Origin of the sequence: Cupriavidus sp. NPDC089707 (assembly GCF_044748965.1) — a bacterium.
GTDB lineage: Bacteria > Pseudomonadota > Gammaproteobacteria > Burkholderiales > Burkholderiaceae > Cupriavidus.
The window spans coordinates 1-112260 of record NZ_JBIVHB010000004.1; the positions used below are offsets into that span (position 1 = coordinate 1).

Here is a 112260-nt window from a genome sequence, read left to right on the forward strand (position 1 = left end):
GGCGCCGGCTTCGTTGATGCCTTCCTGCAGCACCTGGCCAGTCTGCGATTCCTTGTAGAACATCAGCTGGTCATGGTCTTCCGGCACGTACTTCTGGCCTACCTGGTTCCAGATGCCGACCTGGCGGAACAGGCCTTCCATGCCGAAGGTGCGCGACTCGTCCGGCACGATGGGCACCACGTGCTTGCCGATCTGCTTGTCCTTGAGCAGCGTGTTCAGGATACGCACGAAGGCCATGGTGGTGGACACTTCGCGGCCTTCGCCGGTGGCCTTCAGCAGCGCCTCGAACGCGGACAGCTGCGGGATCGGCAGCGCTTCGGCCTTCTGGCGACGGGCAGGCAGGTAGCCGCCCAGGTTCATGCGCGCCTGGCGCATGTATTCCAGTTCCTTCGAGCCTTCCGGGAAGGTGATGTACGGCACCTCCTCGAGCTTGTCGTCGGGCACCGGCAGGTTGAACTGGTCGCGGAACTTGCGGATCGCGTCCACCGGCATCTTCTTCTGCTGGTGAGCCACGTTCATGGCCTGGCCGGCGTCGCCCATGCCATAGCCCTTGATGGTCTTGGCCAGGATCAGCGTGGGCTGGCCCTTGTGCTCGCTGGCGGCCTTGTAGGCGGCGAAGATCTTGTGCGGGTCGTGGCCGCCGCGGTTCAGGCGCCAGATGTCCTCGTCGGACCAGTCGGCGACCATCGCCTTCAGCTCAGGCGTATTGAAGAAGTGCTCGCGGACGTAGGCGCCGTCCTTGGCCTTCATGGTCTGGTACTCGCCGTCCACGCATTCCATCATGCGCTTCATCAGCAGGCCCTTGGTGTCGCGCGCCAGCAGCGCGTCCCACTTGCTGCCCCATACCACCTTGATGACGTTCCAGCCGGCACCGCGGAACTCGGATTCCAGTTCCTGGATGATCTTGCCGTTGCCGCGCACCGGGCCGTCCAGGCGCTGCAGGTTGCAGTTGATGACGAAGACCAGGTTGTCGAGCTTCTCGCGGCCGGCCATGCCGATCGCGCCCAGCGATTCCGGTTCGTCGGTCTCGCCGTCGCCCAGGAAGGCCCAGACCTTGCGGTCGCCGGCCTTGGCCAGGCCGCGGCTGTCCAGGTACTTCATGAAGCGGGCCTGGTAGATGGCCATGATCGGGCCCAGGCCCATCGACACGGTCGGGAACTGCCAGAAATCCGGCATCAGCCACGGGTGCGGGTACGACGAGATGCCCTTGCCGTCCACTTCCTGGCGGAAGTTGTCGAGCTGGTCCTGGCTCAGGCGGCCCAGCAGGAAGGCGCGCGAATACACGCCCGGTGCCGAGTGGCCCTGCACGAAGACCAGGTCGCCGCCGCTCTGTTCCGAGGGGGCGCGCCAGAAATGGTTGTAGCCGACGTCGTACAGCGTGGCCGCCGACGCAAACGAGGAGATATGGCCGCCGACGTTGGTGTGCTTGTTGGCGCGCAGCACCATCGCCATGGCGTTCCAGCGGGTGTACGAGCGGATGCGGTGCTCGATGTCCTGGTCGCCCGGGATACGGGCCTGCTGCTCCACCGGGATGGTGTTGATGTACTGCGTCTCGGCGTGGAACGGCTGGGTCACGCCGTTCACGCGTGCGTACTCGATCTGCTTGTCGATCAGGAACGCGGCACGCGCCGGGCCCTCGGCGGCGAGGACGCCCTGCAGGGCATCCAGCCATTCATGGGTTTCCTGGGGATCGGCGTCGTTGGCGCTGGATGCGCCGAGAATCTGCTCTGGTACGGCGGACATGACTGTCTCCTGGGTGAATTCGTGCTTCCGTGCCTGCGCTTCCGGCGCCGGCTTTGGGGGCTCTACGGGTTGACTCGCACCGTTGCGGGTTCGGTGCTGACGCGCCCTGCATCGGGGCCGCCGCCGGGGAACCTGTTCCGGTTCCTCCGCGCGGCAGGCGCATGGCTGCCGCCCGCATTCTTGGGTCGAACCGATTCTATGGAAGCCCATTGGGCAACACAAGTGAAATTTTCAAATTGCGATATCGTTTTTTGCAATGTGAAATAATGCCGCAGCGCACCAAGAACCATGCCACGGCCCGCCCGGCGCCAGACGCAAGGGCGCCGGCGCGGGCAGCGGCGGCCGGGATTTCATTGGCGCTTTCCCCAAGCGACGCACCGCAATAATCTCGGTACACTGAACGGTCAGCCGTCAATCCCTCCCATGCCGTTCCTCGATCGCTTCCTTTCCCGCCTGCGTGCAGCCGTGCTTTCCCCCGATACCTCGGGCACAGCCAAGGCCGCCGGGGGCGATACCGGCCACGCCCCGCCTCCGGCCGCGGGGCTCGGCCCGATCGACGCGCTCGGCCCCGACGACGGCGCGCCGGTGGCGGCCCCGCGCGGCCTGTGGTGGCTGCGCTGGCGCAACCTCGTCGCCACCAGCTGGTTCATGTTCATCCCGCTGGTCGCGATCGTGCTGTTCACGGTGGCGATGGGCGTGATCCTGTGGTCGCTGCACGAGACCGAACGCCAGCAGCAACGCGATGCGCTGTACCGCGACGCCGCCTGGGCGCAGCAGCGCGTACGCCTGTCCCTGCTCAGCAACCAGGATCAACTGGCCTCGCTGGCGCGCGACATCGCCGCCGCGCAGCTGGAGCAAGGCGCTTACCGTACCGCCGCCCAGGAGGTCCTGCGCGAGAACCCCGAGATCGTCTTTGTCAACTGGCTCGACGCCACCAAGCGCGGCCGCTGGTCGCTGCCGTCGACGTCCGAGTTCGCGGTGCGCCTGCGCGAGAACCAGGACCAGCCGCTCGAGCCCGAAGTGCTGGACACCTTCGATGCCGCGCGCGAAACCCAGCGCGTGGTCTACTCGCGCCCGCTGGTCAACGACCGCGGCGACAGCTTCATGCTGATGCAAGTGCCGATCGTGCGCGACAACGAGTTCCTCGGCACGCTCGGCGCGCTGTACTCGATCAACGGCATCCTGACGCACCTGCTGCCGCCGGAGCTGACCGAGCGCTACCGTTTCTCGCTGATCGACAAGAACAACCAGACCCGCGCCAGCACCTCGTTGCGGCCGGTGCCCGGCAACGCGCTGTCGTATGAAGTGCTGCTGGACCCGCCCGGCCATTCGCTGTCACTGCGCGCCGACGCCTACCCGCCGCCGTCGAACCTGCCCAACAACATGCTGCTGTGGCTGGTGGTGGGCCTGTCCTGCTTCCTGCTGTGGAGCCTGTGGAGCATGTGGCGCCATACCAGCCGCCGCTCCGAGGCGCAGCGCGCGCTGCTGGCCGAGACCTCGTTCCGGCGCGCGATGGAAAACTCGATGCTGATCGGCCTGCGCGCGCTCGACCTGAACGGCCGCATCACCTACGTCAACCCGGCCTTCTGCCGCATGACCGGCTGGCAGGAGAACGACCTCGTCGGGCGCCTGCCGCCCTTCCCCTACTGGCCGCCGAACGACCAGCAGGAAATGCAGAAGCAGATCGACCTGACGCTGCAGGGCAAGTCGCCCGCGGGCGGCTATGAGATGCGCGTGATGCGCCGCGACGGCAGCAGCTTCTACGCGCGCATGTATGTGTCGCCGCTGGTCGACAGCCGCGGCCGCCATACCGGCTGGATGAGTTCGATGACTGACATCACCGAACCCAAGCGCGCGCGCGAGGAACTGGCTGCCGCGCATGACCGCTTCACCACGGTGCTGGAGAGCCTGGACGCGGCGGTGTCGGTGCTCGCCACCGACAAGGCCGAGCTGCTGTTCGCCAACCGCTACTACCGCCAGCTGTTCGGCTGGGAAGCCGAGGGCCACCTGAAGCTGGCCGGCGACGAGCTCGACAAGGAACAGGTTTCCAGCGACAACACCGATTACGTCGACGCCTACGCCGGCCTGCCCGCTTCCGAGCTGATGCCCTATGCGTCGGACGCGCGCGAGGTGTTCGTGCCCGACATGCAGAAATGGTTCGAAGTGCGCCGCCGCTATATCCAGTGGGTCGACGGCCACCTGGCGCAGATGCAGATCGCCACCGACATCACCGTGCGCAAGGCCGCCGAGGAAATGGCGCGCCAGCATGAAGAACGCCTGCAGTTCACCAGCCGCCTGACCACCATGGGCGAGATGGCGTCATCGCTGGCGCACGAGTTGAACCAGCCGCTGGCCGCCATCAACAACTACTGCATGGGCGCGGTGGCGCGCCTGCATTCGGGCCGCAGCACGCCGGAGGACCTGATCCCGGTGCTGGAGAAAACCTCCGCGCAGGCAGTGCGCGCGGGCACCATCATCAGCCGCATCCGCGGCTTCGTGAAGCGCAGCCAGCCGCAGCGGCGCGAAGCGGCGCTGCACGATATCGTCGCCGATGCCGTGGGCCTGGCCGACCTGGAGGCGACGCGGCGCCGCGTCACCATCCTGACCCGGCTGCCGGCGCCGCCGATGGCCATCTATGTCGACCCGGTGCTGATCGAGCAGGTGCTGGTGAACCTGCTCAAGAACGCGGTCGAAGCCATGGCCGGCCTGCCGGCCATGCACGCCGGCGGCGTGGTGCGCCTGCATGCGCGCGTGGAGCCGGGCGAGATCGGCGACAACGTCCATATCGATGTCATCGACCAGGGTCCGGGCGTCGACGAAGCCACCAAAGAGCGCCTGTTCGAGCCCTTCTTCAGCACCAAGTCCGACGGGATGGGCATGGGGCTGAACATCTGCCGCTCGATCATCGAGTCGCACCAGGGCCGGCTGTGGGTGGAGAACAATATCGACGGCATTGGCTGCACCTTCAAGATCATGCTGCCACTGCATCCGGTGGTGGCCGAGCAATAACGCTGCGCATTCCACCGCTGTCCGATTCGTTCCGGACACCCCGGCAAGCCGGGCGCCAACCCCTACGCATGTGGGGGGCCTGTCTCGCCACAGGGGCCCCGGGGCGGTTACACTTCGCAGCAATGAATTGTTGTCCCGAGGAGACTACATGACCGCAACGCCAAACCCCACGCCCCACCGCGGCGAGACCGTGTTCATCGTCGATGACGATGAAGCCATGCGCGACTCGCTGACCTGGTTGCTGGAGGGCAATGGCTACCAGGTACGCAGCTTTACCAGCGCCGAGCAGTTCCTCGCCGCCTACGACGCCAGCCAGGTGTCCTGCCTGATCCTCGACGTGCGCATGCCCGGCATGAGCGGCCCGGAACTGCAGGAGCGGATGATCGCCGAGAACATCAATATTCCGATCGTCTTTATCACCGGCCATGGCGACGTGCCGATGGCGGTATCGACCATGAAGCGCGGCGCGATCGACTTCATCGAGAAGCCGTTCGACGAATCCGAACTGCGCGCGCTGGTCGAGCGCATGCTGCAAAAGGCCCGCACCGATCATTCCGCGGCGCGAGAGCAGCGCGCGGCCAAGGACCTGCTGGGCAAGCTGACCACGCGCGAACAGCAGGTGCTCGAGCGCATCGTGGCCGGGCGGTTGAACAAGCAGATCGCAGATGACCTGGGCATTTCCATCAAGACGGTGGAGGCGCACCGCGCCAACATCATGGAAAAGCTCAATGTCAATACGGTCGCCGACCTGCTGCGCCTGGCACTGTCGCGCAACAGCTGAGCCTGCAGCGCCGGCTGGCCCACTCCATCTCTCCTGGCCAGCCTCTTTCCGGGCGCCACTGCCGGCGCCCGGCCTCAATGCCTCAGGTAATCCTCATCCCGGAACGTGACCACCCATTGTGGCCGGCAGACCACAAAGACGGCTACCAGCATCCCGGTCAGGAACGCCTCGCCAAATGCCAGGATCAGCGTTGCCGCCAGCGTGTCGGCCACGGTGATCGGCAGTCCCGGCGCCATCACATGCCGCCATGCCCCCTGCGCCGCGCTGGCACCCAGGGCAGCCAGCCCCGCGGTGAAATATCCGTGCCCCAGGATAAAAACAAACGGGTGGCGCGGCAGCCAGCGCCGCATCAGTGCCTGCAGGCCGGCAGAAAGCAGCGCTGGCACCAGCGCCAGCCAGGTATAGCGCACCCATAGTGAAGGCCAGTCGAACAGCGCCCAACTGTGCCCGGCAAGATATTCGAGGCCGAGCAGCGACACCAGGTCCACCACGAACAGCGACAGCAACGCCAGCGGCAGCCCGAACAGCGTCACCATCAGCGTGGCGCCCAGCAACTGGATCACCAGCCCACCGACCAGCGTGGCGCGCACTGTCCACAGCAGCGCCACCAGCACCATCGCCCCCAGCCAGGCGTGCTGCAGCGCATTGCGGCGCAGCAACTGCCACGGCCGGCGTGTCAGCGCCCACAGCAGTCCGGCAAGGGACACGACAACCAGCAGCGGATCTGACAACAGGGACGGGAGCGCGGTGTGCATGCGGCCGATGCTACCAGCGCTGCACCCCGATAGCGCTTGCATCCGGTCAACCTAAGCGCGACAGCCCGCACTGACCCTTTATAATTCGCCTTTGATCCGCATGCCCGCATGCCGGGCACACGCCACCCACGGCCCAAGCAATCTGCCGGATCCGCCCAATTCGCACAAACCCGCCCAAACCGGTCTTTTCCTCCATGTCTGCCCAACTGATCGACGGCAACGCCCTTGCCAAACAAATCCGCTCCGAAGCCGCCCAGCGCGCCGCCAGCCTGACCGAGCGCGGTCACCGCCCCGGCCTGGCCGTGATCCTGGTCGGCGAGGACCCGGCCAGCCAGGTCTACGTGCGCAACAAGGTCAAGGCCTGCCAGGACAACGGCTTTCACTCTTCGCTGGACCGTTATCCGGCGGACCTCTCCGAAGCGGAGCTGCTGGCACGCATTGACGCGCTCAACCTGGACCCGAACATCCACGGCATCCTGGTGCAGCTGCCGCTGCCCAAGCACATCGACAGCCACAAGGTGCTGGAAGCGATTGCCCCGGAAAAGGACGTCGACGGCTTCCACGTCGCCAACGCCGGCGCGCTGATGACCGGCGCGCCGCTGTTCCGCCCGTGCACGCCGTACGGCTGCATGAAGATGCTGGAATCGATCCAGTACCCGCTGCGCGGCGCGCGTGCCGTGGTGGTCGGCGCTTCCAACATCGTCGGCAAGCCGATGGCGATGCTGCTGCTGCAGGCCGGCGCCACCGTCACCATCTGCAACAGCAAGACGCGCGATATCGGCACCCACACCCGCGAGGCCGACGTGATCGTCGCCGCGGTCGGCAAGCGCAACCTGATCACCGCCGACATGGTCAAGCCAGGCGCTGTCGTGATCGACGTGGGCATGAACCGCGACGACAACGGCAAGCTGTGCGGCGACGTGGACCTCGCCGGCGTGCGCGAGGTGGCCGGCTATGTCACGCCGGTGCCAGGCGGCGTCGGCCCGATGACCATCACCATGCTGCTGGTCAACACGCTGGAAGCGGCGGAACGCGCCGCGGGCTGAAGCGCCCGCGCGTTCGGCGTACTTTCGACGCACATTCGACGTACAGTACGCCACACGGGGTGCTGGAAATGCCGGCACCCCGCCCCCATCTGCGGGGCATCGACCTTTGAGGCCAGCCAACCGAGAACACGCCATGGACCAAGCCGCACAAGCCACCCCGGCCAACAATCCGCTGCTGGACTTTTCCGACCTGCCCCGCTTCGCCGAGATCCGGCCCGGGCACATCAGCCCGGCGCTGGACGTGCTGCTGGAACGCGCGCAGCAGGCCGTCGCACGCGCCGAGGATCCGGCCACGCCCGCTGACTGGGCCAACGCCGTGCAGGCGCTGGAAGCGGCCACCGAGCCGCTGGGCCGCGCCTGGGGCGTGGTCAGCCACCTGAGTGCCGTCGCCGACACGCCGGAACTGCGCAAGGCGCACGCCGACAACCTGCCGCGCATGACCGAGTTCTGGTCGTCGCTCGGCCAGAGCCTGGCGCTGTATGAAAAGTACAAGGCGCTGGCCGCCAGCCCCGAATTCGCCTGCATGAGCGCAGCCCGCCACCAGTTGATCGACAACGAGCTGCGCGGCTTCCGCCTGGGCGGCGCCGAGCTGCCTGAAGACCGGAAGCCGCGCTTCGCCGAGATCCAGGAGCAGCAGGCGCAGCTGTCCAAAGCCTTTTCCGACCACGTGCTGGACGCCACCAACACCTATGCGCTGGTCATCGAGGACGAGGCACGACTGGCCGGCCTGCCCGACGACGCCAAGGAAGCGGCCCGCCACGCCGCCGAGAAAGACGGCAAAGCAGACGGCAAGGCCGGCTGGAAATTCACGCTGCACTTCCCCTCCTACTTCCCGGTGCTGCAATACGCCGACGACCGCGCGCTGCGCCAGACGCTGTACGAGGCCAACGTCACGCGTGCCTCGGAACTGGGCGCGCAATACGGCCAGGGCCAGTCCGGGTGGGACAACACCGTCAACATGCGCGACCAGCTGGCGCTGCGCCGCGAAGAAGCGCAGATGCTGGGCTACCAGTGCTACGGCGAAGTCTCGCTGGTGCCGAAGATGGCCGAGTCGCCCGCCGAAGTGCTGAAGTTCCTCGACGAGCTCGCCGTCAAGGCACGGCCCTACGCCGAGAAGGACTGGGCCGAACTGCAGGCCTTTGCCGCCGCCGAACTCGGCCTGTCCGACCTGCAACCGTGGGACGTGGCCTACGCCTCGGAAAAGCTGCGCCAGCAGCGCTATGCGTTCTCCGAGCACGAGGTCAAGCAGTACTTCCCGGAACCCAAGGTGCTGGAAGGCCTGTTCGGCGTGGTGCAGAAGCTGTTCTCGGTGCGCATCGAGGCCGAGCCTGCGCAGACCTGGCACAAGGACGTGCGCTTCTTCCGCGTGACCACCGCCGACGGCGCGCTGCTGGCCCAGTTCTATATCGACCTGTACGCGCGCGAAGGCAAGCGCGGCGGCGCGTGGATGGACGACGCCCGCGGCCGCAAGGTGCTGGAGCAGGGCGGCGTGCAGACGCCGGTCGCATACCTGACCTGCAACTTCTCCGCACCGGTGGGCAACAAGCCCGCGCTGTTCACGCACGACGAAGTGATCACGCTGTTCCATGAGTTCGGCCACGGCCTGCACCATATGCTGACGCAGGTGGGCGAGCTGGGCGTGTCGGGCATCAACGGCGTGGAATGGGATGCGGTGGAGCTGCCGTCGCAGTTCATGGAAAACTTCTGCTGGGAATACGAAGTGCTGACCGGCATGACGCAGCACGTCGACACCGGCGCGCCGCTGACGCGCGCGCTGTTCGACCGCATGCTGGCCGCCAAGAACTTCCAGAACGGCATGATGACGCTGCGCCAGATCGTGTTCTCGTCGTTCGACATGCACCTGCACACGGACTTCGACCCGGCGGCGGCCACCTCGGTACTGGAGCTGTCGCGCCAGATCAACGACCGCGTGCACGTGGTGCCGCAGCATCCGCTGTCGCGCTGGCCGAATACCTTCAGCCATATTTTTGCCGGCGGCTACGCGGCGGGCTACTACAGCTACAAGTGGGCCGAAGTGCTGTCGGCCGACGTCTATGCGGCGTTTGAAGAAGCGGCGCAGTTGTCCGGCACCGTGCTCGACAGCGAGACCGGTGCGCGTTACCAGCGCGAGATCCTGTCGGTGGGTGGCAGCCGGCCGGCGATGGAATCCTTCGTCGCCTTCCGCGGCCGCGCTCCGCAGATTGATGCGCTGCTGCGCCACGGCGGGATGGCGGCATGAGCGCGCTTGCACTGCCCACCACCGGCCCGCTGCGGATCGCCAGCTGGAATGTCAATTCCCTGAAGGTGCGCCTGCCGCAGGTGCTGCAATGGCTGGCCGAACAGGACCAGGCCGGCGCGCCCATCGACGCGCTGTGCCTGCAGGAACTGAAGCTGCCGGACGACAAGTACCCGCTGGCCGAACTGGAGAATGCCGGCTTCCACAGTATCTACACCGGGCAGAAGACATACAACGGCGTGGCAATCGTCGCCCGCGACGCCAGCATGCCCGGGCCGGTCGACGTGGTGCGCAACATCCCCGGCTTCGAGGATGCGCAGCAGCGCGTGATCGCCGCCACCTACGGCGACCTGCGGCTGGTCTGCGCCTACTTCCCCAACGGGCAGTCGCCCGAGTCGGAGAAGTTCACGTACAAGCTCAAGTGGCTGGAAGCGATGACGGCGTGGCTGCGCGAGGAAATGCAACGCCATCCGCGCCTCGCGCTGCTGGGCGACTTCAATATCGCCCCCGAAGACCGTGACGTGCACGACCCGGCCAAGTGGGCAGGCCAGAACCTCGTGTCGCCGCCGGAGCGCGCCGCCTTTGCCGCACTGGTGGAGCTGGGCCTGGCCGATGCCTTTCGCAGGTTCGAGCAGCCGGAGAAGAGCTTTTCCTGGTGGGACTACCGCATGATGGCGTTCCGCCGCAATGCCGGGCTGCGCATCGACCATATCCTGCTGTCGCCGGCGCTGGTGGAGCAATGCTCCGGTTGCGTGATCGACCGCGTGCCGCGTACCTGGGAACAGCCCTCGGATCACACGCCCGTGGTCGCCACGCTGCACTGCGGCTGACGCCCGCCACCGGCTGCGGCAGCCACGGCATGTCGCCGCCATTCCACGCATTCACGCAAGCCCGGGCATGCCCGGCTCGCCCCCGCGGCGGCCTGCCCGCTACACTGCCGGCATGAACCCCTGAACGCGGCGAAACCGCGGACAGGGGCGCCGAGGCTGTCCTGTTCCCATGTCCGCATCCACGCAAGGCTCATTCCTGCATCGCATGTTCCCGTGGCGCCAGCGCGTCGACCGCGCCACGCTGCGCGCCGACCTGGTCGCCGGCCTGCTCGGCGCGGTGCTGGTGCTGCCGCAGGGCGTGGCCTTCGCCACGCTGGCCGGACTGCCGCCGCAGTACGGCATCTACAGCGCGGTGGTGCCCTGCATCGTCGCGGCGCTGTTCGGTTCGAGCTGGCATGTGATGTCGGGGCCGACCAATGCCAATTCGCTGGCGTTGTTCGCCATGCTGAGCCCGCTCGCATTCGCCGGCAGCCCCGCGTATATCGGGCTGGCGCTGGCGGTGACCATCGTGGTCGGCGTGATGCAGCTCGCGGTCGGCACGCTGCGGCTCGGCTCGCTCGCCAACTTTATCTCGCCGTCGGTGCTGCTCGGCTTCACCTGCGGCGCGGCGACCCTGATCGGGCTCTATGCGCTGAAGGATGTGTTCGGCCTGCAAGTGCCGACCGGCACCAGTGCCTTCGGCGTGCTGCGCCACCTGGCCGAACACGCCGACACCATCAACTGGTCCGCGGCGGCCGTCGCCGCCGTGACGCTGGCGGTGACGCTGCTGTGCAAGCGGCTATGGCGCAAGCTGCCGTTCATGCTGCTGGGCCTGCTGGCCGGCTATGGCGTGGCGCTGCTGCTGAACCAGGCCGGCGCCTTCGCCCAGCATGTGAACGTGGTCGGGCCGATCCCGTCGGCGCTGCCGCATTTCCATGTGCCCGACGTCGACTGGCGCAAGCTGCCCGACCTGCTTGGCATCGCCTCGGCGCTGACCATCGTCGCGCTGGGCCAGTCGATCTCGATCGCCAAGGCGGTATCGCTGCGCTCCGGGCAGCATATCGACGCCAACCGCGAATTCATCGGCCAGGGCCTGTCCAATATCGCCGGCGGCTTTTTCTCCGGCTATATCTCGTGCGGCTCGCTCAACCGCTCGATGCCCAACTTTGAAGCCGGCGCGCACACACCGCTTGCCAGCGTGTTCTCGGCGCTGTGGCTGGTGGCGCTGGTCGCGCTCAGCGCGCCGCTGCTGGCGCAGATCCCGATGGCGGCGATCGGCGCCATGCTGCTGCTGGTGGCGTGGGGACTGCTCGATATTGCACGGCTGCGGCGCATCTTCACGCTGAGCCGTACCGAGTTCGCGATTGCCATCGGTACTTTCGCCGCGACGCTGGTGATCCGGCTCGAAATGGCGGTGCTGCTCGGCACCGTGCTGTCGCTGGTGGCCTACCTGTACCGCACTTCCCGACCGGCCGTACGCAGCCTCGTGCCGGATGCCGACGACCCGGGCCGGCGCTTCACGCCGCTGGACGAACTGCACCGTCCGCAGCCGGAGTGCCCGCAGCTCAAGCTGCTGCGCATGGAGGGCGCGATCTACTTCGGCGCCGTGCAGTACGTGACCGACCGCCTGCATTGGCTGCGCACGGTCAATGCCGGCCAGACGCATTTGCTGGCGATGACCAAGAGCATGAACTTCATCGACCTGGCGGGCGCGGAAATGTGGGAAAACGAACTGGCCGAGCGCCGTGCCATGGGTGGCGACCTCTACTTCCACCGCCCACGCACGCAGGTGCTGCAGACGTGGGAGCAGACCGGTTTCAGCAACAAGCTGGGGCCGGACCATATCTTCCCGACCAAGCGGCAGGCGCTGCACACAATCATCGGCAAGCTGTCGCCCGAGATCTGCGCCCAGTGCCGCGCCAGGATCTTTGAAGAATGCGCCTCGCGGCCGGGCGCATCGGATCACGACGCCGTCAATGCGGATGCGGCCAGCGCACCGCAGCCGCAGGCATGCGCCACCGCGGCGGCACGCTGAAGCGTCGCGCACAAGATGCCGTCAGCAAGAAAACCCTGCTGAGGACAGCATTAGACAAGCGGAAATTGAAACAGCGGGGATGACGTTGGTGCCTGCGCCGGCGTTGCCGGGCCGGGTTCGCAAGGCCGGACGACCCTAAGCGGTGATCCAGGCGGTGATGCCTGATGGTGGATGGGCGCCCGCGGCATGCCAACGGCTGGCCGGGGCATCCATCCTCATCAGATCGGCGCCACGTGGGCGCGCTTGACGACGATTGGCTGGGGCGCGCCCTGCTCGATCAGCACCACGGCGGCGCGTTCGATGGTTTCGCGGCCGGCACGGAATGCCTCTTCCAGCGACAACACCTGGTCGGCGCTGAAGCCTTCCCACAGTGCCTCGCGTGTCACTACGCAAGTCACTTTCTCGCCATTGACGATCGCCTGAAAGAGCAAGCCTTCATTATTGATGTCGTAGCGCTCTTGCTCTTGGAATTTGATATCCATCGGTGCAGCCCTCCATATGCAAGTGGAGAAGAATCCTAACATGGCTCCGACCATATCGTGCGGATCCACCCTGTGCGATTGCGCTCAATCCGATGACCGGCAAAGCTGGCGTTCGGTTCCGTTCACCTGATGGCTGCGGGCATCGGCATGCGCGAAAAGCGTTGCACCCGGTTTTGCACCATCTGTTGACAGCGCCGGAAATCATGCTAGAATCTCGTTCTTCGTTGGGGCGTTAGCTCAGTTGGTAGAGCAGCGGACTCTTAATCCGTAGGTCGAGTGTTCGAGTCACTCACGCCCCACCAGCGAATACAGAAAGGCCGGAAGCAGCAATGCTTCCGGCCTTTTGCTTTTCCGCTCCTGGTTTGTCGTCGAAAACTGCCGCAGGCATGCAATGCCTGCGGCAGTTCGCCTCCCCGCGGTCAGGCGCCGAGGCTGGCGCGCTCGAACAGCGTGCGGGCCAGCGCGCGATGCCGCGTCAGCACGTTGGGCAGGTCCGCCGTCAGCAGCATGCCATCGCGCACCACTTCGCGCCCGTTGATCACGCTCGCCGCGACATTGGCCGGGGTGCAGAACACCAGCGACGCGACCAGGTCGTGGCCGCCGCCGGCAAAGCCTACTCCTGACATATCGAAAGCGACGAAGTCCGCCGACATACCGGGCGCCAGCGCGCCGATATCGTCGCGGTTGAGCACGCGTGCGCCGCCCAGCGTGGCGATCTCCAGCGCCTCGCGCGCGCTCATCGCTGCGGGGCCGTAGCCGACGCGCTGCAGCAGCATGGCCTGGCGGGCTTCGCCGAGCATATGCGCGCCGTCGTTCGACGCGCTGCCGTCAACGCCCAGCCCGACCGGCACGCCGGCATCGCGCATCGCCCGCACCGGCGCGATGCCGGAAGCGAGCCGCATGTTCGAGCACGGGCAATGCGACACGCCGGTGCCGGTACGCGCGAACAGCGCAATGCCTTCTTCATCGAGCTTCACGCAGTGCGCATGCCAGACGTCGTGACCGACCCAGCCCAGGTCTTCGGCATACTGCGCCGGCGTCAGGCCGAATTTCTCGCGCGAGTACGCGATGTCGTTGTCGTTCTCGGCCAGATGGGTGTGCAGCGACACGCCATAGTGGCGCGCCATCACCGCCGACTCGCGCATCAGGTCGCGCGACACCGAGAACGGCGAGCACGGCGCCAGCACCACGCGCAGCATCGCGTGGCGCGCGCCGTCGTGGTACTGCTCGACCAGCCGCTGGCTGTCGCGCAGGATCGCGGCTTCGTCTTCCACCACCACGTCGGGCGGCAGGCCGCCCTTGCTGCGGCCCACGCTCATCGAGCCGCGCGCGGCATGGAAGCGCATGCCCATTTCCTGCGCGGCGGCGATCGAATCGTCCAGGCGCGAGCCGTTGGGGAACAGGTAGAGGTGATCGCTGGTGGTGGTGCAGCCGGACAGCATCAATTCGGCCATCGCGGTCTTGGTCGACACGGCAATCATTTCCGGCGTCAGGTGCGACCAGAGCATGTACAGGTTGGTCAGCCACGAGAACAGCTCGGCGTCCTGCGCGGCGGGCACGGCGCGCGTCAGGCTCTGGTACATGTGGTGGTGCGTGTTGACCAGGCCGGGCGTCACCACGCGGCCGCGCATATCCAGCACTTGCGCGCTGCCGTCGTCAACCATGCGGCGGTATTGCGGCGGCAGGTCGGCGGTCGGACCCACCCATTGCACCGCCGGCCCCTCGGCGACCAGTGCGCCGTCGCGGATCTCGCGGCGCTGCGCGTCCATGGTGACGAGTACGTCGGCGTTCAGGGCAATCAGGGTCATGGCGGCAATCCTTCGATTCTGGGGGACAGGTGCCGTCAGTCTAAGGCGAAGGCATGCTCGCGCCTAAGCATTGAATTTCGACCACTGTGTCCACAAAAAGTGGACACTCGCACCACTCTGGGCTAGCGGGCCTGGGCGAACAACGTGGCCAGCGCGTCGCCGATGCGTTCGGCCATCAACTCCGCGGCCGCGCTGAGGGTGCCGCGGGCACGCGCCACCAGCGTCAGCGTCTGCCCCTGCAGGTGGCGGTCGCGCAGTGGCACGTACACCAGCGCCTGCCGCGCGCGCTCCTCCATCACGTCGAGCGGGTTCAACAGCGCCACTCCGGTGCCTAGCATGACCAGTTGGCGGATCAGCACGGTCGAAGTCGATTCCGCCACCGGCGACACTTCGATGGCATTGCGGGAGAAGGCGGCGTCCAGCAGCGCGCGGATCGATAGCGACGGCGCGGGCAGGATCAACGGGTAGCCGACGCACTCGCTCAGCAGCACGGACGGCCGCGCCGCCAGCGCATGTTCCGGCGGCACCACCGCGCCGATCTGCCAGTCGCTGCTTGCCAGCGCGCGAAAGGCGGGCAGTTCCGGCAGATCGTAGCCAAGCCCGAGATCGGCATCGCCCTGTTCGACCGCCGCGACGATCTCGGCAACCGGCAGGTCATTCACGCGCACCACGATGCCCGGGTAGCGCTGGCGGAAGTCATGCACCAGCGACGGCATCAGCGAGCCGGCCAGCCCCGCGGTGACCGCCACGGTGACGTCGCCACGGCGAGCGCCCTTGAATTCTTCGATACGCTCGCGCAGTGCGTCATGCTCGCGCAGCGTCTGGCGAACGTGGGCCAGCACCATCTCGCCCAGCGGCGTCAGGCGCAGCCGCTTGTTGATGCGCTCGAACAGCGGCGCGCCCAGCTCGGCTTCCAGGTCAAGAATCTGCCGGTTCACGGCCGTCGGCGCCACGTGCAGGTGCTCGGCCGCCTTGCGGATCGAACCGCGGCGGACAACCTCGTCGAGATAGCGCAGGACTCTGGCGTGCATAGGCTGGCAGTGTGTATCGGGGCGTGCCGAATTGTAGCGGCGGGCGCGAGCCCTGCTGCCGCGCGGCTCTGTAAAAAACGCGGAAGAGTATTGCGCAGTATCCGATACCTTGCTACAATCTTTTTCTTCGTTGGGGCGTTAGCTCAGTTGGTAGAGCAGCGGACTCTTAATCCGTAGGTCGAGTGTTCGAGTCACTCACGCCCCACCAGCGCATTCAGGAAAAGCCGGAAGCTTGCTTCCGGCTTTTTTCATTCCTGCTTCCCCTTCCCTCCGCGGGCGCACGCGCGAGCCGTGGTCGACCCCACGGCACGGCCGCTGTTTTCTTGATACGCGGGTTGTCACCAATACCTTTCTGCGCGCTTTCCCGGTTGAATCGCTTCCGCGCACGTTGTGGAACATGGTTCCGTATCGCGGAACCATCGCAACGTGCAGGCCGCCGCCGCACCCCGGCGCGGCCGGGTCAGCCGGCGCGGGAAATCTGACGGCGCGGGGCGCACGATGGCATTGCGCCCGAGAGAACGCCTGCAGCCCGCCCGGCAAGCAATCAGTGAAAGAAGAACGGAGGCATCCTTGAAAGCAGTCAACAAAGCAGGCGCAGCCGCCTGCGTCGCAGCGATCGGCCTGGCCAGCGCCGGATTTGTCCAGGCGCAGTCCTACCCCACCAAGCCGATCCGCCTGATCGTCCCGTTCGCGGCCGGTGGTACCACCGATATCGTCGCGCGCGCAGTTTCCGACGGCCTGGGCCGCGAACTGGGCCAGCCGGTGGTGGTGGAAAACCGCGGCGGCGGCGGCGGCGCGATCGGCGCCGACGCACTGGCCAAGTCCGCGCCGGACGGCTACACGCTCGGCATCGCCACGGTCAGCACCATGGCAACCAACCCGGCCACCAATCCCAAGAATCCGTACGACCCGCTCAAGGATTTCGCGCCGATCACCAACCTGGTCAACGTGCCCAACGTGCTGACGGTGAACCCGAAGGTGCCGGCCAAGACGCTGAAGGAATTCATCGCGCTGCTGAAGGCCAACCCGGGCAAGTACAGCTACGCTTCCGCTGGCAAGGGCAGCATCTCGCACCTGGATGGCGAGTTGTTCAAGGACATCACCAAGACCGACATGGTCCATATCCCCTACCGGGGATCGGGCCCGGCGCTGAACGACACGCTGGCCGGCCAGGTCAACGCTCAGTTCGACAACCTGCCGTCCTCGATGCCGCATATCCAGGCCGGCAAGCTGCGCGCGCTGGCGGTGGCGGCACCCAAGCGCGTCGAGGGCCTGCCCGACGTGCCGACCTTCGCCGAAGCCGGCATGAAGGACATGAACAACATGGCCTGGTATGGCCTGGTCGCGCCGGCCGGCACGCCCGCTGCCATCATCACGCGCGTGCACGATGCCGCGGTCAAGGCATTGCAGGACCCGAACGTGAAGCGCCGCCTGGCTGAAAGCGGCGCCTACACCGACGGCAATACCTCGGCCCAGTACGCCGCGCAGATCAAGCGCGAACTGGACCTGCGCAAGAAGATCGCGCACGACCAGAACATCACGCTGGAATAACCGGCGCCTCAGACGAGGGGTCCTCAAACGGCTGCCGCACGGCAGCCGTTTTTTCGTCCGGATGTCACCAAGCGTGCCGATAGCGGCACTGCTGGTGGGGAATTTCCGATCCATCGGCCGGATCTTGATCCTGTACAGGGCGCAACGCCCGCCCAAGCGTTTCAATACCTCTAGAAGAAACTTTCACTTTGCGGACACGCGCCAACTCGGTACATTAGCTGAGTGATCCCTGAGTGATCCGCCACACGGCCGGCCGCATGCCGGACCACGCTCGGCCCCAAACCCCGCATCGCACAAGGCGCTGCGATGCCGATTTCGCGAGGATAGAAGAGATGCTGAAGAAGACCGTTTCGACCCTGATCGTTGCAGCATTCGCCGCTGTGGGCGCGACGCAGGTTTATGCGCAGAAGAACTACACCGACGGCGGCGACCTTTACGGCGGCAGCCACACCAAGAAGCAGGCCAGCCCGAACCAGAACCCGGCGAAGTCGGGCAAGTTCGACCCCTACACCGATGGCGCCAAGCAGTCGACGCGCTCTGACCTCACCAACTCGGGCCAGAAAAAATTCGACCCGAATACCGATGGTGCCAAGTCGGGCAAATTCGATCCGTACACCGACGGCGCCAAGGCCGGCAAGTACGATCCCTACACCGATGGCGCCAAGGCGCCCGCCAGCCAGGGCAACAAGGCTCAGTAAGCCCGCAGTGTTTAGGCAAGACAGCCCGCTTCGGCGGGCTGTTTGCATTCTTGCGTACGGGTCTCAGGCAGCCAGCGCCCGCGCCGGCTGTGCGGGCTGCATCGTGCCGCGGTCGCGGAAGCCGACATGCCAGGACAGCGCCTCTTCCAGCAGGTGCGGCGTCTGGCCGCCATGAGCGCTGGCGCGGCGGAAATAGTCACCCAGCAGCTCACGGTATTGCGGATCGGCGCAATTGGCGATGACGGTGCGCGCGCGCTCGCGCGGTGCCAGGCCGCGCAGGTCGGCCAGGCCGTGCTCGGTGACAATGATGTCGACGTCGTGCTCGGTATGGTCCACGTGCGCCACCATCGGCACAATGCTCGAGACATCGCCGCCCTTGGCCACTGACTTGGTCACGAACACCGACAGGTGCGCATTGCGCGCAAAGTCGCCGGAGCCGCCGATGCCGTTCATCATGTGCGTGCCGCCCACGTGCGTGGAATTGACGTTGCCGTAGATATCGCACTCCAGCGCGGTGTTGATGGTGATCAGACCCAGCCGGCGCAGGATCTCGGGATGATTGCTGATTTCCTGCGGGCGCAGCAGCAGCCGCGAGCGGTAGCGGTCCAGGTTCGACAGGAAGCGCTGGTACACCTCGCGCGTCAGCGTCACCGACGACGCCGAGGCGAACGAAAGCCGGCCCGCATCGAGCAATTCTATGGTGCTGTCCTGCAGCACCTCCGAATACATCTTGAGGTCGCGGAACGGCGAGTCCACCAGCCCGTGCAGCACCGCGTTGGCGATGGTGCCGATCCCCGCCTGCAGCGGCTGCAGCGACGGCGACAGCTTGCCCGCGCGCACTTCGTGCAGCAGGAAGTCATTAAGGTGCCCAGCGATGCTGCGGGTCTCGTCATCCGGCGGCAGCGCATTGGAGGGGCTGTCGTCCTTGGCGGTGATGACGATCGCGGCAATCTTTTCCGGATCGATCGGGATATACGGGAGCCCGATGCGCTGCTCTGGCGCGATCAGCGGAATCGGCTGACGGTACGGGCGCTGGACCGGGAAACAGATGTCATGCAGCCCTTCCAGTTCCAGCGGCATGTTCATGTTGATCTCGACGATCACCTTGCGCGCCAGCATGGCAAAGCTGGCCGAATTGCCCACCGAAGTGCTGGGGATGATGCCGCCCTGCCCAGTGATGGCAACGGCCTCGACCACCGCCACGTCCACCGGTGCGATCTGGCCGGAACGCAGTTGCTCGACGGTTTCGGACAGGTGCTGGTCGATGAACATCACTTCGCCGGCGTTGATCTTGCGGCGCAGCGTGGCATCGGACTGGAACGGCAGGCGGCGCGCGATCACATCGGCCTCGGCCAGGACACGGTCGATGTCGTTGCCGAGCGAGGCGCCCGTCATCAGGGTAATGCGCAGCGGCTCGGTGGCCGCGCGCCGCGCCAGTGCGAACGGGACTTCCTTGCAGTCGCCCGCGCGGGTGAAGCCGCTCATGCCTACCGTCATGCCGTCGCGGATCAGCGCGGCGGCTTCGTCAGCCGAGACTACCTTGTCATGCAGCCTGGCCAGGCGAATGCGTTCCTTGTACATCGTTATCTCCGGTCTGGCGGCACAGGCCCTTGCCTGCGCCGCTCGCCCCGTGCCTTGTTTGCCGGAAGGCTGGCGTGTGGGGTCTCCGGCTGGCAGTGTAGCCAGCCGACTCTATTCCGGCTGTGATTTAAAATCATGAACGCCAGTCGCTTTCTTCATAGCCGATGCCGGTACCAGGGACCTGCGTGCCACTAGCTGCGTCCGGAGCCTCAGGACTTACCCGCAATGTCACAAAAATGGCAAAAGCTTCTGGTAGTGTCTCGCCCTATCGGTTGAACGGGCCCGCCAGAGAGGTTCAGCAACCGTGCCGCCCGGGCCGGCCATGCTCGGCCCAGCAACCCGTTGCAACAGCGTGACGGGTGCCCGCAGCATTCGTAGTGGCGGCAAATTTAAAAATCAGGAGACGCCATTCATGCAGCCCAGACCTCTCGAACCCAACGAGCCGGTCGTCCTTGCACTGGTCGACGCCGTCACCGCCTGGCAGGACGCCTTGGAGCAGACCCTCTCCGCCTCTGGCCTGACTTACGCCAAATGGCTGTTGCTGCGCGCGATCAAGCGCGGCGACTTCGTGCGCGGTGCCCCGTTGCCGGGCGCCATGCCGATCGATGTTCCGCAATCTGAACTGCTGCTGCATGAACTGCGCCGCGACGGCTGGATCGAGTATGCCGAGGCCGATACGCCGCGCATCTCCGGCACGGCCGTTAGCCGCCTGGAACGCGCCTCGCAGGCGCTCAGCGCGCTGCACAGCGTGTCGGTGGCGCCGTTCAGCTCGCAGGAGCGCGTCGCGCTGGGCAGCCTGCTGGAACGGATGAAGATCCGGCTGAGCGACCACACCACGCGTCAGGTCCGCGTGGGCAGCGAAGCCGCGCGCCAGGACAAGCTGGCGACGACTGCCGCCGGTACTGCCAGCGGGATTGCCCCGCAGGCTTCCGTCGCCCCCTGCACGGGACTGCCCCCGGTTGCGCATCGCCCGGCCTCTTGCCCTACCCTCGCCAGCGCGCGCTTCTGACGCGCGAATCCGGGCCGGTTGCCGCCTCCTTTGCAGGCGGACCGGCCGCACTGTCCGGATCGTTCGCTTTCTTCGCGACTTTATCCCGCCAGGTGCGCTGATTTTTCCTAAAGTATGAGCATGCCCCGGCACATGCCCGACCGGGCGGCGTCATTGCCGCACGGGCCGCGCGAGCCGCGTCGTCCATCGATACCGCGAGGAGGGATCATGCCGCAGGAGAACGAAGACAAAGTCGCGCACCTGCTGGACGAACTGCTTGCCTTTGCGCGGGAGCGGCTGCCGGCGGCCACGTTCGGCGCCGCCGAGCCCTTCCTGCGGCACTACTACGACCAGGCCGACGCCGACGACCTGCTGCACCGCGAAGTCGCCGACCTGTACGGCGCCGTCATGGCGCACTGGCAGACCGCACAGAAGTTCGTCCCGGGGAGCGCGCGCATCCGCATCTACAACCCCACCCTGGAAGAGCATGGCTGGCACTCCGACCATACCGTGGTCGAGATCGTCAACGACGACATGCCCTTCCTGGTCGACTCCGTAACCATGGAGATCAACCGGCAAGGGTTGGCGTTGCATTCGGCGATCCACCCGGTGTTCCGCGTCTGGCGTAGTGCGGCGGGCGGGATCGAGCGCATCGCCCTGGGCGGCGCCGGCGAGCCTGGCGACAATTCGCGCCTGGAATCCTTCATCCACTTCGAGGTCGACCGCAGTGGCGAGGCCGCCCGGCTGGACGCGCTGCGCAGCGGTATCGCGCGCGTGCTGGGCGACGTGCGCGCCGCGGTCGAAGACTGGCCGGCGATGTGCGACATCGCCCAGGCAACCATCGCCATGCTGGCGCAGGCACCGGATTCCGCTGCGCCCGACAGCACAGAGGCCCGCGCCTTCCTGGAATGGATGATGGACGACCATTTCAGCTTCCTCGGCCAGCGCGACTACCAGTTGGTGGCGCAGGAAGGGCGCTATTTCCTGCGCGGCGTGCCGGGCTCGGGCGCGGGCATCCTGCGCGAGAGCCTGCGCGAGCCGGATGCGCAGGACCTGACGCCGTTGCCCGCCGCGGCCACCGCCATCATCGAGGGGCCCTCGCCGATCTTCGTCACCAAGGCCAACTCGCGCGCCAGCGTGCACCGGCCGGGCTATCTCGACTATATCGGTGTCAAGTTGCTTGATGCACAGGGCCAGCTGTTCGGTGAGCGCCGCTTCGTGGGCCTGTACACCTCGACCGCCTACATGGCACCGATCGCCGAGATCCCGCTGGTACGGCGCAAGTGCGCCAATATCCTGGCGCGCGCCGGCTTTCTCACCAAAGGCCACCTGTACAAGTCGCTCGTCACCATCCTCGAGCAATACCCGCGCGACGAACTGTTCCAGGCGAGCGAGGATGAACTGTTCGACATCACCATGGGCATCCTGCGGCTGCAGGAGCACCAGCGCACACGGCTGTTCGTGCGGCGCGACCGTTTCGACCGCTTTGTCTCGTGCCTGGTGTTCGTGCCGCGCGACAAGTACAACACCGACCTGCGCCAGAAGATCCAGAAGCTGCTGACCGCGGCCTTCCACGGCACCAGTTGCGAATTCACGCCGCTGCTGTCGGAATCGCCGCTGGCGCGCATCCAGCTGACCGTGCGCGGCGAGCCGGGCACGATGCCGCACGTCGATACGGCGGAACTGGAGCAACGCATCGTCCATGCCAGCCGCCGCTGGCAGGACGACCTTGCCGAAGCGCTGCACGAAAGCCATGGTGAAGAACAAGGCAACCGGCTGCTGCAGCGCTACGGCGGCTCGTTCCCGGCGGGCTACCGCGAAGACTATCCCGCCCGGACCGCGGTGCGCGACATCGAGCTGATGGAGCACGCGCTGCGCGCGCACCACAGCGCGCGCGGCATGGCCATGAACCTGTACCGGCCGATCGAGGCCGCGCCGGGCGCGTTCCGCTTCAAGGTCTATCGCGCCGGCGAGCCGATCGCGCTGTCGCACAGCCTGCCCATGCTCGAACACCTGGGCGTGCGCGTGGACGAAGAGCGCCCCTACCTGATCGAGCCCGACAGCGGCGCGCCGGTCTGGGTCCATGACTTCGGGCTGGAGATTGCCGACAGCGGCGGTGCGGCGGACTTCGATATCGCGCGCGTCAAGGCACTGTTCGAAGACGCCTTTGCGCGCGCCTGGCACGGCGAAATCGAGAACGACGACCTGAACCGGCTGGTGCTGCGTGCCGAACTGGCCGCGCGCGACGTCACCATCCTGCGCGCCTACGCACGCTATTTGCGCCAGGTAGGCTCGACCTTCAGCGATGCCTATATCGAACGCGCGCTGACCGGCAATGCGGGCATCGCCGCGATGCTCGTCGCGCTGTTCATCGCGCGCTTCGACACCGTCAGCCAGGTGGCTGCCGACACCGCGCGCCAGGCACGCTGCGACAAGCTGCTGGCCGAGATCGAAGCAGCGCTCGACAAGGTGCCCAACCTCGACGAGGACCGCATCCTGCGGCTCTTTCTAGGCGTGATCCAGGCCACGGTGCGCACAAACTATTTCCACCGCGGCGACGACGGCCAGCCGCGTCCCTATGTGTCGTTCAAGTTCAACCCGGCGCTGGTGCCAGGACTGCCCGAGCCGCGGCCGATGTTCGAGATCTGGGTCTATTCGCCGCGCGTCGAGGGCGTGCACCTGCGCGGCGGCCGCGTCGCGCGCGGCGGGCTGCGCTGGTCCGACCGCCGCGAAGACTTCCGCACCGAGGTGCTGGGGCTGATGAAGGCGCAGATGGTGAAGAACACGGTGATCGTGCCGGTGGGCTCCAAGGGCGGCTTCGTGGTCAAGCGGCCGCCCCCACCATCCGACCGCGATGCGTTCTTGCAGGAAGGTGTTAGCTGCTACCAGACCTTCCTGCGCGGGCTGCTGGACCTGACCGACAACCTTGTCGGCGGCCAGCTGGTGCCGCCACCCGACGTGGTACGGCATGATGACAACGACCCCTACCTGGTGGTCGCGGCCGACAAGGGCACCGCGACGTTCTCCGACTTCGCCAACGCGATTTCCGCCGATTATGGCTTCTGGCTCGACGATGCCTTCGCCTCCGGCGGCTCGGTTGGTTACGACCACAAGAAGATGGGCATCACCGCGCGCGGCGCGTGGGAATCGGTCAAGCGGCATTTCCGCGAGATGGGCGTCGATATCCAGACCACGGACTTCACCGTGGCCGGCGTCGGCGACATGTCGGGCGATGTGTTCGGCAACGGCATGCTGCTGTCGCCGCATATCAAGCTGGTAGCCGCCTTCGACCACCGCCACATCTTCCTCGACCCCGACCCCGATCCCGCGCGCACGCTGGAGGAACGCACGCGGCTGTTCAATCTGCCGCGCTCAAGTTGGGCAGACTACGACGCCACGCTGATCTCCGCCGGCGGCGGCATCTTCCCGCGCACGGCCAAGACCATCGCGTTGACGCCGCAGGTGCAGGCGGTGCTCGGCATCACGGCCGCTTCGCTGTCGCCGGCAGAGCTGATCCACGCCATCTTGATGGCTCCGGTCGACCTGCTCTATAACGGCGGCATCGGCACCTACGTCAAGTCCAGCCAGGAAACGCACCTGCAGGCCGGCGACCGCACCAACGACGCAGTACGCGTCAACGGCAACGAACTGCGCTGCAAGGTGATCGGGGAAGGCGGCAACCTGGGCTTTACCCAGCTGGGCCGGATCGAGTTCGCGCGCAAGGGCGGCCGCATCAACACCGATGCCATCGACAACTCCGCCGGCGTGGATTGCTCCGACCATGAGGTCAATATCAAGATCCTGCTTGGCCTGGTGATGGCCGATGGCGAGATGACCGAGAAGCAGCGCAACAAGCTGCTGGCCGAGATGACCGACGAGGTCGGCCTGCTGGTGCTGCAGGACAACTACTACCAGACCCAGGCGCTGTCGGTGGCCGGGCGCCACGCCACGGCGCTGCTCGATGGGGAGGCGCGGCTGGTGCGCTGGCTGGAACGCGCCGGGCGGCTGAACCGGGCGCTGGAATTCCTGCCTTCCGACGAAGAGATCGCCGAGCGCAAGCTGGCCGGCGAAGGGCTTACATCGCCCGAGCGCGCGGTGTTGCTGGCGTACAGCAAGATGTGGCTGTACGACGCGCTGCTGGATTCCGACGTGCCCGAAGACCCGCTGGTCGGCGGCCTGCTGGTCGATTACTTCCCGGTGCCGCTGCGCCAGCGCCATGGCGAAACCATGCATCGCCATCCACTGCGGCGCGAGATCCTGTCGACGCACCTGACCAATATGCTGGTCAACCGCATCGGCGCGACCTTCGTGCACCGGATCATGGAAGAAACCGACGCGCGCCCGGCCGACATCGTGCGCGCCTGCCTGATTGCGCGCGACGTGTTCGGGCTGACCGCGCTGTGGCAGGAGATCGATGCGCTGGACAACCGCGTGCCCGATGCCGAGCAGGCGCGCATGTTCGGCGAGGTGGCCGTGCTGCTGGAGCGGGCCTGCCTGTGGTTTATCCGCTATCTGCGCAGCGGCGGCCAGGCCGGCGCCGAACTGGCGCGCTTTACGCAGGCAGCGCAGTGGCTGATGCCGCAGTTGCCTCAGCTGCTGCCCCCGGCCGATGCGGCGACGCTGGCGGAACATGCCAGGACATTCTCCGATGCCGGTGTCGACGAGGCGCTTGCCTTGCGCGTTGCCGGCAGCGAGATTTCCGCGGCGGCGCTGGATATCGCCGAAGTGGCCAACGCGTGCGAGCGCAGCCTCGACCTGGTCGCGGGGGTGTATTTCGCGCTGGACAGCCACCTGAGCTTCAGCTGGCTGCGCGAGCGTGCGCTGGCGCTGCCTTCGGACACGCACTGGGACCTGCTGGCGCGCACGACCACGCTGGAAGACCTGGGCCGGCTCAAGCGCGCGCTGACGGTCAGCGTGCTGTCGCAGCAGGGGGAACTGGAATCGCCGGAAGCGATGATCGATGCCTGGCGTGCCAGCCGCCATGGCGCGCTGGAACGCTTTACACGCATGCTGGCCGACCAGCGCGCGTCGGGCGCGGCGGGACTGTCGATGCTGTCGGTCGCGGTGCGCGAGATCGGGATGCTCGAGCGCGGCTAGCGCGCCATCCGCGGAGCGGGCAACGCGGCAACAAGGCGGGCTTATTCGTCGGCGTCCGCGGCGCTGTCTTTGTCGCCGCTGTCGTCATCGATGTCCGTGTCGAGGCTGTCTTCGTCCCGGCGCGTACGAAGCTCCAGCCCGAGCAGCACCAGCAACTCGAAGGCATCTGACAACAGGTGCTTCTGCCGGGGCAGCAGGCTGGCATAGGGCATGTCGTAGATCGACTGGTGCGCGGCGCGCTGCCCCTTGAGGCCGCGGTCGCGCGCGATATCCGACAGCAGCGCGGCAAACCCGGACAGGTCCTGCGCCGCCAGCGCCGAATTCAATACCTTGGCGATGACTTCCGGGGAAGCGTTCGCCCAGCCCATGCGTTCAGCATTGGAAGCGGAGTCTTGAGGGGAGTCGGCAAAGTCCATTTTGTGTTTAACGGTCTCGCCCGAAGGAGCTTAAGTCGGCAGCCATGTGAATTTGACCCCACATGCGTGGGGTGCTGCACAGGCTTGCGGCGCCAAAACGGATAGCGGGCTAGCGCGCTGCCGGCTTCGCGGCTATCTGCCGGTAGACCGTGGTGCCGTTGCGCGCGGTGCGGGCCTTGACGTGGTTGCGGGCGCCGCATTGCGGGCAGCGGAATACCGGCCCCTGCCCTTCGTTACGGATCTGCACCTCGTCCGGCTCCCAGCGCGCGCCGCAAGCCTGGTTCCCACAAACAAACATGAACTCTCCTGAAAATTGAAAATTTGGGCCTCAATGGCAGCCCGCTCAACCATTGCGTTGCACCCACTGCCGCGCCCATGAAATCGCCGCGGAGCGGGCATCCTCGGGCGTGGCATGCGTGGTCGGCGGCGCGCCGCCTTCCAGCACGACAGCACCAGACTCCCAAATATCGCACAACGCCTTGAAACGTCCCGGCCCCAGCGCGTGGCAAAACACGTGGACCACAAAACCGCGATACTCGACGACGTCGGTCGCGTCATCGGTCAGCGCGCGGTCGGCGCTGGCATTGGATGGCACCACCGGTGCGTCCGCCCGCGGGTCCAGCCTGTCTCGCGCCGGATTTGCCCGCACCAGCGCCACACACGCACCGCCCAGCGCCGCGCCAAGCGCCACGCCCAGGCCAAACCAGCAAGCCCTGCTTCCACACTGCGCCATCGGCATCCCCTGTCAGCGGCCCCCGCCGGCCATCCTGTCACCTGCGCAAAGCACTGGCAGCGTGCGCGGTGTTGGTTTCAGGTTATACCAATCCGGAAGGAGGCCACTGCGGCTCACCAGCGACCTGAAATATGAATCCGGGGCGTGACCGAACCGCCGGCGGCGACTATACTGTATATCCATACAGCAACCCAACAGGCCTCCTATCCTGGCCGCCTGCCGCATGGTCCCTGCCATATGCCCCCCCTGCCATATGCCCCCCTGCCATATGCCCCTGTACCCGTCCAATTCCATCCTGCTTGAGGCCTTCTACTTCGGCGACGATGCTGAATCCCTGCGCCTGCCCTGCGGGAGCGTCAGCGTCGATGCCGGCGCCATCATCGTCGACGGCATCGAGCCCAAGCTGCTCCGGTCGCTGCGCTGGACACCCGATTTCCTCTCGTTCGAAGCGCACGGCACGCGCCACCGCTACCCGGTCAGCCGCCCCGCGCTGGTCGGCCCCGGGCAGGCACGCTTCGCCTTGCTTTAAGCTGTGGCTTCCGCCTGCATCAGGCCACGCCAAACGATCACATGCCAGACCGCAGCCTTGCCGCCAACGAACTGATCCGCACGCTTGAACTGAAGCCACACCCGGAAGGCGGCTTCTACCGCGAGACCCACCGCAGCGAAGAACGCATCGTGTGCGCCGACCAGCGTACGCGCGAAGCCAGTACCGCCATCTACTACATGTTGTGCGGCAACAACTATTCCGCATGGCACCGCATCCGTTCCGACGAGTTATGGCACTTCCACGCCGGTTCGCCGATAGACCTGCACAGTATCGCTGACGGCGGCATCGTCACCCAGCGTCTCGGCGATCCGTTGCGCCACGCTGGCGCGTCCTTCCAGGCGATGGTGCCCGCCGGCCGGTGGTTTGCCGCGGAACGCGTGGACCTGGGAGACGGCGTTGACTTTGCGCTGGTCGGTTGTACCGTAGCACCAGCCTTCCAGTTCAGCGAGTTCGAACTGGCCGATGCGGCCACGCTTGCGGGCCTGGCAAGTGGCCATGACACCCTGCTGCGCCGACTCTCGCGATAGCGCGCGGCAAAAAAAAAACAGCCCGCCGCGGCGGGGTGCGGGCGGGCCGGTCAGGACTGCTGCGCCAGTCTACGCCGTCATCGCGTGCGCCCATCAGCAAAGAACCCCATTATCCCACCGCTTTTTCCACCGACAGTCCGCGCACCAGCGCTATACTGTATATCCATACAGTATTTTTCCTGTGCGCCCCATGTCACCCGAACCCGCCAACTGCCCCGTTTGCGGCGCCGCCGCCGAGCGCCTGCGCGCCGCGCCGCGCGGTTACCGCTACACCTGCCCCAGCTGCGGCACCTTCCAGATCAGCTCCCGTGCGCTGTCATGCCGCCCCGGCCTGCCGGCCTCGGCGCGCGAAGATATCCGCAGGCTGCGCGCCTACGGCCACCTGCCGCTCCTGGAGCTGACCCGGGATGGTGTCAGCATCAGCCCTGGCAGGCCTTGACCAATGGGCAACAACAAGCTTGCTTCCCGCTGCCAGGTGCCGGCAGCGGCGCCCGACAACTACCCGGTCCCCGGAGCCAATGGCATCCTTGGCCACATCCCCGGCCACTACATTGCCGCCGCGCTGGGCACGCTCGGCCCCGCTACGCGCGACGGGCCAGCCCACCGCGAAGTGCTGCTCGAGGCCGGCCACGCTGGCACCGTACGGCTGTTCATCGAAAAGAAGCAGGCGCGCCACGGCCGTTACACGCATCACTACTGGTCCGCATACCGTGCCGAGCCCGAGCAACGGCCGTAAAGGGTGCTCGCGCACGGCACGGCTGTCGGACAACGACGGATACCGGCACACCGCGCGGGCGTCGAGACTGGCTGCATCGACACAACCGGAGACCGCCATGCCAGGCGACAACATCCACGTCGTTCCCGTCGAACACGGCTGGGCAATCGAATCTGAAGGCAGCACCGCCGGGCGCCAGCTGTTTGCGTCGCAGGAAGACGCGATCGCCGCCGGCACGGAGAAAGCGAAGCAACTGCGCGTCGAGCCTCTGGTGCACGGCCGAGACGGCCAGATTCGCATGCGCAACAGCTTCGGCAGCGCCCCGTCCGATATCACGGGGTCATATCGATGCTCGCCCGCGGGCTAGTCTCCGCTGCCACCGAGATACACCCCCTCGACGCGCGACCGCATCGCATAGTAAGCGAGTATCAACGATGCGGTCAGCGCAAGCCCCGCCACCGCCAGCGCGATGCAGGTGGTACCGGCAATCCCCATCCCATGGTCCTTGTCCGACATGCCGTCCTCCGTCGTTGCAACAGGATGCGATCGTCCTGTCATGCCATGGCCGCAGCCAGAGCATTCACTATAGGCGTGATGCGGAAAACGGTTGCGGCGAAGGTCACGCGTCTATGAACGCTTGCATTCGACCTTCTCCTCATACTCTCCGTCGTCGTCCCATTTACGCTCAATCAGGCACGGACCGTCGCGGTACTTTTCCTTGTGCTCATAGCCGCGCGGACCGCCCTTGCACTTGCGCTCTTCCTTGTATTCGCCATCCGGCTTGACCTCGCGCTCGATCTTGCAGGGACCGCTGCGGAATTTTTCCTTGTACTCGCCGCCGGCATGGGAGACGGGTGAGGCCATAAGGCAGGAGAAGATGACAATGGGGGTGAGGTGCGTGCGTGCCATGGTAACGACCTGCGCATGGGATCACTGAGCATAACAACAGCCGCTGTCAGCAGGTGTATCAAAGCGTTACGCCTCATCACAACCGGGCGATGCGATGCAAGCCGTGGCAAACGAGATCGCATCACTCGGGCAAGACGCGCACAGAAAAAAACCCGCCTGGCTTTCACCAAGCGGGTTTCTTGTTCTGGTCGGGGCGAGAGGATTTGAACCTCCGACCACCTGCACCCCATGCAGGTACGCTACCAGGCTGCGCTACGCCCCGAAAGAAGAAGATTATATCAGAAGCATTTCGCGTATGACTAGCTCCGGGCGCACAAATTATCCGTGCTTCGCGATCTCGCGCAGTTGCGCGAGCAGGTGCTGAACCTCGACCAGTTCATCGCGCAGACCGGCGACATCGATCGACAGCGCCGCCTGGCTTTCCTCGCGTCTTTCGTCGGCGGCTTCCGACGTGGCGGCGGTGTGATGACGGCCTTCGTCCAGCCGGTTGCGCGCGCCGTTGATGGTGAAGCCCTGCTCGTACAGCAGCTCGCGGATGCGCCGGATCAGCAGCACTTCGTGGTGCTGGTAGTAGCGGCGGTTACCGCGGCGCTTGACCGGCTTGAGTTGCGTGAACTCCTGCTCCCAGTAGCGCAGGACATGCGGCTTGACGGCGCAAAGCTCGCTCACCTCACCGATGGTGAAGTAGCGCTTGGCCGGGATCGGCGGCAACGCGATGCGTTCGCTGGATTTGTCCGACATGCAGTGTGTAGACGAGCGTCAGGCCATGCCGGCCACGAGGTTGGCGCGCAGGGTTTTGCGCGCCCAGAAGGATACCGATGCAAGCCTGCGGAAGCAATCCGCCGTTCGGGTGACGTGGTGACGCGTCAGCCGGCGATGTCCGCGCGCTCTTCCACCAGGCCCTTGAGCTTCTGGCTGGCGTGGAACGTCACGACCCGGCGCGCGGTGATCGGAATCACTTCACCGGTCTTGGGATTGCGGCCGGGCCGCTGCGGCTTGTCGCGCAACTGGAAGTTGCCGAAGCCGGACAGCTTGACACTGTCGCCCTGCTCCAGCGCTTCGCGGATGACGTCGAAGAAGGCTTCGACCATATCCTTGGATTCGCGCTTGTTCAGGCCGACCTGGTCGAACAGCATCTCGGCAAGTTCGGCCTTGGTCAGCGTGGGAACTTCGGGCGCGCGGCTATCCGGCGTCGCGTCGTCAAGGGTGGAAGCCTGCCGGTCGCTCATGTCACCCAGTGCTGCAGCGGTCATGGAATTCGCGTCTCGATCATTCATGTCGATCGCTCTAGTGTCTGTCTGGCGATCCGCCCGGGGCCAGGCCCGGGCGCCCTTGTTTATCGTAAGCCGTCGCTAGTGGCGTCAGTCTAGCCGCGCAGCCGGGCCTGGAAGGCCTCTGTCAGCGCGTCGACCATGGAGCGCACTGCGCTGTCGACGGTTTCGTCCTGGAGGGTCGACCCAGTATCTTGCAAGGTCACCCGGAACGCAAGGCTTTTCTCGTCCTCGCCGATGGCGGCCGAAGCGGCCTTGGGACGGAACTCGTCGAACAGCACCAGGCCTTGGCAGAAGCGGCCGTAGCCCTGCTTTTCCAGTGCCGCGCGCATCGTGTCGAGCATGTCCTGCACGCGTACCGATTGCTTCACCACCACGGCCAGGTCGCGCACTGCGGCCGGGAACTTGGAGATTTCGGTGTACGCAGGCAGGCCGGTCTCGCGCAGCGTGTCGAGTTCCAGTTCGAACAGCACCGGTGCGTGCTGCAGTTCGTATTCCTGCAGCCAGCGCGGATGCAGTTCGCCGACCACGCCAACTGGCCTGCCATCAACCAGCACGCGCGCGGCGCGGCCAGGATGCAGCGCCGGGTGCGACACCGGCTCGAAGCGCGGCACGCGCGGATGGAACAGCGCCTCGACATCGCCCTTGACGTCGAAGAAGTCGACGTTGCGCGTGGCGATGCCCCACTGCTCTTCAAACGCCGGGCCGTAGGCGATGCCCGCGGCCATCATCGGCTGGTGGTAGCCGGCCACCGTCAGGCCGCCGTCTTTCACGCTCTCGTCGCGATGGAACACGCGGCCCACCTCGAACATGCGCACGCGCGCGGCCTTGCGGTTCAGGTTGTAGCGCACCTTGTCGACCAGGCCGCCGACCAGCGACGAACGCATCACGGCCAGCTGGCTGGCGATCGGGTTCAGCAGGCGGATCGGCTTGTCGTTGGCGGCGAAGTCGCGTTCCCACTTCTCTTCGACGAAGGCGAAGTTGATGATCTCCTGGTAATCGCGCGCAGCCAGCGCGTGGCGCACCACGTGCGTCGAGCGGCGGGCTTCGTTGGTCGGGCGCATTTCGCTTTCGGCGACCGGCGGCCGCGCCGGGATGCGCTCGAAACCGTAGATGCGCGCGACTTCCTCGATCAGGTCTTCCTCGATCTCGATGTCGAAGCGGTAGCTCGGCGGCGTGACCTCAAACACTTCGCCTTCGGCGCCTTGCGCGCGCGTGAACGGCAGCTGCAGACGCTGGAATACGTCGGCGATGGCAGCCGACGACAGCTCGATGCCGAGCACGCGCTCGGCGCGCGCCACGCGCAGGCTGACCGGCTTGCGCACCGGCAGGTTGACCACGTGGTCGTCCACCGGACCCGCCTGGCCACCGCAGATCTCGAGGATCAGCGCGGTGATGCGCTCGATATGCTCGACGGTGGTGGCATAGTCCACGCCGCGCTCGAAACGGTGTCCGGCGTCGGTGGAGAAGTTGTAGCGGCGGCTGCGGCCCTGGATCGCGGCCGGCCACCAGAAGGCGGCTTCGAGGTAGATGTCGGTGGTGTCCAGCGTGACGGCAGTGCTGTCGCCGCCCATGATGCCGGCCAGGCTCTCGATCTCCTTGTCGTCAGCGATCACGCCGACCTGCTCGTCGACCTCGATGGTATTGCCGTTCAGCAGCTTGATCTGCTCGCCCTTGCGGCCCCAGCGCACGTCCAGGCCACCGTGGATCTTGTGCAGGTCGAATACGTGCGACGGACGGCCCAACTCCAGCATTACGTAGTTCGAGATGTCGACCAACGCGGACACGCTGCGCTGCCCCGAGCGCTCCAGGCGCTGAACCATCCACTGCGGCGTGGCGGCACGCGCATTGACGCCGCGGATGATGCGGCCGGAGAAGCGGCCACACAGATCGGGCGCCGACACCTTGACCGGCAGCTTGTCCTGGATCGTCACCGGCACCGGCTTCATGTCGGGCAGGTTCAGCGCGGCACCGGTCAGCGCCGAGACTTCGCGCGCGACGCCGTGGATCGACAGGCAATCCGCCTTGTTCGGCGTCAGCTTGATGACAAAGACCTGGTCGTCCAGGTTCAGGTGTTCGCGGATGTTCTGGCCGACCGGCGCATCTTCCGACAGCACCATCAGGCCGCCGTGGTCTTCGGACAGCTTCAGTTCGCGCGCCGAGCACAGCATGCCGTAGCTGTCCACGCCACGCAGCTTGCCGACCTTGATCTCGAACGGCTGGCCGCCGTCCTCTGCCGGCGGCAGCACCGCGCCGACCAGTGCGCACGGCACCTTGATGCCGGGCTTGACGTTGGGCGCACCGCAGACGATCTGCAGGGTCTCGCCGGTGCCGGCATCGACCTGGCACACGTTGAGGCGATCGGCGTTGGGATGGCGCTCGGTCGACAGCACGTGCGCGACCACCACCTTGTCGAACGGCGGTGCGACCGGGCCCACCTCTTCCACTTCGAGCCCGGCCATGGTCAGGCTGTGCGACAGCGCGTCGGTGGAGATCTTTTCAGGGTTGGCGAAGGTGCGAAGCCAGGATTCCGAGAATTGCATGGCGCTTCTGATCCGGTAAGTATTCTGTGTAGTCGATGACGAGTTTGACGGTACGCCTGTCAGGCGAACTGGCGCAGGAAGCGCACGTCGCCCTCGAAGAACAGGCGCAGGTCGTTGATGCCATAGCGCAGCATGGTCAGGCGCTCAAGGCCGGAGCCGAACGCGAAACCGATATAGCGCTCGGGATCGAGGCCCATGTTGCGCAGCACGTTGGGGTGCACCTGGCCCGAACCGGAAATTTCCAGCCATTTCCCATTGCCGAAGGCCATGTCGATTTCCGCCGACGGCTCGGTGAACGGGAAGTACGACGGACGGAAGCGCACCTGGATGTCATCGCGCTCGAAGAACTTGCGCAGGAAATCGGTGTACACACCCTTCAAATCGGCAAAGCTGACCTCCTCGCCAATCCACAGGCCTTCGACCTGGTTGAACATCGGCGAGTGGGTAGCATCGCTGTCGACGCGGTAGGTACGGCCCGGGCAGATCACCTTGATCGGCGGCATCGCCTTGCCGGCGTACTTCTCCACGTGCATCTTGGCGTAGCGGACCTGCATCGGGCTGGTGTGCGTGCGCAGCAGCAGGAGCTTGTCGTCGCTGTCGCGGCCATCGACGTAGAACGTGTCCTGCATCGAACGCGCCGGATGGTTGTCCGGGTTGTTCAGCGCGGTGAAGTTCATCCAGTCGGTTTCGATCTCGGGACCGTCGGCCACGTCGAAGCCGATCGAGCCAAAGATCTGCTCGACACGCTCCCACGTGCGCATCACCGGATGCAGGCTGCCGCGGGCCACCGCGCGGCCCGGCAGCGTGACGTCGATGGCTTCGGCTGCCAGGCGCGCGTTCATCAGCGCATCGGCCAGCGCCTGGCGTCGCGCCTGCAGCGCGGCTTCCACCTGTTGCTTGACCTGGTTGATGCGCGCGCCCTCGCTCTTGCGGGTCTCCGGGTCGAGCTTGCCAAGGCCCTTGAGCAGTTCGGTCAGCGCGCCGGTCTTGCCCAGGAAGCGGGCCTTTTCGTTTTCCAGCGTGGCGTTGTCATTGGCGGCGGCGAAAGCGGCCTGGGCGTCAGCGACGATTTGGTCCAGATCCTGAGACATGGCGGCGGTCGTGGAGTGTTCTGACGTCGGCGGAACAATGTCAAAAAACAAAGCCGGCTCGACGTGGGTTGGCACTGCGTGCGGTATACGTTTCCGGATGCCGTCTCGATAACAAACGCAAAACGGTATCCGGAAACGCAAATAAAAACGGGGCTCGGTGAGGAGCCCCGTTTCAGCGGACCTTGCGGTCAGCGGTCGACCTTGCGGCCGGTGCTTGCCCGGCAGCACTTACGCGCTGCCGCAGCCGGCATCAGGCAACGGTGGCTTTCACCTGGTTGACGATGGCGGCAAAGGCAGGCTTGTCATGAATAGCCATGTCCGACAGCACCTTGCGGTCCAGTTCAATCGAGGCCTTCTTCAGACCGTTCATGAACACGCTGTAGGTCATGCCATGCTCACGCGTCGCGGCATTGATACGCGCAATCCACAGAGCGCGGAACACGCGCTTCTTGTTGCGGCGATCGCGGTACGCGTACTGGCCAGCACGCATGACCGCCTGCTTGGCGATGCGATAGACATTATTGCGACGGCCGCGGTAACCCTTGGCAGCGTCGATAACCTTCTTGTGACGGGCCCGTGCAGTGACCCCACGCTTTACTCGAGGCATGTAATTCTCCTTTCGTGATCGTCAGGGGTTATGCGTAAGGCATCATCGCGCGCACCGACTTCAGGTTCGTCTCATGGACGTCCTGAGTACCGCGCAGTTGACGCTTGTTCTTGGTGGTCTTCTTGGTCAGGATGTGACGCTTGAAGGCCTGGCCACGCTTGAACGAACCGTTCGGACGGGCAGTAAAGCGCTTGGAAGCGCTTTTCTTCGTCTTCATCTTCGGCATGAAAAACTCCAGCTCATATGACATGCATGCAGGTGGACGGCTTACGCCGACGCTTGCAAGACCCGCATCCACTTGTTGTTGCACGACGCCCCTTGCGGGGTACGCGCGACTTCCGCACGAAGCAGCGGCCGGGATGCGCTGGCATCCCGGCCGCTGCACCGCGCAAGAATTACTTCTTCTTCTTGGGGGCGAGCACCATCACCATCTGGCGCCCTTCCATCTTCGGCATCTGCTCGACCTGACCGATCTCTTCCAGATCCGCCTTCAGGCGTTCGAGCATGCGCGCGCCGATTTCCTGGTGGGCCATCTCGCGACCACGGAACCGCAGCGTGATCTTGGTCTTGTCGCCATCTTCCAGGAAGCGCTTCAGGTTGCGCAGCTTGACGTTGTAGTCGCCATCATCCGTACCCGGCCGGAACTTGACTTCCTTGACCTGGATGATTTTCTGCTTCAGCTTGGCCTCGTGGGCGCGCTTGGCTTCCTCGTACTTGAACTTCCCGTAATCCATGATCCGGGCGACGGGCGGAGTCGCGTTCGGGGCGATCTCCACCAGGTCCAAGTCCTTGTCCTCAGCCAGCCGCAGAGCGTCCATGAATTTGACGATGCCAAGCTGCTCGTTATCAACCCCTACCAGGCGCAGCTCAGGCGCGCTGATTTCCCGGTTGATGCGATGACCTTTGTCCGTAGCGATGTTGCGTTACCTCAAGAAGACAAAAAAACAAGCCGTGCTCACCACCCTCAGGCTTTGCTGGCGACGTCGTGTTGCAGACGCTCAACAAACGCGGAGACGGGCATCACACCCAGATCCACGTTGCCACGGGCACGCACGGCCACTTGATTGGCATCCCTTTCCTTGTCGCCTACCACTAGCAGGTAGGGAACCTTCTGAAGGGAATGCTCGCGGATTTTATACGTAATTTTCTCGTTGCGCAAATCGGCTTTAGCCCTAAACCCTTGTTTTTGCAGCAATTGCACGACGTTTTCGGCGTATTCTGCCTGCGAATCCGCAATATTCATGACCACGACCTGATCCGGGGCCAACCAGGCGGGCAGCGCGCCGGCGTGGTTTTCCAGCAAGATGCCCAGAAAGCGCTCGAATGAACCCAGGATCGCGCGATGCAGCATGACCGGGCGCTTGCGCGAGTTGTCCTCGGAGACGTATTCGGCACCCAGGCGCTCCGGCAGCACCAGGTCAAGCTGCAGCGTGCCGCATTGCCATGAGCGGCCGATCGCGTCCTTGATGTGGTATTCCACCTTCGGGCCATAGAAAGCACCCTCGCCCGGCAGCTCTTCCCATTCCACACCGCAGGCGCGCAGCGCCAGGCGCAGGCCTTCTTCGGCGTGGTCCCAGACATCGTCCGAGCCAGCGCGCTGGTCGGGGCGCAGCGACAGCTTCACCGAAACATTCTTGAAGCCGAAGTCGTCGTAGACCGAAAACGCCAGCTCATTGAACGCCTTGGCCTCGGCCACGATCTGCTCTTCCGTGCAGAAGATATGGGCATCGTCCTGAACAAAGCCGCGCACGCGCATCAGGCCGTGCAGCGCGCCCGAGGGCTCGTTGCGGTGGCAGGCGCCGAACTCGGCCAGGCGCAGCGGCAGGTCGCGGTACGAGCGCAGGCCGTGGTTGAAGATCTGCACGTGGCCCGGGCAGTTCATCGGCTTGATCGCGTAGTCGTGCTTCTCCGACTCCGTGACGAACATATTCTCTTTGTAGTTCTGCCAGTGGCCGGACTTTTCCCAGAGCGAACGCTCCATCACCTGCGGCGTGCGCACTTCGTCATAGCCGGCGTCGCCCAGGCGGCCGCGCATGTATTGCTCGACAGCCTGCCACACCTGCCAGCCCTTCGGGTGCCAGAACACCATGCCGGGCGCCTCTTCCTGCAGGTGGAACAGGTCGAGCGTCTTGCCCAGCTTGCGGTGGTCGCGCTTCTCGGCCTCTTCCAGCATGTGAAGGTAAGCTTCCTGGTCTTCCTTCCTGGCCCAGGCCGTACCGTAGACGCGTTGCAGCATCTCGTTGTTGGAGTCGCCGCGCCAGTAGGCGCCAGCCACCTTCATCAGCTTGAAGACCTTGAGCTTGCCCGTCGACGGCACGTGCGGGCCGCGGCACAGGTCGACGAACTTGCCTTCGCGGTACAGGCCGATTTCCTGGTCGGCCGGGATCGAGGCGATGATCTCGGCCTTGTACTTCTCGCCCATCGACTCGAACAGCGCCACCGCTTCGTCGCGATTCCACACTTCGCGCGTGACCTTCTCGTCCTTGCGGGAGAGTTCCGTCATCTTCTTTTCGATGGCGGCGAGGTCCTCCGGCGTGAAGGGGCGCTTGTAGGCGAAGTCGTAGTAGAAGCCGTTCTCGATCACGGGCCCGATCGTTACCTGCGCTTCCGGGTACAGTTCCTTGACGGCATAGGCCAGCAAGTGCGCCGTGGAGTGACGGATGACATCGACGCCGTCGGCGTCCTTGTCCGTGACGATGGCCAGCTGGGCGTCGTCTTCGATCTTGTGGCTCGTGTCGACCAGCTTGCCGTCCACCTTGCCGGCCAGCGCGGCCTTGGCCAGGCCGGAGCCGATGCTCTGCGCCACTTCGGCAACCGTCACCGGGCCCGGAAACTCGCGGCGGGACCCATCCGGCAGCGTGATTGCGATCATTTGGACTCTCCAGGATTCCGCCGGCGGCGCGCTGCGCCTCGGCCAGGCGGATCAAACTGCATCTTGCGGGCACCGGTCCGCGGCTGCGCGATCCGGCGATTATTCGATTGTTTTTTTGCTGCGCACTGCACATGCACGCCAAAACGCGCGAGAGCGGCAGCTTATCAGGCTGCTGGCAGGCGACAGACGAAAAAAAACGCGGCCAAGGCCGCGTTTCTCTTTGTCAAACCCGTTTCAACCGGGTCGGAAGGCGCACCTCGACTACTGTCGCTTGCCAGCGGTAGTAGTTCGCGGTGTCATAAACATGATGCCTTTCCGTTCCATTTCAGGTTGAATCGGACTTGCCATACTTCGTTGTTACTGCAATTCGTTGGTAGGCTCGATTGGACTCGAACCAACGACCCCCACCATGTCAAGGTGGTGCTCTAACCAGCTGAGCTACGAGCCTAGCGAAGACGAAAGTATAGCATCACTTTCTTTTTGCCTGCAATACCCCCTGCACCTCTTCGATCAGCGACAGCGCGCGCTGCAGTTGCGTCGCCTCGGACACCTCGGCGGTGAACTGCATGCGTGCCACGCCTTTGCTCGACAACGTCTTCACACCGGTGACGTTGATCTTCTCGCGTGAGAGCACTTCCGAGATATCGCGCAGCAGCCCTTGCCGGTCGATGGCTTCGACATGGATGTCGACCGGGTAGACCGCGGCATGGCTCTTTTTGCCCCACTCGGTCTGGATTACCCGCTCCGGCGCGCGCGCCGACAGCTGCTGGAAGGTATGGCAGTTGCGCCGGTGGATCGACACCCCGCGTCCACGCGTGACAAAGCCGACAATATCGTCCGGCGGCGCCGGCTTGCAGCAGCGCGACATCTGCGTCATCAGCGAATCCACCCCCACCACCAGCACGCCGCTCTTGGCGCCGCGCGCCACGCTGGTGGCGCGGCTCTTCTTGGTGACGGCGTCTTCCTCGCTGAGCGGTGCCTGGGTTTCGCCTTCCGGATGGCGCAGCGCATGCTCGACATGGCGCAGGCTGAACTCGTCCTTGGCCACCGCCGCGAACAGGTCGTCGGGCGTCTTGAAATTCAGTCGCGCGGCCAGGTCTTCCAGCTTCACCGCGGTCTTGCCCTCGCGCTGCAGGGTCTTGTCTATCAGCGCGCGGCCCTGCGCGATGGTCTCCTGCGAATCGAGCGCGTTGAACCACGCCCGCACCTTGGCGCGCGCGCGGCTGCTGGCCAGGTAGCCAAGCTCCGCATTGAGCCAGTCGCGCGACGGCCCGCCCTGCTTGACCGCGATGATCTCGACGGTCTGCCCGTTCTTCAGCGTGGTGTTCAGCGGCACCATGGTGCCGTCCACGCGCGCACCGCGGCAGCGGTGGCCGAGATCGCTGTGGAGGTAGTAGGCAAAGTCCAGCGGCGTCGCGCCCTGCGGCAGCGCTACCACGCGGGCCTGCGGCGTCAGCACGTAGATATGGTCGTCGATCGCGGCATGCTTGAGCTGCTCCCACTCGTCGTGCGCCACGCTGTGGTCGGCATCGTCCTTCCATGCCAGCAGCTGGCGCAGCCAGGCGATTTTCTCGTCGTAGCGTTCGCTGGCGGAGAACTGCCCGCCGTAGCCCTTGCTGCCCGCTTCCTTGTAACGCCAGTGGGCCGCCACGCCGTATTCGGCGAAGTGGTGCATCTCGTAGGTGCGGATCTGCACCTCAAAGGCGCGGCCGTCATCGCCGATCACCACCGTGTGCAGCGACTTGTAGCCGTTGGCCTTGGGCCGCGAGATGTAGTCGTCGAACTCGCGCGGGATCGGCTGCCAGATATGGTGGACGATACCCAGCACCGTATAGCAGTCCTTGATATCGTCGACGATCACGCGGAAGGCGCGCACATCGTACAGGTCGGCAAAATCCAGCTCCTTGCCGCGCATCTTCTTCCAGATGCTGTAGATATGCTTGGGCCGGCCGGTCACCTCGGCAGGGATGCCGGCGGCCGCCAGCTCGGACTGCAGCCGCGCAATGGCGCCGGCGATATAGCCTTCGCGCTCGATGCGCTTTTCGTCCAGCAGCTTGGCGATGCGCTTGTAGGTATCGGGCTGCTCGAAGCGGAACGCCAGGTCTTCCAGCTCCCACTTCATCTGCCAGATACCCAGGCGGTTGGCCAGCGGCGCGTAGATGTCGAGCGTTTCGCGCGCCACGCCCGGGGTCGGCGTGTGCTTGGTCTCGGCCATCCAGCGCAGCGTCTGCAGCCGCGAGGCCAGCCGCACCAGCACCACGCGGATGTCCTGCGCGAACGCAAGCAGCATCTTGCGCAGCGCCTCGACCTGTTCGTGGCGCGCCTGCGCCTCGTTCTTCGACGGCGCGGCCGCTTCCACATCGGGGCGATTGCCGGCGATGGCACCGATGCGCAGCAGCTGCCGCACACCGTTGACCAGCCGCGCCACTTCTTCGCCGAAGCGCGGCTCGATCTGCGCTTCGGTCTCGGGCACGAATGCCGCCAGCCCGAACAGGCAGGCGGACGCGCGCGCGGCATCGTCCACGCGCAGGCCATCGAGGATGCGCAGCATCCCCTCGGCATGCGACTGCACGGTCTCGCCGGTGGGCAGCGCCACACCGGCGCCATGCTCGCGCACGTACGCCAGTGCGCGCTCAACCAGTTCGGTATCCGGAATGCCTGCGACCCGGCCAGCCAGGTCGGTCGACGTCACCATGTCACAGCGCCTGCATCAGTTGAGCGCAGCGGTCACCACCACTTCGATCAGGTAGTCGGGATTGGCCAGGCGGGCTTCGACAGTGGCGCGCGGGGGCGTGTTGCCTTGCGGCACCCAGGCGTCCCAGGCCTCGTTCATCTCGCCGATCAGGTCGACGTTGGTGAGGAAGATCTGGCACGACAGGATACGGGTCTTGTCGCTGCCGGCCTCGGCCAGCAGGCGGTCGATATGGCCGAGCACCTCGCGCGTCTGGCCGCGGATATCGGCCTTGGGATCGACCTCCGGCACCTGCCCGGCCAGGTAGACCACGCCGTTGTAGACCGCATATTCGGACAAACGCTTGCCCACGTGGGCGCGCTTCAGTTCAAGGTTACTCATGACAATGCTTTGATCGATAAAAAAAACAGGTCCGCCGCGCGATGTGCGCACACTCACCCGACAAAGAACTGGCGGGCGATCGCGATCTGCGCCGGATCGACAAAGGTGGGTGCATGCCCCACTTCAGGGACTTCCACCGAGCTCACATGCTTGCCGCGCGCCACCATCTCGGCCACGGTCTCGCGCAGCAGCAGGTCTGACTGCGCGCCGCGCACCACCAGCACCGAGGCCTCGATGGCCTCGAAGCTGCGCCACAGCGCGGCCTCGCCCGCCGCCACCGCTTCTGGCGTGGACTTGCGGAATGGCACGGCCAGCTGCGGGTCGTAATGCAAGCCCCATTCCAGGCCATCGCCGCCCTGCACCGGTTTCAGAATGGCGGCGTTCAGCTCGCGCCACTGTTCCGGCGTGTGGCGGCCGAACGACGCGCTGATGGTCTGCAGGTAAGCCAAGCCCTCCTCGAAGGTCTTGAAGCGTACCGGCAGGCCCAGATAGGCACCGATGCGCTCCACCGCAGACAGCGCGATCCTGGGGCCGACGTCGTTCAGCAGCAGCTTGCGCACCGGCGACTTGGGCAGCCCTGCCAGCCCCATGCCGATCAGCCCGCCCATCGAGGTGCCGAACCAGTCCACCTGCTCGACATTGAGCCGGGCGATCAGCGTGACCATGTCGGAGACGTATTGCGGCACGATGTAGGCGTCCGGATTGGCCAGCCATTCCGAGCGGCCGCGTCCGGCCACATCGGGGCAGACCACGCGATAGTCGCCGCACAACGCGCTGGCGACGGCATCGAAATCGCGCCCGGTGCGCGTCAGCCCGTGCGCGCACACCAGCACGCGAGGATTCGCGGGATCCCCCCATTCGTGGTAGGCCATGCGGTGCAGGCCCGCCGCACTGATGCACTGGACAAAACCGAGGCGCGGACTGGCAGACATCTGGACTCCCTGACGGACCCGGCCGGGGCCGAAAAAAATGCGGCGCTGCCGGTGGTTGAGCAAAACTGGATTGTACGCCGCACCGGGTACAATGCCACAGCACACTGTCTGCGCCACCGCACGCGCCACATGCTGGTGCGCGGCTGTGCCAGACCAGGCGTCCCGGCCACCCGGGCCGCCCTTTCCTTCTTGTGGAATCTCTCTCTCGACGGAGGCTTACATGCTCAAAGGCAAGACCGCTCTGGTGACTGGCTCGACCAGCGGCATCGGGCTCGGCATCGCAAAGGCGCTGGCGGCCCAGGGCGCCAACATCATCGTCAATGGCTTTGGTGACGCGGACGCCGCAAAGAACGAGATCGCGCAGGCCGGCCAGGGCATCCAGGTCGGCTACCACGGCGCGGACATGAGCAAGGCGGCAGAGATCGAGGACATGATGCGCTATGTGCAAGCCGACTTCGGCGGCGCCGACATCCTGGTCAACAATGCGGGCATCCAGCATGTGGCGCCGATCGAGGACTTTCCCGCCGAGCGCTGGGACGCCATCATCGCCATCAACCTGACCTCGGCCTTCCACACCACGCGCCTTGCGCTGCCTGGCATGCGCCAGAAGAACTGGGGCCGCATCATCAATGTGGCCTCGACGCACGGGCTGGTGGCGTCAGCACAGAAATCGGCCTACGTGGCAGCCAAGCACGGCATCGTCGGCTTCACCAAGGTGACCGCGCTGGAAACCGCGCAGACCGGCGTGACCGCCAACGCGATCTGCCCGGGCTGGGTGCTGACGCCGCTGGTGCAGAAGCAGGTCGAAGCACGCGCGCAGAAGGAAGGCATCCCGGTCGAGCAGGCCAAGCGCGAGCTGGTGCTGGAGAAGCAGCCCTCGGGCGAGTTCGTGACACCCGACGAACTGGGCGCGCTGGCCGTGTTCCTGTCATCGGACGCGGCCCGGCAAGTGCGTGGCGCGATCTGGAACATGGATGGCGGCTGGGTGGCGCAGTAAGGCGCCGCAGTAAGGCGCCACAATAAGGAGCAACGATGCAACGACGACGTTATCTCGGCACCCTGGGCGCGCTGGCGCTCGGCACGCTCGCCGTGGGCGTGCTGGGGCCCGCGGCGGATGCCTTTGCGCAGGCCAAGCCGCTCGCCATCGAGGTCTACAAGAGCCCGCTGTGCGGCTGCTGCGAGGAATGGGTCAAGCACCTGCGCGCCAACGGCTTCGCCGTGACGGTGCATGACGTCGAGGATACCGGCGACTACCGCAAGCGCTTCGGCATGCCGGAGCGCTTCGGCTCCTGCCATACCGGCTACATCGGTGGCTATGCGATCGAGGGTCACGTGCCGGCTGCGGATATCCGCAAGCTGCTGGCCGCGAAGCCCAAGGCGGTCGGGCTGGCGGTGCCGGGCATGCCGGTCGGCTCGCCAGGCATGGAACAGGGTTCGCGCAAGGATCCCTTCGACGTGCTGCTGGTCAAGGCCGACGGCGCGGCCTCGGTGTTCACCCGCTACAACAAGCCGGCGGCCTGATGCGCCGCCCCGCCGGATGCGCCGCCGCGCGTCCGGCCCGCCCTACACAGCGGCAAGGCTTTCCAGGGCCGCTTCGACTTCCCGCCATACCGACTCGGTCTCGCCCTCGGTGCATTCGCCGTGCTGGCGCTTGACCGCACCCAGCCGGTTCAGCACCAGGTGCTGGTCCGGCGCCACGCCCACGTTTGCCAGACAGGCCTGCACGCAAGCCAGCGGGCAACCGTCGAGCGCCAGGATCGGCCGGCCCGATTGCGCCACGCGCGTCAGCGCCGGCACGCCGCCGCCCACGCCGCTGATACACGACATTTCCGCGCGGCCGCTGCGGTCCAGCCGCACCGCGCAGGCATTGGCCAGTTGCGCCACGCTGGAGCAGCCGGAGCAGGCGTACACCAGTGGCAGGGATCGGGTGGGGGAAGCCGGCATCGCGCACCTTCCGTCAAGACTTGTGTTGGCAGGACCATGCCTGCTGGGAAGCGGCCAGCATAGTGACTTGTGCGGGGGCGGGCCATTCGCCGATAGAGCTAGCCCGCACTGCCGATCGGCGTAGTCGGTTACCCGAGCACCAAATGCAAAAAGCCCTGTGGCGCAGTGCGCCACAGGGCCCGTCGGGCAATGGCCGAACGCTTGCTTACAGCAGCGGCGCCCCAGTCTTCGCCTGGATTTCCTCGCGGCTGACACCCGGGGCGGTTTCGACCAGCTTCAGGCCGTCCGCAGTCACGTCGATCACGCCCAGGTCGGTGATGATGCGGTTGACCACGCCTACGCCAGTCAGCGGCAGGTTGCACTGCTTCAGGATCTTGATGTCCTCGGTGCCGTCCTTCTTCTTGGCGGTGTGTTCCATCAGCAGCACCACGCGGCCAACGCCGGCGACCAGGTCCATCGCGCCGCCCATGCCCTTGACCATCTTGCCCGGGATCATCCAGTTGGCCAGGTCGCCCTTCTCGCTGACCTGCATCGCGCCCAGGATGGCCAGGTCGATGTGGCCGCCGCGGATCATCGCGAACGAGTCCGCCGACGAGAAGATCGACGAGCCCGGCAGCGTGGTCACGGTCTGCTTGCCGGCGTTGATCATGTCGGCGTCGACTTCTTCCTCGGTCGGGAACGGGCCGATGCCCAGCAGGCCGTTTTCCGACTGCAGCCACACTTCCATGCCGTCCGGCACCCAGTTGGCCACCAGCGTCGGCAGGCCGATGCCCAGGTTGACGTAGAAACCGTCCTGCAGCTCGGCCGCGGCGCGCGCGGCCATTTCGTCACGTGTCCATGCCATGATGGTGTCTCCTTAGCTGGCCGCGCGCACGGTGCGCTGCTCGATGCGTTTCTCGGGATTGGTGTTCAGCACCAAGCGCTTCACGAAGATGCCGGCCAGGTGGATCTCGTCGGGGTCCAGCTCACCGGTCTCGACAATATGCTCGACCTCGGCGATGGTGACCTTGCCCGCCATGGCGCACATCGGGTTGAAGTTGCGCGCGGTGCGGCGGAACACCAGGTTGCCCGCCTTGTCGGCCTTGTACGCCTTGACCAGCGCCACATCAGCCGTCAGCGAACGCTCCATCACGTACTGCTCGCCGTCGAATTCGCGGATTTCCTTGCCTTCGGCCACGATGGTGCCGACACCGGTCTTGGTGAAGAAGGCCGGAATGCCCGAGCCGCCGGCGCGCAGCTTCTCGGCCAGCGTGCCCTGCGGGGTGAATTCCAGCTCCAGTTCGCCGGCCAGGTACTGGCGCTCGAACTCCTTGTTCTCGCCCACGTAGGACGAGATCATCTTCCTGATCTGGCGCGTGGCCAGCAGCTGGCCCAGGCCGAAGCCGTCGACGCCGGCGTTGTTGGAAATGCAGGTAAGCTGCTTGACGCCGCTGTCGCGCAGCGCGGCAATCAGCGCCTCGGGGATGCCGCACAGGCCGAAACCGCCAACGGCGATTGTCTGGCCGTCGCGGACGACGCCTGCAAGCGCTTCTGCGGCGCTGGCGTAGACCTTGTTCATGCTTCGCTCCTTCCTCGGTAGTTCCTCGGGGGTATCCGCTGTCGTGCTCCCCGCCGCAGGGTGTGCGGCGGGCGACGCAGGGAAATTGTAACGGTACAATCGGCGACAGGCGCCGGATCTCGTCCGACCGACAGCATACGCAAGCCCCGCCGGCTACGCCATTACGTAAAAATACATAAGCAGATGCCCGCCATCGACTACCAGACCGCCTTCCAGCTCGCCCCCGTGGGCCTGGTGCTGTCACGCGAGCGCGTGATCGAGGACTGCAACGAAGAAGTCTGCCGCATCTTCGGCACCACGCGCGAGGCGCTGCTGGGCCAGTCGTTCCAGGTGCTCTACCCCACCGCCGACGAGTTCGAGCGCACCGGCGCCCGCATCGTGCCGATCATGAACAAGCGCGGCATGTATTCGGACGAGCGCATCATGAAGCGCGCCGGCGGCGAGCTGTTCTGGTGCCACGTCACCGGGCGCGCGCTGGACCGCACGCAGCCGCTGGGCGCCGGGATCTGGACCTTTGAAGACCTGTCGCAGAAGCGCCAGGTCACGGCCGAGCTGACCGCGCGCGAACGCGAGATCGCGGCGCAACTGGTGGAAGGCAAGACCAGCAAGCAGATCGGCAAGCTGCTGGCGATCAGCCCGCGCACGGTGGACATCTACCGGGCGCGGCTGATGAAGAAGTATGGGGCGAGTACGTCGGTGGACCTGGTGCAGCGGCTGGTGAACCACTGACAAACACCAATACCAGTAGAAGGGAGATCGGTTTTCGGTGCGCCCAAGCGGCCCGAGCTGGCTTTAGCAAGGTGTTCTCCCTCTCCCCTCAGGGGGAGAGGGTTGGGGTGAGGGGTGGACTAGCAAGGAACCACATCAAGCAGGGCCCACGGTTTTAACCCACAGGCATCAGCCTTTGACACGCCCGCCCTCACCCCCTGCCCCTCTCCCGCAAGCGGGAGAGGGGAGCAAACCGTCAGCCGTCGATGATCCCCCTGATCTCCGGCGGCACCGGCACCGATTTCTCCAGCGCGTAGTCACACCACACCACCTTGGCCCCGCCCTCGGCCCACACTACGTCGGGCAGATCGGTGCGGCGGATTTCCATGCGCGTTTCGAAACTGGTGCGCCCCAGTTGCCCCGCATAAACGCGGCATTCGATTTCGCCCGGATAACGCAGCTGCTTCAGAAAGGTCATATGCGCATTGATGATGACAGGCCCCTGCCCTTGCGCATCCTTGCCGCCCCGCCCCAGCGACGCGAACCACTCGATGCGTGCCTGCTCCAGGTACTGGAAATAGACGGTGTTGTTGACATGGCCCATCGCATCCATGTCGCCCCACCGGATCGGCATGACCACCGTATAGACGTGCTTCATCTCAGCCTCCAAAGCAACAGGCCCGCCAACACTGGCGGGCCTGTTTCATGACTTAGCGCTTGGCGATCGCGCCTTCAGCCTTGGTCACCAGGTCGGTGCCGATCTGCTTCTTCCACTTGTCGTAGACCTTGGCAGTCGCCTTGCGGAAGGCGTCATGCTCGGCCGGCGTCAGGTGCGCGACCTTGACGCCGTGGGCCTCCATTTCCTTCCAGGCGGGCGCACCGGCCTCGGCCAGGCCCTTGCGGGCCAGCGCGATTTCCTGCTTGCCGGCGTCGATGGCGGCCTGCTTGACGATCTCGCGGTCGGCCGGGGTCCAGCTTTCCCAGATCTGCTTGTTGACCACGAAGATCAGCGGGTCCGCCACGTAGCCCCAGGTGGTGACGAACTTCTGGCCTACCGTGTACAGCTTGGCGGCGGCGAACACCGACTGCGGGTTCTCCTGGCCATCCACCGCGCCCGATGCCATCGCCGGCTGCGCGTCGGCCCAGCTCATCTGCGTCGGGTTGGCGCCCAGCGCATTGAAGGTCTCGATGTACAGCGGCGAACCCACCACGCGCAGCTTCAGGCCCTTGAGGTCTTCCGGCTTGCGGATCTCGCGCTTGGAGTTCGACACCTCGCGGAAGCCGTTCTCGCCCCACGCCAGCGGCACTACGCCGGCCTTCTCCAGCGTGGTGAAGATCGACTTGCCGACTTCGCCCTGCGTCAGCGCATCCAGTGCCTTGTAGTCGGGCATCAGGAACGGCAGCGAGAACAGGTTCAGTTCCTTGACCTGCGGCGACCAGTTGATGGTCGAACCGACTGCCATGTCGATCACGCCCTGGCGGATCGCCGAGAACTCGCGGGTCTGGTCGCCGGCCACCAGCGAAGTGCCCGGGTACAGCTTGATATTGATGCGGCCGTTGGTCCGCTGCTTGACCAGGTCGGCCCAGATCTCGCCGCCCTTGCCCCACGGGAAGGCTGGGCCGAGCACCAGTGACATCTTGTACTCGGACTTGTAGGTCTGGGCCATCGCGCCGGCGGGGGCGAAGGCGGAAGCGGCAATGGCGGCGGCCGTTGCGAGCATCAGGGCACGACGTTTCATTTCATCTCCTCTCGGGAAAGCGTCAATTCTTGTTTGTGAATGCAGAAGGAAGTCAACGGCATCAATAGCCGAGGTATTCCGGCAGCCAGGTCGCCAGCGGCGGATAGGCCAGCACCATCAGCATGGCAATGAACATCGCCAGCAGCATCCAGATTACCCAGGGCACGGTTTCTTCCATGCGCACGCGGGCGATCCGGCACGACACCATCAGGTTCACGGCCAGCGGCGGCGTGAACTGGCCGAGCGCCACCTTCAGCGTCAGCACCACGCCGAACCACACCGGGTTCCATTGGAACGCATTGGCAATCGGCAGCAGCAGCGGCACGAAGATCAGGAAGATCGAGATGCCATCCAGGAACATGCCGACCGTCATCAGCAGCAGCACGATCAGCGCCAGCACGCCGTATTCGCCCAACCCGGAGGTCGCGATCGCCTGCGCCAGCGGATCGATCACGCCCAGCGTAGACAGCGCATAGGCGAAGATGCCGGCCAGCGCGACCACCAGCAAGATCACCGCCGAGGTCTCGGCCGCTTCCTGGAAGATCGTGAACAGGTCGCGCATGCCGATGCTGCGGTAGACCACCATGCCGACGAAGAGGCCATAGACCACCGCCACCACGGCGGCTTCAGTCGGCGTGAACCAGCCCGCGCGCATGCCGCCCAGGATCAGGAACGGTGCCACGAGGCCCCACGCCGCTTCGCGCAGGCTCTTCCAGAACGGCGGGCGCGGCAGCGCGGCTTCAGCGGCGCCCATGTTGTGCTTGCGCGCCAGCCACACCGCCGGCACGATCAGCGCCACGCCGGCCAGCACGCCCGGGATCATGCCCGCGGCGAACAGCGCCGGCACCGACGCCCCGGGCACCAGCACGCTGTAGATGATGAAGGCCACCGACGGCGGGATCAGGATGTCGGTCGCGGCCGCCGCGCCGACCACCGCGGCGCTGTACGAGCCGGGATAGCCCGCACGCGACATCGCCGCGATCATCACGCCGCCAACCGCGGCCGCGTTGGCCGGGCCGGAACCGGAAATGCCGCCGAGGAACATCGCCACCAGGATCGCCACCAGCGGCAGCATGCCCGGTCCGCGCCCGACCACAGCAATGGCGAAGGTCACCAGCCGCTGCGCCACGCCGGAACGGTCAAAGATCGACCCCACCAGCACGAACATCGGAATCGCCAGCAGCGGGTACTTGGCCAGCCCGGCGTAGAAGTTCTGCGGCACGGCCAGCAGGCCGAACATCTGGGTATCCAGGTTGGACAGGCCGATCGCGACCAAGCCGCCCAGCCCCAGCGACACGCCGATGGGCACGCCCAGCAGCATCAGGCCGATAAAGACCACGAACAGGATGATGGCAACCAGCGTCATTGCGCACGCTCCTTCGCGGCCGTGTTCTCTTCATGCAGGGCCTTGAGCGCACGCACGTTGCGCACCACCAGGCCCAGCGCGCGCAGCGCGATGCCGGCCGACAGCACTGGCAGCCAGATCGAGTACCACCAGCTTGGCACGCCGATGCCGGGCGAGGTCTCGCCAAAGGCGTATTCATCCCATGTAATGCGCGCGCCCAGCACCGCCAGCGCGATGAACATCACCGCCACCGACAACGCCGACAGGATCGCCAGCCGGCGCTGGCGCGCGGCGCTGCCGCGCTCAAAAAAGAATTCGATGCGGATATTGCGATCGCGCGCCACCGCGGCACTGCCAGCGACCAGCGCCAGCACGATCATCAGGAAGACCGAGAACTCCTCGGTCCAGGCAAACGACTCGTCGGTGAAGTAGCGGACTACCACGTTGGCGAAGGTGATGCCGACCAGCAGCAGCATAACGATCACGCCAATCCAGTCCTCGAGGCGGGGTGAAACCCGGAATTCAGCGTCCTGCGCTTCGTCTGCCGCCTGCGGGATCACCGCGGAATCGACGACGTGTTGCGGCACGGCGTTGCGCCGTGCCTCTTCTTGTTGCTCCATCTCCCCGGCCTCCGGTCCAGGGCCGCTTGGGCCAGGCGGCCACTGCGGCATTTTTTGCTTGTATGTAAAGACTTAGTCTAAAGACATGGCGGATTATGCCAAGACTGGCACACCGCGCATCAACTTTCTTTTATCGGAAACTGGAAGCCGCACTCGAAAGCCCGCCCCAAGGGGACCGGATAACCCCTGGGGTGGCCAATTATGATGCTCCGCCGCACGCTTGTGGCGCGCGGGCGGGAAGCGGGCGTCGCGGCGCCGGCGGCCGGGCTCAGACCATGCCGTCGTCGGCGGTGATCACGGCGCCGTTGATGAATTGCGACTGGTCGGAAGCCAGCAGCAACAGCAGGCCGTCGAGGTCCTCGGGCTTGCCCAGGCGCTTGCGCGGCAGCATCTGGATCAGCTTCTGGCCTGCGTCCGAGTCCCAGTGGTGGTGGTTGATCTCGGTGTCGATATAGCCCGGGCAGATCGCGTTGGTATTGATGCCGTGGCGGGCCCATTCCAGCGCCATGGCCTTGGTCATGTGCACCACCGATGCCTTGCTCATGCAATAGACGCCGATCTGCGACAGCACCTTCAGGCCGGCCACCGACGCCACATTGACGATGCGCGCCTGCGGCAGCGGGCTGCCGTAGCGCTCCGCGCCCTTGGCCCGCGCAATCATGCGCTTGGCCACTTCCTGCGCGACGAAGAAAGCGCCGCGGGTATTGGTGTCGAAGACGAAATCGAAATCGTCCGGGGTCACGTCGGTCAGCTTCTGCGTGGTCGACACGCCCGAATTGTTGACCAGGATGTCGATCGAGCCGGCTTCGGTTTCCGCATGCGCCACGGCGGCGCGGATGCTGTCCGGATCGGTGACGTCCAGCCGCACCACGTGCGCGCTGCCGCCCTCGGCCTCGATCGCCGCACGCAGTTCCTTGAGGCGCTCGGTGCGGCGCGAGGCCAGCACAACCTTCGCCCCGGCGGCAGCCAGCACCGTGGCGAAACGCGAGCCGAGCCCGCTCGATGCGCCGGTGACCAGCGCTACCTTGCCTTCCAGATTGATCGACAAACCCATGATGACCTCATATGCGGGCGCCCCTCCAGCCTCTTCGGGTGCGGAAGGCAGCATATCAAAAAAAAGAACGACCGTTCCAAAAAAATCCTTGCCTGTGGGTGGCGAGTCCCGGACAATGCCGGAGATTCTAAGAACTTGGCCCGCAAAGGGAAAGAGGGAAAACGAGCGATCCGGCCGGCTATCGGCCGCAAACAGCCGTCAAAATCCCTTCCCATGCCCCGCCTGCGCAAGTTCGAGCAGAACGATCACCGCACTTCCCACAATTGCATAGCTAGCAGCAAAGAAATAGAGGGTTAGAGACAATGGATCAGCAACAGCTCCTGGAGCAGTTCGGCCCGCGTGAAGCCATGGAATACGACGTGGTCGTCGTCGGCGGCGGCCCCGCCGGCCTGGCCACGGCCATCCGCCTGAAGCAACTCGCGCAGGAGAAAGGCAGCGACGTCAACGTATGCGTGCTGGAAAAGGGTTCCGAACCCGGCGCGCATATCCTGTCGGGCGCCATCATGGATCCGCGCGCCCTCAACGAGCTGTTTCCGAACTGGCAGGAGCTGGGCGCGCCGCTGAACCAGCCGGTCACCGAAGACAAGTTCCTGTTCCTGAACGAATCCGGCTCCAAGGGCACGCCGTCGGCGCTGCTGCCCGAGTGCTTCCACAACCACGGCAACTACATCATCAGCCTGTCGAACTTCGTGCGCTGGCTGGGCCAGCAGGCCGAGGCGCTGGGCGTCGAGATCTTCCCGGGCTTCCCGGCCGCCGAGGTCCTGTACAACGAAGACGGCTCGGTCAAGGGCGTGGCTACCGGCAACATGGGCGTCAACAAGGAAGGCGAGCCCACCGACAACTTCCAGCTCGGCATGGAGCTGCATGCCAAGTACACCATCTTCGCCGAAGGCGCGCGTGGCCACCTGGGCAGGCAACTGATCGACAAGTTCGGCCTGGATGCCGGCAAGGATCCGCAGAGCTACGGCATCGGCCTGAAGGAACTGTGGGAAATCGACCCGGCCAAGCACAAGCCCGGCCTGGTGGTGCACACCGCCGGCTGGCCGCTCGACCCGGCCACCTACGGCGGCTCGTTCCTGTACCACATGGAAGACAACAAGGTCGCGGTCGGTTTTGTGGTCGGCCTGGACTACACCAACCCGTGGCTGTCGCCGTTCGAGGAATTCCAGCGCTTCAAGACACATCCGGAAATCCGGCAGTACTTCGAAGGCGGCAAGCGCCTGTCGTACGGCGCGCGCGCCATCACCGCCGGCGGCCTGCTGTCGCTGCCCAAGACCGTGTTCCCGGGCGGCGCGCTGGTCGGCTGCGATGCCGGCTACCTGAACGCCTCGCGCATCAAGGGCAGCCACGCCGCGATCAAGACCGGCATGCTGGCCGCCGAGGCCGCCTATGACGCGCTGCAGGGCGGCCGCCAGCACGACGAGCTGACCGCGTACCCCGCCGCGTTCGAGCAGAGCTGGCTGTACAAGGAACTGCTGCAGGCCAAGAACTTCAAGCAGTGGTTCAAGAAGGGCCGCACCACCGCGACGCTGATGACCGGCATCGAGCAATGGCTGCTGCCCAAGCTGGGCATCCGCAACCCGCCCTGGACCATCCACCGCGTCAAGCCGGACCATGTGTACCTGAAGCCGGCGGCCGAGTGCGAGAAGATCGTCTACCCGAAGCCGGACGGCAAGCTGACCTTCGACCGCCTCAGCTCGGTGTTTATCAGCAACACCAACCACGAGGAAAACCAGCCGGCGCACCTGACGCTGAAGGATGCCAGCGTGCCGGTCAACATCAACTGGGAAAAGTTCGCCGGCCCCGAGGCGCGCTACTGCCCGGCGGGCGTGTACGAGTTCGTGCAGGACGAGGCCTCGGGCAAGGAACGGCTGCAGATCAACGCGCAGAACTGCGTGCACTGCAAGACCTGCGATATCAAGGACCCGACGCAGAACATCGTGTGGGTCACGCCGGAAGGCGGTGGCGGTCCGAACTACGTCGGCATGTAAGGCCGCCGGCGCGCAAGCGCATGGCGCATGGAACGGCACCGGTTTCCCGGTGCCGTTTTTTTTATTGGCGTGCCGCTCGCCGCGCAGCCATCGCCTGGTCCATCACCTCTGCCTGCAATGCCTCGCCGGGACTGCTGAAGGCCTGCTGGCGCAGCGCTTCGAGTTGAAGCCGGCGATCCTGCGCGGACAGGCCCGCAAAGGTTTCAATCTGGGCGCGCCGGGCCGCGTAGTCGTCATAGCGCTGCTGCCATGCCTGTTCAACCAGCGCCTGCTGCTGGTAGCGCTGCGCCACCTCCGCGCCGTACGCCGCAGCCAGCGCCGCACCGATCTCCTGCGTGCCGCGGCCGGCCGATTGCATGCCGGCGATGGTGTCGCTGATCGCCTGGGGCCGCGCGCCGGCGTCGCGCGCGGTACGCAGCGGCTCGGGCAGCGCGGCGTCGAGTGCTGCCAGCTGGCGTTGCCGTTCGGCCGGATCGAGGCCCGCCTGCGCCGCGAGGTCCAGGCGCGCGAGCATGGCGTCGTCATAGGCCTGTTCGTCGTCGAACCAGATTGCCGCGACATCCGGCAGCAGCCGCTGCCGGGCGGCATTGCGGCTGGCCAGCAAGGCGCGCAAGCGCTGCATTGACCCGGGGTCCAGGGCACCGTCCGCCGGTTCGCCCATGGGCTTGCGTGCGGCGTGCGGCTGCACCTCGGCAAGGTAGCCAAGGTAGCGCCGCCACAACTGCCAGGCCTGCCCCGCTGCCGGCTCCGGCACGCTCCGGCGGATACCGTCGTACACCTGTTGGTCCAGCGCCTCGGCGCCGGCATCGTGGCGCGCGCTGAGGAAGTAATCGAAGTAGGTGCGCAGCGCGCGGGTCACGCGCAGGTTGCCCTTGTCATCGGTCTCGGGGCCGGCGGGCACATCGGTGCCCGCCAGCGACGGCATCACGGCAATGGCGCGCCCTTGGGCAGTGCCTGGCGCGGCCGCGGCGGCCAGCGATGGCCCTGCGCTCGTTTCCGGCGCTGCCCGCTTTGCGGCCACCGGCGCAGCCGGCATCGTCGCCCAGTACACCGCCACCGCCGCGAGCATGGCCGGCAGCACTGCCAGCCATGCCCGCGTGCCGCGCTCAGAGCTGGTCATTGCGCAGGCGGTTGGCGTGATTGAGGATCACCGTGCGCGGATCGATGTCCTGGTACAGGCCGGCCATCTGGTTGACTTCGTCCAGGTGGTTCCAGTAGTAGCCGGTAGCCAGCACCCGCCCCCATTTGCTGCTGCACACCGACACCAGCCCGTCGTTGGGGCCGGCGCCCTTCAGATCCATGATGCCGGCCGAGGCCGCCATCGGCAGCGTGGACGGGTCCAGCAGGTTGGAGCGCAGCAGGCTGACCGGCCCGCCCTGTCCGGTCCACGAATACGCGGCCTGTGTGTGGGTGACGAGGCTGCCCGCGGCATCGCGCGCCTGGCGCTGCTCGAACGCGGCGCCGGGCGTGGCGCAATCCGGGGCGAGCGCGGAGGTCGAGCCCGGCGCCAGCGTGGCGTCGAGACGGGCATTCTGCTCGGCAGCACCCTGCGTGGTCAGGATCTTCAGCGAAGCCAGCGCATCCTGGTCCAGCGCCTGGCCGTTGCCGATCCCGTTGAACCAGCCGATGGTATCGAACACGCCTTGGATGATGCCGACCAGCACCGGGCCGGCGACCGGAATGCCTTGCACGCCGTTGATCAGGTCCAGCACGGTGTCGGCGACCTCGCTGCCGCGATGCGGGCTGCCGATGGTAGTGACCGAAGCGACATCCTGCGGCGACATCGCCGCGAGCATGCGCGAGGTCGGGCCGCCCTGGCTGTGGCCGATCAGGTTGACCCTGTCGGCGCCGCTCTCCAGCTTGACCGCGCGCACATACGCCTGCAGCGCCAGCGCGCGTTCGGCATCGCTGTTGAACGACGGCACCGTGGCCACATAGACGCGCGCGCCGTTGGCGCGCAGCAGCTCGGGGATGCCGTACCAGTAATCGATCACGCCGCCCATCTTCGCCGCGCCGGTCAGGCCGTGGACCAGCACGATCGGGTATCGGGTGCTGGCGTAACCGGCTGTGGCTGTGGCGGGCCATGCGATGGCAGCTGCCATGGCAAGCGCCGCCGCGGCGCCGGCAACGCGGCGCGCCTTTGTCAGAAATACTGCGCGCAGGCCGTGCCCGCACGCATGGCCGGGGCCACGGTGTCCGCTGTGCTGCATGTTGTCTCCTCGGTGGTGGTGATATTTTTGTTGGAAGCAGTAAAGGCGCCCCACCGGATGAAGACAATCAAAACATTAGCGGAAACCCTCCAAACGCCCGCAGCACGGACTGGTGGCCGACTGGTGGCCGCCGGCTACAGCGGCAGGCGCGTGGTGGACAGCAGTTGTTCGTAGATGTAGCACTGCAGCAGCGTCATCTCGCGCTCGTCCAGCAGGTCGAAGGCCACGCCGAAGGCAGGGAAATCGCCATCGTCCTGGCTGGCCGCGCCTGGCGCCGCCCTGACCCAACCGTCGACGATGACTTCGCTGTCGAACGACGCGGCCCGGAGCTGGAAACGCAGCCGCACCCGGCTGCCTGGCGCGGGCGACGGCGCGGTGGTCTGCACCAGCGCACCGCCGGTGCTGAGGTCAGACAGCAACGCCAGCCGCGCCGTGCCCGCCCGCACCGCGACGGCCACGCCATGATCGCCGTCGTCCTCTTCCGGGGGCTCGGTCAGGTATGCCGCCAGCCGCGTCGGCACGCGCGCCGCCTTGCGGACCGGGGTCGCGTGCAGGTTGGTCGGTGCCGACAGTACCAGGTAGCGGAAGGGGCTGCGGCAGACCGCGGTGATGGTCGAGGAAAAGCTGTGGATCGCCTGCCCGGAAAAGCCGCGCAGCAGCACGGTGTCGCCCGCCTGCAGCAGCAAGTCGCGTCCGCCCAGCTGGGGCCAGGTCACGAACAGCCCCTGCTCGATAAAGCCGATCAGGCGGCTCGCGGCGGCACGTGCGGACTTGCCTTCATGCTTGACGTGGAGCAGCGTGCCGACCTGCAGGCCGAGCGGCCCTGGGGCCGTGCGCGTGCCGGCGTCGGCATCGCCGCAATTGTCGGCGTCACCGCAATTGCCGCCGTTGCCGGCGCGGCAGACCACGCCGTGGCGGAACACCAGCGCCAGGTCGCGCGCATCGGGGATGACGCTGCCGCTGCCGAGCACCAGGTTGCCTTCGCCGTCGAGCAGCGACCAGGGCAGCGGGTGTCCGACCGGAAGATCGTTGGGAGTGAGTTGGATCATGGCTGTTTGCAGAGGGGCCCCGCGTTTGTCGTCGCGCGCGGGGCATGGCAAACCCACGACGGAACCGCCGGGCAGTATCCGCCACCTGTATCCGGTTTCTATCGGCCGTGGGCCACAAGAAGTTAAGCGAATACCGATGGATCCAGGGCGCCATGTGTAGCACCGGCCATCTACGGCAAGCTTGACTCGCGACAACTTCGCCACCATAATCGCACAAAGCTGTCTGACAGCCTGACATATCGACCCATGACCCTGCACCGCCCGGCCTCGCTGGCCAGCCGCATTGCCCAGTCCTTGCACGACGACATCCTCGCCGGCCGCTACGCCGCGGGCGGGCGCCTGCCCGCCGAAGCAAGCCTGGCGGACACCTTCGGCGTGAGCCGGCCGATCGTGCGCGAAGCCATCGCCCAGCTCAAGGCCGACGGCGTGCTGGTCACGCGCAAGGGCTCTGGCGCCTTTGTTTCGGAAACCCCGGGCGGACAGGCGTGGCGCGTGGCGAGCGCGCCGGATGGTGGGCCCACGCTGGCGCAGCTGTTCGAGTTGCGCCGCGTGGTCGAAACCGCCTGCGCCGAGATGGCGGCCGAGCGCCGCACCGCTGCGGATGTCGACGCGATCCGCGCCGCGCTCGGGGCCATGCAGGCGCAGGCCGACGGCCATGGCGACATGGCCAGCGCGGCCGCGGCCGACATGGCCTTCCACCACGCCATCGCCGAAGCCGCGCACAATCCCTGCTTTACCGGCCTGACCGATTTCGTCAGCCAGCAGATGCTCACGGCACGGCAGCGCGCCTGGGAGAACACCGCGCGGCTCGGCGCCGCCACCGGCGCCCCGCGCGCCGCCGATACCGAACACACGGCGCTGGCCGACGCCATCGCCGCGGGCAATGCCCCGGCGGCGCGCGAGGCCGCGCAACGGCACCTGGCTGCCGCGGCCGCCCGGCTGGGCCTGGCAGGCTGAATTCCTGCCACGCAGTAGCCAGCACTGGCAACCACTGGCAACAAACCACAGCAACAAGGAAACGAGCATGGAAAAGGTGGATTGCGTCGTCATCGGCGCGGGTGTCGTAGGACTGGCAGCCGCGCGCGCCCTCGCGCTGCAGGGCCGCGAGGTCATCATCCTGGAAGCGGAGAACGCCTTCGGCACCATCACCAGCGCGCGCAACAGCGAGGTCATCCACGCCGGCATCTACTATCCCGCCGGTTCGCTGAAGGCAGAATTGTGCGTGCGCGGCAAGGCCATGCTGTACGACTATTGCGCCACGCACCACGTGGCGCACCAGCGCTGCGGCAAGCTGATCGTCGCCACCAGCGCGGCGCAGGTGGCCACGCTCGACGGCATCCGCGCCAAGGCCGCGGCCAACGGTGTCGATGACCTGCGGCTGCTCCCCCGCGACGAAGCGCAGGCGCTGGAGCCGCAGCTGCAATGCCATGCCGCGCTGCTGTCGCCCTCCACCGGCATCATCGACAGCCATGGCCTGATGACCGCACTGCTGGGCGATGCCGAGAACGCCGGTGCGATGCTGGCGGTGCAGTCACCGGTGCTGGGCGGCGCGATCACGCCGGAAGGGATTCGCCTGGAAGTGGGCAGCGAGGATGGCGGCGCCACCACGCTGCTGGCGCGCACAGTGGTGAACTCGGCCGGCCTGAGCGCGCCGGAACTGGCGCGCCGCCTCGATGGCATGCCCGAGGCCCATATCCCGCCGCAGTACTACGCCAAGGGCTGCTATTTCACGCTGGCCGGGCGCGCGCCGTTCTCACGGCTGATCTACCCGGTGCCCGAGGCTGCTGGCCTGGGCGTGCACCTGACGCTGGACCTGGGTGGCCAGGCGCGCTTTGGCCCCAATGTGCGCTGGATCGACGATATCGAGTACAGCGTCGACCCGGCCGATGCCGACAGCTTTTATGACGAGGTACGTCGCTACTGGCCGGGACTGGCCGACGGTGCGCTGCAGCCGGGCTATGCCGGCATCCGCCCCAAGATCAGCGGCCCGCACGAGTTGGCGGCGGACTTCCGCATCGATGGCCCCGCCGTGCACGGCGTGCCGGGGCTGGTTCACCTGTTCGGCATCGAGTCGCCGGGGTTGACCTCGTCGCTGGCGATCGCCGAGCGCGTCTGCGCCGCGCTGGCCTGAAGGGCATCGCCGCCTGCCGCACCCGCAGCGCGGAAGCTCATCGCCGCGCAGAAGGCACCGGCCGCCGCTGCCACGGCGGCCAGCCCGAAGGTGTGTTCGGGCGCCAGCGCATTCCAGGTCCAGCCCATCACCAGCCCGCCAAGCGTGCCGCCGACGCCGTAGGAAATCCCCGTGTACAGCGCCTGCCCACGCCCCTGCAGCGGCCCGGCGAACCATGCCTGCAGCCGCTTCAGGCTGGCGCTGTGGTGCGCGGCGAAGGTGGCGGCGTGCAATACCTGCACCAGCGCCATCAGCCAGGCAAATTGCGCGAAGTAGCCGGTCAGGCCAAAGCGGACGGCCGCCAGCACGAAGGTGCCCGCCAGGATGGTGCGCAGCGCGAAGCGCGCGAACAACAGGCCCTGGTAGTAGAAGAAAACGATCTCGGCGACCACGCCGATGGTCCACATCACGCCGATGGCGAACTTGCTGTAGCCAAGCCGCTCCAGCCACAGCGAATAGAACACGTATAGCGCGGCGTGCGCGAACATCATCAGGAAGGCCGACGCCAGGAACCACGCCACGTCCGGCCGGCGCAGCAGTGGCAGCGCGCGCGGCGTGGGCATGCGCGGGCCGTCGTCGGCGGCATCGCGCATGGTCAGCACCACCCCGGCCAGGATGGCCAGCAAGCCGCTGGCCACCCACGGAAAGGCACGCATGCCGACCGCCTCGAACAGCGCCCCGCCGGCCAGCACCGCGCCGATAAAGCCGACCGAGCCGAACATGCGGATACGGCCATAGCTATGGTCGAAGGCGCCATAGCGGCGCAGCGTGGAGATGGTAAGGGCATCGCCCAGCGGCGACATCGCGCTGGTGAGCAGGCTCAGCGTCAGCATCATCGCCATCATGCCGCCGTAGCTGCCCACGCCGGGCAGCATCAGGAACGCCAGCAGCGAGGTGAACGCGCTCACGCGCAGGATGCGCACGCGTGTGTGCATCACGTCGGACAGCCAGCCCCACAGGTAGGGCCCGACGATGCGGCTGACCTGGAAGCTTGCCATCAGCACGCCGATCTGCACGGGATTGAACCCGCGATCGGCGAAATACAGGCTCACGTACGGCGAGATGACGCCGACGTAGCCGTAGTAGCCAAGATAGAAAAGCCCGAAGCGGGCGTAATCCGGGCGAGCGGCGCCCGTTGCGCCACCAGCCTCAGGGAGGGTGGTCAACTCAGCGCATTGGCCGGCCTGCGCCGGCCTGCGCCGGAATATGCGGCGTGTCGGTCTTGACGTCGCCGCACTGCGCGCGGTGGCGCAGCGCGTGGTCCATCAGCACCAGCGCCAGCATGGCCTCGGCGATCGGCGTGGCGCGGATGCCGACGCACGGGTCGTGGCGGCCGAAGGTTTCGACCGTGGCGGCGTTGCCGGCCTTGTCGATCGACTCGCGCGGGGTGCGGATCGAGGACGTCGGCTTGATCGCCAGCGACACGGTGACGTCCTGGCCGGTGGAAATGCCGCCCAGCACGCCGCCGGAATTGTTGGTGCGGAAGCCCTCGGCGGTCAGCTCGTCGCCATGCACGCTGCCGCGCTGGGACACGCTGTCGAAGCCGGCGCCGATCTCCACGCCCTTGACCGCATTGATGCCCATCATCGCATGCGCGATATCTGCGTCGAGGCGGTCGAACAACGGCTCGCCCAGCCCGACCGGCACATTGCTGGCCACCACCTCGATGCGCGCGCCGACCGAATCGCCGTCGCGGCGCAGCGCGTCCATATAGGTTTCCAGCTCGGGGATGATGTCGGCGTTGGGCGCGAAGAACGGGTTCTCGGGCACATGCGACCAGTCGGAGAATGGCACTGCAATCTCGCCGAGCTGCGACATATAGCCCCGGATCTCGGTGCCGTACTGCTCGCGCAGCCACTTCTTGGCCACCGCCGCCGCGGCGACCACCGGCGCGGTCAGGCGAGCCGACGACCGGCCGCCGCCGCGATAGTCGCGGATGCCGTACTTCTGCCAGTAGGTGTAGTCGGCGTGGCCCGGGCGGAAGGTCTCGACGATATTGCCGTAGTCCTTGCTGCGCCGGACGGAGACGCGGATCAGCAGGCAGATCGGCGTGCCGGTGGTCTTGCCCTCGAACACGCCGGACAGGATCTCGACCTGGTCGGGTTCCTTGCGCTGGGTGACGTGGCGCGAGGTGCCGGGCTTGCGGCGGTCCAGGTCGCCCTGGATGTCGGCCTCGCTCAGCGCCATGCCCGGCGGGCAGCCATCCACCACCGCGCCGATGGCGGGGCCGTGCGATTCGCCGAAGGTGGTGACAGTGAAGAGCAGGCCAAGGGTGTTGCCGGACATGATGGAAACCGCACAGAAATTGGGGACGGCCTCCATTGTAAGGCCATTGCCTGCCCGCTGGCGGCCCGCCAGGCTCAGGCCGCCGCGGTTTTCGGTGCGAATTCGGGGTAGAACTCCGCCCGCATCCGTTCCATATAGGCCACCAGGTTGACATGCCCTTCCGCCGCGGTGCGGATCGGCGTGTCGAAAACCGGGCACAGCAGGCTGCCGGCAAAGGCGAACAGCGTGGCGTCGGCGCCGCAAGGCTTGTCGCCCATCAGGTAACGCTTGTCGCCCAGGATATCGGCGATCGAGGTTATGCCCTTGCTGGCCAGCGCCACCAGTTCTTCGTCGCTGTGCCGGCCCAGCCCCTGCCCCCACAGCGTCTTCTTGACCTTGTAGCGCACCAGCCGCTCCGCCAGTCCACGCACCGGCGCTGGCACGCCGCGGAAGAACTGCGCCGGGCCGCGGTCGAAATTGGCCTGGTCGAGCCAGCGCACCCGCGCCACCGCCCAGTACAGGTGGTCTTCCATCAGCTTTTCGGCAGCCCAGGCAACGCCGCGCTCGGCCGGGCTCAGGCCGGCGTCGAAGTCAATGTGGTAGGTCTTCTCGATATGCCAGCGGATCATGGTCGAATCCGCCACGATGCGGCCCATGTCATCCAGGTACGGCAGCTTGCCCTTGGGCGCGCGCCGCAGGCTGCCGGGGCGCGCGTGGTACGGCAGGCCGGCAAGCTTGAGCAGCATCTCGGCCTTGGTGACGAACGGGCTGGCGTCAGGCAGCCCGAAGGCCGGGCCGAAGGTATAGAGCGTGATCATCGTGAGTCGGACTCCGCGTAGTGGAACATGCGTTCAGCGCCAGTCGCCGCGCAGGGCCTGCACCATCTGCTGCAACCCTTCGGGCGTGGCGGCTTCCGGCGGCACCGGCTCGCCCACCACCAGCTCCAGCCGGCTCAGGATGCCGCGGCGGAACGGCCGCGACATCGCCGGCGCGTCCTTGCGCGAGAAGAAGCTGCCCCACAGCCCGCGCAGCGCCATCGGTACCACCGGCACCGGCGTGCGGCGGATGATCTGCTGCACGCCCTGGCGGAACGGGCTGATCTCGCCGGTCGCGGTGATCTTGCCCTCCGGGAAGATGCAGACCAGGTCGCCCTCCTCCAGCGCCTGTGCCACGCTGTCGTACGCGCGCTTGAGCATGTCCGGGTGTTCGTGCGCGGGCGCGATCGGGATCGCGCGGGCCTGGCGGAAGAACCACGACAGCAGCGGCACGCTGAAGATGCGGTAGTCCATCACGAAGCGCACCGGGCGCGGGCTGCAAGCCATCAGCACGACCGCGTCGGCAAAGCTGACATGGTTGCAGACCAGCACCGCCGGGCCGTCGGCGGGGATGCGCTCGGCATTTACGCGACGCAGCCGGTACACGGTGTGCACCAGGATCCAGGCAATGAAGCGCAGCAGGAATTCCGGCACCAGCGAATAGATATAGACCGCCACCACCGCATTGAGCAGCCCCACCACCAGGTACAGCTGCGGGATGCTGTAGCCGGCCAGCGCCATCGCCACGCCCAGCAGCGACGCCGCGATCATGAAGAAGCTGTTCAGGATATTGTTGGCGGCGATGATGCGCGCGCGGTGCGTGGGCGCGCTGCGGCTCTGGATCAGCGCGTACAGCGGCACGCTGTAGAAGCCGCCGAACATCGCCAGCAGGAACAGGTCGGCCAGCACGCGCCAGTGGCTCGCTTCGGCCAAGAAGCCGGCGATGCCGGTGAGCGCGGCCGGCGGCTGCCCGTGGCTGGCAAAGTACAGGTCGATGGCGAACACCGTCATGCCGATCGAGCCGAACGGCACCAGCCCGATCTCGACATGGCGCCCGGACAGCCGTTCGCACAGCAGCGAGCCGGTGCCGATGCCCAGCGAGAACACCGCCAGCAGCAGCGTGACCACGTTCTGGTCGCCGCCCAGCACATCCTTGGCATAGCTGAAGAACGAGGTCAGGAAGGTCGCGCCGAGGAACCACAACCACGAAATCCCGAGCAGGCTCAGGAATACCGTGCGATTGCCGCGCGCCAGCACCAGGTTGCGCCACGTTTCGGAAAACGGGTTCCAGTTGATGCGCAGTTCGGGCTGCGGCGCCGGCGACATCGGGATCCGGCCCGACACCGCGCGCCCGGCCACGGCAATCGCCACGCACACGGCACCGACATACAGCGGCCCCACCACCGCGCCGCCCTGCTGCAGTCCCGCCAGTTCGCCGCCGACCAGCGTGCCGATCAGGATCGCGACGAAGGTGCCCATCTCGACCAGCCCGTTGCCGCCGACCAGTTCGCTTTCATCCAGGTGCTGCGGCAGGTAGGCAAACTTGACCGGCCCGAACAGCGTCGAATGCAGCCCCATCAGGAACGTCCCGGCGTACAGCAGCGGCGCGCTATGCCAGGCAAAGCCAGCCAGGCCCAGCACCATGATGGCGATTTCCAGCGACTTGACCAGCCGGATCAGGCGCGCCTTCTCCATCTTGTCGGCGACCTGCCCGCTGGTGGCGGAGAACAGCACGAACGGCGCGATAAAGATGGCCGAGATCAGGAACGCGGCGCTGCGCGCGTCCACGCCCTCGAACAGCGCCGTGTGGTAGGTCACCAGCGAGGTGAAGGCGACCTTGAAGACGTTGTCGTTCATCGCCCCCAGGAACTGGGTCCAGAAAAAGGGGGCGAAGCGGCGTGCGCCGAGCAGTCGGAACTGGCTGTGTTGGCTCATGGATGACCGGTCGGCCTGCTGGGGCCGCCGCGGAAATGGAAACGCCGGCAAGTTTGCCGGAGCCGGAAACCGGCCGCCATCATGCCACCACCACGCGGCCGCGCGGCGTCAGTCGCAACAATTTTCCGAAGGGAGCTACAGGATAGGCTGCCCCGCCGCCGAGGGCGGGCGCAGGCCGGGCGTTCAGGCCCGTTCTTCCGGCCAGTCGCGGATATAGGCCTTGAGCATCTTGTTCTCGAAGCTCTGGTCCTCGACCACCGCCTTGGCGACGTCGTAGAAGGAAATCACGCCCATCAGCGTGCGGTTGTCGAGCACAGGCAGGTAGCGGGTGTGACGCTCAAGCATCATCCGGCGCACCTCGTTCACATCGGTTTCCATGGTGCAGGTCAGCGGCGCATCGTCCATCACCTTGCGGATGCTGCTGGTGCCAAGGGTGCCGCCGTTGCGGGCGAGTGTCTCGATGATCTCGCGGAAAGTCAGCATGCCGACCAGGTCGCCGTACTCCATGACCACCAGCGAGCCGATATCGCGCTCGGCCATGGTGTTGACGGCGACCAGCAAGGAGGTGTCAGGCGTCACGGTGTAGAGCGTATTGCCCTTGATCTGCAGGATGTCGCTGACTTTCATGTTGGTCTCCGCTGCCTTGTACTGAGCTGTGCTGAACTGCGCCGAATGCATCGCGGGGGCGATGCCGGCCACTTCGTTATCTGTTTAGGGATGTGCGGGCAGAGATGCCCGTGCAACCGATCCTAGCCCAAACCAGCCGGCAAAGTAAAGCAGGAGGCCGGTTTGCGGGGGATCAGCCAGCGTGGGCGTGCGCACGGTGCTACGATGCTGGCCGGAGATCACTACACCCGACCGACCATGTCCGGAACTCGCTTCGATACGCTGGCGCTGCACGCCGGCGCCGCGCCCGACCCCACCACCGGGGCTCGCGCGACCCCCATCCACCTGACCACCTCCTTCGTGTTCCGCGACAGCGAGCACGCGGCGTCGCTGTTCAACATGGAGCGGGCGGGCCACGTCTATTCGCGCATCTCCAACCCGACCGTGGCGGTGCTGGAAGAGCGTATCGCCGCGCTGGAGAACGGCGCCGGCGCGATCGCCACCGCCTCGGGCCAGGCCGCGCTGCACCTCGCCGTGGCCACGCTGATGGGGGCCGGCTCGCACGTGGTGGCGTCGTCGGCGCTGTACGGCGGCTCGCACAACCTGCTGCACTACACGCTGCGCCGCTTTGGCATCGAGACCACCTTCGTCAAGGCGCGCGACATCGATGCCTGGCGCGCCGCGATCCGCCCCAATACCAGACTGCTGTTCGGGGAGACGCTGGGCAACCCGGGGCTGGACGTGCTCGACATCCCCACGCTGGCGCAGCTCGGCCAGGACCACGGCATCCCGCTGCTGGTCGATTCGACCTTCACCACGCCCTACCTGCTGCGCCCGTTCGATCTCGGCGCCGGCCTGCTCTACCACTCGGCGACCAAGTTCCTCGGCGGCCACGGCACCACCATCGGCGGCGTGCTCGTGGAGGGCGGGACCTTCGACTTCGAGAAGTCGGGCCGCTTCCCCGAACTGTCAGAGCCGTACGAAGGCTTCCACAACATGGTGTTCACCGAGGAAAGCACGGTGGCGCCCTTCCTGCTGCGCGCGCGCCGCGAAGGCCTGCGCGATTTCGGCGCCTGCATGAACCCGATGGCCGCGTGGCAGCTGCTGCAGGGCGTGGAGACGCTGCCGCTGCGCATGAGCCGCCATGTCGACAACACCCGCAAGGTGGTGCAGTTCCTGGCTTCGCACCCGATGGTGGAGTCGGTGTCCTACCCCGAGCTGGAATCGCACCCCGACTACGAACTGGCCAAGCGCCTGCTGCCGCGCGGCTGCGGCGCGGTGTTCAGCTTCAACCTGAAGGGCAACCGCCTGGCCGGCCAGCGCTTCATTGAAAGCATGTCGCTGTTCTCGCACCTGGCCAACGTGGGCGATGCGCGCTCGCTGGTGATCCACCCAGCGTCCACCACGCACTTCCGCATGGACGCGGCGGCGCTGCAGTCGGCCGGCATTGCCGAGGGCACCATCCGCCTGTCGGTCGGCCTGGAAGATCCGGACGACCTGATCGACGATCTCAAGCGCGGCCTGAAGGCCGCCGAGAAGACCATGAGCAAGGGAGGGCAGGCCTGATGGAACTGAACGTTGCAGGCCAGCCGGCCTACGCCTATACCGGGGGCAAACCCTTCGACGCCGCCCTGCCCTGCGCCGTGTTCGTCCATGGCGCGCAGAACGACCACAGCGTATGGGCGCTGCAGACGCGCTGGTTCGCCAACCATGGCTTCTCGGTGCTGGCGGTGGACCTGCCCGGCCACAACCGCAGCCAGGGCACGCCGCTGGCCACCGTCGAGGCAATGGCCGACTGGGTGATGGCAGTGGTGGCCGCCGCCGGCGTCAAGGCGCCGGCCTTCGTGTTCGGGCACAGCATGGGCTCGCTGATCGCGCTGGAATGCGCGGCGCGGCATCCGCAGGCGGTGCGCGGCATCGCCCTGCTGGCCACCGCCTACCCGATGAAGGTTTCCGATGCGCTGCTCGATGCGTCGCTGAACCGCGAGAGCGAGGCCATCGCCATGGTCAACGCCTGGTCGCATTCGAGCCTGGCCAACAAGCCCTCGTCGCCGGGCCCCGGCGCCTGGATGCAAGGCGGCAGCCAGCGGCTGATGGAGCGCGTATCGCACAACAACCCGCAGGCACATGTGTTCCACAACGACTTCTCCGCCTGCAATGCCTACGCGCACGGCGAGGAAGCCGCCGCCGCGATGGCCTGCCCGGCGCTGTTCATCACCGGCAGCAAGGACATGATGACCTCGCCCAAGGCGGCGCAGGCGCTGGCCGGCAAGATGGCGAAGGCAAGCCTGGTATCGGTGCCGTGCGGCCATGCTCTGATGGGGGAGCGCCCGGACGAAGTGCTGGACGCGCTGGCGGGCTTTGCGCGCAAGGTGGTGGCGGCCGGCTGATGGTGGCCCGGATGGCTGGCCGGCCACGCCGGCGGTCACCCTCCCTTCAGGGTCGTGGAAGGTCTACACTGCACAAAACAAGACCTGCCGGAGACAGCCATGGCCCACGCCCGCGCGCGCGAGTTCGAGAACTTCGCGGCCTTCTACCCCTACTACCTGAGCGAGCACCAGAACCGCACCTGCCGCCGGCTGCATTTCATCGGTTCGACCGTGGCGCTGTTGTGCCTGGCGGCAATGGTAGTGACCGGCAATGCATGGTGGCTGCTCGGCGCCGTGACCGCCGGCTACGCCTTCGCCTGGATCGGTCATTTCGGCTTCGAGAAAAACCGGCCGGCGACCTTCCGCCATCCGCTCTACAGCCTGATGGGCGACTGGGTCATGTACGCCGATATCTGGCGCGGCAAGATCCCGTTCTGACCACGCACGACCTAGAACCCATTTCACAATGAAGAAGGGGCGCGAAGGCTGCTGCCGGGCCGCAGGGCTAGGCGTGGCCGACGCCGCGTGGTCATTCCACGCAAGGAGGCCACAACAACGCCCTGCGGCCCGGCAGCAGCCTTCCCTTCGGGTTCAAGCCAGGCGCCGCGCATGCGTTGTTGCGGGCCTTGACCTTGGAATGACCAAGGCCGGCGGCCCGCGCCTAGCCTGCGCGGCGCCTGGCTTGAACGCGTCCCCTTCTTCATTGTGAAATGGGTTCTTAGCCCCGGCCCGCCGGGCATCACACCTGCCCGTGCCAGCCCGGCGGCACCACCTCCAGCGTGCGCCGCTGCGGCGCGGCGTCATCCGTAGCCGGCGGCAGGCCGGATGGCTGCTGGTTGAAGACCGGGTTGAAGACCACCTCCAGCGTCTGGTCCAGCCGCGGATTGTCCAGCACCGACCTGAGCGACTCGGCGCCACGCAGGTGCTGCGCCAGCGCGGTGCGCGGCAGCCGCGGCAGATTCAGCACCAGCCGGTCGTGCAGCATGCGCAGCGTCACCTGCGACGGATCGCACAGCAAGGCCCAGTGGGCCTGCCCGCGCTCCTGCTGTAACCGCCCGACCAGGTGCATGGCCTTTAGCTTGCCAAGCAACCCCGCCAGGTAATCCGCTTCCACGCGCAGCTTGCGTCCCAGGTCAAGTTCCCCCACGCTGCGCGGCACCTCGTCGCGGGCGCGGTAGAGCAGCAGCAGCACGCCCAGTGCGTCGAAGAACTCGCTGCCGGCAAAGGTGCGGCGGCGCCAGTAGCCCTGCCGGATCACCGGCAGGTTGGCGGCGATGGTGGCGCCCAGCAGCGTCACCAGCCAGCTGAGGTAGATCCACAGCAGGAAGATCGGCAGCGCCGCAAAGGTGCCGTAAACCGCCGTATACGCCGGAATATGCGTGATGAAATAGCCGAAGCCGCGCTTGGCAAACTCGAACGCAATCGCGGCCACCACACCGGCGACGATGGCATCGCGCCACTCCACGTAGGCATTGGGCACCGCGGTGTACAGGAAGGCAAAGGCCAGCGCCGACAGCACCACCGGCGTTGCGCTCACCAGCAGGCCGATCCCCATCGGCATGGTGCCGACGTAGCCCGCCGAGATCGAGATCAGATACGAACTGATCGACAGGCTGGCGCCGATCAGCACCGGCCCGAAGGTCAGCACCGCCCAGAACACCAGCACCCGCTGCGCCAGCGGGCGGCGCTGCTTGACGCGCCAGATCGCGTTGAGCGCGTCCTCCACCGTCAGCATGGTCAGCACCGACGTCACCATCAACGCGCCCAGGCCCATCGCCGTCAGCCCGCGCGCGCTCTTGGCGAACTGGCCGATGTAGCGCGAGATCGATTCGCTGACGTTGCCGGGAATCAGGTTCTGGAACAGGAACGCCTCGATGGCATTGCGGAAATCGCGGAACACCGGGAACGCGGCCAGCAGCGCGAACGCCACCGTCAGCACCGGCACCACGGCCAGCACGGTGGTAAAGGTCAGGCTCGCGGACACCTGCGGCAGCCGGTCCTCGCCGGCGCGGCGCACGACATAGCGCGCCAGTGCGCGGACCTTCTGCAGGTTCCATTCCCTGCGCAGACGGACAACGCGGGTACCAAGCATGCGGCAGCAATCTCCCTGGATGGATGGATCGATTCGAACGATGGCAGCGGCCGGCAGGCGGACGGGCGACTGCCGGGATGCGGCAGCGGCGCTTCGCGGGGGAGCGCGCGCGGGGGCACATCTATAATACGCGCATTGCCTGCGGCACCTGCCGCCCCTTTCCGGCAGCGCCGGCCATCCCGCTCCATGACCGACATCCTCGTCCTGTATTACAGCCGCCACGGCAGCACCCGCAAACTCGCCGAACTGATCGCCCACGGCATCGACAGCGTCCCCGGCGCCCAGGCGCGCCTGCGCACGGTGCCGCCGGTATCGACCGTGTGCGAGGCCACCGCCCCCGACATCCCCGCCGACGGCCCGCCCTATGCCGAGCTGCGCGACCTGGAAGAGTGCGCGGGCCTGGCGCTGGGCAGCCCCACGCGCTTCGGCAACATGGCCGCGCCGGTCAAATACTTTTTGGACGGCACCGTGGCCCAGTGGCTGTCGGGCGCGCTGACTGGCAAGCCCGCCTGCGTGTTCACCGCCACCGGCAGCCTGCACGGCGGCCAGGAGACCACGCTGCTGTCGATGATGCTGCCGCTGCTGCACCACGGCATGCTGATCATGGGCCTGCCCTATTCCGAGAAGGGCCTGATGACGACCACGTCGGGCGGCACGCCGTACGGCCCGAGCCACCATGCCTACGTCGACAACCGCGGCCCCATCACCGACGACGAGTCGGCACTGGCGATGGCCATGGGCCGGCGCCTGGCGCAAGCCGCGCTGCGCCTGTCCGGAGCGCACGCATGAACGCGCCCGCCGACAGCGACATCGACAGCGACAGCGCGCTGCACAGCCCCTGGCTGCACCGGATCAGCGCCGGCAGCCTGGTGGCACTGATGGTGCTGTGCATTGCCTGGGAATGGTTCCTGGCGCCACTGCGCCCCGGCGGTTCGTGGATGATCATCAAGTTCGTGCCGCTGCTGCTGCCGCTGCGCGGCGTGCTGACGCGCAACCGCTACACCATGCAGTGGTCGTCGATGCTGATCCTGCTGTTCTTCACCGAAGGCATCGTGCGCGCCACCAGCGACCGCGGCTTCTCGGCGACGCTGGCCTGGGTGGAGGTGGCGCTGACGCTGGTGTTCTTCGTCAGCACCATCCTGTACCTGCGGCCGTACAAGCGCCGCGCCCGTGCGGCTGCCAAGGCCGCGCCGCAAAAGCGCTGAGCCGGTGCTCCCCACGAATCGATTCTTCGCCCATGACCTCGTCCCAAGAATCTTTCCTCGCCCTGTGCCGCGCCGCACTGGGCCCGCAGCACGTGCTGACCGAGGCCGCCGACAAGGCTCCCTACCTGACCGACTGGCGCAAGCGCTATAGCGGCGAGGCGCTGGCCGTGCTGCGTCCCGGCACCACCGAGGAAGTCGCCGCCGCGGTCCATGCCTGCCATGCGCACAAGGTCGCAGTGGTGCCGCAGGGCGGCAATACCGGCCTGTGCGGCGGCGCCACGCCGGCGGCCGGGCGCGATGCGGTGGTGCTGTCACTGCAACGGCTCAACCGCATCCGCCAGGTCGATCCGCTCAACAACACCATCACCGTCGAAGCCGGCGTGGTGCTGCAGCACCTGCAGGACGTGGCGCGCGAGCACGGCCGGCTGTTTCCGCTGAGCCTGGCGGCCGAGGGTAGCTGCACCATCGGCGGCAACCTGTCGACCAATGCGGGCGGCACCGCGGTGCTGCGCTACGGCAATACGCGCGAACTGTGCCTCGGGCTGGAAGTCGTGACGCCGACGGGCGACATCTGGCATGGCCTGCGCGGCCTGCGCAAGGACAATACTGGCTACGACCTGCGCGATTTGTATATCGGCGCCGAAGGCACCCTCGGCATCATCACCGCCGCTGTGATGAAGCTGTTCCCGCTGCCGCGTGCCTCGGTCACCGCGCTGGCGGCGGTGCAGAGCCCGTGCGCCGCGCTGGCGCTGCTGGCAATCGCGCAGTCGCATGCGGGTGCGATGCTGACCGGCTTCGAGCTGATGTCCGCGCGCTGCATGGCGCTGGTGACGCAGCACTATCCCCAGCTGCGCTACCCGTTCGCCGACATTCACCCGCAGCTGGTGCTGATGGAACTGTCCGACAGTGAAGGCGAAGCCCACGCGCGCGGCATCTTCGAAACGCTGATGAATGCCGCCTTCGACTCTGGCGTGGTGCTTGACGCCGTGGTGGCCGAGTCGGTGCAGCAGTCGCGCGACTTCTGGAACCTGCGCGAGCATATCCCGCTGGCGCAGGTCGAGGACGGCAAGAACATCAAGCACGATATCGCCATACCGGTCTCGCGCGTGGCGGACTTCATCGAGACCACCGACGCGCTGCTGCAGAACGCCTTCCCCGGCGCGCGCATGGTGACCTTCGGCCACCTTGGCGATGGCAACCTGCACTACAACGTCTCGCCGCCGGAAGGCGTCGACCATGACGCCTTCCTGGCCAACCAGGACCAGGTCAACCGTGTCGTGCACGATAGCGTGCGCTCGCACTGCGGTTCGATCTCGGCCGAGCATGGCGTGGGCCAACTCAAGCGCGAGGAACTGCGGCACTACAAGAGCGAGGTCGAGCTGGCGCTGATGCGCGCGATCAAGGGCGCCCTGGATCCGCTGGGGCTGATGAACCCGGGCAAGGTGCTCTGAGCAGGCTCATGCGCCGCGCGCCAGCTCCGCGCGGATATGGTCCGCCACGCGCTCGAGCAGTTGGTCGAGATGGCCGCGCAGCCTGGCAAACCCGTCATGCGGCACAAAGCGTGCCTCGTCCAGGTAGAGCGCGCGGTTGATCTCGATCTGCAGGCTGTAGCGGCCGCGCGCCGGGTCCGAATACGCCGTCACCAGTTCCGCGCCCTTGTACGGCCAGTTGATGCCGACATGGTAGCCAAAGCCGCGCAGGCATTGCCCTACCAGCTCGATAAATGCTTCCGGGCAAGTCGTGCCGTCACGGTTGCTGAGTACGAAGTCCGGCCGCTCCGAGCCATAGTCCACGTTCATGGCATTGCCGCGCGATTTCATCGAATGGCAGTCGAGATGCCACACCGCGCCGAAGCGCGCATGGTGCGCCGCCATCGCGCGGGCAAGCGCGGCATGGTAGGGATCGTAGTAGGTCTTCAGCAGTTGCTCGGCCATGGCAGGCGACAGCGGCGCGCCATAGACCGGCACGCCAGGCAGTGCCAGCCGGCGCAGCACGCCCATGCCACGGCCGGCCTTGTCGCTGGGCCGTAGCGCGAACGGCATGGCACCGTCGACCAGCGCAGGGTCGATATCGTCGCGGGCGCGGTTCACGTCCACCAGCCAGCGCGGGAACTCGGCGCGCAGCAGCGTGCCGCCCACCGCCGGCGCATGCGCGAACAGCTCGTCGACATAGGCATCCCAGCCCGTCAGCAGGGCTTCGGGCGAGGCCGCCAGCGGCAGCGCGGCAGGCAGGCTGCCGGCGCGGGCTTGGCCGCTGTGCGGAGAATCGACCATTAGCGGCAACGCCGCGCCAGCCGGTTCGGTCAGCGTATAGGGAAACGTCATGCTCAGAATTTGTGCTGGATGCCGATGCCGGCCGTGGTCACGGTATCGCCGGCCTTGTGCGAGTTCGGGTCCTCTCGATCGAAGAAGACATAAGGCATGGTGCGCTTGCTGAGGCGGTAGCCATAGGCGGCCTGCACTTTCTTCAGGCGGCCCTGCGGGTCGCGCTGCACCGCGCGCTCCATGTAGTTGACGGTCACGCTGTGCGCGCCGTACGGCACGGTGAAGCCGACCAGCCAGTACGGCACGTCGGTGCGCGTGGTGGCGGTGCCGGCGTAGCGGTCGCGACCGTAGAGCCCGTACACGTTGACCACGGTGAAGTCATAGGACGCCACCGCCTGCACCTTGTCGCGGAAGTCGTTGGCGACCAGCCCGCCGGTCTTGGCATCGCGCGAATAGCCCAGGCCCGCGGCAAACTTGCCCGCCGCATAGTTCAGGCCGATGTCGTACTGGCGGAAATCGTCTTCCGCCTTCACCGGCGAGCTGGCGTTGGGCGTGGCCGGATCAGGGCCGGCCAGGTTCACGCGCGCCCGCACGGAAAAGCCGCCAAAGTCGGGGGTCATGTAGCCGAGCGCATTGGACACGCGGTTGCGCGCATTCAGCACCTTGGTGCCGATCGCGGTGGCGCCGGCATCGTGGATGGCAAAGTCCACGTTCTGCGTCACCTGCGAATAGATCGGCGAACCGACGATGGTTGCCGAATCCAGCCGGCCCAGCGCAAACGCGCCAAAGCCGCCCTGCAGCCCGACGAAGGCATTGCGGAACTGCGGGTTGGTGGCCATGCCGCTGTCGGCAGCAAAGCCCTGCTCCAGGCCGAACGCGGCGCGCAGGCCGCCGCCGAGGTCTTCGCTGCCGCGCATGCCCCAGCGCGAGGCGTTGTCGACCATCTGCGTGGCCGAGCCTTCCGGTCCCTTCTGGTATTCGATGTCGGTATCGATGCGGCCGTACAGCGTCACCGATGCGTCGGCCGCGGCCGACAGCAGCGCCAGCGCGCTACCGATGCAGGCATGGCGTACGTGCCGCCGATATGGTCTGACTTGAATCATGGCTCTTCTCCCTTTCCTTGGTTGGCGGTGCATGACTTCCCCCGTTGGATTTCCCGTCTGCCGCGGTTCTCGTTCCTGCGCGCGGCGCGAACGCTCCCCGCCGTCCCGCCCTGGCGGGATGGCAGCGCAAATCCGGGAGCGAGGCGTGCCGCGCGCGGCGGCTAGCTAGTCATTCAGGTGGCAGGCGGAGAGGCGTCCGCCAACATCGCGCAGCACCGGCACTTCGGCGGCGCAGCGTGCGCTCGCATGCGGGCAGCGCGGATGGAAGGCGCAGCCGGTGGGCGGCGCCAGCGGGCTCGGCAACTCGCCACGGATCGGCTGGTGGCTGGCAGCGCCGCCGCCCAGCCGCGGCGCATCAGCCAGCAGCGCGCGGGTATAGGGATGGTTGGGCGCGGCGAACACGGTGCGGGCATCGCCGCTCTCGACGACGCGGCCCAGGTACATGATCGCGACGCGGTCTGACATGTGTTCCACCACCGCCAGGTTGTGGCTGATAAAGACGTAGGTCAGCCCATGCTCGCGCCGCAACTGCATGAACAGGTTGATGATCTGCGCCTGCACCGAGACATCGAGCGCGGACACGGCCTCATCGCAGATCAGCAGCCGCGGGCGCAGCGCCAGCGCGCGGGCAATCGCCACGCGCTGGCGCTGGCCGCCGGAGAACTCATGCGGATAGCGCTCGGCGTAGCTGGGGTCGAGCCCGACCTGCTGCAACAGTTCGCCGGCCAGCTCCGTCGCCCGCGCGCGGCTGACCATGCGGTGGTAGACCGCGCCCTCGGTAATGGCCTGGCCGATGCGCAGCCGCGGATTGAGCGAGGCGTAGGGATTCTGGAACACCATCTGCACCGCGCGGTGATAGCCGGCCGACGCGACATCCGCGCGCCGCCCTTCCCACGCGATCTCGCCGCCGCTCTGCGGCAGCAGCCCGGCCAGCATGCGGCCCAGCGTGGACTTGCCGCAGCCGGACTCGCCGACCACGCCCAGCACCTCGCCCTGGCGCACCTGCAGCGAGACCTCGTTGACGGCATGCACCGCCTGCACCGGTTTGCCTGCCATGCGGCCCAGCAGGCCGGGCTTGAGCGAAAATCGTTTCTGCAGCTGGCGGGTTTCAAGCAGCACAGTCATGCCGACTCCAATGGGTAAAAACAGCGCAGCGTGCGGCCGCGCAGCTGGGTTGCCGCGGGCGGCTGGCTGCAGGCCTCGCGCACGCGCGGGCAGCGCGGCGCGAAGGCGCATCCCGGCGGCAGCGCTGCCAATGCCGGCGCGGCGCCGGGAATGGCGCGCAGCGTGGCGCCGCGCATTCCAGGCGTGGGCAATGAGTCGAGCAGCCCGCGCGTGTAGGGATGCAGCGGCCGCGCGATCAGCTCGGCCACCGGCCCCTGCTCCACTATCCTGCCGGCGTACATCACGCAGACACGGTCGACCAGGTCCTTGACCACGGCCAGGTCATGGCTGATCCAGATCGCGGCGGCGCCGGTCTCGCGCACCAGCTGCTTCATCTCGAACAGGATCTGCGCCTGGATGGTGACGTCCAGCGCCGTGGTGGGCTCGTCGGCAATGATCAGGTCGGGCCGGTTGACCAGCGCATTGGCGATCGCCACGCGCTGGCGCATGCCGCCGGACAGCTCGTGCGGATAGGCGCGCATGCGTTCCTGCGGCGCCGGGATGCCCACGCGCGCCAGCGCATCGACCGCCTGCGCATGCGCCTGCGCGCGGGTGCGGCGGTGGTGCACCCGCACGGTCTCGACCAGCTGGTCGCCGACGCGCATCACCGGGTTCAGCGACATCATCGGATCCTGGAACACCATCGCGATGCGGTCGCCGCGCAGCGCCTGCCACTGGCGCGGCGAGCACGCCAGCAACTCCTGCCCCTTGAAGCGGACCGAGCCGCCGGTGACGCGCCCGGGCGGGTCCAGCAGGTTCATCAGCGAGAACGCCGTCACCGACTTGCCCGAACCGGACTCGCCGACGATGCCGAGGATCTCGCCCGGCTCCAGCGTGAAGGAGACATCGTCGACGGCCTTCAGTGCCTTGCGACCGTTGGCCAATGCAAAGCTGGTGCTCAGCCCGCAGACTTCCAGTAGTGCCATGTCCTTCTCCCGGCCTCAGCTGTCCAGCCGCGGGTTCAGCACGCGGCGCAGGCGGTCGCCCACCAGGTTGATCGAGCCGATCAGCAGCACCAGGGCCACGCCCGGGAAAATGCTGATCCAGTACTTGTTCGACAGCATGTACTCGAAGCCGTTGGCGATCAGCATGCCCAGCGACGGCTGCGTGCGCGGCAGGCCGATGCCGAGGAAGCTCATGGTCGCTTCCAGCGTGATTGCATGCGCGATCTGCAGCGTGCCGGTCACCACCAGCGGCGCCATGCAGTTGGGCAGGATATGGCGGAACATCACGCGCAGCGCCGGCAGCCCCTGGCCCAGCGCCGCCTCGACATACTCCTTGCGCCGTTCCACCTGCGCCGCGCCGCGCACCGTGCGCGCAAAGTAGGCCCACTGCACGATCACAAGTGCCAGCAGCGTCTTGTCCACGCCCTGCCCCAGCACGGCCAGCAGGATCAGCGCAACCAGCACCGCCGGCAGGCTCAGCTGCAGGTCGACCACGCGCATGATCGCGGCATCGACCACGCCGCCGAAGTAAGCCGCCGCAAGGCCAACGGCGCTGCCGACCATCAGCGCCACCACCGCGCTGATCACGCCCACGCCCACACTGATGCGGATGCCGTAGAAGATCGCGCTGACCAGGTCGCGGCCGGCGCCGTCGGTGCCGAGCCAGTAGTGCGCGTTGCCTTCATAGCCGGCGCTGCCGGGCGGCAGCTCGGCGTCGATCACCGACACCGTGGCCAGGTCATACGGGTTCTGCGGGCTGATGACATGGGCCAGCGCGGCCACCAGCAGCAGCACCACTAGCAGCGCCAGTGCAGCCGCCGCGACGCGGTTGGCGACGAAGCGCCGCAGCAGCGAGGGCCGCATGGAGGGCGGCGTGATGGGCGGCGTGATGGGCAGCGGCGCGGCAGGCGCGGCGGTTGCCGCCAGCGCCGGCCCGGCAGTGTCAGGTTGGGATGCAGGCAGGGACATCGATGGGTTCTCGTTCGTTTTCTATGACTTCTGTGAGGGTAGATGCAGCCGGGCTCAGCCCGCCTTGTGGCGCAGCCGCGGATCGAGCACCACGTAGAGCAGGTCGACCACCAGGTTCAGCACCACGAACAGCACCAGCGTGACCAGCAGGTAAGCCACCACCACCGGGCGGTCCAGCGCCAGCACCGAATCGATGATCAGCTTGCCCATGCCCGGCCACGAGAACACCGACTCGGTCACCACCGAGAAGGCGATCAGGTGGCCGAATTCCAGCCCGACCACGGTGACGATCGGAATCAGCACATTGGGCACCACGTGGCGCAGCACCAGCCGTGCGCCGCCCACGCCCTTGGCGCGGGCAAACTTGATGTATTCCTGCCCCGCCACTTCGCGCGTGCCGGCCTCGGCCAGCCGCGCCACCAGCGAGATCTTGAACAGCGACAGCGTCAGCGCCGGCAGCAGCAGGAAGCGGATGCCTTCCCAGCTGGTCACCGACAGCGGCATGCCGAGCACGTTGGTGACCGGACCTCGCCCGCCCGAAGGGAGCCAGCCCAGGTTCACCGAGAACACCAGGATGCCGATCATCCCGACCCAGAACGTCGGCATGATCACGCCGCCCAGCGAGCCCGCCATCAGCGCGCGCGCCAGCCGGCTGTCCGGCCTGAGCCCGGCGAACACGCCCATCGGGATGCCGATGCCCACCGACAGCAGCAGCGCGGTCACGGCCAGCTCCAGCGTGGCGGGCACGCGGCTGACGATCAGCTCGATCGCGGGACGGTTGTAGATAAAGGAATCGCCCAGGTCGCCGCGCAGCGCGCCCTGCATGAAACGCAGGTATTGCTGCGGCACCGGCAGGTCCAGACCGAGCGCGTGGCGCGCGTCGGCGATTTCCTGCTCGGTGGCGGTGGGGCTGACCAGCAGGTGCACCGGGTCGCCGATCAGGTTGACGGCGCAGAAGGTCAGCACCGACATCAGCCACAGCACGACAAGGCTTTGCAGCAGCCGCTTCAACAGGGTTTCAAGCATAGCGATCAGGACGGGAAGCGGTGAATCAGGGTTGCGCCGCAGCGGTCGCTGCAGGCGCTGCGGGGCGGATGTTGCCGGCGTAGGTAAAGCCGTCGGCGCGCGGCTGCACCACCAGCCCGGCCCGGTAGGCCCAGGCGGCGCGCAGGTGGTGCAGCGGCACGATGCCGGCGTCGGCGGCCAGCATTTCGGCGGCACGGCGCTGCAACTGCTCGCGCGGCGCCGGCGCCATGGTGCGCATGGAGGTTTCGACCAGCGCGTCGAGCGCGGGATTGGCATAGCCGCTGCGGTTGTTCGCGCCCAGGCCAGCGGCCTTGTCCTGCGCATGCGCCACCGCCACCAGCGGTTCCAGCGAATCGCCGCTGACCGCGCCGATGCCGAGCAGGAAGGCGCTGAACTCCGGCTTGCCGCCCTCGCCCCCCGAGGTGGCGCGGGTGATGTAGACCGAGTACGGCAACGTGCGCACCTCGGTGCGGATGCCGGCGCGGGTCAGCATCTGGCCCACGGCCTCGCAGGTCTTGGCATCGTTCAGGTAGCGGTCGCTCGGGCAGTGCAGCGTCAGGCGGAAGCCGTCGGGATAGCCTGCCGCGATGAGCAGCCGGCGCACCTCCGCGGCATCGGCGCGCGGCGCGGCTACGGCCGGGGCAAAGCCGAAGAAGCCTGCCGGCACCATCTGCCCGGCGGGCACCGAATCCCCCTTGGTTACGCGCGCCGCGATCAGGTCGCGGTCGATCGCCAGGTTGATGGCCTGGCGCACGCGCACGTCGCGCAACGGATTGGCGGGCAGCGGCCGGCCGGCGGCATCCTGCACATAGGGCGAGACCGCCCGCCCCTGGTCGAGCTGCAGGTAGTTGAGCATGTACGACGTCGCCGACACCGTGCGGATGCGGCCGTTGGTGCGCGCGAAGGCTTCGGCAATGCTGGCCGACGAGGCATCGATCACGTCCACCAGCCCCGACAGCAGCGCCGACGCGCGCGCCGGCTCCTTGGGGATGAACTGGAACACCACCCGGTCCCACGGCTGCGCGCTGCCCCAGTAGCCGGGATTGCGCGCCAGCGCCAGTTGCTGGCCATGCTCCCACGCCACCAGCCGGTACGGGCCGGTGCCGATGCTTGCCTGGCCATGGGCGAAGTCCGCCTCGCGCACGCCCGGCCCCAGCCCGTGCGGCAGCATCGCCACCATGCCGATGTTCTGCGGCAGCACCGGGTTGGGCGTGCGGGTGCGCACGCGCAGCGTCAGCGGGCCGGTGGCCTCGACCGCCTCGACCGACTTCAGGTAGGTGCGGAAGGTGCGCGCGCCGGGCAGCTTGCGTGCGCGCTCGATCGAATAGCGCGCGTCCTCTGCGGTGAACGGCGCGCCATTGCTGAACTTCACGCCCGGGCGCAGCTGGAATTCCCAGTTGTGGTCATCCAGCTGGCGCCAGCCGGTGGCCAGCAGCGGCACCGGGCGCAAGGCGTTGTCGAGGCCGACCAGGGTCTCGTACACATGGCCCCACAGGTTGCGGCCGGCGGCGTCAAGCACATGCGGGTCGGCAGCGCTGACCTCGGTCTTGTAGCCGATGCGCAGGTCGGCGGCATGCGCCGGGCAGCTCGCGCCCGCCAGAGCGGACAAGGCAAAGGCAAGCGCCAGCGCGGCATGGGGAAATTTCGTTGATCGAAACATTGTTTCATTTACCGATACGATGTGTCGGAGAATAAAACATCAGAACGGCGCCAGTAAGGCGGGTTTACCCGGCAAGACAAAGCTGAGGGCGAATAAAAAGCGGCGCCGAAGCGCCGCTCATGACCGGACAACTGTTACGCGATCGCGGCGTCAGCCGCCGGCATATCCCAACGCTCGCGACAGCGCCGCGGCCTCTTCCACCACCATCGCGACATGCCTGGCCAGCGCCTCGGGCGTGGTCCGGCTGGCGGGGCTGGCAATGCTCAGCGATGCCACCACCGCACCGCCGTGGTCTCGCAACGGCGCCGCCGCCGACACCGCATCGACATCGCGCTCGCCCAGCGACACGGCGTGCCCGGCGGCACGGATCGCCGCAAGCTCCTCGCGCAAGTGCTCGGCGGTGGCAATGGTGCGCTCGGTAAAGCGCTCCAGGCTGTGCGCCGCCACGGCGTCGACCACCTCGGACGCCGCAAACGCCAGCAGCAGCTTGCCCGAGGCGCCCACATGCAGCGGCCGCCGGTTGCCCACCTCGGTATGCACGCGCACCGATTGCGACGATTCGTGCCGCGCCACGCAGACCGATTCCAGCCCGTCGCGCACGCGCACGATCACGTTCTCGCCGCAGGCCGCGCCGATCGCCGCCAGCCGCGGCGCCACCACCTTGACCAGGTCGAACTGGTCGCGCGCGGCGTTGCCCACCAGCAAGGCGTTGTAGCTGAGCTTGTAGACCGCGGCCGCGGGCTCGCGCGCAATCATGCCGCGATGCTCCAGCGTGGCCAGCAGGCGGAAGGCGCGCGCCTTGGTCAGCCCCGCGCGGCGGGCCAGCTCGGTCACTCCCAGCGAAGGATGTTCGGCCACCAGCATCAGCAGGCCCAGCGCCTCGTCCACCGCGTCAACGATGTATGTCATCAAGTCTTCTTACATGTATTCAGAAATGTCCCATCGCGGATTGTAGCGGCCGGCGCCAGTAGCGGGGCGGCGCGCTTCCGCGGGGCAAACACTGCCTTCGGCAGATGCGAATTCCATAATCGCCGGGCGCCGCACAATACAGCCAACCCGGCCTGACCATGCGCCGGCCCAACGTCAAGAAAACAAGAACGGAGACAACGGTGTACCTGACCCGAACCCTGCACCGATCGCTGCAACAGCAGCCGGACGAAATCGTCACCATCTTCCGCGGCCGGCGCCGCAGCTACCGCGCGTTCTGCGACCGTGTCGCGCGCCTGGCCGGCGCCCTGCAGGCGCTGGGCATGCGGCCGAACGACCGCGTCGGCATCCTGGCGCAGAACTCCGACCGCTACCTTGAGTTCGCCATGGCCGCGTGGTGGGGCGGCGGCGTGCTGAACCCGGTCAACGTGCGCTGGAGCGTGCCGGAGGTGGTCTACTCGCTCGATGACTGCGACACAGGCATCCTGGTCATCGACGACCAGTTCCTGCCGATGGCCGACGGCATCCGCGCCACGGCGCGGCGCGAACCGGTGCTGATCCATGCCGGCGACGGCGATGCGCCCGCCGGCATGCTGTCCTATGAACGGCTGATCAAGGGCGCCCCGCCGGTACCGGATGCGCAGCGCGGCGGCAACGACCTCGCCATCGTCATGTACACCGGCGGCACCACGGGCTTCCCCAAGGGCGTCATGCAGACCCACAGCTCGCTGTGGTGCGGCACCCTGCAGCGCATGGCCGACACCCCGCCGCTGAAGGGCGGCCGCGTGCTGCATACCAACCCGTTCTTCCATATCGCCGCGATCGCGCGCGTGCTGATGCAGTTCGTCGCGGGCGAGACCCACGTCATCCTGCCCTCGTTCGAAGCGCGCGAGGTATTGGAAACCATCGAGCGCGAACGCATCACCGAACTGGGCATGGTGCCGACCACCATCCAGATGTTGATCCACCACCCGGACTTTGCCAGGCACGACCTGGGCAGCGTGCGGCGGCTGGGCTACGGCGCCTCGCCGATCAGCGCTGCGGTGCTGGAACAGGCGATGGAAAAGCTGCCCGGCGTCGAGTTCGCGCACTCTTACGGCATGACCGAATCGATGATCGTCACCACCAACCCGCCCGGCAACCATGGCAGCGCGGCGCGCGCGCAGGGTCTGCACCTGTCGGCCGGGTGCGCCGGCATCGGCATCGAGGTGAAGATCGCCGACGCCGAAGGCAACGAAGTGCCGCGCGGCACCGTCGGCGAGATCCTGGTGCGCAGCGGCGGCGTTACGCCCGGCTACTGGAACCGCCCCGAAGACACCGCACGCGCGCTGCGCGACGGCTGGCTGCATACCGGCGACGGCGCGTACATGAACGAGCAGGGCTATATCTTTATCGTCGACCGCATCAAGGACATGATCGTCAGCGGCGGCGAGAACGTCTATTCGGCCGAGGTCGAGAACGTGATCGGCCGCCATCCCGCGGTGGCGATGAGCGCGGTGATCGGCGTGCCGCACGAGAGATGGGGCGAGGCCGTGCATGCCGTGGTGGTGCTGAAGGCTGGCGCGCAGGCGACGGAAGACGAGATCCGCGAGCATTGCCGCGCGCACATCGCCGGCTACAAGTGCCCGAAGAGCGTCGAGTTCCGCCAGGCGCTGCCGCTGTCTGGCGCCGGCAAGATCCTCAAGCGGGACCTGCGCGCGCCGCACTGGGAAGGCAAGGCACGCGCGGTGAACTGAGCGTCTATGGCCTCGGGGGATTGCCGGATCGGCGCCCTCCCCCGGCGGCCATCTCAGGCCATTTTCACATCCTGCGCGGCCATGTCCGCGACATGGCCACGACCTGGCCGCGGCGGCTGATGGTCCAGACGGTGAACGGGTCCGCGGCGCTGCGATGCTGCGTCCAGCGGGTCTTGCACGATGCGCACTGGTGCGCGCGCGTCTGGCAGGGCACGCCCGCGCCGACACTGCGCCACTGAGTCTCGCCCATCGCGCGCAGCGCGCCGTGGCCGTCGGCGCAGCGCGCATCCAGCCGCAGCCGCTCGCAATGGCGGCACAGCACCTGCGGCGACGCGTTGGCCGCTTCCGGCGCCTGCATGGATTCCGCCGCCAACGGCAGCACCGCCGCCAGCGCATCGTCCATCTGCGCGGTCATGCCGACACGGCTGCGTGTGCGGTGCAGCGCCGCCCAATACAACGCGCGCACCGCGTGAGAACCATCGCGCATGGCCGCCGCGCGGCAGCGCTCCGCGTGGCGGTGCAGCGGCAAGCCGAACTCCGCTGCCGAAGCAAAGCACACCACCTGCGCCCGGCCCGCGCCATCTTCGATCCAGCGCTCGAACAGCGTCGCCAGGCAGGCATGGTAGGCACCTTCACCGTCGTTCGCTTCGCCGCCGGCCTGCGCCAGTGCCAGCCTGTGGGCACGGCGGCTGAGCGCGCGCACTTCTTCCCTGAGTTCGCTCAGCACCGGCAGCAGACGCGCGGGGGAAGCGTTTTGCACGGAATGCTCTGCTGCCGATGGCGATGCGCTGGCGCGCTGGGTCTGGCTCACTGCTGGCTCCGGCTTACTGGAAACTGGAAACTTCACTTGCCGTGCGGCCCGGTGCGGGCCGCCAGTCGGCGCTGCCGATTATAGGAGTGCGTTTGTGCGCTGCAAAAGCGCATCGCGCCGGCCTACCTGATACGGGTGGGTTCGCCGACAACAGTCCTTTGGTCTACTTGCAGGCAGACGGCAACGCGTCGGCATGGGCCGCGCTCGCGCCGCCGCCGCACACGACAGGAGAGAGCCAACATGGGCGTACTGAGCGGAATCCGCGTACTCGAATTCGAAGCCATCGGGCCGGGCCCGTTCGGTGCAATGCTGCTGGCCGACATGGGCGCCGACGTGATCCGCGTCGATCGCCCCGAGGCCCCCGCCGACCTCGGCCCGAAGAAGGCCGAGGGCGCCCGCCGTATCGACATCACCGGCCGCGGCCGGCGCTCGGTCACGCTGGACCTGAAGCAGCCCGAAGCGCAGCGCGCGGCGCTGGCGCTGATCGAGCGCGCCGACGTCGTGCTCGAAGGCTTCCGCCCCGGCACCATGGAACGCCTCGGCCTGGGCCCGGAGGTCGCGCTCGCGGGCAACCCGAAGCTGGTCTACGGGCGCATGACCGGCTGGGGCCAGACCGGCCCGCTGGCGGACCGCGCCGGGCACGACCTCAACTACGTGGCCCTGTCCGGCGTGCTGTCGGGCATCGGGCGCGCGGGCGAGCCGCCGGTGCCGCCGCTGAACCTGGTCGGCGACTACGGCGGCGGCGGCATGCTGCTGGCGCTGGGCGTGGTCGCGGCGCTGCTCAACGTGCAGCGCGGTGGCAAGGGCCAGGTGGTCGATGCGGCCATGACCGAAGGCGCGGCGCAGTTGGGCGCCGTGTTCTGGGGCATGCTGGCCTCGGGGGCATGGAAGGAGGCACGCCAGTCGAACGTGCTGGACGGCGGTGCGCCGTGGTACGACAGCTACCGGACCCGCGACGGCAAATACTTTTCGATCGGCCCGGTGGAGCAACGCTTCTATGCCGAGTTGCTGCAACGTCTCGGCCTCGATGCCAGCGAGCTGCCGGCGCAGTACGACCGCAGCGGCTGGCCGGTGTTGCGCCAGCGCTTTGAGGCGGTGTTCCAGGCCCGCACGCGCGACGAATGGTGCGCGGCGTTCGAAGGCAGCGATGCCTGCGTGGCGCCGGTGCTTGAGTTCAGCGAAGCGCCGCTGCATCCGCACCACCGCGCACGCGGCAGCTTCATCGAGGTGGACGGCGTGGTACAGCCGGCTCCCGCGCCGCGTTTCCTCGGCACGCCTTCCGAAGTGGTGCGCAGCGCCCCCGAACGCGGCCAGCACGGCGCAGCAGCGCTGCGCGACTGGGGCTTCGACAGTGACGGCATCGCGCAACTCCAGGCCATGGGTCTTGGCGTGCTCCCGGCAAGCTGAGCCGCCGCCCTACTCTCCCTTGCTGCTCTTCCCTTGCCGGCCGCACCTGCGGCCGGCATCGTTTCCGGCGCCTGTCAGCCGGTGCGCGTCAGAGGTCTAGGGTAGACACTGATAGGACTATCCCGCCCCGCCCATTCCGGTGGGGGGTGCCACCCATTCCCATCCGCTACCTTGGTCGTATCTCGCCATTCCCCACCGTTCCCACACCGTTGATCCATCGAGGCAAACGACATGCGCAGCAAGACCTCCCTGATTGCATTCGCCCTGATCGCCTGTAGCGCCTGGAGCGCCACCTGCGGCGCGCAGGCTTATCCGGCGCGCCCGATCACGCTGGTGGTGCCGGGGCCGCCCGGCGGCGCCACCGACACGCTGGCGCGCGCCCTGGCCGAAGACATGGGCAAGCGCCTGGGCCAGACCATCATCGTCGACAACAAGCCCGGCGGCGCCGGCGTGATCGCGGTGCAGGCCATCACGCGCGGCGCGCCTGACGGCTATACGATGCTGCTCAGCCACTCGGCGCCGCTGATCAACACGCCGCACCTGTACCGCAATGTGCAGTACGACGTGCGACGCGACCTGTCCTTTATCACCGAGCTGTGCGTCGGCAAGATCGTGCTGGCTGTCAACCGCGACGTGCCGGTCAAGAACGTGCAGGAGCTGTTCGACTGGGCCGCGAAGAACAAGGGCAAGGTCAGCTACGGCTCGTATGGCGTCGGCACCTTTCCGCACCTGGTGGGCACGCACCTGAACCAGACTCGCGGCCTGGACATGGCGCACATCGCCTACAAAGGCGAGGCGCCCATGGTGCAGGACATGATCGCCGGCAACGTGTCGTGGGTGATCGGCTCGATGACCACGCTGGGGCCGCATATCAAGAGCGGGCGCGTGCGTCCGCTGGCCGTGATGGGCGAACAGCGCATCAAGGAACTGCCCGAGGTGCCGACCATGGCCGAGGCCGGGCTCAAGGAGCATGAGCTGCGCTCGCCGGCGTGGTTCGGCCTGTTCGTGCGTTCCGGCACGCCGGCGGCGATCCTGTCGCGGCTGGAAACGGAAGCGCGGGCCTCGATCCTCTCGCCTGCCATGCGCACGCGCCTGGATGCGCTGGCCATGGAGCCGGTCGGCAACAGCCCGGCCGAGTTCCGGCGCGAATTCGACGCCACCGAGCCGGTGATCGCGCGCATGATCAAGACCAGCGGCGCGACTGCGGAATAGGCCCTGAGGCGCAGCACGATCAGGTGTCGCGCTGCGCCGCGCTGCGCGCCACCAGGATGGCGTCGTAGCGGCGCGAGACTTCGAGCTTGGCGTAGATCTGGCGCAGGTTCCACTTGACCGTATCGACGCTCAGGTTCAGCGCCAGCGCGATGCGCTTGTTCGACATCGATTGCTCGAGCAGGCCCAGGATCTCGCGCTCGCGGCGTGTCAGCTGCCGGCCGTTGCCGGCGTCCGCGGGCGGCAGGGGCAGTGGCAGTGGCAGTGGCAGTGCCGGTTGTGGCATTGCCGGGGCAGCCACCGCCGCCGGCGCGCACGCCTCGCGCAGCCGCGCCAGGTATTCCGTGCGGCGCGGCGCGACGCGGTCGATCAAGGCTTGCGCGTGCGCGCCCTCGTCGGCAAGCGTGCGTACCAGCCCCAGCCGCTCGCCCGCGGCCAGCGCCAGGCGCGCGCGGCCCAGCGCCGCGAGCGCGGCGATCTCCTGCTCACGCGGCGCCGTGCCGGCATGCTGGCGCTCCAGTTCGTCCAGCGCGCCTTGCAGCCGCTGCGCGTGGCGCAGGTCCTTACCCGCCAGCGTCATGCGCTGGCGCTCTGCCACCATGCGCGCGACGCCGCGCGGCAGGCCGCGGCGATGGAACATCGCCTCGGCCTCGGCCAGCTCGGCCAACGCTTCCTGGCGCGCGCCAGCCAGCCATTGCAGCCGCGCATGGCACAGCGCGGCCTCGATCAGCACGTCCGGCGTGCCGGTGCGCAGCGTCTGCAGCCGGCCGGCCAGCACTTCGCTGGCCGCGTCGATGCGGTCTTGCTCGTAGAGCGCCGCGGCCACCGGCACGGCACATACGCTGGCGGCAATCGAGCGCCGCCCGTACCCCTGATGCGCCAGCGCCAGCACCTGCCGGCCCAGGCGCAAGGCTTCATACGCATTACCCTCCTGCCACGCGACCAGCGCCATCATGGCGCCGCCCAGCAAGGCCAGCTCGGTGGCACCGGGCTGCAGCGCAATGCGGTAAGGCGCGCGCCCATTGCAGGAATTCGCGCAGCGGGTGGATCCCGGGCAGTTGTCCGGCATTGCCTTCCACCAGCGCCTGCACGCAATCGAAGTCGTCGCCCTGCAAGGCGTGCGCGATGGCCTCGGCAGGCTCCCCATGCCGCGCCAGCCACGCGGCCGCGCGCACATGCAGTGCCGGCAGCACGCCCGTGCCGGCGCGTGCCAGCTCGTGCAGCAGGTGGCCGCGCAACAACGGGTGCAGCCGGTACCAGCCACCCTGCGCATGGCCCGGCACGATGTCCAGGAACAGCCCGCGCGCCGCGATATGCGCGAGCTGCTGCCCGGCTTCGGCGGTGCCGGTCAGTTGCGCGGCCAGCGCCGCATCGACCTGCCGCGGCACGGCGATGCACTGCAGGAAGGCCAGCAGCGCCGGCCCCAGGCTTGCGGTCACTTCCTCGCGCCAGTAGGCATGCATGGAAGCGGGCGCCTTCCAGCCGCACGCCGCCGGCCCGGCCAGGTCCGGCGAAGCGGCGGTCAGTTCCAGCCCGGCTGGCCAGCCTTCAGTCAGTTCGTGCAGCCCCACCGCGGCGTCGATGGCGGCTTGCGCACTGCCTCCGTGCGCGGAGCAGCCATCGACACGCTGGCCGACGAACGCCAGCGTCTCTGCCAGCGTGAACGCCAGCGCGGCAGTGCCGAACTCGGCCAACTCCCGGCAGGCGCGCAGCCTGGCCAGCGCCATGCCGGTGGCGCCGCGCGCGGCGACGACCAGGTGCAGGTGCGGCAGCCGTGCGCGCAGCAGGTCTTGCAGGAACGCCAGCGTGGCGGATCGGCGCAGATGGTCGAAGCCGTCCAGCATCAGATAGACCTCGCCCGGCACACCGTCGAGCAGGGCGACCAGGACCGGCAGCAACGCCGCAGGACCGGGGTTGTCCTGCGGCGGCGCGGGCACGGCGCGGCGCGGCCGGATGCCGGCCTGGCGCAGGCTCGCCTCGAGCCTGGCGCAAAGCTGGTGCGGGTCGTCGTCCTCGGCGGCCAAGGCCAGCCAGGCCACGCGCGCGCCGTCGGCGAGCAAGCGCTGGCGCCATTGCGCCATCACGGTGGTTTTGCCATAGCCGGCGGGCGCGGTCAGCAGCACCAGCCGGCTGTACCGGACGGCATGCAGGCTTTGCAGCAGCGTTGCGCGCGGGATCGAGCAGCGGTTCAGTCGAGGCGGCAGGAGCCGGGTCGCCACGACGGCATTCAGGGTTTCCATGGGCGGTTCTTGCGCGGTGCGCGATCGAAACGGCGGGGCACGGCCCGCCTGGCCGGGGGGCGCTTCGCGGGGCGACTATAAGCGCAGCCTGGCAATGGCCGGCATCCGGCAAACCCTCCCCCACCTGTTCCGGGTGGCGCGCATGTGCTGCCTGCGCCCTGGCGCGCTCATCACACGGCAGGGCGGCAGCATGCCTGCGGTCCTGCCGGGGGCGCTATCGCCGGGCCGCGGCTTCTGCCATACAATCGCGGCAACAGCTGCCCTTTGTCCCCCCAGGGCTGGACGCCCTGGCGCCTGCGAGCCAGCGCAGCCGCTTGCATAGCGCTTGCGCAGGCTTACATATCCCGCCGTTCCGATGCCCCACTCGCCAGCCAACCCTCCGTGGCCAGCCAGCAGCCAGTCCACCACGCTGCCCTCGCCGCCGTCGCGACCGGCATCGCTGCGCAGCGCAGCGCGCGTGGTCGCGCGCGAACGGCTGCTGGCGCAGCTGACCGAAGCGCGCCGGCGGCGCTGCATGGTGCTGCAGGGGCCGGCCGGCTACGGCAAGACCGCGCTGCTGAGCGCCTGGCGCCTGGACCTGCTGGCGCTGGGCTTCGACATGGCCACGCTGGCGCTGGAACCCACCGACAACGAGCGCCAGCGCTGGCTCGACCGCGTGCTCGCCTGCCTGGCCGAAATCAGCGCCGACATCACTCGCGAGGCCGCGCTGCTGGTCGAGCGCGGCACCGACGACGAAGCCGTCGAACGCGCCATCGTCGCGCTGGTGCGCGGCATCGGCGCGCATCCGCGTGAAGTGACGCTGGTGCTCGACGACGTACATCACCTGGGCTCCGCACGCGTGCTGCAGCCGCTGCAATGGCTGCTCGACTACGCCCCGCCCAACTTCCACGTGGTGCTCGCCACGCGCGCGGCGCTGCCGCTGTCGCTGGGGCGCCTGCGCGACCAGGGCCTGCTGCTGGAACTGGACCAGCGCGACCTGCGCTTCACGCTGGCCGAATCACAGCATTTCCTGCGCGCCCAGCTGGGCGAGATCAGCGCGCGCGATGCGCGCCTGCTGCACGAGCTGGCTGACGGCTGGGTCGCCGGCCTGCAACTGTTCGCCGCGCACTGGAAACGCAAGAAGGCCAACGCCAGCGGCATCTCCGTTGCCAGCGGCTTCGTCCAGGCCAACGTGCAGGACGCCGGCGCCTTCGCCGAATATTTCGAGCGCGAAGTCCTGTCGCGGCTGGCGCCCGACGAAGCCGAGCTGCTGGTGCGCGCCGCCGCGTGCGAACGCTTTACCGCATCGCTGTGCCAGGCGCTGGGCGAACAGGCGATGGGCGAGCACGAGGTGCTCGCCCTGCTCACGCGGCTGGAGCAGGAGAACCTCTTCATCACCCCCACGCCCGGCCCCGAGCGCGAAGCCTGGTACCGTCTGCACCCGCTGCTGCGCGAAACCCTGGCCGAGCGTTTCCGCGCGCGCGGTGAGGCGCAGCAGCGCGCCATCCACGGGGCCGCCTGGCGCTGGTTCCGCGACCATCGCATGCTGGCGGAGGCGGTCCACCACGCCGTACTCGCCGGAGATGCCGGCACCGCGGCCGAGCTGGTGGAACGTTATTCCGACACGCTGATGGCGCGCGGCGAAGTGCGCAAGGCGCTCGGACTGCTGCGCCTGGTGCCCGCCAACGAAATCCAGGCGCGCCCGGAACTGCGGCTGCTGACGCTGCGCATGCAGATGCTCACGCGCGACCTCGACGGCCTTTCCGCCGCGGCCGACCGGCTCGAAGCCGATATCGGCCCCGGGCCCGGCAACGCCTCGCTGCGCTACCGGCTGGCGCTGCTGCGCTTCAGCCTGGTGCTGCTGCGCGACGACACCGCCGGCGCGCTCGCGCTGCTGCCTGAAATCGAAGCCGCCCCGGCGGATATCGCGCCCTTCTACATGGGCTCGCGCAACAACCTGCTGTCGCTGCTGTACATGCACCTGGGCGACTACGAGCGCGCCCGCGCGCTCCATGCCGAAACGCCGCCGCTGCTGGTCGACGGCGTGCCGCTGCAGGGCACCGCCAGCGGCATGCTCAATGGCCGCTGCCTGGCCGGGTTCAGCCATGCGATGCAAGGCAACGTGACGCAGGTTGAGCGCATCAGCCGCGACGTGCTGCGCGAAGTGGAGCAGGTGGGGCACGGCGGCGCCGGTGCCGAGCCGGAGTACTTTGCCGCCGCACTGCTGGGCGAAGTGCTGTACGAGCACAATGACCTGGACGCCGCGCGCAAGCTGCTCGAAGACCGCGTCGACGTGCTGGAACGCGTGTCCATCCCTGATTCCGTGCTGCGCGTGCATATCGTGCTGGCCGCCGCGCACTGGATCATCGGCCACCGGCTCGATGCGTTCGCGCAGCTGGAGCGGCTGGAGGATTACGGCATGCAGCAGGGCCTGGACCGACTGGTGGCGCAGAGCCTCTCCAACCAGGTTCGCCTGCACCTGGCCAGTGGCGACATCGCCACGGCCGAAGCGGTGCTGGCGCGGCTCGATGCCATTGCCGCGCGCCACCGCGATACGCCGCGCGGCTTCCTCGACGCGATCCACATGGTGACCGAGCGCGCGCACATCCAGGCAAGCATGGCGCACGACGACCTGCGCGCCGCCTGGACCCGGCTGGCACCGTTGATCGCCTACTGCGAGACGCGCGGCTGGCAGCGCCACGTGGCGCAGCTGCACATGCTGGCCGCGGGCGTCGCCATGCGCCGCGGCGATCCGGAAGCCGCTCGCGAGCATGCACTCGAAGGCCTGCGCCGTGGGCACCGTCTCGGGCTGATGCGCAGCCTGATCGATGCCTACCCGGGTGCGATGCGGCAGATCGAAGACATCGCCGGCATGCCCGGGCTCGACCCGGTGCTGGCGTTCTACATCGAACGGCTGCAGCAGGCCATGCCGCAGCGGGCACCGGCCGCCACAGCGGCGGCCGGCGAGGCGCCCGCGGGGTTGGCGGAGGGCCGCACCGAAGAACTGAGCGAGCGCGAAGCCGACGTGGTGCGCCTGCTCGGCCAGGCGCTGCCCAACAAGAAGATCGCGCGCACGCTGGGCCTGTCGCCGGAGACGGTGAAATGGCACCTGCGCAACATTTTCCGCAAGCTCGGCGTGAGCAGCCGCGACGAGGCGGTGGCACGCGTGCGCGACCGCGAACTCGGCCAGGGCAGCCAGCCGGCCGACGGAGCGCGCTGACACGCTCAAGCGCGCCAGAGGGCTCACTGCCCTCGCTCTCCCCCTCTCCCCCTCTCCCCCTCTCCCCCTCCCTCTCCGCGGCGCGCGCCTGATACCGCGCCGCCTCCCCCGCCCGCCGGCGCGGCAGCCCGCGCCCACTCCACCACCTGACGCGGGTGGTGTTCGCGTCCCCCTCCCCCCAAGTACCTTAGCGACATGCCAGTGGCGCGGGCCACAACCGGCCAGCCGCCTGTGCCCGAACCGCTTTCCCAGAATACTCGTCACGCCGCAGACCGCACGCCGCGGGCACCAACTTGCGGGCTGACATCGGAGACCTCCATGGAAATCCAACGCACGATTTTCCGCGACGACCACGAGATGTTCCGCACCACGGTGCGCCGCTTCCTTGAACGCGAATGCGTGCCCCGGCAGGCCGAGTGGGACAACGCCGGAAAGGTCGACCGCGAGACCTGGCTCAAGGCCGGCCGCGAAGGCCTGCTGTGCGTGACGCTGCCGACCGAGTACGGCGGCGGCGGCGGCGACTTCGGCCACTCCGCCATCTTCAACGAAGAGCAGGCGCGCGCCGGCGTCAGCGGCCCGGGCTTCGGCGTGCACTCGGACATCATCGCGCCGTACATCGCCCGCATCGGCAACGAGGAACAGAAGCAGCGCTGGCTGCCCAAGGTCTGCTCGGGCGAATACATCCTGGCGATCGGCATGACCGAGCCCGGCACCGGCAGCGACCTCAAGGCGATCCGCACCACCGCGATCCGCGAGGGCGACGAATACATCATCAACGGCAGCAAGACCTTCATCTCCAATGGCCTGAACGCCGACCTGATCATCATGGTCTGCAAGACCGACCCGAGCGCCGGCTCGCGCGGCGTCAGCCTGATCGTGGTCGAAGCCGACCGCGAAGGCTTCCGCCGCGGCCGCAAGCTCGACAAGGTCGGCCAGCACGCACAGGACACCGCCGAGCTGTTCTTCGACAACGTGCGCGTGCCGGTGACCAACCTGCTTGGCGAGGAAGGCAAGGGGTTCGGCTACCTGATGGCCGAGCTGCCGCAGGAACGCCTGTCGATCGCCATCAGCGCGGCGGCCAAGCTCGAAGTCTCGCTGGAGCACACGCTGGCCTACGTCAAGGACCGCAAGGCCTTCAACCAGACCGTGTGGGACTTCCAGAACACCAAGTTCAAGCTGGCCGACATCAAGGCGCAGGCGATCGCCGTGCGGCTGATGGTCGACCACTACCTGGGCGAGCACATCCGCCGCCGCCTCACGCTGGAAGAAGCCGCGGTGGCCAAGCTGTACGCGACCGAGGCGCTGGGCCAGGCGCTGGACCAGATGGTGCAGCTGCACGGCGGCTACGGCTACATGCTCGAGTACCCGGTGGCGCGCGCCTTTGCCGATTCGCGCGTCACGCGCATCTACGGCGGCACCAGCGAAGTGATGCGCGAACTGATCTCGCGCAAGCTGTAACCCACACCGATCCAGAGCATCCATCGGAGGACACAAATGACTCGCAAGGTTTTTGTCGCCGGCGCCGGCATGATCCCGTTCAAGAAGCCGGGCAGCAGCGACACCTATGACGTGATGGGCGCAACGGCCGTGCGCCAGGCACTGGAAGACGCCGGCCTGGGCTATGAAGACGTGCAGCAGGCCTACGCCGGCTACGTCTACGGCGATTCCACCTGCGGCCAGAAGGCGCTGTACCAGGTCGGCATGACCGGCATCCCCGTGGTCAACGTCAACAACAACTGCGCCACTGGCTCGACCGCGCTGTTCCTGGCGCGCCAGGCCGTGCAGAGCGGCGCGGTGGATTGCGCCCTGGCAGTCGGCTTCGAGTACATGCAGCCCGGCGCGCTCAAGTCGCGCTGGGACGACCGCGCCCCGGCGCTGGAGCGCGCGCTCAACCTGGTCGACGAGCTGGTCGAACGCAAGGACCTGCCCAACGCCATCCGCCAGTTCTCGGGCGCCGGCAAGGCCCACATGGAAAAGTACGGCACCAGCCTAGCGACCTTCGCCAAGATCCGCGCCAAGGCCAGCCGCCATGCCGCCAATAATCCGCTGGCAGTGTTCCGCAACGTCTTGACTCCCGAAGAAGTGCTGGCCGCGCCGGCGCTGTGGGAAGGCGTGCTGACGCGCCTGATGGCGTGCCCGCCGACCTGCGGCGCTGCGGCCGCGATCGTGGTGTCGGAGGAGTTCGCGCGCAAGAAGGGACTGAAGACCGATGTGCTGATCGCCGGCCAGTCCCTGACCACCGACCGGCCCAGCACCTACGACGCGCGCGACATGATCCGCGTGGTCGGCTTCGACATGACGCGCGAGGGCTCGCAACTGGTGTACGAGCAGGCCGGCATCGGCCCGCAGGACATCGACGTGATCGAACTGCACGACTGCTTCGCGCAGAACGAGCTGCTCACCTATGAAGGCCTGGGCCTGTGCGAGGAAGGCGGCGCCGAGAAGCTGGTCAACGACGGCGACAACACCTACGGCGGCAAGTGGGTGGTCAACCCGTCGGGCGGCCTGCTGTCCAAGGGCCACCCGCTGGGCGCCACCGGCCTGGCGCAGTGCTTCGAGATGGTCCGGCAGCTGCGCGGCACCGCTGACAAGCGCCAGGTGGAAGGCGCGCGGCTGGCGCTGACGCACAACCTGGGGCTGGGCGGTGCCTGCGTCGTGACCCTTTACCAGAAGCACGCCTGAGCGCACGTATCCACGGGAGACTATCCATGATCGACAAGAAACACATCGGCAAGGTCATCGCGGATTTCCGCGCGTCCGCGCCGGCCAGCCAGTTGCGCTTCTTCGCCAAGGCCACCGGCCAGACCGACCCGGTCTACCTCGACGAAGCCGCGGCGTGCGATGCCGGCCATCCGGGCCTGCCGCTGCCGCCCACCTTCCTGTTCTCGCTCGAGCTGACGCAGCCGTCCACCGCCTGGCGCGACGAGCTCGGCATCGTGCCGTCGCGCATCCTGCACGGCGAGCAGTCCTTCAACTACCACCGCATGGCGTATGCCGGCGATACGCTGCACTTCCAGAGCACCATCACCGACATCTACGACAAGAAGAACGGCGCGCTGGATTTCGTGGTGCGCGAAACCCGCGTGACCAGCCAGGACGGCGCGCACATTGCCGACCTGCGCAGCGTGCTGGTGCAACGCAACGGCTGAACGGAGACCCACACATGAGCAAACTGAGCCTCGACCAGGTCAAGCTGGGCGATACCCTGCCGCCGCTGACGCTGGAACCGATCAACCGCACCACGCTGGCGCTGTTTGCCGGCGCGTCGAACGACCACAACGCCATCCATATCGACACCGACTATGCACGCAAGGCGGGCATGCCCGACGTGTTCGCGCACGGCATGCTGTCGATGGCCTACCTCGGCCGCCTGCTGACGCAGTGGGTCGACCAGCGCCAGCTGCGCCAGTTCGGCGTGCGCTTCGTCGGCATCACGCACCTGGGCCATCGCATTACCTGCAGCGGCCGCGTGGTGGAAATGCTGGAAGTGGACGGTCCGAATGGCAAAGAGCGGTGCATCAAGCTGGAAATCCAGACCGCCAACCAGTTCGGCGAAACCAAGATCCTCGGCGACGCCGTCGTCGCCCTGTAAATTCAATCGAGCACAAAGGAGTCAGCAATGGGAGCACTTGAAGGCAAGGTGGCACTGGTCACCGGTTCGGGCCGCGGCATCGGCAATGCGATCGCCATGCGCCTGGCGCGCGAGGGCGCGCGCCTGGTCATCAACGACCTCGACGCCGAACCAGCACAGCAGACGGTGGAAGAACTGAAAGCGATGGGCGTGGAAGCGGTGGCGTGCGTGGGCAACGTGAGTGCGCCGGATTTTGCCGACCGCTTCGTCAACACGGCGATGAGCACCTTCAAGAGCATCGACATCATCGTCAACAACGCCGGCTTCACCTGGGACGACGTGGTGCAGAAGATGAGCGACGAGCAGTGGTACGCCATCCTGGATTGCCACATGACCGCGCCGTTCCGCATTCTGCGCGCTGCCTACCCGCATATCAAGGCGCTGGCGGCAGCCGACAAGGAAGCCGGCCGCGAGGTGTACCGCAAGATCGTCAATATCTCGTCGACTTCCGGCCTGAACGGCAACGCCGGCCAGATCAACTACTCCGGCGCCAAGGCCGGCGTGATCGGCATGACCCGTGCGATGGCGCGCGAATGGGGCCGCTTCAACGTCAACGTGAACGCGGTGGCCTTCGGCCTGATCCACACCCGCATGACCTCGGCCGACGCGCATGCCGGTGCCACGGTCAACATCGAAGGCCGCGAGATCCGCGTCGGCCTGAACCCGGAAATGCTCAAGGCGCATGCTCAGCGCAACCCGCTCGGCCGCGGCGGCACGCCGGAGGAAGCGGCAGGCGGCGTGTACCTCTTCTGCTCGCCGGATTCGAACTACATCACCGGCCAGGTAATCGCGGTCGCTGGCAACGTGCAGTAAGTTCTCCGGATTGCAGTTCCTGCAAGGGCCAAGCGGGCCCTTTTCTTCTCACCCGCGCGGGCCGGCGGACGCCGCCATATTGCCGAAGCGTCCGCTGCTGAAATCCCGGAAGGCCTGCTCGATTTCCGCCTCGGTATTCATCACGAACGGACCGTGGCCGACGATGGGTTCGTCGATCGGCTCGCCGCTGAGCAGCAGCACCACCGCGTCGCTGCCCGCCTCTAGCGTGACACCGTCACCGGCCCCGTCCAGCACCACCATCTCGGCATCCCGGACCGTGGCCTCGGCATTGACGGTGACCCGGCCGCGCAGCACGATCAGCGCCGTATGCCAGCCATCGGGCAGTGGCATCTTTACCGCGCCGCCCTGCTGCAGGCGCATGTCCCATACGTGCATCGGCGTAAAGGTGCGGGCCGGGCCCGCCTTGCCACCGTACTCGCCCGCGATCACGCGCACGCTGCCCGCGCCATCGGGCAGCGCCACCTCGGGAATATCGCGGTCGACGATGGCCTGGTACCCGGGTGTGGCCATCTTGTCGCGGGCAGGCAGGTTGACCCACAGTTGCACCATTTCCAGCGCGCCGCCGCTGCGGCTGAAGGCAGGCGAATGGAACTCTTCATGCAGGATGCCCGCGCCCGCGGTCATCCACTGCACATCGCCGGGCCCGATCACGCCGCCCTGGCCAGTCGAATCGCGGTGCGCAACTTCGCCCTTGTAGACGATCGTCACCGTCTCGAAGCCCCGATGCGGATGCTGGCCCACGCCGCGTGGCGCCTGCGTTGGCGTAAAGTCCGCCGGGCCGGCATAGTCCAGCAGCAGGAACGGGCTGAGCTGCCTGCCATGGCTCTGGTAAGTGAACATCGAACGCACCGGAAAGCCGTCTCCGACCCAGTGCGAACGCGGTGCGCTGTAGACACCCAGGATGCGCTTCATGTCGATCTCCGGAAGTGCCGGCCGGGACAGCCCTCGATGCGAGGGATTTTGCCGAGGTGGCCGGCGCCAGGTTGATGGATCGATCATAGGTGTCGCGCGCCAGGTGCGGTAGACGACGCCGGCGCATCGCAGCGTCCTGTCGCTGGAACGATGCCCCAGGCACCGCTCGCGGATGGCCGGCCGGGCCGCATCAGCCCGCGCCGGCGCTGCGCTTGCGCAGCAGGTAGCGCTGCGTCCCCTCCATCACGCACACGTCGTTCTGGTTGCGCACCTCGGAGCGCATCGCCAGCACGCCGGTGGTGCGCCCCGGCACCAGCTCGCTGACCGTGAGGCTGCTGTACAGGGTATCGCCGACGTAGACCGGGGCAAGGAAACGGCTGCTTTGCTCGATAAAGCCCTTGAGCGATTCCTCGACCATATGCGGGAACAGCCCCGCCCCTGCCGCGGTCTGGATCACGACCTGGAAGCCGTGCGCGAGCATGTGCGGCATACCATGCGCGCGGCAGTATTCAACGTCGTAGTGGACGGGATGGTTGTCGCCGCTGGCCAGCTGGAAGGCGGCGAACAGCGCGTCGGTCATGGTGCGGGACGGCAGGTTGGAACGCTCGCCGAGCTCGAAATCCTCGAAGTAGCGTTGCGGGCAAAGCTGGTAGGCCTTCATCGGTTCTCCTTGTTGCGGTGGGAAACGCTCGCGGTACGCCGGGAGCCCGGTCATTCCGCCTTCATGCTGGTCGCGACGGCCACGCGTTTCCACTTGACCAGTTCGGCACGCAGGAAATCACGCAGGCCCTGCGGCGTCGGCTTGCTTTCCAGCACCAGCCCGAGCTCGTAGGCCTTGCTCTGCAGCGCCGGATCGCCGAGCGCCTCGCCAAGCGTTGCCGATAGCTTCTGGATCACCGCAGGCGGCGTCTGGGCTGGTGCGAAGACGGCGTTCCAGGTATAGGCCTCGTAGCCGGCGACCGCTTCGGCGATCGCGGGCGTGTTACTGGTCTGCGGCAGCCGTTTGGCCATCGATGTCCCCAGCAGTCGCACCGTGTCCGCACGCACCTGCGCCAGGCCGGTCGGCGCGCTGTCAATCATGAATTCGACATGGCCGCCAATCAGGTCGGCCATGGCCGGCGCGCTGCCGCGATAGGGCACGTGGACGGCCTGGGTGCCCGCGGTGTAGTTCAGCAGCTCGCCGGCCAGGTGCGGGGCGCTGCCGATACCGGCCGAGCCATAGTTGACCTTCCCGGGGCGCGACTTGAGGTAGGCGATGAATTCCGGCAGCGTCCGGGCGGGCACGTTCTTGTTGACCACCAGCACCAGCGGCGCCCGCGCCGCCAGCCCGACGGGCGCGAAATCCTCCACCGTGCGATATGGCAGTCGTGCGTGGATACTCGGGTTGACGGCATGCGCGACCGTAGTCAGCAGCAGCGTGTAGCCATCCGGCGCGGCCTTGGCCGCGACTTCCGTCCCGACGACGGTGCCCGCGCCCGAACGGTTTTCGACAACCACCGGCGTGTTGAGCTTGCCGCCCCAACTGGCCGCCAAGGCGCGCGCAAAGGTGTCGGTCGGCCCGCCGGCGGCGTAGGGCACGATCAGCCGCACCGGCCGCACGGGGTAGTCGGCCTGTGCCGCTGCCGGCGACACACAGGCCAGCAATGCCGCGGCGCTGCCCAGGGCGGTGGCGATCCTGCGCAAGTTTGAAGTCATGTCGGTCTCCTGATTCTGGTTCTCGGCATCGCCATGAGGACTGGCTGCCGCGACGAGCGGAAATATAGAATCCGACCTGCAGCACACACCAGTCGAAAGCGCCACGGGTCCCGTTAGAAATCTTCTAAAGCGCCCGCCGGCGTCGCTGGAAACCGGAGACAAGCATGCGTTTCGAACTGACCGACCTGCGCGTATTCCTCGCCATCGCACAGGCCAGGAGCGTCACCGGCGGCGCCTCGGATGTGCACCTGACGGCGCCTTCGGCCAGCTACCGCCTCAAGAACCTGGAACAGGCGATGGGCGTCCCGCTGTTCAACCGCACGCAGAAAGGCATGGCGCTGACGCCGGCCGGCGAGACGGTCATGCGCTACGCGCAGGCCATCATGGAAAACGTGGAACGCCTGCAGCGCGAGATGCAGCGCCATACCGACGGCATCGAAGGACATATCCGGGTCTACGCCAACAGCAGCACCATGGCCAGCCTGCCGGCGGCGCTGAGCCGCTTCCTGGCTGCGTACCCCAACGTCAACGTCGATCTCGAAGAGCACCTGAGCGAAGACAGCGTGCGCGCGGTGATCGAAGGCCGCGCCGACGTCGGCCTGGTGGCGGGCGCCATCGACCTGCGCGGGCTGGAGTTCATCCGCTACGGCATCGATGAACTGATGTTCGTGGTGCCGGCACGGCACGCGCTGGGCATGCTCGACAAAGTCAGCCTGGCGCAGGCGCTGGAGCATGACCTGGTGACGGTCGGCAGCAAGAGCAGCAACTTCCTGTTCCTGGCCGACATGGCGGCGCGGGCCGGCATCAAGCCGCGCGTGCGCGTGCATGCGCCCGACTTTGTCGCCGCCTTGCGCTGCGTGCAGGAAGGTGCCGGCATTTCGCTGGTACCGCGTTCCGTGGCGGGTCCGCTGATTGCGCAGGGCACGGTCGAAGGCGTGGCGTTGGACGAAGCCTGGGCGCGGCGCGAGCAGCGCATCGTGGTAAGGAGCCAGAAGGCGCTGCCGGCCTATACGCGGGACTTTATCCGCTACGTCGCCGAGTGGGGGACACCCGAGGCGGCTTAGCAGGCAGGTGTTCGAAGCGTTTGAAATGCTCGAACGGCCCTTTGGAAATATCGACTTCCCGGGCAGAAAGCACTGTTCCTATACTGGCTCGCCCCGGCCAGCGTGCCGCCAAGAACACTACCGCTTCCTGCCATGCAAACAACTCCACGCCCGCTCGATGGCATCACCGTCCTGGCGCTAGAGCACGCCGTCGCCGCGCCCTTCGCCAGCCGCCAGCTCGCCGATCTCGGTGCGCGTGTCATCAAGGTGGAACGCACCGGCGTGGGCGATTTCGCCCGCGACTATGACCACACCGTGCACGGCCAGTCGTCTTTCTTCGTCTGGGCCAACCGCGGCAAGGAAAGCCTGGCGCTCGACCTGAAGAAGCCGGAGGCAAAGGCCGTGGTGCGCAAGCTGCTTGCCGAGGCCGACGTCCTGATCCAGAACCTGGCCCCCGGTGCGGCCCAGCGCATGGGGCTGGATTTCGCGTCATTGCATGAGGACTTTCCCCGGCTGATCGTTTGCGATATCTCCGGCTATGGCGACAGCGGCCCGTACCGCGACAAGAAGGCCTACGACTTGCTGATCCAGGCGGCAGCCGGGCTGATCTCGGTGACCGGCACCGACGGCGCGCCGTCGCGCACCGGCATCTCGATCGCCGACATCGCCGCGGGCATGTATGCCTATACCGGCATCCTCTCGGCGCTGCTGCAGCGCGCTCGCACCGGCACCGGCGTGCGCGTCGAAGTCACCATGCTCGAGGCGCTCGGTGAATGGATGTCGTACCCGCTGAACTTCGCCCACTACGGTGGCACGCCGCCTGCGCGCAATGGCGTGGCGCACCCCGGCATCGCACCCTACGGGCAGTACCAGACTGGCGACGGTGCCAGCGTGATCTTCGGACTGCAGAACGAACGCGAATGGCAGCGCTTCTGCGTGGACGTGCTGGAAGACCCCGCGCTGGCCGCCGACGCGCGCTTCAACTCAAACCTGCTGCGCGTTGCCAACCGTGCCGAGCTGGACCAGGAGATTGGCCGGCACCTGCGCGACATGACTCGCGAGCAGCTGGTCGAGCGGCTTGATCGCGGTGGGATCGCCAATTCGCCGTTGAACGACATGCACGACCTGTGGCGTCATCCGCAGCTCGCCGCGCGCGATCGCTGGCGTGATGTGCGCACGCCCGGTGGCATGGTGCAGGCATTGTTGCCGCCCGCGACGCTGTCGGGCGTGGCCGCGTGCATGGGCGATGTGCCCTCCGTGGGCGAGCATTCCGTCGCCGTGCTGCGATCGATCGGGATGCTCGATGCGGAGATCGAGGCCCTGACGGCGGCCGGTGCCAGTTGAGGCACCAGGCGCGCAGGCGGCGGCCGGAGCGGCTGCCTGCGCCTCTCCAACGCGCGTTGTCGCCTTACTTGGCGAACAACGATGACAGGTCGGCGAAGGCCTTGATCTCCAGCGCGTTGCCCGACGGATCGAGGAAGAACATGGTGGCCTGCTCGCCAGGCTCGCCCTTGAAGCGGATATGGGGTTCGATGATGAACGCCACGCCTGCCGCCCGCAGCTTTTCGGCCATCGCTTCCCATTCGGGAATCGACAGCACCGCGCCGAAGTGCCGCACCGGCACCTGGTCGCCATCGACCGCGCTGGTCTTGCTGTGGCCGATTTCTTCCGGAGCCAGGTGCGCCACGATCTGGTGGCCGAAGAAGTTGAAGTCGATCCAGTCCGGCGAGCTGCGCCCTTCCGGGCAGCCGAGCAGCTCGCCATAGAAGGCGCGCGCCTCGGCAAGATCGCGCACCGGGAAGGCGAGGTGGAAGGGAGGAATGCGGGGGGCGGCAGTGATCATGGGCTCGGAACCAAGTGAGGCTAAGTGGGGAATGAACCAGGCGGCGGCTGTGGGCCGGCTTTTGGCAACCGTTTCGAAACCGCTTTCGAAACCGCTTTCGAAACCGCCACCGTCCGCTTAGTCTAAGCATCGCCACTCACCATGAAAAGCGATATATTTTTGCCCTGAGCAACAAATATTTCGATCAGTCGCGATGCTGCGCGAACTCCAGACTTTCCTCGCGGTAGTCCGCTACGGCACCTTTGCCAACGCGGCCGCCCATATCGGGCTGACGCAATCGGCGGTCAGCGCACAGATCCAGCGGCTGGAACAGGAACTGGGCTTTGCGCTGTTCGACCGCACCGGCCGTGCGGCCGTGCTCAATGCCGATGGCCGCGAAACGCTGGCGGTGGCCGAAGAGCTGATGGTGGTGTATGCCAGGCTCGGCCGCCATGCGGGCAGCCCGCGCACCGGGCTGGTCCGCATCGGCGCGATTGCATCGGTCCATGTTTCGTTCCTTGCCGATGCGCTGGCCGGCTTCCGGCATGAGATGCCGGGATACCGGATCAGGCTGGTGCCGGGGGTCTCGCTGAACCTGCTGGGCCAGGTCGATTCGGGCGAAATCGATATCGCGGTAATGATCAAGCCGCCCTTCGCGTTGCCTTCCGACCTGCGGTGGCGCACGCTGCTGGCCGAACCGTTCGTACTGCTGGTCCCTCGCGCCCACGGCAAGCGGCCATGGCGCGAGTTGCTGGAGAGCGAGCCGTTTATCCGCTATGACCGCGGCTCTTTCGGCGGGCGCGTGGTCGACCAGTTCCTGCGCCGTGCGCGTATCCCGGTTAGAGACGCGATCGAACTGGACGAGTTGCAGGGCATCGCGCAGCTGGTGCAGCGCGGCCTTGGTGTCGCGCTGGTGCCAATCAGCGGCACGACGCCATGGCCAAAAGGCGTGGTGCCGCTCAGCCTCGGCGATGACACCTTCCATCGCGAGATCGGGCTAGTGGAGCGCCCGCACCATAGCCGCCAGGCGGCGGCCACGCTGCTGGCTCAACGCATCGCGCAGGCCGCGGAGAGCATGGCGCGGGCGCCGTCCTGACGCCGCGCTGCAGCGGCGCCGGCCACGTCATCCCGCCGGCTTCAGCTCGATCAGCAGGTCTTTCGCCGCCACCCGGTCGCCCTGCTTCACATGCACCACGGCGATCTCGCAGTCGCGGTCGGCGGCGATATGGGTTTCCATCTTCATCGCCTCCAGCGCCAGCAGCGTCGTGCCCGCCGCCACGCGCTGACCCGGCTGCACCGCCACGGTCACGATCGAGCCCGGCATCGGCGCCGCGATATGCAGCGGATTGTCGGGCTCGGCCACCGGACGGCTCTGGCGCGCGGATGCCGCTTGCGTGGTGCTGCGCTGCTCGACCAGCGCGGTGCGCGATTGCCCGTTCAGCTCGAACTGGACCTTGATGCGGCCCTCTTCGGCATCGGGGTGCGTGCCTTGCAGCGAAACCAGCAGCGTCTTGCCCGCGGCGATGTCGATGGCCACTTCTTCCTGAGGCTGCAGGCCGTACAGGAATGCCGGCGTCGGCACCACCGAGGTATCGCTGTAGTTGCGCACATGCGCGTGGTAGTCCACGGCCTGCTTCGGGTACATCAGGTACGACGCCAGCTGGCGGTCATCGAGCGGCTCCTCGCAGGCCGCTTCCGCGGCGGCACGCGCGGCATCGAGGTCGACCGGCGGGATCTGGTCGCCGGGCCGGTATGGCGCGGGCGGTTCGCCGCGCAGCACCTTGCGCGACAACTCCGCCGGGAAACCGTCGGGCGGGAAGCCCAGTTCGCCCTTGAACAGCGACACCACCGACTCGGGGAACGCGATTTCCTTGGCCGGATCGCACACATCCGCGGCGCTCATGTCATTGGCCACCATCATCAGGGCCAGGTCGCCGACCACCTTGGAGGTCGGCGTCACCTTGACGATGTCGCCGAACATCTGGTTGACCTCGGCATACGCCTGCGACACCTCGGTCCAGCGATGCTCGATGCCGAGCGAGCGCGCCTGCTCGCGCAGGTTGGTGTACTGGCCGCCGGGCATCTCGTGGCGGTACACGTCGGCGGTGCCGGCGCGGATCTCGGATTCGAACGGCGCGTAGTAACGGCGCACCCCTTCCCAGTACATCGAGGCTTCGTGCAGCCGCTCCAGGCTCAGGCCAGGATCGCGCTCGGTGCCGGCCAGCGCCGCGGCGATGCTCGACAGGTTGGGCTGCGAGGTCAGCCCGCTCATCGCATCGAGCGCGCCGTCCACCGCATCGCAGCCGGCCTCGATCGCGGCCAGCGCCGACGCGGCCGAGATACCGCTGGTGTCGTGCGTGTGGAAATGCACTGGTAGCCCGGTCTCTTCCTTGAGCGCCTTGACCAGCGCGGCTGCCGCCTGCGGACGGCAAATGCCCGCCATGTCCTTGATGCCCAGCACATTGACGCCGGCCTGCTGCAGCTCGCGCGCGATGCCGACGTAGTACTTCAGGTCGTACTTCGAGCGCTTCGGGTCGAACAGGTCGCCGGTGTAGCAGATCGCGCCTTCGCACAGCGCGCCGCTTTCGCGCACGGCATCGATCGCCACGCGCATGTTGCGCACCCAGTTGAGCGAATCGAACACGCGGAACACGTCAACCCCCGCGCTGGCCGCCTGGCGCACGAAGAAGCGCACCACGTTGTCGGCATAGTTGGTGTAGCCGACCGCATTGGAGCCGCGCAGCAGCATCTGGAACAGCACGTTCGGCACGCGCTCGCGCAATTGCTCCAGGCGCTGCCACGGGTCTTCCTTCAGGAAGCGCAGCGCCACGTCGAAGGTGGCGCCGCCCCAGCATTCCAGCGAGAACAGCTGCGACAGCTCGCGCGCATAGAACGGCGCGATCGGCAACATGTCGGCGGTGCGCATGCGCGTGGCGAACAGCGACTGGTGCGCGTCGCGCATGGTGGTGTCGGTCAGCAGCACCTGCTTCTGCTCGAGCATCCACTTCGAGAACTTCTCGGCGCCAAGCTCAAGCAGGCGATCGCGCGTGCCGTAAGGCAGCGGCCTGCTGTTGTCGACGGCGGGCAGCACCGGCTGCGGCAGCGGCAACGGCGGCAGCGTCCGGCCGGTCATTTCCGTGTGCCCGTTGACGCTGATCTCGCCCAGGTAGCGCAGCAGCTTGGTGGCGCGGTCCAGGCGCTTGGCAAACGCCAGCAGTTCCGGCGTCTTGTCGATAAAGCGCGTGGTCACATCGCCGGCGCGGAACGCGGGATGGTTGATCACATTCTCGAGGAACTGCAGGTTGGACGCCACGCCGCGGATCCGGAACTCGCGCAGCGCGCGGTCCATGCGACGGATCGACTCGGGTGCGGTCGGCGCCCAGGTGGTGACCTTGACCAGCAGCGAATCGTAGTACGGCGTGATCACCGCGCCGCCATAAGCGGTGCCGGCGTCCAGCCGCACGCCGAAGCCGGCGGCGCTGCGATACGCGGTAAGCCGGCCGTAGTCAGGCAGGAAGCCGTTCTCCGGGTCTTCGGTCGTGATCCGGCACTGCAGCGCGTGGCCGTTCAGATGGATATCCTGCTGGACCGGTACGCCCGCGGCGCGCACGACGATGTCGCCGTTTTCATTGCGCGTGTTCTCGGTCATGCCGATATAGCCGCCTTCCGTGATCCGGATCTGCGCCTTGACGATATCGACCCCGGTGACCATCTCGGTGACTGTGTGCTCGACCTGGATGCGTGGATTGACTTCGATGAAGTAGAACTGGCCGGAATCGGCATCCATCAGGAACTCGACCGTGCCGGCATGGGAATACCCGACCGCGCGCATCAGCCGCATCGCCGCCTCGCACAGCTCAGTACGGCCGGCGTCGTCAAGGTACGGCGCGGGCGCGCGCTCCACCACCTTCTGGTTGCGGCGCTGCACGGTACAGTCGCGCTCGTACAGGTGCACCAGGTTGCCATGCGTGTCGCCGAGCGCCTGCACTTCGACGTGGCGCGCGTTGCGCACCAGCTTCTCGACATAGACCTCGTCGTTGCCGAACGCGGCCAGCGCTTCGCGCCGCGCCGCTGCCAGCGAGCCTTCCAGGTCCTGTTCGCTCTCCAGGATGCGCATGCCGCGCCCGCCGCCGCCCCAACTCGCCTTGAGCATCAGCGGATAGCCAATGCCCGCAGCCAGCCGCTTGCAGGTTTCCAGGTCATGCGGCAGCGGGTCGGTGGCCGGCATTACCGGCACGCCGGCCTCGATCGCCGCGTTGCGCGCGGCCACCTTGTTGCCGAGCTTGCGCATGACCTCGGGCGACGGGCCGATCCAGCGGATGCCGGCATCGATCACGGCCTGCGCGAAGTCCGGATTTTCCGACAGGAAGCCATAGCCCGGATGGATCGCATCGACCTTCGCATGGCGCGCGATGCGCAGGATGTCGTCGATATCGAGATAGGCCGCCAGCGGTTTCTTGCCCTCGCCGACCAGGTAGCTCTCGTCAGCCTTGAAGCGATGGAGGGCTAGGCGGTCTTCCTTGGAATAGATCGCCACGGTCCGGATGTTCATCTCGGCCGCGGCCCGCATGACGCGGATCGCGATCTCGGAACGGTTGGCAATCAGCAGCGATTTGATGGGAGCGTAGTTCATGGCGCGCAAGGCCTCGGGTCATTCGAAGGGACAGCGCCACGGCTGGTGCCGTGGCCGGCGGCTAGTCGAAATGCGCAAACTGCGCAAACGGGGTGTGTGAATCCATCCAGTCGTCGTGCCTGGCCACGACGGCCCAGGCCCAGTTGGTACGCTGTTGCGTCGGCTTGCCGCCGCAACCATCCTCATGGTGGCGGCGGGCACGTGGCTGGCTGGCGTCTGCGGCAAGCGCGTGGCCATCTGCGCCAGCTGCGCCGGCTGCATTGGTTCCGTAGTACATCGCGGTGCATTCCTGTTCAAGGCCAAGGGGCGCCTGCCCTGCAACGCAATGCGATCGTCGGGTCACGGCAGCTTTGCCGGCACGACGGCTGGACGGGCGGCGGGTCTCGAACCGCAAAAAGCGGGCCAAGCCGGATTCCGTTGATTCAGCAAGATTCCGTGCTGCCGAACCGGCATACGAATTTCAGAATTGAAATTTCGCATTTCATCGCTGCGCATAACCCTATCCCGGGCGGGGTTCCCTCGACGCGGCCCGGGCATGTCCGCCGCTGCCGTTTTACAATACGCGACGAAGTGGATCATTGCTTTCCCGTGATCCGCCGCCTAGCCGGTAACCGCCGACAGGCGCACATGTCCGGCCACCATCCTTCCCGGCGGCTTGCCCGCGGGCCTTGGCGTTTCCTTCGATGAGCAACCTCTACCAGCAATCCATCCTTTCCGTCCACCACTGGACCGACACGCTATTCAGCTTCACCTGCACGCGCGACCCGGGTTTCCGCTTCGAAAACGGCCAGTTCGCCATGGTCGGCCTGGAAGTCAACGGCCGCCCGCTGCTGCGTGCCTACAGCATTGCCAGCGCCAACTATGAAGAAACCCTGGAATTCTTCAGCATCAAGGTGCCGGATGGCCCGCTGACGTCGCGCCTGCAGCACCTGCGCGAAGGCGACCAGATTTTTGTCGGCAAGAAGCCGACCGGAACCTTGCTGGTTGAAAACCTGCTGCCCGGCAAGACCCTGTGGCTGCTGGCCACCGGCACCGGCCTGGCCCCGTTCCTGTCGATCATCCGCGATCCCGAGGTGTATGCGCGGTACGACAAGATCGTGCTGACCCACACTTGCCGCTTTGTCGAGGAGCTGGCCTACCAGCAGCTGCTGAACGAACACCTGCCCGAGCACGAGTACCTGGGCGAGATGGTGCGCGAGAAGCTGGTTTATTTCCCCACGGTCACCCGAGAGGACTTCCACACGCGCGGCCGCATTACCGAACTGATCGAGTCGGGCGAGATGTTCGAGCGCCTGGGCTTGCCCTCGTTCTCGACCGAGAACGACCGCCTGATGCTGTGCGGCAGCCCCGACATGCTCAAGGAAATCCGCGTCATGCTGGAGGAGCGCGGCTTCGAGGAAGGCAATATGAGCGAGCCGGGCCATTTCGTGCTGGAAAAGGCCTTCGTCGGCTGAGCACCGGCATCCGGCAGGCCCAGCCTGCAGCCTGCGGGACATCGCTCCCGCAGGCGCTCCTCCCCGCCTCCTTTCCCGCCTATTCGAAGCGCTCGGTGAGCACCATTGCGTCAACCTGGCGCTTATTCCAGAACAGATGATTGATGCGCGGCTGCAGCATCCGCAGCGCGGCATCCTCCACCGCGTTGAAATGCACCGCCACCGCCGGGCGCGAGCCATCTCCCGGCAGGCGCTCGATTTCGTCGAACGCCGGGAAGCCGTAGCGCATGAGGAAATCGCGGATCTCGTCGTCGGTGGTTTCCATATCGACGTTCGAAAGCATCAGCACACTCATTGACGTCTCCTGAAGTCCTGGAGGCCTTTGCAGGCGCGTCCCTGATCTAGGTTTATGGCAGGCAAGGCCGGAACGCAAATCGCGGTGTGGCGGCGTGCGACGGCCCTTCTCTACCCCCGCCAAGCAGGTCCGGCCAGCCGACGCCAGCGCCATTGGATTCTGGCATTTCCGGACATGGCACATATGATGGTTTTCGGGGCAGCTGCTGGCTGCCTTGCAACCGGGGAGGGACAAGATGCCGATATCGACAAGATGGCTGGTGACCGGCTTGCTGGCATTGGGCAGTGCCACGGCGGCCCTGGCACAGCAATCCCCGGCACCGGGCGCCGCCGGTGCCATCTCGGACGCCGTGCAGGAAGGCACCAACCCCTACCGCCCGCCCTCGGCGTACACGCCGGACCCCGACGAAGCCAGGCGCACCAAATGCGAGGCACTGGAAGAGCAGTACAACGCCATGTCGAAGCAGCGCTCCTACCAGTCATCCGGCCCTGGCACGCAGACCGCGCAGGGCCGCACCATTCCCAAGATCGAACGCGACAAGACGCGCAAGCAGCTGCAGCAGGCGTATCGGGACAATTGCACGTAGCGGTGTACGGCTCTTGGGTTACCCTCTTCGACCGCTATGCGGCAGCGCCACCGATTGCATAGCCGGATCGCTCCACGCAGGCCGCCAAACGATGCGCTCAATTGAGCACATTGATGGATGGGAAGATGGGTAGTTTAGGCGTTTGCCTATTTGCTAGCGGGCGAGGGTCCGGCAGGATGCGGCGTCCGTATGGGAATGCGAAGTGTCCTATCGCATTGCTGGCGCTGACGCGGGAGACTGGCACGGTCATCGCACAACGGTGACCGGGTGTGGAAACCCGAATGTCAGCAGCCGGACGGTCGTTCCAGACGACCGTTCTCGCCTATACGGGCGAGCCATCTATGGCGGGCCGGATGAGGCAGCCGCAAGGCTGACCGGCAATGGCTGTGACACCGGTTTCCACCCTCGTCGTCAGGCCCGCCGCCCTCCCCTAACGTCGCGCGGCGGACCTTCATCCAACGATAGGAGGGCCTATGTCGGAAATCGATCTATCCACGGCGCGGTACAGTCTTGAGGCGGTGTCAGCCAGTATTGAAGGGGTGCTTGCCCTGCTGGAGCAGCACAGCGAGCGGTCGGAAGCGTGCTTTTGTGCGTTTTGTCTATTGGGGCTGGTGAGGGCGCAACTGGAGAGCGTGCTGGCGCACGAGCTGCCTGCGTCTTAACCGGTACGGCTTCCGGGTACAGGCGTGGCGGCCGCCCGACCCGGCCCACACTACGAGGGCTTGCGACGAATCTGCGCCGCCAACCAGATCCAGTCGGCAACTCGGCTAAGTCAATCCGTCTTACTTTGCCGCGGCCTTCACCTGGTCGCCGGTGTAGCTCAGCGACGCCAGCTCCTCCTTTGCCTATTCCGGTGTTTCCAGTTCCAGCACCACCCAGCCGACCATCAGCCCCAGCAACTGCGAGCAGCGCACGTACTTTGTCTCACCGGCATCCAGTACGAAGCTGCTCATGGGCTCTATTCTCTCAAGAATTGGAGTCTCCACTAAACCCGGGGCGGTCATTTCATGCGGGTGCCCGCCGTCCAATTGGCGCGTGCGCGGCACGGGGCCTATGGGGGCCTATGGGGTCGTATGAGCGGGCGCGATGGCGCAATGGCCCCGCAGAAATGCCGATCAATTTTTGGGCAGGGTTTTAGAAAGGAAAACAAACAAGTGACAGAGATCGGGCAATCGAAACTGCTCGGGGGTCTGATGCAGCCTTTGAATCTCGGCAGCGGTGGCTACATCTATCAGTCGCTTTATTGTTTCCGAATAATGCAAAGGCCCTTCATTCAATGCGAAGCATACTTCCAGAGCGTCGCTGTGTTCCAGCATCCACGCACACACTTGACCCGCGTTTTCGCCTGCCCGAGCCGCCATGCGCCCCGTCAGCAAATAGAATTCGGACTCGGGAAACGCTTGCATTGCTCGGCTGTAGGCTTGCTCCGTCAGTGCAGATTGCCTGATTGTCGCAATACCATCTACCAACACCTCCCATACTGGAGTTGGGGCGTGAGGGTATTTCTCGCCAGCCCAATAGTGTTTGATCCAGTTTAAGTCCCGCGTGTCTAGTGCTCCTGTCTTTCGTACCAAGGGAGCGTATGTAATCCAGTTTGAGTCAAGGCGCGTTGGCGGCCGACTTGGAGTCACGTCGAGATCGGCCAAATAATCGTCGCTGAAGTGCCCGCCCCAATCGGCAGAAAGAACAGCAAGTGCGCTCTCCGCGTCGTCAAACACAAATAGACCAGTAAGTCTGGAAACAGCATTTGGAAAGCACTCCACCCTTATAGCCTCAATCAACCACTCATTTTGGAGTCGCACATAGTCTTCAGAGTGAAGCATCGATGCCATACAAAGGGATAAAGGACGCTGCCCCGTTGCCCGTGCCGTTTGATCAGCAGACTCAATGCGCCCGAGCGCCGTCGCCCACGCGGTCACGGGATGATCGATGTTGAGATAGGCGAACGCCTCAAATTTCACTTGTCTTACCCCGGTTGCATTGGCAGTTTCACAGAAAGCTGTTCTATAGCCTGAATCAGCCGGCTTGGCGGTAGGCCATCCCCGGCTCCATACGCCCCGGAGACCCGCTCTCCGCAGTTCGACGGCCTGCTTCGGCGGCGGTAGCTCTTCGCCCTCGGCGGGGTTGCCCTCGATCAGGCCCCGTCCCTTGGCGATACCCAACATCCGACGGACGAAACCAATCTTCTTGTTCGTGGTGGCGACACTGTTTCCCGCCGCAATCCAACCGTCGCGCAAGGCAATGATGCCCTGTCGGGTGATCGTGTGAATGTCCGGATCTTTGGCTTCCCGAACTGCGCGGGTAACAGCATCGACGGTCTTGGCCGTGGGCTGCCTGTCGCGCTGCGGCAATGGGATGACAAATTCGAGTGTTTGACCTGAGGGCGCAGGCTTCACCTTGCCGGTCTGGCCCGTGGACGCATTCTGCGGGGCTATGGCGGCCTTTACGGCGGGGGGATAGCCCATGCACGGCCTCAGCCCTGCGGCGCTCCACGATGCCGAGAACGCGCATTAGCTTGTCCACTTCTTCCTCGACCGCTTCTTCGGCGTACTCGTCCGCTATGTGCAGCCCGGCTGCTTCATGGTCAGCCAGTTCAGCCGCCTCAATCTCTGCTCGCGTGACTTGCCGGGTCGCAGGAGCGGGGCCTGCGCGGAACCGGATCAGCTTCCCGCCTATCTCTAGGAAGTCGGTATCGTCGGGCCACGGAGCCGGGCTGGGATTTTGCGGCGAAACTAGTAGACGCTGCCGCGAAGCTGGATGCTCGTTGCCATTCGGGGTCTCACAGGTACCGGTGTAACACCTGCGCGGCATGGTGTACCGCCTGAACCCCGCCACAAAAAAACAAAACCCCGGAAGACCGCGATCTTCCGGGGTTCGCCGCCATTGCTGGCGGAGACGGAGGGATTCGAACCCTCGATCCAGGTTTTGGCCCAGATGCTCCCTTAGCAGGGGAGTGCCTTCGACCTCTCGGCCACGTCTCCCAAACTTGCGTTGTGCGAGGGAGCCACACAACGAAGCGCGTATTCTAGCGGCGCCGCGCGGGTTGGTCAACGAAAAATCGATGACTCAACACAAAATCTGCAGCGCAGCCAGAAAAGCTTACGAACGGATCACGCCTGTTCCAGTTCGAAGGCCTTGTGCAGGGCGCGCACGGCCAGTTCCATGTACTTCTCGTCGATCAGCACCGAGATCTTGATTTCCGAGGTGGAGATCATCTGGATGTTGATGCCCTCTTCCGACAGCGTGCGGAACATCTTACTGGCGATGCCCACGTGCGAGCGCATGCCAACGCCCACCACCGAGACCTTCGACACCTTCGGGTCGCCCGACACGCTGCCGGCGCCGATATGCGTCTTCACGCCGTCATCCAGGATCGCCAGCGCGCGCTGGTAGTCGGCGCGCGGCACGGTGAAGGTGAAGTCGGTCTTGCCGTCGACGGACTGGTTCTGGATGATCATGTCGACGTCGATGTTGGCGTCGGCGATCGGGCCCAGGATCTGGTAGGCGATGCCCGGCTTGTCTGGCACGCCCAGAACGGTGATCTTGGCCTCGTCACGGGCAAAGGCGATGCCGGAGATGACGGCTGCTTCCATTTCAGACTCTTCCTCAAAAGTGATCAGCGTGCCCGAGTGCATTTCCTGCTCGAGCGGCATAAGCGGGTCGGTCAGCGACGACAGCACGCGGGTCTTCACGCGGTACTTGCCGGCGAACTCCACCGAGCGGATCTGCAGCACCTTGGAACCGAGGCTGGCCATTTCCAGCATTTCCTCGAAGGTGATCTGGTCCAGGCGGCGGGCGTCCTCGACCACGCGCGGATCGGTGGTGTACACGCCGTCGACGTCGGTGTAGATCAGGCACTCGTCGGCCTCGATCGCGGCGGCGATGGCCACGGCCGAGGTGTCCGAGCCGCCGCGGCCCAGCGTGGTGATGTTGCCGTCGTCGTCGATGCCCTGGAAGCCGGTGATCACAACCACGCGGCCGGCGTCGAGGTCGCCGAGGATGCGCTCGTCATCGATCGATTCGATACGCGCCTTGGTGTACGAGGAGTCGGTCTTCACCGGCACTTGCCAGCCGGTGTAGCTGACCGCGTCGATGTTCTCGCCGTGCAGGGCGATTGCCAGCAGCGCCACGCTGGCCTGTTCGCCGGTGGAGGCGAGCATGTCCAGTTCACGCGGATTCGGCTGCGGCGAAATTTCCTTGGCGAGTCCCAGCAGGCGATTGGTCTCGCCCGACATGGCCGAAGGCACCACGACTACGCGGTGACCGGCGCGGTGCCACTTGGCAACGCGCTTGGCGACATTCTTGATGCGTTCCGTGGAACCCATCGAAGTGCCGCCGTATTTGTGAACGATGAGAGCCATCTTCTTGTCGACGCCAGCGATTGTGCAAAGCTTTCGAAAATACACGAACAAGGCTTATCAGGCAAGGCGAAGCCGAGGTTTGCAGCGTTCCCGATGTGATCCACGCGGCGGCTCGCCGCCACGGCGGCGGCGCTCAGCGCGGCGCGCCCGGCACTTGCGGTGGCTGCGCATGCCATTCGACGCGCCAGCGCGGTGCCGCCTCAGCCGGCCAGCGGCGGTGCATGCCAAGTCCGGCGGCAAGCACGAGGGTGTCGCCTGCCCACAGCAGCGGCAGCCACGCCCGGCGCCAGGCCGGGATGCCAGCCTCCTGGCAGGCTTGCTTGAGCGCGCGCGCCGGCCCGCCGGGATGCAGCACCAGCCGTTCGCCGCCAGAACGAGGCGCCAGCCGCAGCGGCTGGCGCAGCACGGCTTCCGGCACGCCGAAGCTGTCGTCGCGGAAGAAGCGCAGTTCGCCGCGCCATGCAGGCACGACGATGCGATCCTCGCCACGCCAGTCGAGCGACACGGTTTCGGGAGGTTGCGCCGGCGGCGGGGTGCACGCCAGCACGCGGTCGCGGAAGCGGCGAAGAACCAGGCCGTCATGGGCGATGGCAGGCTCGCCGCCCTTGTGCGCGACCAGTTGCGCGCGCATCGCCGCAAGCCGTGCGGTCGATGGCGCGCGCGTGCCGAGGTCGCGCAGCCATAGCCGCAGCACCGCATCGGCCTGCGCCGCCGGCAGCGCGCGCAAGCCGG

102 protein-coding genes and 5 tRNA genes (1 of these 107 only partly in view) are annotated in these 112260 nt (G+C 66.8%); 44 read left to right on the forward strand and 63 right to left on the reverse strand.

Going from position 1 to position 112260, the window contains the following annotated elements; translation table 11 throughout:
- On the reverse strand, positions 1-1743 hold a 1743-nt coding region (gene aceE / locus ACIP1U_RS08535; RefSeq protein WP_400313874.1), incomplete at its 3' end, for a pyruvate dehydrogenase (acetyl-transferring), homodimeric type.
- Between the two features lie 423 nt (positions 1744-2166).
- Between aceE and ACIP1U_RS08540 the strand changes: the two genes are divergently transcribed.
- Positions 2167-4752 (forward strand): PAS domain S-box protein, encoded by a 2586-nt coding sequence (locus tag ACIP1U_RS08540; RefSeq protein WP_400313876.1) that lies wholly within the window; start codon positions 2167-2169, stop codon positions 4750-4752.
- Positions 4753-4900: 148 nt separating this feature from the next.
- On the forward strand, positions 4901-5533 hold the full coding sequence (locus ACIP1U_RS08545; RefSeq protein WP_029047707.1) for a response regulator transcription factor: 633 nt from the start codon (positions 4901-4903) through the stop codon (positions 5531-5533).
- 74 nt (positions 5534-5607) lie between these two features.
- Here ACIP1U_RS08545 and ACIP1U_RS08550 read toward each other — a convergent pair whose 3' ends face one another.
- On the reverse strand, positions 5608-6288 hold the full coding sequence (locus tag ACIP1U_RS08550; RefSeq protein ID WP_400313878.1) for a hypothetical protein: 681 nt from the start codon (positions 6286-6288) through the stop codon (positions 5608-5610).
- Between the two features lie 194 nt (positions 6289-6482).
- Here ACIP1U_RS08550 and folD point away from each other — a divergent pair, with 194 nt between their 5' ends.
- The 4 genes from folD (at position 6483) to ACIP1U_RS08570 (ending at position 12414) form a co-directional block, all read left to right on the forward strand.
- Entirely contained in the window at positions 6483-7334 is an 852-nt protein-coding gene (folD, locus tag ACIP1U_RS08555) for a bifunctional methylenetetrahydrofolate dehydrogenase/methenyltetrahydrofolate cyclohydrolase FolD (RefSeq protein ID WP_400313880.1), read from the forward strand.
- Positions 7335-7467: 133 nt separating this feature from the next.
- Positions 7468-9573: a M3 family metallopeptidase gene (locus tag ACIP1U_RS08560; RefSeq protein ID WP_400313883.1), complete on the forward strand. Its 2106-nt coding sequence runs from the start codon at positions 7468-7470 to the stop codon at positions 9571-9573.
- A complete protein-coding gene (gene xth, locus ACIP1U_RS08565) occupies positions 9570-10400 on the forward strand; it encodes an exodeoxyribonuclease III (protein ID WP_400313886.1) in 831 nt (276 codons plus the stop codon). The genes ACIP1U_RS08560 and xth overlap by 4 nt, the downstream gene beginning before the upstream one ends.
- Before the next feature lie 169 nt (positions 10401-10569).
- Complete coding sequence (locus tag ACIP1U_RS08570) at positions 10570-12414, forward strand: SulP family inorganic anion transporter (protein WP_400313889.1); 1845 nt, start codon at positions 10570-10572, stop codon at positions 12412-12414.
- A 218-nt stretch (positions 12415-12632) separates the two neighbouring features.
- Here ACIP1U_RS08570 and ACIP1U_RS08575 read toward each other — a convergent pair whose 3' ends face one another.
- Positions 12633-12896, reverse strand: a complete 264-nt coding sequence (locus ACIP1U_RS08575; protein WP_029047712.1) for a DUF1488 domain-containing protein — start codon at positions 12894-12896, stop codon at positions 12633-12635.
- 226 nt (positions 12897-13122) lie between these two features.
- Here ACIP1U_RS08575 and ACIP1U_RS08580 point away from each other — a divergent pair.
- A tRNA-Lys gene (locus tag ACIP1U_RS08580) sits at positions 13123-13198 on the forward strand.
- A 117-nt stretch (positions 13199-13315) separates the two neighbouring features.
- Here the strand turns inward: ACIP1U_RS08580 and ACIP1U_RS08585 are convergent.
- Positions 13316-14704 carry an 8-oxoguanine deaminase gene (locus ACIP1U_RS08585; protein ID WP_400313892.1) on the reverse strand — a complete coding sequence of 463 codons (1389 nt, stop codon included), beginning with the start codon at positions 14702-14704 and terminating at the stop codon, positions 13316-13318.
- A 122-nt stretch (positions 14705-14826) separates the two neighbouring features.
- Positions 14827-15735 carry a LysR family transcriptional regulator gene (locus ACIP1U_RS08590; protein WP_400313895.1) on the reverse strand — a complete coding sequence of 303 codons (909 nt, stop codon included), beginning with the start codon at positions 15733-15735 and terminating at the stop codon, positions 14827-14829.
- A 132-nt stretch (positions 15736-15867) separates the two neighbouring features.
- On the opposite strand from ACIP1U_RS08590, the gene ACIP1U_RS08595 reads away from it, so the two are divergent.
- The 3 genes from ACIP1U_RS08595 (at position 15868) to ACIP1U_RS08605 (ending at position 17984) form a co-directional block, all read left to right on the forward strand.
- Positions 15868-15943 (forward strand) — tRNA-Lys (locus tag ACIP1U_RS08595).
- Positions 15944-16305: 362 nt separating this feature from the next.
- Positions 16306-17286 (forward strand): tripartite tricarboxylate transporter substrate binding protein BugE, encoded by a 981-nt coding sequence (locus tag ACIP1U_RS08600; protein WP_400313897.1) that lies wholly within the window; start codon positions 16306-16308, stop codon positions 17284-17286.
- Positions 17287-17618: 332 nt separating this feature from the next.
- Positions 17619-17984 carry a hypothetical protein gene (locus ACIP1U_RS08605; protein ID WP_400313899.1) on the forward strand — a complete coding sequence of 122 codons (366 nt, stop codon included), beginning with the start codon at positions 17619-17621 and terminating at the stop codon, positions 17982-17984.
- 63 nt (positions 17985-18047) lie between these two features.
- On the opposite strand, the gene ACIP1U_RS08610 is transcribed toward ACIP1U_RS08605, so the two are convergent.
- Positions 18048-19565 carry an acetyl-CoA hydrolase/transferase family protein gene (locus ACIP1U_RS08610; protein ID WP_400313902.1) on the reverse strand — a complete coding sequence of 506 codons (1518 nt, stop codon included), beginning with the start codon at positions 19563-19565 and terminating at the stop codon, positions 18048-18050.
- 412 nt (positions 19566-19977) lie between these two features.
- Here ACIP1U_RS08610 and ACIP1U_RS08615 point away from each other — a divergent pair, with 412 nt between their 5' ends.
- Positions 19978-20574 (forward strand): MarR family transcriptional regulator, encoded by a 597-nt coding sequence (locus ACIP1U_RS08615; protein ID WP_400313905.1) that lies wholly within the window; start codon positions 19978-19980, stop codon positions 20572-20574.
- 207 nt (positions 20575-20781) lie between these two features.
- Positions 20782-25650: an NAD-glutamate dehydrogenase gene (locus tag ACIP1U_RS08620; protein ID WP_400313907.1), complete on the forward strand. Its 4869-nt coding sequence runs from the start codon at positions 20782-20784 to the stop codon at positions 25648-25650.
- Positions 25651-25691: 41 nt separating this feature from the next.
- Here ACIP1U_RS08620 and ACIP1U_RS08625 read toward each other — a convergent pair whose 3' ends face one another.
- From ACIP1U_RS08625 to ACIP1U_RS08635, 3 genes are all read right to left on the reverse strand, one after another.
- Positions 25692-26066 carry a hypothetical protein gene (locus ACIP1U_RS08625; RefSeq protein ID WP_400313910.1) on the reverse strand — a complete coding sequence of 125 codons (375 nt, stop codon included), beginning with the start codon at positions 26064-26066 and terminating at the stop codon, positions 25692-25694.
- A 109-nt stretch (positions 26067-26175) separates the two neighbouring features.
- Entirely contained in the window at positions 26176-26364 is a 189-nt protein-coding gene (locus tag ACIP1U_RS08630; RefSeq protein WP_400313913.1) for a hypothetical protein, read from the reverse strand.
- A gap of 45 nt (positions 26365-26409) precedes the next feature.
- Positions 26410-26799 carry a hypothetical protein gene (locus ACIP1U_RS08635; protein ID WP_400313916.1) on the reverse strand — a complete coding sequence of 130 codons (390 nt, stop codon included), beginning with the start codon at positions 26797-26799 and terminating at the stop codon, positions 26410-26412.
- 268 nt (positions 26800-27067) lie between these two features.
- Between ACIP1U_RS08635 and ACIP1U_RS08640 the strand changes: the two genes are divergently transcribed.
- The 5 genes from ACIP1U_RS08640 (at position 27068) to ACIP1U_RS08660 (ending at position 28958) form a co-directional block, all read left to right on the forward strand.
- The gene (locus ACIP1U_RS08640) at positions 27068-27328 is read left to right on the forward strand and encodes a hypothetical protein (RefSeq protein ID WP_400313919.1); all 261 of its coding nucleotides are present in this window, start codon (positions 27068-27070) and stop codon (positions 27326-27328) included.
- Between the two features lie 41 nt (positions 27329-27369).
- The gene (locus ACIP1U_RS08645) at positions 27370-27876 is read left to right on the forward strand and encodes a cupin domain-containing protein (protein ID WP_400313922.1); all 507 of its coding nucleotides are present in this window, start codon (positions 27370-27372) and stop codon (positions 27874-27876) included.
- A gap of 190 nt (positions 27877-28066) precedes the next feature.
- Positions 28067-28315: a hypothetical protein gene (locus ACIP1U_RS08650; protein WP_400313925.1), complete on the forward strand. Its 249-nt coding sequence runs from the start codon at positions 28067-28069 to the stop codon at positions 28313-28315.
- Positions 28316-28318: 3 nt separating this feature from the next.
- Positions 28319-28612: a hypothetical protein gene (locus ACIP1U_RS08655; RefSeq protein ID WP_400313928.1), complete on the forward strand. Its 294-nt coding sequence runs from the start codon at positions 28319-28321 to the stop codon at positions 28610-28612.
- A gap of 97 nt (positions 28613-28709) precedes the next feature.
- Positions 28710-28958: a DUF2188 domain-containing protein gene (locus tag ACIP1U_RS08660; RefSeq protein WP_400313931.1), complete on the forward strand. Its 249-nt coding sequence runs from the start codon at positions 28710-28712 to the stop codon at positions 28956-28958.
- On the opposite strand, the gene ACIP1U_RS08665 is transcribed toward ACIP1U_RS08660, so the two are convergent.
- The 15 genes from ACIP1U_RS08665 to ACIP1U_RS08735 all read right to left on the reverse strand — a co-directional run bounded on the left by ACIP1U_RS08665 (position 28955) and on the right by ACIP1U_RS08735 (position 41889).
- Positions 28955-29107: a hypothetical protein gene (locus ACIP1U_RS08665; protein ID WP_400313934.1), complete on the reverse strand. Its 153-nt coding sequence runs from the start codon at positions 29105-29107 to the stop codon at positions 28955-28957. The genes ACIP1U_RS08660 and ACIP1U_RS08665 overlap by 4 nt on opposite strands.
- A gap of 111 nt (positions 29108-29218) precedes the next feature.
- Complete coding sequence (locus ACIP1U_RS08670; RefSeq protein WP_400313936.1) at positions 29219-29500, reverse strand: hypothetical protein; 282 nt, start codon at positions 29498-29500, stop codon at positions 29219-29221.
- Positions 29501-29685: 185 nt separating this feature from the next.
- Positions 29686-29762: transfer RNA gene (locus tag ACIP1U_RS08675), tRNA-Pro, on the reverse strand.
- 56 nt (positions 29763-29818) lie between these two features.
- On the reverse strand, positions 29819-30241 hold the full coding sequence (locus tag ACIP1U_RS08680) for a MerR family transcriptional regulator (protein WP_400313939.1): 423 nt from the start codon (positions 30239-30241) through the stop codon (positions 29819-29821).
- Between the two features lie 125 nt (positions 30242-30366).
- Entirely contained in the window at positions 30367-30777 is a 411-nt protein-coding gene (locus ACIP1U_RS08685; RefSeq protein ID WP_400313941.1) for an integration host factor subunit alpha, read from the reverse strand.
- A gap of 89 nt (positions 30778-30866) precedes the next feature.
- Positions 30867-33314 carry a phenylalanine--tRNA ligase subunit beta gene (gene pheT / locus ACIP1U_RS08690; protein WP_400313943.1) on the reverse strand — a complete coding sequence of 816 codons (2448 nt, stop codon included), beginning with the start codon at positions 33312-33314 and terminating at the stop codon, positions 30867-30869.
- Positions 33315-33373: 59 nt separating this feature from the next.
- Positions 33374-34405: a phenylalanine--tRNA ligase subunit alpha gene (gene pheS / locus ACIP1U_RS08695; protein WP_400313946.1), complete on the reverse strand. Its 1032-nt coding sequence runs from the start codon at positions 34403-34405 to the stop codon at positions 33374-33376.
- Positions 34406-34655: 250 nt separating this feature from the next.
- Positions 34656-35012: a 50S ribosomal protein L20 gene (rplT, locus tag ACIP1U_RS08700; protein WP_008650487.1), complete on the reverse strand. Its 357-nt coding sequence runs from the start codon at positions 35010-35012 to the stop codon at positions 34656-34658.
- Positions 35013-35040: 28 nt separating this feature from the next.
- Positions 35041-35238 (reverse strand): 50S ribosomal protein L35, encoded by a 198-nt coding sequence (gene rpmI, locus ACIP1U_RS08705; RefSeq protein ID WP_006575466.1) that lies wholly within the window; start codon positions 35236-35238, stop codon positions 35041-35043.
- 169 nt (positions 35239-35407) lie between these two features.
- Positions 35408-35929, reverse strand: a complete 522-nt coding sequence (gene infC, locus ACIP1U_RS08710) for a translation initiation factor IF-3 (protein ID WP_081479471.1) — start codon at positions 35927-35929, stop codon at positions 35408-35410.
- Between the two features lie 47 nt (positions 35930-35976).
- Positions 35977-37884 (reverse strand): threonine--tRNA ligase, encoded by a 1908-nt coding sequence (gene thrS / locus ACIP1U_RS08715; protein ID WP_400313954.1) that lies wholly within the window; start codon positions 37882-37884, stop codon positions 35977-35979.
- Positions 37885-38255: 371 nt separating this feature from the next.
- Positions 38256-38332 (reverse strand) — tRNA-Val (locus ACIP1U_RS08720).
- A gap of 21 nt (positions 38333-38353) precedes the next feature.
- Positions 38354-40579 (reverse strand): RelA/SpoT family protein, encoded by a 2226-nt coding sequence (locus ACIP1U_RS08725; RefSeq protein ID WP_400313956.1) that lies wholly within the window; start codon positions 40577-40579, stop codon positions 38354-38356.
- A 15-nt stretch (positions 40580-40594) separates the two neighbouring features.
- A complete protein-coding gene (locus tag ACIP1U_RS08730; protein WP_400313959.1) occupies positions 40595-40957 on the reverse strand; it encodes a RidA family protein in 363 nt (120 codons plus the stop codon).
- Positions 40958-41010: 53 nt separating this feature from the next.
- Complete coding sequence (locus tag ACIP1U_RS08735) at positions 41011-41889, reverse strand: alpha/beta fold hydrolase (RefSeq protein ID WP_400313961.1); 879 nt, start codon at positions 41887-41889, stop codon at positions 41011-41013.
- A 220-nt stretch (positions 41890-42109) separates the two neighbouring features.
- On the opposite strand from ACIP1U_RS08735, the gene ACIP1U_RS08740 reads away from it, so the two are divergent.
- Positions 42110-42886, forward strand: a complete 777-nt coding sequence (locus tag ACIP1U_RS08740) for a 3-hydroxybutyrate dehydrogenase (protein WP_400313963.1) — start codon at positions 42110-42112, stop codon at positions 42884-42886.
- 35 nt (positions 42887-42921) lie between these two features.
- Entirely contained in the window at positions 42922-43410 is a 489-nt protein-coding gene (locus ACIP1U_RS08745; RefSeq protein WP_400313966.1) for a DUF411 domain-containing protein, read from the forward strand.
- Between the two features lie 42 nt (positions 43411-43452).
- Here the strand turns inward: ACIP1U_RS08745 and ACIP1U_RS08750 are convergent, their stop codons facing one another.
- From ACIP1U_RS08750 to ACIP1U_RS08760, 3 genes are all read right to left on the reverse strand, one after another.
- Positions 43453-43833 carry a putative zinc-binding protein gene (locus ACIP1U_RS08750; RefSeq protein WP_400313969.1) on the reverse strand — a complete coding sequence of 127 codons (381 nt, stop codon included), beginning with the start codon at positions 43831-43833 and terminating at the stop codon, positions 43453-43455.
- Positions 43834-44038: 205 nt separating this feature from the next.
- Entirely contained in the window at positions 44039-44677 is a 639-nt protein-coding gene (locus ACIP1U_RS08755) for a CoA transferase subunit B (RefSeq protein WP_400313971.1), read from the reverse strand.
- A gap of 12 nt (positions 44678-44689) precedes the next feature.
- On the reverse strand, positions 44690-45391 hold the full coding sequence (locus ACIP1U_RS08760; protein ID WP_400313973.1) for a CoA transferase subunit A: 702 nt from the start codon (positions 45389-45391) through the stop codon (positions 44690-44692).
- Positions 45392-45574: 183 nt separating this feature from the next.
- On the opposite strand from ACIP1U_RS08760, the gene ACIP1U_RS08765 reads away from it, so the two are divergent.
- The gene (locus tag ACIP1U_RS08765) at positions 45575-46120 is read left to right on the forward strand and encodes a LuxR C-terminal-related transcriptional regulator (RefSeq protein WP_400313976.1); all 546 of its coding nucleotides are present in this window, start codon (positions 45575-45577) and stop codon (positions 46118-46120) included.
- Between the two features lie 235 nt (positions 46121-46355).
- On the opposite strand, the gene ACIP1U_RS08770 is transcribed toward ACIP1U_RS08765, so the two are convergent.
- The 5 genes from ACIP1U_RS08770 to ACIP1U_RS08790 form a co-directional block, all read right to left on the reverse strand.
- Complete coding sequence (locus ACIP1U_RS08770; protein ID WP_400313979.1) at positions 46356-46757, reverse strand: acyl-CoA thioesterase; 402 nt, start codon at positions 46755-46757, stop codon at positions 46356-46358.
- Positions 46758-46809: 52 nt separating this feature from the next.
- Positions 46810-47838, reverse strand: coding sequence for a DctP family TRAP transporter solute-binding subunit (locus ACIP1U_RS08775; protein ID WP_400313982.1), 1029 nt, complete (start codon positions 47836-47838; stop codon positions 46810-46812).
- A 61-nt stretch (positions 47839-47899) separates the two neighbouring features.
- The gene (locus ACIP1U_RS08780; RefSeq protein ID WP_400313985.1) at positions 47900-49204 is read right to left on the reverse strand and encodes a TRAP transporter large permease; all 1305 of its coding nucleotides are present in this window, start codon (positions 49202-49204) and stop codon (positions 47900-47902) included.
- Positions 49201-49803: a TRAP transporter small permease gene (locus tag ACIP1U_RS08785; RefSeq protein WP_400313987.1), complete on the reverse strand. Its 603-nt coding sequence runs from the start codon at positions 49801-49803 to the stop codon at positions 49201-49203. Before ACIP1U_RS08785 ends, ACIP1U_RS08780 begins: the two co-directional genes overlap by 4 nt.
- 268 nt (positions 49804-50071) lie before the next feature.
- A complete protein-coding gene (locus ACIP1U_RS08790) occupies positions 50072-50857 on the reverse strand; it encodes an SDR family oxidoreductase (protein WP_400313990.1) in 786 nt (261 codons plus the stop codon).
- 302 nt (positions 50858-51159) lie between these two features.
- Here ACIP1U_RS08790 and ACIP1U_RS08795 point away from each other — a divergent pair, with 302 nt between their 5' ends.
- Positions 51160-52848, forward strand: coding sequence for an electron transfer flavoprotein-ubiquinone oxidoreductase (locus ACIP1U_RS08795; protein WP_400313992.1), 1689 nt, complete (start codon positions 51160-51162; stop codon positions 52846-52848).
- A 61-nt stretch (positions 52849-52909) separates the two neighbouring features.
- Here ACIP1U_RS08795 and ACIP1U_RS08800 read toward each other — a convergent pair whose 3' ends face one another.
- From ACIP1U_RS08800 to ACIP1U_RS08810, 3 genes are all read right to left on the reverse strand, one after another.
- Positions 52910-53968 carry a lipase secretion chaperone gene (locus ACIP1U_RS08800; RefSeq protein ID WP_400313995.1) on the reverse strand — a complete coding sequence of 353 codons (1059 nt, stop codon included), beginning with the start codon at positions 53966-53968 and terminating at the stop codon, positions 52910-52912.
- On the reverse strand, positions 53955-55058 hold the full coding sequence (locus ACIP1U_RS08805; RefSeq protein ID WP_400313998.1) for an esterase/lipase family protein: 1104 nt from the start codon (positions 55056-55058) through the stop codon (positions 53955-53957). The genes ACIP1U_RS08800 and ACIP1U_RS08805 overlap by 14 nt, the downstream gene beginning before the upstream one ends.
- Positions 55059-55192: 134 nt before the next feature.
- Positions 55193-56107 carry a flagellar brake protein gene (locus tag ACIP1U_RS08810; RefSeq protein WP_400313999.1) on the reverse strand — a complete coding sequence of 305 codons (915 nt, stop codon included), beginning with the start codon at positions 56105-56107 and terminating at the stop codon, positions 55193-55195.
- 246 nt (positions 56108-56353) lie between these two features.
- Between ACIP1U_RS08810 and ACIP1U_RS08815 the strand changes: the two genes are divergently transcribed.
- Together ACIP1U_RS08815 and ACIP1U_RS08820 are read left to right on the forward strand one after the other, a co-directional pair.
- Positions 56354-57064 (forward strand): FadR/GntR family transcriptional regulator, encoded by a 711-nt coding sequence (locus ACIP1U_RS08815; protein WP_400314002.1) that lies wholly within the window; start codon positions 56354-56356, stop codon positions 57062-57064.
- A gap of 67 nt (positions 57065-57131) precedes the next feature.
- Positions 57132-58238 carry an NAD(P)/FAD-dependent oxidoreductase gene (locus ACIP1U_RS08820; protein ID WP_400314004.1) on the forward strand — a complete coding sequence of 369 codons (1107 nt, stop codon included), beginning with the start codon at positions 57132-57134 and terminating at the stop codon, positions 58236-58238.
- Here ACIP1U_RS08820 and ACIP1U_RS08825 read toward each other — a convergent pair.
- From ACIP1U_RS08825 to ACIP1U_RS08845, 5 genes are all read right to left on the reverse strand, one after another.
- Positions 58160-59443, reverse strand: coding sequence for an MFS transporter (locus ACIP1U_RS08825; protein WP_400314006.1), 1284 nt, complete (start codon positions 59441-59443; stop codon positions 58160-58162). The genes ACIP1U_RS08820 and ACIP1U_RS08825 overlap by 79 nt on opposite strands.
- Position 59444: 1 nt before the next feature.
- Positions 59445-60563, reverse strand: a complete 1119-nt coding sequence (aroC, locus tag ACIP1U_RS08830) for a chorismate synthase (protein ID WP_400314009.1) — start codon at positions 60561-60563, stop codon at positions 59445-59447.
- A 74-nt stretch (positions 60564-60637) separates the two neighbouring features.
- Positions 60638-61360 carry a glutathione S-transferase C-terminal domain-containing protein gene (locus ACIP1U_RS08835; protein ID WP_400314012.1) on the reverse strand — a complete coding sequence of 241 codons (723 nt, stop codon included), beginning with the start codon at positions 61358-61360 and terminating at the stop codon, positions 60638-60640.
- 33 nt (positions 61361-61393) lie between these two features.
- On the reverse strand, positions 61394-63292 hold the full coding sequence (locus ACIP1U_RS08840; protein ID WP_400314015.1) for an MFS transporter: 1899 nt from the start codon (positions 63290-63292) through the stop codon (positions 61394-61396).
- A gap of 183 nt (positions 63293-63475) precedes the next feature.
- On the reverse strand, positions 63476-63919 hold the full coding sequence (locus ACIP1U_RS08845) for a CBS domain-containing protein (protein ID WP_400314018.1): 444 nt from the start codon (positions 63917-63919) through the stop codon (positions 63476-63478).
- 237 nt (positions 63920-64156) lie between these two features.
- On the opposite strand from ACIP1U_RS08845, the gene ACIP1U_RS08850 reads away from it, so the two are divergent.
- The 3 genes from ACIP1U_RS08850 (at position 64157) to ACIP1U_RS08860 (ending at position 66705) form a co-directional block, all read left to right on the forward strand.
- A complete protein-coding gene (locus ACIP1U_RS08850; protein ID WP_400314021.1) occupies positions 64157-65464 on the forward strand; it encodes an O-acetylhomoserine aminocarboxypropyltransferase in 1308 nt (435 codons plus the stop codon).
- Positions 65464-66288, forward strand: a complete 825-nt coding sequence (locus ACIP1U_RS08855; protein WP_400314024.1) for an alpha/beta fold hydrolase — start codon at positions 65464-65466, stop codon at positions 66286-66288. Before ACIP1U_RS08850 ends, ACIP1U_RS08855 begins: the two co-directional genes overlap by 1 nt.
- Before the next feature lie 99 nt (positions 66289-66387).
- The gene (locus ACIP1U_RS08860; RefSeq protein ID WP_400314025.1) at positions 66388-66705 is read left to right on the forward strand and encodes an Mpo1-like protein; all 318 of its coding nucleotides are present in this window, start codon (positions 66388-66390) and stop codon (positions 66703-66705) included.
- Positions 66706-67006: 301 nt separating this feature from the next.
- Here ACIP1U_RS08860 and ACIP1U_RS08865 read toward each other — a convergent pair whose 3' ends face one another.
- On the reverse strand, positions 67007-68359 hold the full coding sequence (locus ACIP1U_RS08865) for a YihY family inner membrane protein (protein ID WP_400314027.1): 1353 nt from the start codon (positions 68357-68359) through the stop codon (positions 67007-67009).
- A 186-nt stretch (positions 68360-68545) separates the two neighbouring features.
- On the opposite strand from ACIP1U_RS08865, the gene wrbA reads away from it, so the two are divergent.
- From wrbA to ACIP1U_RS08880, 3 genes are read left to right on the forward strand one after another with little or no spacing between them, the layout of a single operon-like run.
- A complete protein-coding gene (gene wrbA / locus ACIP1U_RS08870; RefSeq protein ID WP_400314028.1) occupies positions 68546-69148 on the forward strand; it encodes an NAD(P)H:quinone oxidoreductase in 603 nt (200 codons plus the stop codon).
- Positions 69145-69564, forward strand: coding sequence for a DUF2069 domain-containing protein (locus ACIP1U_RS08875; protein WP_400314030.1), 420 nt, complete (start codon positions 69145-69147; stop codon positions 69562-69564). Before wrbA ends, ACIP1U_RS08875 begins: the two co-directional genes overlap by 4 nt.
- A 32-nt stretch (positions 69565-69596) precedes the next feature.
- Entirely contained in the window at positions 69597-71015 is a 1419-nt protein-coding gene (locus ACIP1U_RS08880) for an FAD-binding oxidoreductase (RefSeq protein ID WP_400314032.1), read from the forward strand.
- 6 nt (positions 71016-71021) lie between these two features.
- Here the strand turns inward: ACIP1U_RS08880 and ACIP1U_RS08885 are convergent, their stop codons facing one another.
- The 8 genes from ACIP1U_RS08885 to ACIP1U_RS08920 form a co-directional block, all read right to left on the reverse strand.
- Positions 71022-71888 (reverse strand): N-formylglutamate amidohydrolase, encoded by an 867-nt coding sequence (locus ACIP1U_RS08885; RefSeq protein ID WP_400314033.1) that lies wholly within the window; start codon positions 71886-71888, stop codon positions 71022-71024.
- A gap of 2 nt (positions 71889-71890) precedes the next feature.
- Entirely contained in the window at positions 71891-72931 is a 1041-nt protein-coding gene (locus tag ACIP1U_RS08890; RefSeq protein WP_400314035.1) for a porin, read from the reverse strand.
- Positions 72932-73096: 165 nt separating this feature from the next.
- Positions 73097-74056 carry an ABC transporter ATP-binding protein gene (locus tag ACIP1U_RS08895; protein ID WP_400314037.1) on the reverse strand — a complete coding sequence of 320 codons (960 nt, stop codon included), beginning with the start codon at positions 74054-74056 and terminating at the stop codon, positions 73097-73099.
- Complete coding sequence (locus ACIP1U_RS08900) at positions 74053-75021, reverse strand: ABC transporter ATP-binding protein (RefSeq protein ID WP_400314039.1); 969 nt, start codon at positions 75019-75021, stop codon at positions 74053-74055. The genes ACIP1U_RS08895 and ACIP1U_RS08900 overlap by 4 nt, the downstream gene beginning before the upstream one ends.
- 15 nt (positions 75022-75036) lie before the next feature.
- Entirely contained in the window at positions 75037-76008 is a 972-nt protein-coding gene (locus tag ACIP1U_RS08905) for an ABC transporter permease (protein ID WP_400314041.1), read from the reverse strand.
- Between the two features lie 54 nt (positions 76009-76062).
- On the reverse strand, positions 76063-77034 hold the full coding sequence (locus tag ACIP1U_RS08910; protein WP_400314044.1) for an ABC transporter permease: 972 nt from the start codon (positions 77032-77034) through the stop codon (positions 76063-76065).
- A 25-nt stretch (positions 77035-77059) separates the two neighbouring features.
- Positions 77060-78694, reverse strand: a complete 1635-nt coding sequence (locus ACIP1U_RS08915) for an ABC transporter substrate-binding protein (protein WP_400314046.1) — start codon at positions 78692-78694, stop codon at positions 77060-77062.
- Positions 78695-78844: 150 nt separating this feature from the next.
- A complete protein-coding gene (locus ACIP1U_RS08920; RefSeq protein WP_400314048.1) occupies positions 78845-79603 on the reverse strand; it encodes an IclR family transcriptional regulator in 759 nt (252 codons plus the stop codon).
- Between the two features lie 200 nt (positions 79604-79803).
- Between ACIP1U_RS08920 and ACIP1U_RS08925 the strand changes: the two genes are divergently transcribed.
- A complete protein-coding gene (locus tag ACIP1U_RS08925; RefSeq protein WP_400314050.1) occupies positions 79804-81357 on the forward strand; it encodes a long-chain-fatty-acid--CoA ligase in 1554 nt (517 codons plus the stop codon).
- A 64-nt stretch (positions 81358-81421) separates the two neighbouring features.
- Here ACIP1U_RS08925 and ACIP1U_RS08930 read toward each other — a convergent pair whose 3' ends face one another.
- Positions 81422-82117 carry a hypothetical protein gene (locus ACIP1U_RS08930; protein WP_400314052.1) on the reverse strand — a complete coding sequence of 232 codons (696 nt, stop codon included), beginning with the start codon at positions 82115-82117 and terminating at the stop codon, positions 81422-81424.
- A gap of 291 nt (positions 82118-82408) precedes the next feature.
- Between ACIP1U_RS08930 and ACIP1U_RS08935 the strand changes: the two genes are divergently transcribed.
- Complete coding sequence (locus ACIP1U_RS08935) at positions 82409-83575, forward strand: CaiB/BaiF CoA transferase family protein (protein ID WP_400314055.1); 1167 nt, start codon at positions 82409-82411, stop codon at positions 83573-83575.
- A gap of 231 nt (positions 83576-83806) precedes the next feature.
- A complete protein-coding gene (locus ACIP1U_RS08940; protein WP_400314058.1) occupies positions 83807-84787 on the forward strand; it encodes a Bug family tripartite tricarboxylate transporter substrate binding protein in 981 nt (326 codons plus the stop codon).
- Between the two features lie 19 nt (positions 84788-84806).
- Here ACIP1U_RS08940 and ACIP1U_RS08945 read toward each other — a convergent pair whose 3' ends face one another.
- Together ACIP1U_RS08945 and ACIP1U_RS08950 are read right to left on the reverse strand one after the other, a co-directional pair.
- The gene (locus ACIP1U_RS08945; RefSeq protein WP_400314061.1) at positions 84807-85739 is read right to left on the reverse strand and encodes a LuxR C-terminal-related transcriptional regulator; all 933 of its coding nucleotides are present in this window, start codon (positions 85737-85739) and stop codon (positions 84807-84809) included.
- The gene (locus ACIP1U_RS08950; RefSeq protein WP_400314063.1) at positions 85708-87024 is read right to left on the reverse strand and encodes an AAA family ATPase; all 1317 of its coding nucleotides are present in this window, start codon (positions 87022-87024) and stop codon (positions 85708-85710) included. The genes ACIP1U_RS08945 and ACIP1U_RS08950 overlap by 32 nt, the downstream gene beginning before the upstream one ends.
- Before the next feature lie 355 nt (positions 87025-87379).
- On the opposite strand from ACIP1U_RS08950, the gene ACIP1U_RS08955 reads away from it, so the two are divergent.
- From ACIP1U_RS08955 to ACIP1U_RS08980, 6 genes are all read left to right on the forward strand, one after another.
- On the forward strand, positions 87380-90223 hold the full coding sequence (locus ACIP1U_RS08955) for a LuxR C-terminal-related transcriptional regulator (RefSeq protein WP_400314067.1): 2844 nt from the start codon (positions 87380-87382) through the stop codon (positions 90221-90223).
- Between the two features lie 318 nt (positions 90224-90541).
- Positions 90542-91681 (forward strand): acyl-CoA dehydrogenase family protein, encoded by a 1140-nt coding sequence (locus tag ACIP1U_RS08960; RefSeq protein ID WP_400314068.1) that lies wholly within the window; start codon positions 90542-90544, stop codon positions 91679-91681.
- Between the two features lie 36 nt (positions 91682-91717).
- On the forward strand, positions 91718-92905 hold the full coding sequence (locus ACIP1U_RS08965; protein ID WP_400314071.1) for a lipid-transfer protein: 1188 nt from the start codon (positions 91718-91720) through the stop codon (positions 92903-92905).
- 26 nt (positions 92906-92931) lie between these two features.
- A complete protein-coding gene (locus ACIP1U_RS08970) occupies positions 92932-93372 on the forward strand; it encodes a MaoC family dehydratase N-terminal domain-containing protein (RefSeq protein WP_400314073.1) in 441 nt (146 codons plus the stop codon).
- 14 nt (positions 93373-93386) lie between these two features.
- On the forward strand, positions 93387-93815 hold the full coding sequence (locus tag ACIP1U_RS08975) for a MaoC family dehydratase (protein WP_400314076.1): 429 nt from the start codon (positions 93387-93389) through the stop codon (positions 93813-93815).
- 27 nt (positions 93816-93842) lie between these two features.
- Positions 93843-94667, forward strand: coding sequence for an SDR family NAD(P)-dependent oxidoreductase (locus ACIP1U_RS08980; protein WP_400314077.1), 825 nt, complete (start codon positions 93843-93845; stop codon positions 94665-94667).
- A gap of 48 nt (positions 94668-94715) precedes the next feature.
- Here the strand turns inward: ACIP1U_RS08980 and ACIP1U_RS08985 are convergent, their stop codons facing one another.
- The 3 genes from ACIP1U_RS08985 to ACIP1U_RS08995 all read right to left on the reverse strand — a co-directional run bounded on the left by ACIP1U_RS08985 (position 94716) and on the right by ACIP1U_RS08995 (position 97295).
- Complete coding sequence (locus ACIP1U_RS08985; RefSeq protein ID WP_400314081.1) at positions 94716-95600, reverse strand: pirin family protein; 885 nt, start codon at positions 95598-95600, stop codon at positions 94716-94718.
- A gap of 190 nt (positions 95601-95790) precedes the next feature.
- Positions 95791-96261 carry a MaoC family dehydratase gene (locus ACIP1U_RS08990; RefSeq protein WP_400314083.1) on the reverse strand — a complete coding sequence of 157 codons (471 nt, stop codon included), beginning with the start codon at positions 96259-96261 and terminating at the stop codon, positions 95791-95793.
- Between the two features lie 50 nt (positions 96262-96311).
- Complete coding sequence (locus tag ACIP1U_RS08995; RefSeq protein ID WP_400314085.1) at positions 96312-97295, reverse strand: tripartite tricarboxylate transporter substrate binding protein; 984 nt, start codon at positions 97293-97295, stop codon at positions 96312-96314.
- Positions 97296-97459: 164 nt separating this feature from the next.
- Between ACIP1U_RS08995 and ACIP1U_RS09000 the strand changes: the two genes are divergently transcribed.
- Positions 97460-98359: a LysR family transcriptional regulator gene (locus tag ACIP1U_RS09000; RefSeq protein WP_400314086.1), complete on the forward strand. Its 900-nt coding sequence runs from the start codon at positions 97460-97462 to the stop codon at positions 98357-98359.
- 132 nt (positions 98360-98491) lie between these two features.
- Positions 98492-99682 carry a CaiB/BaiF CoA transferase family protein gene (locus ACIP1U_RS09005; protein ID WP_400314087.1) on the forward strand — a complete coding sequence of 397 codons (1191 nt, stop codon included), beginning with the start codon at positions 98492-98494 and terminating at the stop codon, positions 99680-99682.
- A 64-nt stretch (positions 99683-99746) separates the two neighbouring features.
- On the opposite strand, the gene ACIP1U_RS09010 is transcribed toward ACIP1U_RS09005, so the two are convergent.
- Positions 99747-100181 carry a VOC family protein gene (locus tag ACIP1U_RS09010; protein ID WP_400314088.1) on the reverse strand — a complete coding sequence of 145 codons (435 nt, stop codon included), beginning with the start codon at positions 100179-100181 and terminating at the stop codon, positions 99747-99749.
- Between the two features lie 193 nt (positions 100182-100374).
- On the opposite strand from ACIP1U_RS09010, the gene ACIP1U_RS09015 reads away from it, so the two are divergent.
- Positions 100375-101256, forward strand: a complete 882-nt coding sequence (locus ACIP1U_RS09015) for a LysR family transcriptional regulator (RefSeq protein WP_400314090.1) — start codon at positions 100375-100377, stop codon at positions 101254-101256.
- Positions 101257-101283: 27 nt separating this feature from the next.
- Here ACIP1U_RS09015 and ACIP1U_RS09020 read toward each other — a convergent pair whose 3' ends face one another.
- Complete coding sequence (locus ACIP1U_RS09020; RefSeq protein WP_400314093.1) at positions 101284-104793, reverse strand: pyruvate carboxylase; 3510 nt, start codon at positions 104791-104793, stop codon at positions 101284-101286.
- A gap of 61 nt (positions 104794-104854) precedes the next feature.
- Positions 104855-105070, reverse strand: coding sequence for a hypothetical protein (locus ACIP1U_RS09025; RefSeq protein ID WP_400314095.1), 216 nt, complete (start codon positions 105068-105070; stop codon positions 104855-104857).
- A gap of 406 nt (positions 105071-105476) precedes the next feature.
- Between ACIP1U_RS09025 and ACIP1U_RS09030 the strand changes: the two genes are divergently transcribed.
- On the forward strand, positions 105477-106247 hold the full coding sequence (locus tag ACIP1U_RS09030) for a ferredoxin--NADP reductase (RefSeq protein ID WP_400314097.1): 771 nt from the start codon (positions 105477-105479) through the stop codon (positions 106245-106247).
- Between the two features lie 79 nt (positions 106248-106326).
- Here ACIP1U_RS09030 and ACIP1U_RS09035 read toward each other — a convergent pair whose 3' ends face one another.
- A complete protein-coding gene (locus ACIP1U_RS09035; RefSeq protein ID WP_400314099.1) occupies positions 106327-106581 on the reverse strand; it encodes an RNA-binding protein in 255 nt (84 codons plus the stop codon).
- A gap of 235 nt (positions 106582-106816) precedes the next feature.
- Between ACIP1U_RS09035 and ACIP1U_RS09040 the strand changes: the two genes are divergently transcribed.
- Together ACIP1U_RS09040 and ACIP1U_RS09045 are read left to right on the forward strand one after the other, a co-directional pair.
- The gene (locus ACIP1U_RS09040) at positions 106817-107167 is read left to right on the forward strand and encodes a hypothetical protein (RefSeq protein ID WP_400314101.1); all 351 of its coding nucleotides are present in this window, start codon (positions 106817-106819) and stop codon (positions 107165-107167) included.
- Between the two features lie 473 nt (positions 107168-107640).
- A complete protein-coding gene (locus ACIP1U_RS09045) occupies positions 107641-107829 on the forward strand; it encodes a hypothetical protein (protein WP_400314102.1) in 189 nt (62 codons plus the stop codon).
- A 453-nt stretch (positions 107830-108282) separates the two neighbouring features.
- Here the strand turns inward: ACIP1U_RS09045 and ACIP1U_RS09050 are convergent, their stop codons facing one another.
- The 4 genes from ACIP1U_RS09050 to tilS form a co-directional block, all read right to left on the reverse strand.
- Positions 108283-109632, reverse strand: coding sequence for a hypothetical protein (locus tag ACIP1U_RS09050; protein ID WP_400314104.1), 1350 nt, complete (start codon positions 109630-109632; stop codon positions 108283-108285).
- A 422-nt stretch (positions 109633-110054) separates the two neighbouring features.
- Positions 110055-110148, reverse strand: a tRNA-Ser gene (locus ACIP1U_RS09055).
- 129 nt (positions 110149-110277) lie between these two features.
- Positions 110278-111528 (reverse strand): aspartate kinase, encoded by a 1251-nt coding sequence (locus ACIP1U_RS09060; RefSeq protein ID WP_063238703.1) that lies wholly within the window; start codon positions 111526-111528, stop codon positions 110278-110280.
- A gap of 133 nt (positions 111529-111661) precedes the next feature.
- On the reverse strand, positions 111662-112260 hold the 3' end of the coding sequence (gene tilS / locus ACIP1U_RS09065; protein WP_400314106.1) for a tRNA lysidine(34) synthetase TilS. It continues 838 nt past the right edge of the window; only the last 599 of its 1437 coding nucleotides appear in the window; its start codon lies off the right edge, out of view; the stop codon is at positions 111662-111664.

Coding starts and splice junctions, on each gene's coding strand:
- ACIP1U_RS08620 (WP_400313907.1), top strand. CDS start 20,782: ATGCCGCAGGAGAACGAAGACAAAGTCGCGCACCTGCTGGACGAACTG.
- rplT (WP_008650487.1), bottom strand. CDS start 35,012: ATGCCTCGAGTAAAGCGTGGGGTCACTGCACGGGCCCGTCACAAGAAG.
- ACIP1U_RS08755 (WP_400313971.1), bottom strand. CDS start 44,677: ATGGCATGGACACGTGACGAAATGGCCGCGCGCGCCGCGGCCGAGCTG.
- ACIP1U_RS08615 (WP_400313905.1), top strand. CDS start 19,978: ATGCAGCCCAGACCTCTCGAACCCAACGAGCCGGTCGTCCTTGCACTG.
- ACIP1U_RS08605 (WP_400313899.1), top strand. CDS start 17,619: ATGCTGAAGAAGACCGTTTCGACCCTGATCGTTGCAGCATTCGCCGCT.
- ACIP1U_RS08970 (WP_400314073.1), top strand. CDS start 92,932: ATGATCGACAAGAAACACATCGGCAAGGTCATCGCGGATTTCCGCGCG.
- ACIP1U_RS08990 (WP_400314083.1), bottom strand. CDS start 96,261: ATGAAGGCCTACCAGCTTTGCCCGCAACGCTACTTCGAGGATTTCGAG.
- ACIP1U_RS08860 (WP_400314025.1), top strand. CDS start 66,388: ATGGCCCACGCCCGCGCGCGCGAGTTCGAGAACTTCGCGGCCTTCTAC.
- ACIP1U_RS08820 (WP_400314004.1), top strand. CDS start 57,132: ATGGAAAAGGTGGATTGCGTCGTCATCGGCGCGGGTGTCGTAGGACTG.
- ACIP1U_RS08890 (WP_400314035.1), bottom strand. CDS start 72,931: ATGATTCAAGTCAGACCATATCGGCGGCACGTACGCCATGCCTGCATC.
- ACIP1U_RS08795 (WP_400313992.1), top strand. CDS start 51,160: ATGGATCAGCAACAGCTCCTGGAGCAGTTCGGCCCGCGTGAAGCCATG.
- ACIP1U_RS08660 (WP_400313931.1), top strand. CDS start 28,710: ATGCCAGGCGACAACATCCACGTCGTTCCCGTCGAACACGGCTGGGCA.
- ACIP1U_RS08855 (WP_400314024.1), top strand. CDS start 65,464: ATGGAACTGAACGTTGCAGGCCAGCCGGCCTACGCCTATACCGGGGGC.
- ACIP1U_RS08810 (WP_400313999.1), bottom strand. CDS start 56,107: ATGATCCAACTCACTCCCAACGATCTTCCGGTCGGACACCCGCTGCCC.
- ACIP1U_RS08575 (WP_029047712.1), bottom strand. CDS start 12,896: ATGGATATCAAATTCCAAGAGCAAGAGCGCTACGACATCAATAATGAA.
- ACIP1U_RS08545 (WP_029047707.1), top strand. CDS start 4,901: ATGACCGCAACGCCAAACCCCACGCCCCACCGCGGCGAGACCGTGTTC.
- ACIP1U_RS08730 (WP_400313959.1), bottom strand. CDS start 40,957: ATGAGTAACCTTGAACTGAAGCGCGCCCACGTGGGCAAGCGTTTGTCC.
- ACIP1U_RS08995 (WP_400314085.1), bottom strand. CDS start 97,295: ATGACTTCAAACTTGCGCAGGATCGCCACCGCCCTGGGCAGCGCCGCG.
- ACIP1U_RS09000 (WP_400314086.1), top strand. CDS start 97,460: ATGCGTTTCGAACTGACCGACCTGCGCGTATTCCTCGCCATCGCACAG.
- ACIP1U_RS08750 (WP_400313969.1), bottom strand. CDS start 43,833: ATGCCGGCTTCCCCCACCCGATCCCTGCCACTGGTGTACGCCTGCTCC.
- ACIP1U_RS08685 (WP_400313941.1), bottom strand. CDS start 30,777: ATGAATGATCGAGACGCGAATTCCATGACCGCTGCAGCACTGGGTGAC.
- ACIP1U_RS09040 (WP_400314101.1), top strand. CDS start 106,817: ATGCCGATATCGACAAGATGGCTGGTGACCGGCTTGCTGGCATTGGGC.
- ACIP1U_RS08845 (WP_400314018.1), bottom strand. CDS start 63,919: ATGAAAGTCAGCGACATCCTGCAGATCAAGGGCAATACGCTCTACACC.
- xth (WP_400313886.1), top strand. CDS start 9,570: ATGAGCGCGCTTGCACTGCCCACCACCGGCCCGCTGCGGATCGCCAGC.
- rpmI (WP_006575466.1), bottom strand. CDS start 35,238: ATGCCGAAGATGAAGACGAAGAAAAGCGCTTCCAAGCGCTTTACTGCC.
- ACIP1U_RS08610 (WP_400313902.1), bottom strand. CDS start 19,565: ATGTACAAGGAACGCATTCGCCTGGCCAGGCTGCATGACAAGGTAGTC.
- ACIP1U_RS08895 (WP_400314037.1), bottom strand. CDS start 74,056: ATGACTGTGCTGCTTGAAACCCGCCAGCTGCAGAAACGATTTTCGCTC.
- ACIP1U_RS08775 (WP_400313982.1), bottom strand. CDS start 47,838: ATGAAACGTCGTGCCCTGATGCTCGCAACGGCCGCCGCCATTGCCGCT.
- ACIP1U_RS08570 (WP_400313889.1), top strand. CDS start 10,570: ATGTCCGCATCCACGCAAGGCTCATTCCTGCATCGCATGTTCCCGTGG.
- pheT (WP_400313943.1), bottom strand. CDS start 33,314: ATGCAATTCTCGGAATCCTGGCTTCGCACCTTCGCCAACCCTGAAAAG.
- ACIP1U_RS08800 (WP_400313995.1), bottom strand. CDS start 53,968: ATGACCAGCTCTGAGCGCGGCACGCGGGCATGGCTGGCAGTGCTGCCG.
- ACIP1U_RS08550 (WP_400313878.1), bottom strand. CDS start 6,288: ATGCACACCGCGCTCCCGTCCCTGTTGTCAGATCCGCTGCTGGTTGTC.
- ACIP1U_RS08625 (WP_400313910.1), bottom strand. CDS start 26,066: ATGGACTTTGCCGACTCCCCTCAAGACTCCGCTTCCAATGCTGAACGC.
- ACIP1U_RS08590 (WP_400313895.1), bottom strand. CDS start 15,735: ATGCACGCCAGAGTCCTGCGCTATCTCGACGAGGTTGTCCGCCGCGGT.
- ACIP1U_RS08760 (WP_400313973.1), bottom strand. CDS start 45,391: ATGAACAAGGTCTACGCCAGCGCCGCAGAAGCGCTTGCAGGCGTCGTC.
- ACIP1U_RS08635 (WP_400313916.1), bottom strand. CDS start 26,799: ATGGCGCAGTGTGGAAGCAGGGCTTGCTGGTTTGGCCTGGGCGTGGCG.
- ACIP1U_RS08865 (WP_400314027.1), bottom strand. CDS start 68,359: ATGCTTGGTACCCGCGTTGTCCGTCTGCGCAGGGAATGGAACCTGCAG.
- ACIP1U_RS08805 (WP_400313998.1), bottom strand. CDS start 55,058: ATGCAGCACAGCGGACACCGTGGCCCCGGCCATGCGTGCGGGCACGGC.
- ACIP1U_RS08910 (WP_400314044.1), bottom strand. CDS start 77,034: ATGCTTGAAACCCTGTTGAAGCGGCTGCTGCAAAGCCTTGTCGTGCTG.
- ACIP1U_RS08835 (WP_400314012.1), bottom strand. CDS start 61,360: ATGATCACGCTCTATACCTTCGGCCCGGCCTTCGGGCTGCCTGACGCC.
- ACIP1U_RS08915 (WP_400314046.1), bottom strand. CDS start 78,694: ATGTTTCGATCAACGAAATTTCCCCATGCCGCGCTGGCGCTTGCCTTT.
- ACIP1U_RS08665 (WP_400313934.1), bottom strand. CDS start 29,107: ATGTCGGACAAGGACCATGGGATGGGGATTGCCGGTACCACCTGCATC.
- ACIP1U_RS08815 (WP_400314002.1), top strand. CDS start 56,354: ATGACCCTGCACCGCCCGGCCTCGCTGGCCAGCCGCATTGCCCAGTCC.
- ACIP1U_RS08655 (WP_400313928.1), top strand. CDS start 28,319: ATGGGCAACAACAAGCTTGCTTCCCGCTGCCAGGTGCCGGCAGCGGCG.
- ACIP1U_RS09015 (WP_400314090.1), top strand. CDS start 100,375: ATGCTGCGCGAACTCCAGACTTTCCTCGCGGTAGTCCGCTACGGCACC.
- ACIP1U_RS08740 (WP_400313963.1), top strand. CDS start 42,110: ATGCTCAAAGGCAAGACCGCTCTGGTGACTGGCTCGACCAGCGGCATC.
- ACIP1U_RS08585 (WP_400313892.1), bottom strand. CDS start 14,704: ATGACCCTGATTGCCCTGAACGCCGACGTACTCGTCACCATGGACGCG.
- ACIP1U_RS08945 (WP_400314061.1), bottom strand. CDS start 85,739: ATGATGGCGCTGGTCGCGTGGCAGGAGGGTAATGCGTATGAAGCCTTG.
- ACIP1U_RS08670 (WP_400313936.1), bottom strand. CDS start 29,500: ATGGCACGCACGCACCTCACCCCCATTGTCATCTTCTCCTGCCTTATG.
- ACIP1U_RS08745 (WP_400313966.1), top strand. CDS start 42,922: ATGCAACGACGACGTTATCTCGGCACCCTGGGCGCGCTGGCGCTCGGC.
- ACIP1U_RS08780 (WP_400313985.1), bottom strand. CDS start 49,204: ATGACGCTGGTTGCCATCATCCTGTTCGTGGTCTTTATCGGCCTGATG.
- ACIP1U_RS09025 (WP_400314095.1), bottom strand. CDS start 105,070: ATGTACTACGGAACCAATGCAGCCGGCGCAGCTGGCGCAGATGGCCAC.
- ACIP1U_RS08935 (WP_400314055.1), top strand. CDS start 82,409: ATGGGCGTACTGAGCGGAATCCGCGTACTCGAATTCGAAGCCATCGGG.
- ACIP1U_RS08790 (WP_400313990.1), bottom strand. CDS start 50,857: ATGGGTTTGTCGATCAATCTGGAAGGCAAGGTAGCGCTGGTCACCGGC.
- ACIP1U_RS09050 (WP_400314104.1), bottom strand. CDS start 109,632: ATGGGCTATCCCCCCGCCGTAAAGGCCGCCATAGCCCCGCAGAATGCG.
- ACIP1U_RS08725 (WP_400313956.1), bottom strand. CDS start 40,579: ATGGTGACGTCGACCGACCTGGCTGGCCGGGTCGCAGGCATTCCGGAT.
- ACIP1U_RS09035 (WP_400314099.1), bottom strand. CDS start 106,581: ATGAGTGTGCTGATGCTTTCGAACGTCGATATGGAAACCACCGACGAC.
- aroC (WP_400314009.1), bottom strand. CDS start 60,563: ATGTCCGGCAACACCCTTGGCCTGCTCTTCACTGTCACCACCTTCGGC.
- ACIP1U_RS08950 (WP_400314063.1), bottom strand. CDS start 87,024: ATGGAAACCCTGAATGCCGTCGTGGCGACCCGGCTCCTGCCGCCTCGA.
- ACIP1U_RS09045 (WP_400314102.1), top strand. CDS start 107,641: ATGTCGGAAATCGATCTATCCACGGCGCGGTACAGTCTTGAGGCGGTG.
- ACIP1U_RS08875 (WP_400314030.1), top strand. CDS start 69,145: ATGAACGCGCCCGCCGACAGCGACATCGACAGCGACAGCGCGCTGCAC.
- ACIP1U_RS08850 (WP_400314021.1), top strand. CDS start 64,157: ATGTCCGGAACTCGCTTCGATACGCTGGCGCTGCACGCCGGCGCCGCG.
- ACIP1U_RS08840 (WP_400314015.1), bottom strand. CDS start 63,292: ATGAGCCAACACAGCCAGTTCCGACTGCTCGGCGCACGCCGCTTCGCC.
- pheS (WP_400313946.1), bottom strand. CDS start 34,405: ATGTCTCAGGATCTGGACCAAATCGTCGCTGACGCCCAGGCCGCTTTC.
- thrS (WP_400313954.1), bottom strand. CDS start 37,884: ATGATCGCAATCACGCTGCCGGATGGGTCCCGCCGCGAGTTTCCGGGC.
- ACIP1U_RS08965 (WP_400314071.1), top strand. CDS start 91,718: ATGACTCGCAAGGTTTTTGTCGCCGGCGCCGGCATGATCCCGTTCAAG.
- ACIP1U_RS08960 (WP_400314068.1), top strand. CDS start 90,542: ATGGAAATCCAACGCACGATTTTCCGCGACGACCACGAGATGTTCCGC.
- ACIP1U_RS08985 (WP_400314081.1), bottom strand. CDS start 95,600: ATGAAGCGCATCCTGGGTGTCTACAGCGCACCGCGTTCGCACTGGGTC.
- ACIP1U_RS09005 (WP_400314087.1), top strand. CDS start 98,492: ATGCAAACAACTCCACGCCCGCTCGATGGCATCACCGTCCTGGCGCTA.
- ACIP1U_RS08905 (WP_400314041.1), bottom strand. CDS start 76,008: ATGTCCCTGCCTGCATCCCAACCTGACACTGCCGGGCCGGCGCTGGCG.
- ACIP1U_RS08650 (WP_400313925.1), top strand. CDS start 28,067: ATGTCACCCGAACCCGCCAACTGCCCCGTTTGCGGCGCCGCCGCCGAG.
- ACIP1U_RS08680 (WP_400313939.1), bottom strand. CDS start 30,241: ATGTCGGACAAATCCAGCGAACGCATCGCGTTGCCGCCGATCCCGGCC.
- ACIP1U_RS08940 (WP_400314058.1), top strand. CDS start 83,807: ATGCGCAGCAAGACCTCCCTGATTGCATTCGCCCTGATCGCCTGTAGC.
- ACIP1U_RS08765 (WP_400313976.1), top strand. CDS start 45,575: ATGCCCGCCATCGACTACCAGACCGCCTTCCAGCTCGCCCCCGTGGGC.
- folD (WP_400313880.1), top strand. CDS start 6,483: ATGTCTGCCCAACTGATCGACGGCAACGCCCTTGCCAAACAAATCCGC.
- ACIP1U_RS08785 (WP_400313987.1), bottom strand. CDS start 49,803: ATGGAGCAACAAGAAGAGGCACGGCGCAACGCCGTGCCGCAACACGTC.
- ACIP1U_RS08735 (WP_400313961.1), bottom strand. CDS start 41,889: ATGTCTGCCAGTCCGCGCCTCGGTTTTGTCCAGTGCATCAGTGCGGCG.
- ACIP1U_RS08900 (WP_400314039.1), bottom strand. CDS start 75,021: ATGGCACTACTGGAAGTCTGCGGGCTGAGCACCAGCTTTGCATTGGCC.
- ACIP1U_RS09010 (WP_400314088.1), bottom strand. CDS start 100,181: ATGATCACTGCCGCCCCCCGCATTCCTCCCTTCCACCTCGCCTTCCCG.
- ACIP1U_RS08560 (WP_400313883.1), top strand. CDS start 7,468: ATGGACCAAGCCGCACAAGCCACCCCGGCCAACAATCCGCTGCTGGAC.
- ACIP1U_RS08955 (WP_400314067.1), top strand. CDS start 87,380: ATGCCCCACTCGCCAGCCAACCCTCCGTGGCCAGCCAGCAGCCAGTCC.
- ACIP1U_RS08645 (WP_400313922.1), top strand. CDS start 27,370: ATGCCAGACCGCAGCCTTGCCGCCAACGAACTGATCCGCACGCTTGAA.
- ACIP1U_RS08640 (WP_400313919.1), top strand. CDS start 27,068: ATGCCCCTGTACCCGTCCAATTCCATCCTGCTTGAGGCCTTCTACTTC.
- ACIP1U_RS08540 (WP_400313876.1), top strand. CDS start 2,167: ATGCCGTTCCTCGATCGCTTCCTTTCCCGCCTGCGTGCAGCCGTGCTT.
- ACIP1U_RS08770 (WP_400313979.1), bottom strand. CDS start 46,757: ATGAAGCACGTCTATACGGTGGTCATGCCGATCCGGTGGGGCGACATG.
- ACIP1U_RS08880 (WP_400314032.1), top strand. CDS start 69,597: ATGACCTCGTCCCAAGAATCTTTCCTCGCCCTGTGCCGCGCCGCACTG.
- ACIP1U_RS08980 (WP_400314077.1), top strand. CDS start 93,843: ATGGGAGCACTTGAAGGCAAGGTGGCACTGGTCACCGGTTCGGGCCGC.
- ACIP1U_RS09060 (WP_063238703.1), bottom strand. CDS start 111,528: ATGGCTCTCATCGTTCACAAATACGGCGGCACTTCGATGGGTTCCACG.
- wrbA (WP_400314028.1), top strand. CDS start 68,546: ATGACCGACATCCTCGTCCTGTATTACAGCCGCCACGGCAGCACCCGC.
- ACIP1U_RS08630 (WP_400313913.1), bottom strand. CDS start 26,364: ATGTTTGTTTGTGGGAACCAGGCTTGCGGCGCGCGCTGGGAGCCGGAC.
- ACIP1U_RS08920 (WP_400314048.1), bottom strand. CDS start 79,603: ATGACATACATCGTTGACGCGGTGGACGAGGCGCTGGGCCTGCTGATG.
- ACIP1U_RS09020 (WP_400314093.1), bottom strand. CDS start 104,793: ATGAACTACGCTCCCATCAAATCGCTGCTGATTGCCAACCGTTCCGAG.
- ACIP1U_RS09030 (WP_400314097.1), top strand. CDS start 105,477: ATGAGCAACCTCTACCAGCAATCCATCCTTTCCGTCCACCACTGGACC.
- ACIP1U_RS08975 (WP_400314076.1), top strand. CDS start 93,387: ATGAGCAAACTGAGCCTCGACCAGGTCAAGCTGGGCGATACCCTGCCG.
- ACIP1U_RS08885 (WP_400314033.1), bottom strand. CDS start 71,888: ATGACGTTTCCCTATACGCTGACCGAACCGGCTGGCGCGGCGTTGCCG.